Source organism: Arthrobacter psychrochitiniphilus (genome assembly GCF_003185915.1).
Lineage (GTDB): Bacteria > Actinomycetota > Actinomycetes > Actinomycetales > Micrococcaceae > Specibacter > Specibacter psychrochitiniphilus.
Map to the genome: position 1 here is coordinate 225,571 of NZ_QHLZ01000003.1, position 115,343 is coordinate 340,913.

Here is a 115,343-nt window from a genome sequence, read left to right on the forward strand (position 1 = left end):
TTTTTACAATGTCCCACGGGGTGATCCCCAGGAGTTCCGCGGCCTCGCTGAGCGAATGTGCAGCGGGCCGCTGAAAGATTTCCACCACCACCCCGCGGGCGGCCGCATCAGCGGCCACCCGGGCATGCCCTATGAGCTCTCTGCTCACTACTGGTCCTTGAACAACAGGAGCGCTTCGCCCTGTCCGCCTCCGCCGCACAAGGAAACAGCCGCCTTGCCACTTCCTCGACGGTTCAGCTCCATGGCTGCGTGCAGGGCCAGACGGGCGCCGGAAGCGCCAATGGGGTGCCCCAAGGCGATGGCACCTCCATGGATATTGCACCGATCCAAAGGGAAGTCCAAATCACGCAGGGATTGGACAGCCACGGAACCAAAGGCTTCGTTGATCTCAATGAAGTCCAGGTCGCGGGTGCTCCAGCCTGCCGTGCTCAGCGCTTTGGCAATGGCGTGGGAGGGCTGGGAATGCAAGGAATTATCGGGACCGGCCACTTGACCGGGAGCGCCCACCACAGCGAGCCAGCTCAAGCCGTGTTCCTCTGCATAGGCCCGAGATGACAGGACCAGGGCGCTGGCGCCGTCGGAGAGGGGCGAGGAGTTTCCTGCCGTGATGGCGCCGTCGGCGGTAAAGGCTGGACGCAGGCCAGAAAGGGTGTCCACGGTAGTCTGCGGGCGGATGCCTTCATCCTCGCTCAGCAGCAATGGCTCACCCTTGCGCGTCGGGACTGCAACGGGAACAATCTCGTCCTTGAATACCCCGGCAGCCACCGCGGCGGCTGCGCGCTGATGGGAAGCCGCAGCCACCTCATCCTGAGCCGTCCGGCTGATGTTTAGGCGGATGTTGCCGCGCTCGGTGGAAAGGCCCATGGAGTCGTTGTCGAAGGCGTCTGTCAGGCCGTCATGGGCGGCTACATCCAGAGCCTCGATGGCGCCATAGGTCCAGCCCTGGCGCGATCCTGGCAAGATGTGGGGGGCCCTTGACATGGATTCCTGGCCGCCGGCCACAACCACCGTGGCATCCCCGCTGCGGATCATGCGAGCAGCATCGATCACAGCGGTGAGGCCGGAGAGGCAAACCTTGTTAATGGTTACGGCGGGTACGTTCCAGCCGATTCCTGCACCCACTGAACTCTGGCGTGCCGGATTTTGACCGGCACCTGCTTGGAGCACCTGGCCCATGATTACTTGGTCAATGTCTGCTGCATCAATTCCGCAGCGCGCCAGCGCCGCGGCAATGGCCTTGGCCCCCAACTCCACGGCGGTAAAAGGCGCCAACTGCCCATTGAGCCGTCCCTGCGGGGTGCGTGCTCCGGCGAGAATTACCACATCATTTGCTTGTGACACCATGGCCGCACTGCTCCTTGACCCTTGATTGCGCACGGCTCCTCGTTGAGCCGCGCAGCCCTTCCATAGAATCTAACAGCACTCATGCCAAGTAAAATTCCTTTGGGTGTCCAGAAGGGCGTTTCAGAGTAATGTTCCTGCCTAATGTGGCTGCGCGACAATGGGAGGGAAAGACCCCACTTGCGGTTTCTTGGATCTCGGGGTAGACACGCGACCCTTTAAGGGGTAGTGTAGTTCTTTGCGTATCCCTCTTAACCTTCAGCCTTCATATAGCGGTGGGCTTTGTATCGGACAAGAGTCATGGAAACACGCACCCAAAGGGCAGCATAGCTGTACTTTGATGCGTTTTCTAGGGCTACTTGGCCAGCGTTCCTCCGGGTTTGATGACCGGGAGAGAAACGGGTGAGGGTTCGTAAGAACAAGCCTGCAGGTCTGTGGAAGGATCCCTCTTGGTCGCCTCGAGCACCTCTAATGTAAATAACGCTGCAACCGCTATCGATTCAAACAGCACTGATGGTGCAAAGAGTCGCCTCTCATTCGCAAAGATTCACGAGCCGCTTGACGTGCCGAATCTGCTTGCCCTCCAGACCGAGAGCTTTGACTGGCTCGTAGGTAACGAGCGCTGGCAAGATCGCATGGCGAGCGCTGTGGATGCTGGCGATGACAGCGTGGCCGTCACCTCTGGTCTGTCCGACATCTTCGAAGAGATCTCCCCGATTGAGGACTTCCAGGGCACCATGTCCTTGTCCTTCACGGAGCCGGAGTTCTCTGACCCCAAGTTCACCGTTGACGAATGCAAGGACCGCGACGCCACGTACGCCGCACCCCTGTACGTCAAGGCCGAGTTCATGAACAACATGACCGGTGAAATCAAGCAGCAGACTGTCTTCATGGGCGATTTCCCGCTCATGACCAACAAGGGCACGTTTGTCATCAATGGCACCGAGCGTGTTGTTGTTTCCCAGCTGGTCCGTTCCCCGGGTGCTTACTTTGAGCGCACCGCGGATAAGACCAGTGACAAGGAAATCTTCACCGCCAAGATCATCCCCTCACGTGGTGCATGGTTCGAGCTGGAGATCGACAAGCGCGATCAGGTTGGTGTTCGCCTGGACCGCAAGCGCAAGCAGTCAGTCACCGTACTGCTGAAGGCGCTGGGCTGGAGCGAAGGCCAGATCCTTGAAGAGTTTGGCGAGTTCGACTCGATCCGCGCCACCTTGGAAAAGGACGCCACCACCGGCCGCGAAGATGCCTTGCTGGACATCTACCGCAAGCTGCGCCCGGGCGAGCCGCCCACAGTAGACGCAGCCGATGCACTGCTGCACAACTTGTACTTCAACCCCAAGCGCTACGATCTGGCCAAAGTTGGCCGTTACAAGATCAACCGCAAGCTGGGTATTGACCTGCCGTTGAGCAGCCCCGAAGCATCCGTGCTGAGCGTGGATGACATTGTCGCCATGATCAAGTACCTGGTTGCCTTGCACGCTGGCAACAAGACCACCAAGGGCAAGCGCGACGGCGCCGAGGTTGACTTGCGCGTTGACGTCGACGACATTGACCACTTCGGTAACCGTCGTATCCGCGCCGTTGGCGAGCTCATCGAGAACCAGGTCCGCACGGGTCTGTCTCGCATGGAGCGAGTTGTCCGCGAGCGTATGACCACTCAGGACGTCGAAGCGATCACGCCGCAGACCCTGATCAACATCCGCCCCGTCGTGGCAGCTATCAAGGAGTTCTTCGGAACGTCTCAGCTCTCACAGTTCATGGATCAGAACAACCCGCTGGCCGGTCTGACGCACAAGCGTCGTCTCTCCGCGCTGGGCCCGGGTGGTCTCTCCCGTGACCGTGCCGGCATGGAAGTTCGTGACGTTCACCCGTCGCACTACGGCCGCATGTGCCCCATTGAAACCCCTGAAGGCCCCAACATTGGTCTGATCGGTTCCTTGGCTTCCTACGGTCGCATTAACCCCTTCGGCTTCATCGAGACCCCGTACCGCCGGGTCAAGGACGGCTTCGTTTCTGACGAGGTTGACTACCTGACAGCTGATGACGAGATGGAAGTTGTTATTGCACAGGCCAACGCGCCTTTGGATACCAACAACCACTTCCTGGAAGACTCCGTTCTGGTTCGCCAGCGCGGTGGTGGCGGCGAGCCTGTCTTGATTCCGGCCGACGAGGTCGAGTACATGGACGTTTCCCCGCGCCAGATGGTGTCAGTGGCTACCGCACTGATTCCGTTCCTCGAGCACGATGACGCCAACCGCGCCCTCATGGGTGCGAACATGCAGCGTCAGGCTGTTCCGTTGGTCCGTTCCGAGGCTCCCTTCGTCGGCACCGGCATGGAGCGCGCAACCGCTGTTGACGCCGGTGACGTTGTCATCGCCAAGAAGGCCGGTGTGGTTTCGGAGGTTTCCGCCGACGTCGTTGTCATGCTGAATGACGACGGCACGGAAATCAGCTACCCGATCGCCAAGTACCAGCGTTCAAACCAGGGAACCGCTTACAACCAGCGTGTTCTGGCTTCAGAAGGCCAGCGCCTGGAAGTGGGCGGCATCATTGCCGACGGTCCGGCAACGGACATGGGTGAACTTGCCCTGGGTAAGAACCTGTTGGTTGCCTTCATGTCCTGGGAAGGTCACAACTACGAGGATGCCATCATCCTTTCGCAGCGCATTGTTGCCGAAGATGTGCTCTCCTCAATTCACATCGAAGAGCACGAGATCGATGCCCGCGACACCAAGCTCGGTGCCGAAGAGATCACTCGGGACATCCCGAACGTCTCCGAGGAAATCCTTGCCGGTCTGGACGAGCGCGGCATCATCCACATCGGTGCCGAAGTTGAAGCTGGCGACATCCTGGTTGGAAAGGTCACGCCTAAGGGCGAGACCGAGCTGACCCCGGAAGAGCGCCTGCTGCGCGCCATCTTTGGTGAGAAGAGCCGCGAAGTTCGCGACACTTCCTTGAAGGTTCCCCACGGCGAGTCCGGCACCGTCATCGGTGTGCGCGTCTTTGACCGCGATTCCGAAGATGACCTTCCTCCCGGCGTGAACCAGCTGGTTCGCGTGTACGTTGCCAACAAGCGCAAGATCACCGATGGTGACAAGCTCGCTGGCCGTCACGGTAACAAGGGTGTTATTTCCAAGATCCTTCCGATCGAAGATATGCCCTTCCTTGCCGACGGTACCCCTGTTGACATTGTCCTGAACCCCTTGGGTGTGCCAGGGCGAATGAACGTAGGACAGGTCCTGGAGATCCACCTCGGTTGGGTTGCCAAGACCGGTTGGAAGGTTGAAGGCGAGCCTGACTGGATCAAGAACCTGCCGAACCTGCCCCGCGAAAGCGGCCAGACCAAGGTTGCCACCCCGGTATTCGACGGTGCCCGTGATACTGAAATCACTGGTTTGCTCGATTCCACCAACGTCACTCGTGACGGGGAACGCCTGATCGATTCCTCCGGTAAGACCATGTTGTTCGATGGCCGCTCCGGCGAGCCGTTCCCGGACCCGGTTTCCGTGGGCTATATGTACATCCTGAAACTTCACCACCTGGTGGATGACAAGATCCATGCACGCTCCACAGGCCCGTACTCCATGATCACCCAGCAGCCCTTGGGCGGTAAGGCGCAGTTCGGTGGACAGCGCTTTGGTGAGATGGAAGTTTGGGCACTGGAAGCTTATGGTGCGGCGTACACGCTGCAGGAACTGCTGACCATCAAGAGCGATGACATCCATGGCCGCGTGAAGGTTTACGAAGCCATCGTCAAGGGCGAGAACATCCCGGAGCCCGGTATTCCGGAGTCCTTCAAGGTTCTTATCAAGGAAATGCAGTCGCTGTGCCTGAACGTGGAAGTCCTTTCCACCGACGGCGCCACGATTGAGATGCGTGACTCGGATGAAGAAGTCTTCCGGGCCGCGGAAGAGCTGGGCATCGACCTGTCACGGGCCGAGCCAAACTCTGTCGAAGAAGTGTAGCTAGGGGCCGACGGCGGCACTCACCCGCCGCCGTCGTTCCTTCCGCTTCCTCCCGTACCCGCCACAGACTTTCAGACTTTAGAGAATTAGAGAGAACAGGACCCATATGTCCAGCGAATCCTCCTTCGGCAGTATGCAGATTGGCCTGGCCACCGCGCAAGATATTCGCGACTGGAGCCACGGCGAAGTCAAGAAGCCGGAAACCATCAACTACCGCACGCTCAAGCCGGAAAAAGACGGTCTTTTCTGTGAAAAGATCTTCGGGCCTTCCCGTGACTGGGAATGCTACTGCGGTAAGTACAAGCGCGTGCGTTTCAAGGGCATCATCTGTGAGCGTTGTGGTGTTGAAGTCACCCGCGCCAAGGTGCGCCGTGAGCGCATGGGCCACATTGAGCTGGCAGCTCCCGTTACCCACATCTGGTACTTCAAGGGCGTTCCCTCGCGCTTGGGTTACCTGCTAGATCTAGCCCCGAAGGACCTTGAAAAGGTCATCTACTTCGCGGCTTACATGATCACCAGCGTTGATGACGCTGCCCGCCATGAAGAACTGCCGAACCTCCAGATTGAGCACGACCTGGAAAAGAAGCGCATGGTCGATACTCGCGATAACGATATCGCCACCATTGCCCGTGACCTCGAAGGCGAGCTTGCCCGCCTGGAAGGTGAAGGCGCCAAGGCAGCCGATAAGAAGAAGGCCCGTGACTCCGCGGACCGTCAGATGGCCAATGTGCGCAAGCGCGCTGACGCCGACATCGACCGCCTCGAGCAGGTTTGGGACCGGTTCAAGGCTCTCAAGGTTGCTGACTTGGAAGGTGACGAAGCCCTCTACCGCGAACTGCGCGAGCGCTACGGCATGTTCTTTGAAGGTTCCATGGGTGCCGAAGCCATCAAGAGCCGTCTTGAGACGTTCGACATGGCCGGCGAAGCCGAGATCCTGCGCGACATCATTGCCAACGGCAAGGGCCAGCGTAAAACCCGCGCCCTGAAGCGACTGAAGGTTGTCAACGCATTCCTGACCACCAACAACAGCCCGCTTGGCATGGTTCTGGACGCTGTCCCGGTGATTCCGCCGGAACTGCGCCCCATGGTTCAGCTCGACGGTGGCCGTTTCGCCACCTCGGACCTGAACGATCTGTACCGTCGCGTGATCAACCGCAACAACCGTCTCAAGCGACTGCTTGATTTGGGCGCTCCGGAGATCATTGTCAACAACGAAAAGCGCATGCTTCAAGAAGCTGTGGACTCTTTGTTTGACAATGGCCGCCGCGGCCGTCCTGTCACCGGACCGGGCAACCGTCCGCTGAAGTCACTGAGCGACATGCTCAAGGGCAAGCAGGGTCGTTTCCGTCAGAACCTCCTCGGCAAGCGTGTTGACTACTCCGGCCGTTCGGTCATTGTGGTTGGCCCGCAGCTGAAGCTGCACCAGTGTGGTCTGCCCAAGCAGATGGCGTTGGAGCTCTTCAAGCCGTTCGTGATGAAGCGCTTGGTTGACCTCAACCATGCACAGAACATCAAGAGCGCCAAGCGCATGGTGGAGCGTTTCCGTCCCCAGGTGTGGGATGTTCTCGAAGAGATCATCACCGAGCACCCGGTTCTGCTGAACCGTGCACCAACCCTGCACCGTTTGGGTATCCAGGCGTTCGAGCCCCAGCTTGTTGAAGGTAAGGCAATTCAGCTTCACCCGCTGGTTTGTGGCGCCTTCAACGCTGACTTCGACGGCGACCAGATGGCAGTTCACCTGCCGCTGAGCCCCGAGGCTCAGGCCGAAGCTCGCATCTTGATGCTGTCCTCGAACAACATTTTGAAGCCTTCAGATGGCCGTCCGGTGACTCTGCCTTCGCAGGATATGATCATTGGCCTGTACCACTTGACCACCAAGCGTGAGGGTTCAGTGGGCGAAGGCCGTGTGTTCTCCACCGCGGCTGAAGCTGTCATGGCGTTCGACGCCGGTGAGTTGCACTTGAACTCACAGGTCAAGATCCGCCTGGAAGACTTTATCCCCGGTGCCGAGCGCAAGGGCCCGGAAGGCTTCGAAGCTGGCGGTAGTGCCATCATCGATACCTCACTGGGACAGGTGCTCTTCAACGACACCCTGCCTGCTGACTACCCCTGGGTGGAAGCAGTGGCAGATAAGGGCCAGCTCTCCGAGATCGTCAACGACCTCGCCGAGCGGTACCCCAAGGTTGTTGTGGCAGCAACACTGGATAACTTGAAGGATGCCGGTTTCTACTGGGCAACCCGATCAGGAATCACCGTTGCCATCTCCGACATTGAGGTCCCTGCTGCGAAGCCGGCTATCTTGGAGAGCTACGAGGTCAAGGCCGCCAAGGTCCAGGCTCAGTATGACAAGGGTCTGATCGCTGACGACGAGCGCCGCCAGGAGCTCATCGACATCTGGAACCAGGCAACCAACGAGATCGCAGACGTTATGCGTGACTCGTTCGCCGCATCCAACACGATCAACCGTATGGTTTCCTCCGGTGCCCGTGGTAACTGGATGCAGGTTCGCCAGATTGCCGGTATCCGTGGCCTGGTGGCCAACCCTAAGGGTGAAATTATTCCCCGTCCCATCAAGTCCTCCTACCGTGAGGGCCTGTCGGTTCTGGAATACTTCATCGCCACACACGGTGCCCGTAAGGGTCTGGCTGATACCGCTTTGCGTACCGCTAACTCCGGTTACCTGACGCGCCGTCTGGTTGACGTTTCACAGGATGTCATCGTTCGCGAAGACGATTGTGGCACTGAGCGTGGCCTGACCCTGCCCATCGCAGTGGTTGATTCCATGGGTGAGATCGTACTGCACGAGGAAGTCGAGAACAGCGTTTACGCCCGTACCTTGGCTGCCGAAGTAGTGGACGCATCCGGTGCTGTCCTGGCCGAGGCCGGGGACGATGTTGGAGATGTCCTCATTGCCAAGCTGTTCGCAGCAGGCATTGAAGAGATCAAGGTCCGTTCAGTGCTCACCTGTGAGTCAACTGTTGGTACCTGCGCCCTTTGCTACGGCCGTTCCTTGGCCACGGGCAAGACCGTGGACATTGGTGAGGCTGTCGGTATTATTGCCGCTCAGTCCATTGGTGAGCCCGGTACTCAGCTGACCATGCGTACCTTCCACACCGGTGGTGCTGTTTCGGCCAGCCGTGGCGAGGACATCACCCAGGGTCTGCCCCGTATCCAGGAGCTCTTCGAAGCACGTACCCCCAAGGGTGTGGCTCCGATCGCAGAAGCTGCCGGCCGCATCAACATTGATGAGTCCGAAAAGACGATGCGTCTGATCCTCACACCGGACGACGGCACTGAAGAGATCGCCTACCCGGTACTGCGACGCGCACGCCTGCAGGTTGCTGATGGCGAGCATGTTGAAGTTGGCCAGAAGCTGATTGTGGGTGCTGTTGACCCCAAGCAGGTTCTGCGTATCCTCGGCCCGCGTGCCGCTCAGAAGCACCTCGTTGAGGAAGTTCAGGGCGTTTACCGCAGCCAGGGTGTGGGTATCCACGACAAGCACGTCGAGGTTATTGTCCGCCAGATGCTGCGCCGCGTAACGGTCATCGAGTCCGGTGACTCGAAGCTGCTGCCCGGTGAGCTTGCCGAGCGTGGCCGCTTCGAAACGGAAAACCGTCGCGTCGTGTCCGAGGGCAAGAAGCCGGCATCAGGTCGTAACGAGCTGATGGGTATCACCAAGGCTTCTTTGGCTACCGAATCATGGCTCTCCGCCGCATCCTTCCAGGAGACCACTCGCGTTCTGACGCAGGCGGCCATGGAAGGGAAGTCGGATCCGTTGTTGGGTCTGAAGGAGAACGTGATCATCGGTAAGTTGATCCCTGCCGGCACCGGCCTTCCGCGCTACACCAACGTCACGGTGGAGCCCACGGAAGAGGCCAAGGCCAATCTGTTCACCGGTCCGAGCGCATTCAGCGACTTTGACTACGTGGGCGGCGTAGGAGATTTGGGCAACGAGTTCCGTGCCATCCCCTTGGATGACTACGATCTCGGTACCAACTTCTCCGGCTGACATGCCGATAGTGCGCTAAGGGAGTTGCCGAAGGACCCGAACTGAGCTTGCGAAGTTTGGGAGGCAACGACCGGGCGGTGAGTCACCTTGCAAAGGTGACTCACCGCCGTCGTGCTTTAACATGGCTCCCTCACTTTAGGGTGTTATTTTAGGAACGCTCCTGCGCTAGCCCAAGCTGTAGTCGCCGGACTTCCACTTATCCCAGTCCCAGGTGGTCAGGAATTTCTGACCGCTGCTCATCCCCCGGCCAAACATGGTGCTTTTGTCTGCGGGGGAGAGGTGGAAGTCGGTGGCCTGATAAGGGGTGGTGTTGACAAAAATGGTGCGCGAACTTGCTTGGGGATTGTTCACGTAGGCGTTGTCGTGGGCACTCATCATGGTCGCTAGCAATGACTTGGCCAGCGCCACGTTGGTGTTGTCAGGACTCCAATCTGTGGTGCGAATAGTTCTCTGGCCAGAAAGTTTGACGCCGATGGTTGGCCAGCGTGACTCCTTCCCGTCATTTCGATCAAAGATGGCCATAGGGAAATTGGACAGCAGCCCACCGTCGGCACAAACAATGTGGTCGTGACCTGTGAGAGTTGGATCGGCCTGCATCTTCCAAGGGCGGAAGAAAAAGGGGATGGACGCGGAAGCCCTAATAGCGTCCGCCACCGGTATCATGTCCGGGTCCATCCCCAGAAGCGACTGGTAGTCCCACGGTAGGCGCAGCATGATGCCGCGTGAAACGTCTGAAACTATGACAACCAGCTTGTATCGCTGTTCAGGCGGAAGCGCGCTGCCAGGATCGTCATCCCTCAAATCCGCCCAGGTTCGTACGCCCTGAGCGGCCAGTGTTTCGGCGATCCAGTCGTGCATGAAGCCACCAACGAACAAGCCCTCGTGCAAGAACAGGCCGGTGGCCGGCCCAATACCGGGGATGTGCTCTAGGAAACCCTGCTTGTCCTCAAACTTGGCAAAATCCAACGACTCCATGACGTTCTTCACCTGTGCCGGTGTCATTCCTGACGCCAGAAAAGCGGCCACGATGGCCCCTGCGGAGGTGCCCGCAATCCGGTGGAAAGTGTAAGGGTCACTGTGTGCTGCCAAGGCCGTCACCGCCCCGACAAGGCTGGAGCCCTTGACTCCGCCACCCTCAAGAACTAAATCCGTATCCGCCATGACGCACCGCAATTCGACAACATCCCACTCCGCATGAGGGGCTCCGCCAGCCCACAGGCCAGCTTTTAGAGTCGCGGGGTAATTAGTACAATGCGCTTGTGCAGTGCATGTGTCAAGCATGAGTTGACCTCGATTTCAGTGCTGGGGCAATGTAGTGGTAACGTAGTGAGTAATTGTTAGTGTGGCAGTGGATAAGAGCGTCAATTTTCTTCGGAAAGTGGATGCGGGTCCGGGTTGTACGGTTCTTGTACAGCGAATGCCACATTTTTGCATGCCTAGGCGCTGTGAAGTCGCCAAGTCTGCGACTACCAGTAAAAGGCTTTCCCCGTAGGTCGATTCATTTTGATCAGCGGGGCCGGCAACACGAGAATCCACTCGAGAAAACAACGGAGAACACGAAAGTGCCTACGATTAACCAGCTGGTCCGAAAGGGCCGGACACCCAAGGTCACGAAGACCAAGGCTCCCGCACTTAAGGGCAGCCCCATGCGTCGCGGCGTTTGCACGCGCGTTTACACAACCACCCCGAAGAAGCCGAACTCGGCTCTGCGTAAGGTTGCACGTGTGCGCCTCAACGGCGGCGTGGAAGTTACCGCTTACATCCCCGGTGTAGGCCACAACCTTCAGGAGCACTCCATCGTGCTCGTCCGTGGAGGCCGTGTTAAGGACCTTCCCGGTGTTCGTTACAAGATCGTCCGCGGCGCACTGGATACCCAGGGCGTTAAGAACCGCAAGCAGGCACGTAGCCGCTACGGTGCAAAGATGGAGAAGAAGTAATATGCCTCGCAAGGGTCCGGCCCCCAAGCGGCCGCTAGTAGTAGATCCCGTATACGGTTCCCCTTTGGTCACTCAGCTGATCAACAAGGTTCTGGTTGACGGTAAGAAGTCCACCGCAGAGCGCATCGTTTACGGCGCACTTGAGGGTGTACGTGAAAAGACCGGTGCTGATCCCGTAGTTGCCTTGAAGAAGGCCATGGAGAACATCAAGCCCAGCCTTGAGGTCAAGTCCCGCCGTGTTGGTGGCGCCACCTACCAGGTTCCGGTTGAAGTTAAGCCGGGTCGTCAGACCGCTTTGGCTTTGCGCTGGTTGGTTGGTTACTCGAAGGCTCGCCGCGAGAAGACCATGACCGAGCGTTTGCGCAACGAAGTTCTGGATGCCTCCAATGGCCTTGGTGCTGCTGTCAAGCGTCGCGAAGATACCCACAAGATGGCTGAGTCCAACAAGGCCTTCGCCCATTACCGCTGGTAACTAGAGCCTTCAGGTTGCTGGCGGTAACCCCGCCAGCAACCTTCGAGCTCATCTCTAGATAAGGGAGAAACCGTGGCACAGGACGTGCTTACAGACCTTAACAAGGTCCGCAACATCGGCATCATGGCCCACATTGATGCTGGCAAGACCACTACAACTGAGCGCATCCTGTTCTACACGGGTGTGAACCACAAGCTCGGCGAAACGCACGACGGTGCATCGACGACTGACTGGATGGAACAGGAAAAGGAACGCGGCATCACCATCACGAGCGCCGCCGTGACCTGCTTCTGGAACAACAACCAGATCAACATCATTGACACACCCGGCCACGTTGACTTCACTGTTGAGGTTGAGCGCTCACTTCGCGTGCTCGACGGCGCAGTTGCTGTTTTTGACGGCAAGGAAGGCGTAGAGCCGCAGTCTGAGACTGTTTGGCGCCAGGCTGACAAGTACAACGTTCCGCGTATCTGCTTCGTCAACAAGATGGACAAGCTCGGTGCTGATTTCTACTTCACGGTAGACACCATCATCAACCGCTTGGGTGCCAAGCCCCTCGTTATGCAGCTGCCTATCGGTGCTGAAAGCGAATTCGTTGGCGTCGTCGATCTGCTGACCATGAAGGCCTTCGTTTGGGCTGGCGACTCCAAGGGTGACGTCACCATGGGTGCCAACTACGAAATCCAGGAGATCCCCGCGGATCTGCAGGAAAAGGCTGAAGAGTACCGTGCCGCCCTCGTAGAGGCTGCTGCCGAGGCCTCCGAAGAACTCATGGAGAAGTACCTCGAGGGCATAGAGCCCAGCATTGAGGAACTGAAGGCTGGCATTCGCAAGCTGACTGTGAACTCCGAGATCTACCCGGTCTTCTGTGGTTCAGCTTTCAAGAACCGCGGCGTTCAGCCCATGCTCGATGCTGTCATCGATTTCCTGCCGAACCCGTTGGACGTTGGTGCGATGATCGGTCACGATCCCCGCAACGAGGAAATCGAGATCAAGCGCGAGCCGAGTGAAGACGAGCCGTTCTCGGCTCTCGCCTTCAAGATCGCAACGCACCCGTTCTTCGGTCAGTTGAACTTCATCCGCGTGTACTCCGGCAAGGCAACTCCCGGTACTCAGCTGCTGAACTCAACGAAGCAGAAGAAGGAACGCATTGGCAAGCTCTTCCAGATGCACGCCAACAAGGAAATGCCGGTAGACGAGGTCCATGCAGGCCACATCTACGCTGTGATTGGCCTCAAGGACACCACCACCGGTGACACCTTGTGCGATCCGGCCAACCCGGTAGTACTTGAGTCGATGACCTTCCCCGAGCCCGTGATCTTCGTTGCCATCGAGCCGAAGACCAAGGGTGACCAGGAGAAGCTCTCCACTGCTATCCAGAAGCTCTCCGCTGAGGACCCGACGTTCACCGTTACCCTCAACGAAGACACCGGCCAGACCGAAATTGGCGGCATGGGCGAGCTTCACCTGGATATCCTGGTGGACCGCATGCGTCGCGAATTCAACGTTGAAGCTAACGTTGGCAAGCCGCAGGTTGCTTACCGCGAAACCATCAAGCGCGCCGTAGTCAAGCATGACTACACGCACAAGAAGCAGACCGGTGGTTCAGGTCAGTTCGCTAAGATCCAGATTGCCATTGAGCCGCTGGATACGCACGATGGCGAAATGTACTCCTTCGAGAACAAGGTCACTGGTGGCCGTGTTCCCCGCGAGTACATCCCCAGCGTTGACCAGGGCATCCAGTCCGCACTGCCTGACGGCGTGCTGGCCGGCTACCCAATGGTTGGCATCAAGGCCACGCTGCTTGACGGCGCGTCACACGATGTTGACTCTTCCGAAATGGCCTTCAAGATCGCCGGTCGCATGGCGTTCAAGGAAGCCGCTCGGTTGGCCAACCCGGTTCTGCTCGAACCGCTGATGGAAGTTGAAGTCCGCACCCCTGAGGAATACATGGGTGAAGTAATCGGTGACATCAACTCACGTCGTGGACAGATGCAGTCCATGGAGGACGCAAGCGGTGTCAAGGTCATCAAGGCTCTTGTCCCCTTGTCCGGCATGTTCGGTTACATCGGTGACTTGCGTTCAAAGACCCAGGGTCGCGCAGTGTACTCGATGAAGTTCGATAGCTACTCTGAGGTTCCGAAGGCAGTTGCCGACGAGATCATCCAGAAGGCCCGCGGCGAGTAGTCGCACTTTTGCACGGCGTCTGTTCCAGCCCTAAGCTGGGACAGACGCCAGCAATCAGTAATTTCTTAAACATAAAAAGCCCCCAGTAGACTTACTACGGTTTCAGTGACGAAAAGCGTCGCTGAGAGTAAGCCATCTGAAAACGTTCTAGGAGGACCCCGTGGCAAAGGCAAAGTTCGAGCGGACCAAGCCGCACGTTAACATCGGCACCATCGGTCACGTTGACCATGGTAAGACCACGTTGACGGCTGCCATTTCCAAGGTACTGTACGACAAGTACCCCGATCTTAACGAGCAGCGTGACTTCGCTACTATCGACTCGGCTCCCGAGGAGAAGCAGCGCGGTATCACGATCAACATCTCGCACGTTGAGTACCAGACCGAGAAGCGCCACTACGCACACGTAGACGCCCCCGGTCACGCTGACTACATCAAGAACATGATCACCGGTGCTGCGCAGATGGACGGCGCTATCTTGGTGGTTGCTGCGACTGACGGCCCGATGGCCCAGACTCGCGAGCACGTTCTGTTGGCCCGCCAGGTTGGTGTCCCCTACCTGCTGGTTGCACTGAACAAGTCCGACATGGTTGATGACGAAGAACTCCTCGACTTGGTCGAAATGGAAGTTCGCGAACTTCTCTCCTCACAGGGCTTCGACGGCGACGAGGCACCCGTTGTGCGCGTTTCCGGCCTGAAGGCTCTGGAAGGCGACCCGGTTTGGGTCAAGTCCGTTGAGGACCTGATGGAAGCCGTTGACAACCACGTTCCTGACCCCATCCGCGACAAGGACAAGCCGTTCTTGATGCCGGTTGAAGATGTCTTCACCATCACTGGCCGTGGAACCGTTGTTACGGGCCGCGCCGAGCGTGGAACCCTCAAGATCAACTCTGAAATTGAGATTGTCGGAATCCGTCCGGTCCAGAAGACCACGGTTACCGGTATCGAAATGTTCCACAAGCAGCTCGACGAGGCTTGGGCCGGCGAGAACTGTGGTCTGCTTCTCCGCGGTATCAAGCGCGAAGACGTAGAGCGTGGCCAGGTTATCGTCAAGCCGGGTTCCATTACCCCGCACACCGATTTCGAAGCCAACGTCTACATCTTGGCCAAGGATGAGGGCGGGCGTCACAACCCGTTCTACTCCAACTACCGCCCGCAGTTCTACTTCCGCACCACGGATGTTACCGGCGTCATCACCCTGCCTGAGGGCACGGAAATGGTTATGCCTGGCGACAACACCGAAATGACTGTCGCGCTGATCCAGCCGATCGCCATGGAAGAGGGCCTCGGCTTCGCTATCCGCGAAGGCGGCCGCACCGTTGGTTCAGGTCGTGTCACCAAGATCATCAAGTAGTCTCTGACTAACTTAGATCTTTGAAGAAGGGCCCCAGCTTCGGCTGGGGTCCTTCTTTGTGTTAAATGATGCAGGCACGACGGCGTGAGGTCTTCTGTGCGTCATTGTCGCCTTGGGCGAGTGGGCACAAAAAACACCGGCACCAAGGTTGGTACCGGTGTCGTGGGTGGAGTCTTAGCCTGCGCTCCGAGCCAAGCCATCCACGAGCTCCTGTACCAGCTCAGTATCCAGTCCCTGGCCGGCGTTGATAGCCAGCAACGTGATACCTGCAAAAAGCCCGCCCGCGAGCAACGTGGCGATCAACGTGGCCCTGCGGGGGACTCCGTTGGCATCATTGAAGGTGACCGCGTAGGCGTAACTTTGCTTACCGTCACTTGAGATAGTGCCCTGAGCCTCTTCAACGGCGTCGAAGTCCTGAACATAGTGCTGAGCCATGCCTTGCGCCCATGCCAGAAGATCTGGGAATTCTAAAGCTGCCCCGTCATCACGGACCACGGAAATTACCTCCCCACGCACCAGACTGAACTGGCGGCTGGCAGGTCCTGCGCTTGAGACCTCGATGGCTTGTGCCCCATCGGGCAGGACAAGTGTCAGGCCCAGCCCGGTATCGAATGGTTGGCTCATGGTTTGGGGCCTCTCAGATGGTTAGGACAAAGTATGTTCAATGGTGTTACCTCATGGTTCCAGCAAGGTTCTGGCCCGTGATGATCTTATAGTTTCCGCCATAAGGAGCCTTGTGTAACGTACCAGCGTTGATGGTCGTTTCGGAGCTGCCACCAACTTTCAGCGAGGCAACTCCGCTGTTAAAGTCAACCAGATTGCTTTCTGTGGAGACAACTGAATTTGCTTGGAGTGTCACACCTGATGCGCGGTAGATGTTTTCTAGATCGCCAGCTGCCGCAAGATTGTTGCCCGAGGCGATGTTGCTCAGGTAACTATCGATGAGATGTTGGTTCTGGGCTGTGTTCTGCAGCTCCATACGCACCGTTCCTTGGATTCCTACACTGGACTTGGCACTGGGTCCTTCAGACGGAGGTTTCGGGCCGAACAGTTCCGCTAGGGGATCTTGGATATTTGGATTGTCCTGAACCTTGGCTGAGCCTTCAATGGTTCCCTTAAGATTGATTGTCATCTTGTTGATGTCGCCGTCTTTGTCCATGCTCAGGGTGACCCCGGCTTCCCCATTTCCGCCAAACTTCATCCCGTCGCCCAGATCAAGCTGTGCCTTCACTGAGGCTGTTGCACTGGCTGTGGCAGTACCATCGCTAAGATTCTGTTCGTAGGCGAGCGAAAGCTTCGCTTCTGCCGAGACGTCGGCAGAAACATCTACTTTTGCGCCAACTGAAAGTGTGCCCTTTCGGCTTGTGTACTCGTCAGTGGAGCCATGGCCATTCGCCGCTGCATCCAGGGTCTTTTCGATGTATTCACCAGGGTTTGTGATGGCATCCGATGCCCGTGAAAAACTGTCCGGAGGCAGTTCATTGAGCATTTGTGCGCGAGCGGCAAGCGCCTCCTCCAATGAATTGAACTTATAGGTCCTTGAAAGCTCGCCGCTCAGTGTCACATCAGCGCCAGCCTTGGTGCTGGGTGTGTTGGCGCCACCACTGATGTCCCCTGCAAGGGTGAGTTTTACCGAGCCGTCAGCGTTTTGTGTGATCTTGCTCGAGAGGTGGGCGCCGCCGTGCACCCAAGCGATCTGGCCATCCACACCAATTTTGTCTGACTGTGAGTACATGGGGATGGAGCCCTTGGCCGACTCAACAAGGTATTCACGGATGCGATCTTGGTCTTCACGGGGGAGTTTGTCTTCTAACGCGGCGAGACGGTATGCGTTGGGAATTCCGAACTCATCGCTGGAATGCAGCAGCGTGGTCTTTTCCGCATCGCTCAGGTCCGCCCACCAGAGGCGAACTTCCTGATCTGTGCGGGTGCCAATGTTCTCAAGGGCTTGCTGGTTCGCAGAAGTCCCGCCGCCAGTTTCTTCAGCCTCGTAGCCCAGAGTGTTGCCGCCGCCTAGGCTGACTTCCGAGGAAGCATTCTCCTGCTCCTGGGCCTGAGCCTGCAACTTTTCTGAGGTTTCAGTAAACATGGTGCTGGCCGACTTGATCTGAGGCCGCAGCCGCGACGTCCAGTCCTGACGGAAACGCTGTGCGTCAGGGCCGTTCCAGCGGGCCCGCATGATGGTGGGGTTGAGATCATTGGAGGTTTGATCCAATGCTGCCGAGTGCTTTTGGAAGAGCGTGGCCAATGCCCGGAGCTCTTCCGGGTCTGCGCCGAGCATGAACTCGTTCATGGCTGTCCGTTCAATGGATGCATGGAGGGGATATGGCCAATAGCCATGTGTTCTTCAGCCCAGCGTAGAGGCCAGCGGTGGAACTTTCGATGGGGAGTATTCCCCATGGTAGCCAGCTGATAGGACTATAGGCTGGCCCAATGGCTATGAGCAAGCAAGGCATCGCCACAAAAAAGCACGGCATTGTCACCTGTGAACGGGCTAGTGGAGGGTTTTCCGACGGCCGCATGCACCCGTGGAAGGTGGAGTTGGCCTTTGTGGGCGAGAATCCGGCGTCGAACCTGGGCGCGAAGTGGAAATTGGTCGCGAAGTTCCTGCCTTGGCGCATGGACCGGCCATTGGTGGAACAATGGGCCTAATCCGTGCTGGGGGCCCGCTGAAACGGGACGGCAGCACCCCTCCGCGATGACGTTCTCCGCACTTCAGGAAGAGTAAGCCCATGCCGCAAGTAGTTGCCGAACGTACGGTGCTGCTGGATCCCGCCAGCGCCTTCGAATTGTCTCAAACCACAGGTGATTTCCGGCTGAAATGGGATCCGTTTATTCATTCACAACATTTTCAAGATGGTGCCACCAAGGCCGGCAAGGGGGTGCGCACCCGGACCAGGTCACGGATGGGCCTGCTCATGGTCAGCGAATATGTCTCTTACGTCCCCGGGCGGAACGTCGGCATGAAGATGGTATCCGGCCCGTGGTTCTTCGCCCAATTTGGTGGCGGCTGGCGCTTTAGCGAGTGCGACGGCGGAACCAGGCTGGTTTGGAAGTACACCTTTTCCTGCAAGCCAAGGTGGCTGCGATGGTTGACTCATCCTGTGGGAGTGTGGTTGTTGGGCCGGGAAATTGAACGGCGGATCACTGCCTTCGCAGCGGCATGCGGTAATGCTGAACTTATTGCCGAACTGAAGAAGATTTAGAGCACGGGCCGTTATGTCCACTTGATGTATTAAGTGCTGTTAGTGCCTTGTTCTTGATTTAGGATGGGAGCTCACAGCCACGAGGGAGCAGTATGCATCAGCAGCAGGAGCCAGAAGGTAAGGTGCCGCCGTCGGTTCTATCCGTCGTGCAGGAAGCCTATGGTCGCGGATACTTGGAGGGGCATCTGGCCGGTTGGCGCGATGCGGTTGCTGCCCAGGCTGGGCCGTCCGGTCCCGCTTCGGCGCCAGTGCTCATGCCCCCTGTGAACACCACGGCGGCCCCCCTGCCTCCGCGCAATGCCATGCCACCACCTAATAACTTGCCACCACCTAATGTCATGCCACGCACGGTGCCACGGTCGCTGCCACCACTGCAGCAGGTAGCCAAACCCGTTGTCCAGGACCCGGCAGTAGCCGCGGAGCGCAAGCGCAAGCGCGAAGTTCAGAACATCAACATCACCTTGTACGTTGCCAGTTTGCTGATGGTGGCTGCAGCTGCCTTGTTTGTTGGCAGCAGCCAGCCGGTGCCAGTGCGGTTGGTGGGGGTTTGGTTCGCCACAATACTTTTCTATGGCGCTGGTTTACTACTGCACGCCAAAGTGCCCCGTCTCAAGCCTGCTGCCGTGGCGTTTGCCGGCACGGCGTTGGCGATCATCCCCTTCGCAGGTCTGGCTACGTACAACTTGGGATTCCCGGATGGGCCCGCAGTGTGGTTGGCGACCTCCCTCATCGGAACCGTGGCCTACGCTGTGGCTGCTGTGCGCCTGCAAAGCCGGTTGGTGGTGTACCTTTCCCTCGCCTTCCTGCTCTCCACCGCATGGTCTTCCGTGGCCGTACTCGGGGCAGCCTTGGCCTGGTATTTCGCGGCACTCATTGTCTTTTCTGCACTGCTGTCCCTTGCCGGGTACCTGTTGCAGAACAGGGGCTCCGAGCCTGGCTTGTATGCCAAACCGCTCTCAGATCTCGGCCCTTGGTTTGCCCCCGCAGGTTTGCTTGGTTCGCTCATCTTTTCGCTGGCCTTGAACGCTTTTGATCACACGCTTGTCCTGGTTGCCGGGGTTATCTTCTATGCGGTCATGTGTGTAGTCGCCACCCCTGCGCTGCGCCGGTGGAACTACTTGGGCCTGAGGCTGTCCGCGACCTTGGCAGCGCCCTTCATTGGGTGGCTCATCCAACCGGAATTTGTTTGGGCAGCCGCGTCTTTCACCGTGGTGCTGGCGGTTCAGATTTTGACCATTGCTTATAGCCGAAACCGCCTCACGGCCTACTTGGGACGCGGCGCCTGGGTGGACGGGGATGTGCTCACCAGCGCCGTAGTTCTGGCGGTGAGCTCGGCCGCATGGACGGCTGGGCTGGCTGCACCCTGGAGTACCACTGCCGGCCAATGGCCATTCGCCGCGCTGGGGCTCGCAGTCGGACTTGTGGCAACCATGGCAGTGGTGCCCATCTTCCTGCCGAAGGGGGAGTGGCTGCCGTTACCGGCAGCGACAGCGACCTTGCTGTGCTGGCTGTTCCTGTCCGCAGCGGACGCGATGGTGCTTCTGTCCATTGGGTTGATCTACTCCCTGTTGCGGTACCGTGCGGCACGAGGGACCACCACGGGCCACATAATGCTCATCATTGCGCGTGTGCTGGTGAGTGCGCTGGCCGCAGCAACCCTTGCTCACTTCATTCCGGCGCAACCCGGTAAGGTCCATCTGATCTTGGCAGCCATGGGTGTCATTTGCGCTCTGCAGTTGCTAGCTGATGCAATGTTGGCCAAGTTCGGTGCAGCGAATTCCGTCACCAACTACTCAGCGGCCGCCTGGGCAACAGCAGGAACAGCTCTTGTGATCCTGCTATCGGTCACCTATGTGGGCCAAAATAGCCCCGCCTTCCCGGGAATCACCACGCTGCCATTGCTGCGTTGGGAGTTCCTTGTTTCCGCCCTCGCCATGGGTCTGGCCACGGTAGTATTCTCACTCGTCAAGCTGCCCCGCACCAGAGGATTCTCGCGCGCAGAGATCATCGCGCCGTCGTACCTTTTTATTGTTGCGCTGGGCACAGGACCGGTCTTTGACGCGGCTGGTGCCAGCGTGGCGTGGGGCGCAGCGCTGGTCTATCTGCTGGTGGGGGGCTTCCTGCTGCGCCGCCAAGAAAAGACCTTGCACCGCTGGGTTTATTGGTGGGGCGCCAGAGCCGTTTCGCTCCTGATGGCAATAGCGCTGTACCAGTTATGGCAGGAAAACAATCCTGCAACCACCATCTTCGGAACTGCTGTGGGGCTTGGGACTTTTCTGCTGCTGGCTTTGGTGCCCCAGATACTGATCCTGTCAGTGGTTGCCGTGCGCGGACGGGCAGTGAGCGGACTCTGCGCAGATGTTCTGGTGACTTTGCTTGCGGCCGTGATGCTGGTTGGTGTGGCGGTCATTGCTGAGAGCCCTGGCTTGTGGACTGCCAGGCTCGCCGTGGTACTGGCCACTGCGGCGCTTGCAGTGCTGGCAACCTGTGGCACGATGCGAAGCAGACAGATGCCCGCTGTGCTCTGGTCGGCACCCGTGGCCTTATGGCTTATCGCCTTGATCGCCTTGATCGCCTTGGCCGATCGCCCGCTTGCGGTTATGGTTCTGGGCATCCTGACAGCTACCTCGGCACTTGTGGCAGCCAGGGCCGGGTCCAGAATGGTTCGCGGATCACACTTCCTGCTGGCTCGGGTTGCGGTAACCATGCTCGTTGGCGAAGTTGTGAGGGAACTGACGGACAATGCGGTGGTCATCACTCTCGTGTTGACAGTGGTGCTGCTGCTCCAACTGGGACTGCAGGCCATGGCGGACACCAGAGGGCGCTTCAACACGGCTGTTGGGGAAGATGCCTTGTTGCGGGCTGGTTTGTGGTTGCTGCTGACAGCCCTGCTGGTGTTGCCTGTTGCCTATGTGCTCCAAACTCGCGGCTTCGATTCACCGGGAACCGCACTACGGTGGGTAGTGGCGTTGGAACTTCTTGCCCTGGCCGGCTCAGCCGTGGTTGCACAAGTGAGCTTGAAGGCACGGGGCGCCGCTTATCTGCTCATTGTTGCCCTCATGGGAGGCGCGGTCCTGCTGGCACCGCTGATGTGGCCTGGTGCCACTGCCCTTATTCTGCTGGCTCTGTGCGTGGCCGCAATTGCTTGGCGGTGTGTCACTGAGCCGAAAACTGAACAGATGCGCTGGTATTGGTTGATTGCCACCGGCTGCTTCCTGGCCACTGCCTGCGTGGTGGATAGCGCGGCAGCCACCGGGATTTTTGCCGCAATGTGGCTGGTGGCAGGTACTGCACTTGTGGTGGCCGCCCACATCATGAAGACGCCGTGGCTGACGCTGCCGGGATCTTTGATGGTGCTCCTGTCCGCGTTCATGTTCCGCAGTCAGGTATTGGATTTGGTGGATCGGCCCGGATACGCCGCGCTGGCTGGCTTCGTGGTTGTTCTGGGAGCGCTGTACATCATGGCCATGGTCTTGGTGAGTTTGCTCGCTAGCACGCAGGTAAACAGGGCTGGACTGATTGCGGTGGCGCTCGGTGGGGGTGGAGTTTTTGCCCTCTGGGCGGTGACAGACGAGACCACATCTCTGCTCGGGGCAGCAGCCTTCACCGGGGTTGCCGTGCTTGCCTGTGTTGAACTACCTACTGGACGGCGCCGACTGGGCATGGATGCAGCTGTGCTGTCCTCTGCCTTGGTCTGGTTCTGGGCCTCCACAACCTACATAGATTTAGGTGTGTTCTGGTTTGTACAGTGGTGTGCATTGGCGTTTGCCGTCCTTGCCATGATTCGCTACCGGGCCAAGGAACTGCAGGGAGGCAAGACCATGCTCATGGTCGCGGCCGTCGCGGCCAGCCTTGGCGGTCTTCTGACCATAGTCAGCGGTGACACGCTACAGCAGGTCATCTCCTTACTGGTGTTCGTGGCCCTGTTGGCAGTTGGCATGGCACTCGAAGAACGCATCTTCACCATTTGGGGTGCGGTAGGCGTGGCAACGGCTGTGATCTGGTATCTGCGAGGATTCACATACATCCTGTTGGCGCTGCTGGCACTGGCGCTGATAGCCCTCGCCATATGGCGACTGAACCGTAAGAAGCCCCTCGCAAAAACGGAGGCACCCCTGAACCCCAATGGGGGAGGGCCTGCTGGCATGCCCGGCGTGGGCCAGCAGTACATGGGCCAGCAGTACGCGGGCCCACAGGAGATGGCGGAACCGTACGTGGAGCAGCACCCGGATCAGTGGCCATCCGCCTACGCTGGTGAGCCGGTGCAGCCCCAGCACCCCATTCCAGCGCAGCCCCAGCCGGTGCAGCCCCAGCACCCCATTCCAGCGCAGCCCCAGCCGGCGCAGCCCCCTTCAGCGCCGCCCGTTCCAGCGCGGCCCCTGCCAGCGCCACAGCAGGGCCCCCCGGAGATGTGATGTGCGTTTGAGCTGATGAGCCTGTCAAGGGCTCCGATCATTTGACACCCCTGACCTGAGCCACGGCCCATGCTCCGGCCAATGCGGTGACTCCGGAAATCACGAACAGCAGGGTGAAGCCGCCCACGGCGCTGACCAACAGGGCGCCCAACATGGGCGCGAACGCCTGGGGGACTGTCAGTGCGATGTTCATGATGCCCAGGTCTTTGCCGCGGGAGAGCTGGTCCGGCAGTACTTCTGTGGCCAGCGCCTGATCCACCGACAGAAAACAGCCGTAGCCCAGGCCCAAAAGGGCGGCACCCACAGTGGCGGCCCCCATGGTCGGGACAAAAGCCAGGATCAGTGCAGCCGCCGCCTGGAGCACGGACGCGCCGAAGATGAAAACCCGCCGCCGGCCCAGTTTGTCTGAGAGCCTGCCCAACCATAGCGAAGCGATAATCACGAAGACCATGTAGACGAGGGTCAGCTGAATCAGCGAGCCCTGTGCATCCGCCACCTTGAGTCCGTACATGAGGAAGTACAGCAGCAAGCTGGTGCCAAAGGCGTTGCCCAGGTTCACCAAGATGCGGCTCAACAGGGTCCAGCCGAAGTCCGGATGTTTACGTGGACTGATCCACAGACCGCCCATGAGTGAGCTCAGCGTCAGTGGCGGCACAATCCCCGGCGGCAGGACGGCGTCGGGCATTAACAGCAGGAAGGGCAAGCCGAGGCACACCAACAGGCCCGCCATGAGGGCGTAACCGCCAAAGGTACTCAGCGCCAAGACCATGACCAGCACCAGCCCGGCAATGATGCCAATGGCCTGCGGTGCAGAGATCCAGCCTGAGACGTATCCCCGCTGATTCACTGGCACCTGATCAGAGATGGCAGCCGTCAGTGCGGCCGTCAGGACACAGAAGAAGATGCTTGCCCCAACCCAGCAGATCCCGATCGAAAGGAACGAGGTCTGCCAGCCCAGGAGCACCAGGGATACGGCAAAGCCCAGTGTTCCCAGGGCTATCCATGGGCGGCGCCGGCCGAAGCGGGACGTGGTGCGGTCAGAAAGTGCGCCGGTGAGCGGATAGGCAATGAGCGCAAAGGCGCCGGCAACGCCGGAGATCAGACCAAACCCCAGGACGTTGGCCACCCAGTCCGTGGCGTTGAGGTACTTCTCAACCTGGAGTGGCAGCAGTAGTTGGACCGGTGTCAATTGGGCAATCCAAACCCCGAACCAGCTCAGGGCGAAGAGAAAAATCCACTTTCCGCCCACGCGACGGGTGGGAATCTCTGAAACGGAGAGTCCGCCCGGGGGAGTAGGCACCCCGGAACTATCGGTGACTTTGCTCACGATTGAAGCATCTCATGGCCGTCAAGGCCCGAAAAGACGGAAAGGATAGAGGTGCGGCTGTTGGCCGCGGCGTTGGCCCAATTGGCGTTCAGCGCCATAATCCGGCATACTTATTGAGTTGTTCAAGTGCTTTTTCGTGTCCCGGTCGAGATAATGCTCGTCGCAGGGTCCAAGCTAAAGCCCACATATGACAAGCCCTCCGCATAAAAGGTGTGGGTACGTGCGCGAATTATTCGCGACACGCCCGACCGCGGGGGTCGGAGCTCCAACGGATTGAGGAACCCGGATTTATCCGGATTCAGTTCGTTGGGAGCGTGGCTGTGAATGCCACATTTGAACAGGAAAAGTAAACAGCGTTTACGTCAACAGCATCGCTTCTACAGGTTGCTTCGTTACAGGAAAGAGAGTCACGACGCCATGGCGGGACAAAAAATCCGCATCCGGCTGAAGTCATATGACCACGAGGTCATTGATGTTTCAGCTCGGAAGATCGTTGAGACGGTCACGCGCGCAGGCGCAACGGTAGTAGGCCCCGTGCCGCTGCCCACAGAGAAGAACATTTACTGCGTAATTCGTTCACCTCACAAGTACAAGGACAGCCGTGAGCACTTTGAAATGCGCACGCACAAGCGTCTTATCGACATCATTGATCCCACGCCTAAGGCTGTAGATTCGCTCATGCGTCTCGACCTGCCGGCCGACGTGAACATCGAAATCAAACTGTAGGGAGGTGCTGAGAAACTATGACCGCGACCCGAAACACTAAGGGCATCCTGGGCACGAAGCTCGGCATGACCCAGGTCTGGGATGAGAACAACTTGCTTGTTCCCGTAACTGTTGTCCAGGCCGACTCCAACGTCATCACCCAGCTGCGCAACGCAGAGGTTGATGGCTACGTAGCGATCCAGATCGGCTACGGCCAGATCGATCCCCGCAAGGTTACCAAGCCCCTGGCTGGTCACTTTGCAAAGGCTGGCGTTACCCCTCGCCGCCACGTCGTTGAACTGCGCACTGCAGACGCCGACACCTACACCCTCGGCCAGGAGCTCTCCGTTGAGATCTTCGAAGCCGGCCAGAAGGTCGACGTCGTCGGTACTTCAAAGGGTAAGGGTTTCGCCGGTGTCATGAAGCGTCACGGCTTCCACGGCGCCCCGGCATCACACGGTGCTCACAAGAACCACCGTAAGCCCGGTTCCATCGGTGGCGCGTCCACCCCTGGCCGCGTTTTCAAGGGTATGCGCATGGCAGGCCGTATGGGTGCCGAGCGCGTAACCACCATGAACCTGACGGTTCACGGTGTTGACGCCGAGAAGTCGCTGCTGCTGATCAAGGGTGCTGTCCCCGGCGCCCGCGGCCAGGTCGTATTCGTACGCACCGCCGTGAAGGGAGCATAAGTAAATGGCTACTGTTAAAGTTGACCTGCCTGCAGAGATCTTCGACGTTCAGACCAACGTGCCCTTGCTGCACCAGGTTGTCGTAGCTCAGCTTGCCGCTGCCCGTCAGGGTACGCACAAGACCAAGACCCGCGCCGAAGTATCCGGTGCTGGCCGCAAGCCGTTCGCACAGAAGGGTACCGGCCGTGCCCGTCAGGGTTCAATCCGCGCCCCTCACATGACCGGCGGTGGCGTTGTCCACGGTCCCACTCCTCGCGATTACAGCCAGCGTACGCCCAAGAAGATGAAGGCTGCAGCTTTGCGCGGCGCACTCTCTGACCGCGCACGCAACGGCCGTATCCACGTTATTGCGGAATTGGTTTCCGGCTCCAAGCCGTCCACCAAGGTTGCAATGGCCACGCTGGCATCCGTCACCACGCGCAAGAACTTGCTCGTAGTGATTGAGCGCGCCAACGACGTTGCCGCATTGAGCGTACGCAACATCACCAACCTGCACGTTTTGTACGTTGACCAGCTCAACACTTACGACGTGCTTGTCTCTGATGACATTGTCTTCACACAGGCTGCTTACGACGTTTTCGTCTCCGGTCGCGCTGCTTCAGAAGCTTTTGCTTCAAGCATGCTGCTGGTTGAAGACCTGGTTTCTGTTGACGCCGAAGATGACGCCGAAGGCACCATCAAGGGCAACAAGGACTCCATGAAGTACCACGTGCCTGGTTCACGCTGGTACGACGCCACTGAGGCTGAAGTTTGGTTTGCAACAGCTGAGGACGCCAAGGCCGCAGGCTTTGTTCCGGCCGGCGGCGAAGCTGCCCAGACCATTAAGGAGGACGGCAAGTGAGCGCCGTTACCATCAAGGATCCGCGCGACGTAGTGCTTGCACCTGTCGTTTCGGAAAAGAGCTATGGCTTGATCGACGAAGGTAAGTACACCTTCCTGGTTGACCCCCGCTCAAACAAGACCGAGATCAAGCTGGCCGTGGAGAAAATTTTCTCCGTCAAGGTCGACTCGATCAACACCATCAACCGGGCCGGTAAGCGTAAGCGCACCAAGTTCGGATGGGGACAGCGCAAGAACACCAAGCGCGCCATTGTCTCCCTCCGCGAGGGCACGATTGACATCTTCGGCGGTCCGCTTTCATAAGCGGAGACCACTTTAACGAGGAAATAAACTATGGGAATCCGTAAGTACAAGCCGACAACCCCGGGCCGTCGTGGCTCGAGCGTTGCCGACTTCACAGAAATCACGCGGTCGACGCCGGAGAAGTCTCTGGTCCGTCCACTGCCCAAAAAGGGTGGCCGTAACAACACCGGTCGCATCACGACTCGTCACAAGGGTGGTGGCCACAAGCGCCAGTACCGCCTGATTGACTTCCGTCGTCACGATAAGGACGGCGTAAACGCACGCGTTGCTGAGATCGAATACGATCCCAACCGCACCGCACGCATTGCGCTCCTGCACTACGTTGATGGAACCAAGCGTTACATCATCGCCCCGAACAAGCTCAGCCAGGGCGACTTCGTAGAAGCCGGTGCGGCTGCTGATATCAAGCCTGGCAACAACCTTCCGATGCGCAACATCCCCGTGGGTACTGTTATCCACGCTGTGGAGCTGCGTCCCGGAGGAGGAGCCAAGATGGCTCGTTCAGCTGGTGCCTCGGTTCAGCTCGTCGCCAAGGAAGGCAAGTTCGCCCAGCTGCGTCTGCCCTCCGGCGAAATCCGCAACGTTGATGCGCGCTGCCGCGCGACCATCGGCGAAGTTGGAAACGCTGAGCAGTCCAACATCAACTGGGGTAAGGCTGGCCGTATGCGCTGGAAGGGCGTACGCCCGACCGTCCGCGGTGTTGTCATGAACCCCGTCGATCACCCTCATGGTGGTGGTGAAGGTAAGACCTCCGGTGGACGTCACCCGGTCAACCCGAACGGTAAGCGCGAAGGCCGTACCCGCCGTCCCAACAAAGAGAGCGACAAGCTGATTGTTCGTCGCCGCCGTACTGGCAAGAACAAGCGATAGGAGCCTGGAGACATGCCACGTAGCCTGAAGAAGGGTCCCTTCGTTGACCAGCACCTCTTTGTTAAGGTAGCTCGGGAGAACGAAAAGGGTACCAAGAACGTAATTAAGACCTGGTCCCGCCGCTCGATGATCGTGCCCGATATGTTGGGTCACACGATCGCCGTGCATGACGGTCGCAAGCACATCCCCGTGTTTGTTACTGAGTCGATGGTCGGGCACAAGCTCGGCGAATTCGCCGCCACGCGGACATTCCGCGGCCATGTCAAGGACGACCGTAAGGGCAAGCGCCGCTAGGCGCTTGTCAATACGGCTAAGACGAGAGAGAGATAGCAATGGAAGCCAAGGCAAGTGCGCGTCATCTGCGCGTAACGCCTATGAAGGCCCGGCGCGTCGTCAACCTGATTCGTGGCAAGCAGGCGAATGAGGCATTGGCGATTTTGAAGTTTGCCCCCCAGGCAGCTTCGGAACCGGTATTCAAGGTAGTCCAGTCCGCAGTGGCTAACGCCCGCGTTCTGGCAGATCGCGACAGCATCGCGTTCAACGAAAATGATCTGTACATCCGCGAAATCTTCGTTGATGATGGCCCCACCATGAAGCGGTTCCAGCCGCGTGCACAGGGCCGTGCATTCCAGATCAAGAAGCGCACCAGCCACGTCACAGTGGTTGTTGCTACCCCCGAGAAAGAGGAGGCTCGCTAAGTGGGACAGAAAGTAAACCCGCACGGTTTCCGTCTCGGGATCACCACGGACCACCGTTCACATTGGTTCGCGGACAGTAACAAGCCCGGCCAGCGTTACAAGGACTTCGTAAAAGAAGACATCCAGATCCGCGCACTCATGTCCACGGGCATGGACCGCGCCGGTATTTCCAAGGTTGAGATTGAGCGAACCCGTGACCGTGTACGTGTGGATATCCACACCGCACGCCCCGGTATCGTCATCGGTCGTCGTGGAGCAGAAGCAGACCGCATCCGCGGCGAGCTCGAAAAGCTCACCGGCAAGCAGGTTCAGCTGAACATCTTGGAAGTCAAGAACCCGGAAGCTGATGCTCAGCTCGTTGCCCAGGGCATCGCAGAGCAGCTGACTAGCCGTGTGGCGTTCCGCCGCGCGATGAAGAAGGCCATGCAGTCCGCTCAGCGCACCGGCAGTGTCAAGGGCATCCGTGTCGCTTGTGCTGGTCGCTTGGGTGGCGCTGAAATGTCACGCACCGAGTTCTACCGCGAAGGTCGTGTGCCCCTGCACACCCTGCGTGCCAACATCGATTACGGCTTCTTCGAAGCCAAGACCGTGTTCGGCCGTATTGGTGTCAAGGTCTGGATCTACAAGGGCGATGTCACGTCCAAGGAACTGGCTGCTCAGGCAGCTGCTGCTCCTGCTCGTGGCCGTGGCCCGCGTCGTGACGGCGATGACCGCGGAGCCCGCGGTCCCCGCGCCGGTGGCGACCGTCGTCGTAACGACCGTCCTGAGCGCACCGAGGCAGCTGCCGCGGTTGAGGCTCCTGTAGCTGCAGAGGTTGCAGCTCCGGTAGTAGAAGGAGGAGAGGCGTAAATGCTTATCCCACGTCGCGTAAAGCATCGTAAGCAGCACCACCCCGGTCGTTCGGGTCAGGCTACTGGCGGCACCACGGTTTCATTCGGTGAGTGGGGCATTCAGGCTCTCTCCCCGGCATATGTAACCAACCGTCAGATCGAGTCCGCTCGTATCGCCATGACTCGTCACATCAAGCGTGGCGGTAAAGTGTGGATCAACATCTACCCTGACCGTCCGTTGACGAAGAAGCCTGCTGAAACCCGCATGGGTTCCGGTAAGGGTTCACCCGAGTGGTGGATCGCAAACGTCAAGCCCGGCCGTGTTCTTTTTGAACTGTCCGGTGTATCAGAAGAGGTAGCACGCGAGGCATTGCGCCTGGCAATCCACAAGCTGCCGTTGAAAGCACGCATTGTGCGTCGCGAAGGTGGTGAGTAGAGATGTCAATTGGTTCCAAGGAACTTGCCCCTGCACAGCTTGACGGGTTTGACAATGCACGTCTTGTCGAAGAACTCCGTAAGGCTAAGGAAGAACTGTTCAACCTGCGCTTCCAGTCGGCCACCGGTCAGCTGGAAAGCCACGGTCGTTTGCGCGTTGTAAAGCGTGACATCGCCCGCATCTACACAGTGCTGCGTGAGCGCGAGCTGGGCATACGCCCGGACGTGGTTGCCGCTGCACCCGTGGAGAAGGCCTCCAAGAAGGCTGACAAGGACGCCAAGAAGGCCTCCAAGAAGGCTGAAAAGACTGAGGAGGACGCCAAGTGAGCGATTCTGTAAACAACACTGACAATGGCGTTGAGACGCCAGTTCGTAACGAGCGCAAGAAGATGCGCGGTTACGTTGTCTCCGACAAGATGGATAAGACCATCGTTGTTGAGGTCGAAGACCGTGTAAAGCATGCGCTTTACGGCAAGGTTCTGCGCCGCAACAAGAAGATCAAGGCTCATGATGAAGAGAACAGCGCCGGCATCGGCGACCTCGTTATTATCAGCGAAACCCGACCGCTGTCTGCAACCAAGCGTTTCCGCCTAGTTGAGATCGTCGAGAAGGCTAAGTAAACCTTTCAACACTTGTGTTGATTGATTACTAAATGTTGGGCCCGTTGCCACTTGTGGCAACGGGCCCAACATTGTTTAAAGTACAAGCTCGTCCCGTACGCCTGCGGACCTGTACGGCAGATGTGGGGGAGGTAACGCTTTTGGCGAGCTGCCAGCGTACCGTGAGGTTCCGCCGTCGTGCTAGGATTATTTATTGCTGCGCCTTTTCTGTGCCGCCGTTTTCGGTTGAGACAGATAGGTGCGCATTTACCTCGTAAATGCCTCGTGCCACTACAAACTGCCATCCGGTGCGTGAATTTTCATGCAATTCACCGGGACGGAAAGTGGAGTTGGCATGAAGTGTTTAGGCGTGTTTTGGCAAAATCCAGGCACGTTCAGAGACATCCCGACCAATACGTTCCGCAAGGCTTATCCATAGATGGTTTATGGCCAAGAACCAGCGCGACGAACAGGAGATACTAGTGATTCAGCAGGAGTCGCGGCTTAAGGTCGCCGACAACACGGGGGCCAAGGAAATCTTGACCATCCGCGTTCTCGGTGGATCTGGGCGCCGCTACGCAGGCATCGGTGACACCATTGTCGCCACCGTCAAGGATGCAATTCCCGGCGGAAACGTAAAGAAGGGTGACGTCGTCAAGGCTGTCATCGTTCGTACCAAGAAGGAACGCCGCCGTGCGGATGGTTCCTACATCAAGTTCGATGAGAATGCAGCTGTCATTCTCAAGGCTGACGGGGACCCCCGCGGTACCCGTATCTTCGGCCCGGTTGGCCGTGAACTTCGTGACAAGAAATTCATGAAGATCATCTCGTTGGCTCCGGAGGTGCTGTAACTTATGGCAAAGATCAAGAAGGGTGACCTGGTTCAGGTCATCACAGGCGCCAAGGCTGAGCGTGGCGGCGATCGTAACAAGCAGGGCAAGGTCCTGAAGGTATACACCGAAACCAACCGCGTGTTGGTTGAGGGCGTAAACCGCGTTACGAAGCACACCAAAGCCGGTCAGACGGAACGTGGCACCAACACTGGTGGCATCGAAATCGTCGAGGCACCTATTCATATCTCCAACGTTGCACTCGTGGACCCGTCCACGAAGAAGCCGACTCGCGTTGGCTACCGCACCGAAATCGTTGAGCGCGATGGCCGCAAGCGTGAAGTACGCATCCGCGTTGCCAAGGCCTCAGGGAAGGATCTGCCATGAGCGCCGCAGTAGCAGAGAACACACCTAAGATCACACCTCGCTTGAAGAGCCGCTACGCAGCGGAAATCAAGCCGGCCCTGATCGAGGAATTCACCTACTCGAACGTTAACCAGGTTCCGCGCCTGGTCAAGGTTGTTGTCAACATGGGTGTTGGAGATGCCGCTAAGGACTCCAAGCTCATTGACCACGCCGTTCGTGACCTCACCGCCATCACCGGCCAGAAGCCCCAGGTTTCCAAGGCGCGCAAGTCAATCGCTCAGTTCAAGCTGCGCGAAGGCATGCCGATTGGTTGCCACGCAACTCTGCGTGGAGACCGTATGTGGGAATTCCTGGACCGTTTGGTCACTCTTGCACTGCCCCGTATCCGCGACTTCCGCGGCCTCAGTGGCAAGCAGTTTGACGGCAACGGCAACTACACCTTCGGTTTGACCGAGCAGGTTATGTTCCACGAGATCGACCAGGATTCCATTGACCGCCCCCGCGGTATGGACATCACAGTCGTCACCACAGCCAAGACAGATGACGAAGGCCGTGCACTGCTCAAAGCACTCGGCTTCCCGTTCAAATCCGAAGATAAATAATCTACGTAAAAGGTCCGTTCGGCGGCGCCGGTGCCATGGAATCTGATTTCATAACGCCAGTGAATCGCGAAGGAAACCGTTACGAGGAAGGGCAAGCGCCCAAATGACAATGACAGATCCTGTCGCAGACATGCTTACGCGTCTGCGCAACGCAAACTCGGCACACCACGATACCGTGTCCATGCCGTTTAGCAAGCTTAAAGGCCACATCGCCGACATCCTCAAGGCGCAGGGTTACATTACTGCGTGGAAGGTTGAAGACGCCGAAGTTGGCAAGAAGCTGACCATCGACTTGAAGTACGGTCCCAGCCGCGAGCGTTCAATCGCTGGCCTGCGCCGCATCTCCAAGCCCGGACTGCGCGTTTACGCAAAGTCCACCAACCTCCCCAACGTTTTGGGTGGGCTGGGTGTCGCCATTTTGTCGACATCGTCAGGTCTGCTGACCGACCGTCAGGCTGCCAAGAAGGGCGTGGGTGGGGAAGTCCTCGCCTACGTCTGGTAGTAGAGAGAGAAGGGAAAGAACTTATGTCACGTATTGGACGTCTCCCCATCTCCGTGCCTGCCGGCGTAGAGGTCAAGGTTGAAGATAACCTGGTCTCCGTTAAAGGCCCGAAGGGAGCACTGCAGCTAACTGTTGCAAGCCCCATCACGGTTGCTCTCGAAGAGAACACCATCACCGTTAGCCGCCCCAACGACGAGCGCGATTCACGTGCACTCCACGGCCTCTCTCGGACCCTCATTGACAACCTGATCATTGGTGTCACTGCAGGCTACGAGAAGAAGCTGGAAATTGTTGGTACCGGTTACCGCGTAGTTGCCAAGGGCAATAACCTTGAGTTCGCTCTGGGCTTTAGCCACCCGGTTGTCATTGAGGCACCCGTTGGCATCACACTGGCAGTTGAGAGCCCCACTAAGCTCTCCGTGTCAGGCATTGACAAGCAGCAGGTGGGCGAAGTTGCTGCCAACATCCGCAAGCTGCGCAAGCCCGACCCGTACAAGGGTAAGGGCGTACGCTACGCCGGCGAAATCATCCGCCGCAAGGTCGGAAAGGCTGGTAAGTAACCATGGCACTATCCGTAAGAGGAAAGTCCAAGGCCGCAGCACGCGGCCGTCGCCACCTGCGTGTACGTAAGCGCGTCAGCGGCACCACCGTACGTCCGCGTCTGGTAGTTAACCGTTCAGCACGCCACGTATTCGTTCAGGTCATCGACGACACCCAGGGCCTGACCCTGGTGTCGGCTTCGACACTGGAAGCAGACCTGCGCGCATTTGACGGTGACAAGACCGCCAAGGCTAAGCGCATTGGCGAGCTTATTGCAGAGCGCGCCAAGGCTGCTGGCATCGAAGCTGTTGTCTTCGACCGCGGCGGTAACCGCTACCACGGCCGTGTCGCAGCTATTGCTGACGGCGCACGTGAAGGCGGGCTGGCACTGTGACCGAAAACATTAACAAGGAGAACACTGTGTCAGAAGCTACTGCAGCTGACGGTGCCGCGAAGACTGAGACAGCCGCAGGCGCAGACAGCGCCCGTGGCCGTGGCGGTCGCGACGGTGCTCGTGGAGGCCGCGAAGGCGGTCGCGACGGTGGCCGTGGCCGTGGTCGCGATGGTGGACGTGAGGCTGAAAAGAGCCAGTTCATCGAGCGCGTTGTCAACATCAACCGTGTTGCCAAGGTTGTCAAGGGTGGCCGTCGCTTCAGCTTCACCGCTCTCGTGATCGTCGGTGACGGTAACGGCATGATCGGTGTTGGCTACGGTAAGGCTAAGGAAGTTCCTGCCGCTATTGCCAAGGGTGTTGAAGAAGCCAAGAAGTCCTTCTTCCGCGTACCCATGGTTGGCAAGACCATTCCCCACCGCGTACAGGGTGAAGCCGCTGCCGGCGTCGTCATGTTGCGTCCGGCTGCAGCTGGTACCGGTGTTATTGCCGGTGGTCCGGTTCGCGCCATCCTGGAATGCGTAGGCATCCACGATGTTCTGTCCAAGTCACTGGGTTCCTCCAATGCCATCAACATTGTTCACGCAACTGTTGCTGCTTTGAAGTCCCTGGAAGACCCCAAGGCAGTTGCGGCTCGCCGTGGCTTGCCTTTGGATGAAGTTGCTCCGGCTGTGCTGTTGCGCAATATGCAAAAGGCGGGTCTGTAATGACTACACCTAAGAACATTCAGCCTTCTGAGAAGAAGCTGGAAATCACTCAGATCAGGGGCGTCATCGGCGTCAAGCAGAACCAGAAGGATTGCCTTCGTTCACTGGGCCTCAAGCACATCGGCGACTCTGTCGTTCGTACGGCTGACGCAGTGACCGCTGGCATGATCAACACGGTTCCGCACCTTGTCAAGGTTGAGGAGGCGAAGTAAAAGTGGCTGAGAAGAACACTGCTGAGACTGTTGAAAAGCAGAACGCACTGAAGGTCCACCACCTGCGTCCCGCACCCGGCGCCAAGACGGTTAAAACCCGTGTTGGCCGTGGTGAAGGATCCAAGGGTAAGACCGCAGGCCGTGGTACCAAGGGTACAAAGGCCCGCTACCAGATCAAGGCCGGCTTTGCTGGCGGCCAGCTGCCGCTGCACATGCGTCTGCCCAAGCTGCGTGGCTTCAAGAACCCGTTCCGCGTCGAGTTCCAGGTTGTAAACCTGGAGAAGCTGAACGAGCTCTTCCCCGAAGGTGGCGTTGTCACCGTCGAGACACTCGTTGAGAAGGGTGCCGTTCGCAAGAACCAGCCCGTGAAGGTGCTGGGCACCGGTGACATCACCGTCAAGGTTGATATCTCCGCTCACGCATTCTCCACAAGCGCAATCGAGAAGATCACTGCTGCAGGTGGAACCACCACTGAACTGTAAAAAGTTCACAAATGCGCACATCTAGCGATTAGACTCTTGGTGGGCGGGGCTCATGTTCCGCTCACCAAGGGTCTTTCGTTTAAGTGCGTGCGGGTTAGTTCTGTCCGCGACATGGGTAGATTTGCCGTCACAGTTACAGTGCGTGCCAGATCACCCACTAGACTCTTTCCTTGGGCTTCAGCTACGAGGCCACATTCATCACTACACGTCAGGAGGACGCTTGCTTACCGCATTTGGCCGCGCCTTTCGCACGCCTGATCTGCGACGCAAGTTGTTGTTCACGCTGGGAATTCTTGCCATCTTCCGCTTGGGCGCTTTTATCCCCTCGCCCGGAATTGATTACCGAAACGTCCAACAGTGCGTGAATGCTGCTGACACGAGCCAGGGCATCTACCAGCTTGTGAACTTGTTCAGCGGCGGCGCCTTGCTTCAGGTTTCCATTTTTGCTTTGGGAATCATGCCGTACATTACGGCCAGCATCATCGTTCAACTTCTTCGCGTAGTGATCCCCCGTTTCCAGGAACTGCACCAAGAAGGTGCTCAGGGACAGGGTCAGCTCACGCAGTACACGCGCTATCTGACCATTGCCCTTGGTTTGCTCAACGCCACCACCTTGGTCACTCTTGCCCGCTCTGGCCAGCTCTTCGCTGGTTGCGGCGCTGCAGGCACGCCCGGTGCGTTGATCCCCAATGACAGCCTGATCACGATTCTGCTGCTCATCATCACCTTGACGGCCGGTTCAGGCTTGATCATGTGGATGGGCGAGCTCGTCACCGAAAAGGGCGTCGGCAACGGCATGTCCCTGTTGATCTTCGTTGCCATTGCTGCCATGTTCCCCACCTCATTGGGTGCCATCTTGAAGACTCAGGGCTGGGGCACCTTCTTGACCGTCATGGTTGTGGGTCTTCTCGTTGTTGCACTGGTTGTGTTTGTTGAGCAGTCCCAGCGCCGTATCCCCGTGCAGTACGCCAAGCGTATGGTTGGCCGCCGTACCATGGGTGGCACTAGCACCTACATCCCGATCAAGGTCAACATGGCCGGTGTTATCCCGGTTATCTTCGCCTCGTCGATGCTGTACCTGCCGTCCCTGATTGCGCAGTTTGCCACACCGGCCAACAGCACTGATACGCCGGCTTGGATTGAGTGGATCAACAATTACCTCACCAGAGGAGACCACCCGGTCTACATGTTGATGTACTTCCTTCTGACAATTGGGTTCACTTACTTCTACGTGGCTATTACCTTCGATCCTGAAGAAGTCTCTGACAACATGAAGAAGTATGGCGGATTCATTCCCGGTATCCGTGCGGGGCGCCCCACACAGGATTACTTGCAGTACGTTATTTCGCGCATCACACTCCCGGGCTCCATGTACCTGGGTATTGTGGCCCTGATCCCGCTGATCGCTTTGGTCATGGTGGGGGCAAACCAGAACTTCCCATTCGGCGGCACCTCGATTCTCATTGTGGTTGGTGTTGGCTTGGAGACTGTGAAGCAGATTGATGCGCAACTCCAACAACGCCACTACGAAGGGCTATTGCGATGACAAGAATGCTGATTATTGGACCTCCCGGTTCTGGCAAAGGCACACAAGCTGATCGCATTTGCGGGGTACTCGGCATTGTTGCGATTTCCACTGGTGATATTTTCCGCGCCAACGTCAAGGGTGAAACACCCCTTGGTATTGAGGCCAAGAAGTACATGGACAATGGTGACTTTGTCCCGGACAGCGTCACCAACCGGATGGTTCGTGACCGGCTTGCGCAGAGTGACGTTGCGGAAGGCTTCCTCTTGGACGGCTACCCGAGGACCTCTCCCCAGGTAGACGAGCTGGATGACATTCTGGGCGCTGCCGAGGCTAGCTTGGATGTTGTTGTGCAATTGACGGCCGACGACGAGGAACTCGTCAAGCGCCTGTTAGGCCGCGCCGTGGAAACAGGGCGCAGCGATGACACTGAAGCTGTTATCCGTCACCGCTTGGATCTTTACCGTGAGCAGACAGAGGTTGTAGTGTCCCGCTATGCGGAGCGAGGCATTCTGGCCAAGGTTGACGGTTTAGGCGAGATGGATGATGTGACGGCTCGTATCATGGACGCTATCAACAAGGTCAAGGGCGAAGCCGCCTAGTAACACCTAAGTATTGACAGCCTTTGCCGCAAGGCCGGGGGTTGTGACGGAGGGCTCCTTCCCGCACTATGGGGAGGAGCCCTCATTTATTTTCTTATCGAAAGGCTTCTTTCATGGCGTTTGGCCAGCAAAGAATTGAATACAAGACCATTGACCAGATGCGCATCATGCACCGCAGCGGGCTGATCCTGGACGCAGCTCTGAACACCACCATTGGTGCCGTGGCACCGGGTGTGACCACGGGTGAACTGGACGCCATCTTCGCCGCTGAATTGAAGAAGGCCGGGGCCACCTCCAATTTCCTGGGCTACCATGACTTCCCGGCTAGCATCTGCACCTCAGTCAACGACGAGGTGGTACACGGCATCCCCGGTAACCGCGTCCTGGAAGCCGGTGACCTGATCTCCATCGATGGTGGCGCCATTGTGGAGGGCTGGCATTCAGATTCGGCCAGGACCACCATTGTTGGCGGCCCCACTGCCGAAGATCCTGCCGATCGCCGGCTCAGTGACATCACCGAGGAGAGCATGTGGTGCGGTATTGCCGCCATGGCAACAGGGAAGTATGTGGGTGATATCGGTGACGCAATTGACGAGTTCGTGGTGTCCCAGCCCGGCGTGGAACTGGGGATTCTAGAGGACTATGTGGGCCACGGTATTGGTTCTGCCATGCACATGGCCCCGGATGTCCTGAACTACTCCTCAAAGCACCGCGGTCCCAAGCTCAAGGCGGGCATGTGCCTGGCACTCGAGCCGATGCTGGTCCGTGGCGGATTAGAAACCGTTACTTTGGAAGATGACTGGACTGTTGTAACAACTGACAAGGCCCGTGCCGCGCACTGGGAGCACTCAGTAGCCATTCATGCCAAGGGCATTTGGGTTCTCACCGCGGCCGACGGCGGTGCACAGCGACTTGCGCGCTGGGGAGTCACCCCGGTAGCGCTGGACTGACCCCGACTCCTCCCAACGCTCGCAAGCTCGCCTCGGGTCCCTCGGAGCTGGGGGCCCACCCAACTCCTCCCAACGCTCGCCGTGCCCCTGCCTTGACGCAAATTCGTCAGGGCAGGGGCACAACTGTTTAAGCGTAGTTTCCCTTGTATCCATCTGGTGCTCACCGGATGTGTCAACACCATGCGTAACTTGGTCATTGCACCCGTGCGGAACCCCGCCATCAGGCGGGAGAGTTTGACCACGGGAAGACTAATGAGGGGAACGTGTATATGCGCATTTATGCCCACCGCGGGGTTTCAGCGCATCTGCCGGAGAACACGCTGGCGGCATTCTCTCGAGCCATTGACTTAGGTGTTGACGGCATTGAGCTTGACGTCCACCTCTCAGCAGAGAAAGTCCCCGTGGTGATCCACGATGAAACTGTGGACCGCACCACAAACGGCACCGGCAGAATCAGTGAATTCACGGCGGTCCAGCTTGGTTTGCTGGATGCTGGTCATGGACAGTTTGTGCCAACGCTGGACCAAGTGCTGGGCATGGCAGCTGGCAAGGTACGGGTCAACATCGAGCTTAAAGATGACACTTCCGTGGCCGCAGTGCTCGGCGTCATAGCCGAGCATCCTGGCCTTGACTGGTTTTGTTCATCAATGCAGTTCACCGCACTGACGCAAATGTGTGAGCTTGCCCCTGGCAGTGATTGCCAGCCAGCCACTTTTGGTTGGGAAATGAATGCTGACGGTGGGGGAGACCTCCAAGAATCCATAGACTTTGCACTTCTGCATAAAAGCACAGGGGTTTCGGTGTGGGAGGGGCTTCTGGACCACACCACCATAGACATGATCCACGCCAGCGGACTGAAAGTCTGGGCGTGGACGGTCAATGACACGGACAGGGCACACGAGCTGGCGAACATGGGTGTAGACGCCCTCTGCACCGATGATCCGGAACTGATTCGCACTGCGCTCTGCTCCGTTCCCACGCACGCCCGGCAGGTGGAATAGATGGCCGTTTTAGAAGCGGTTGCAGCCGACACGGCTAACCCAGTGGCCGCCGATGTCCGGCTTCCGGTTCCGGGGCGCAAAACCTTCTCCCCACGGGCGCGCCAAGAGGCTCTGGTGTTCCTCACCCTGGCACTGCCGAACCTGCTCCTGATTGCACTGTTCACCTACCGACCGCTACTGAGCAATATCTATTACTCCACGCTGGACTGGACACTGGGCTCTGTTGACGCCACGGTGGTTGGCTGGGGGAACTATGTGGAATTCTTCCACTCCGGTGATGCCGGTTCGGTACTTGGAACAACTGCGGTCTTCACCGTGGCCACCGTTGGGGGCGCCATGGTTCTGGGCTTGCTGGTGGCTGTTGCTCTGAATCAACAGATTCCAGGGCGCACACTAGCCAGGTCAGCGGTGTTTGCCCCTTATGTGCTGTCCGGAGTTGGCGTGGGCATGGTGTGGCTGTTTATCTTTGATCCCGTCTACGGGGTCCTCTCCTGGGTACTGAGAGGAGTGGGGCTGGCCAGCCCACAATGGATCAACGATCCCGCCCTGGCACTGGTGATGGTGATCCTTGTGTTCGTGTGGAAGAACCTGGGCTACTGCGCGATCGTCTACTTGGCTGGCTTGCAGTCACTGCCGCACGACGTCATGGAAGCCGCCACACTCGATGGTGCGGGTCCCCTGAGACGCTTCTACTTCGTGGTGCTGCCCTTGCTCTCGCCAACAACGTTCTTCCTGCTGATCACGAGCACACTCAGTTCCCTCCAGGCCTTCGACATCATCAAAATCATGACACCCACAGGAAATGGCACGGGAACGCTCATCTTTGAGGCGTACCTGCAGGCGTTTGGCGCATACAACAGGGCAGGCTATTCAGCGGCCATCTCGGTAGTGCTGTTCGTGCTGTTGCTGATCATGACGGGATTGCAATTGCGGTTCGTCGAACGGAAGGTACATTACGCGTGAGCACCACAACCCTGCCCCATGCCTTCTCTAAAGCCAACCTGGCGCGGACCATCGCCACGGGCTACCTACCGCTGGTACTGGCCACGTTTGTGGTTGTGGCGCCCTTGCTCTGGATGGTTCTTTCTTCCTTGAAAGGTCCCGGCGAGATTGTCACCACGCAGCTTTCTGTGCTGCCACGGAATACCACGCTTGAGAACTACGCCCAGGCCGCCACGACCGTGCCTTTTGTGCGGTTCTTCATTAACAGTGTGGTTGTCACGGTGATCGGCTCAAGTATCAAGTGTGCTTTGGCAATCCTGACAGCCTACGCCTTGGTCTTTGTCCGTTTTCCCTTCAAGAGAGCAATCTTTCTGGCCATCTTGGTGGCACTGATGGTCCCGCCCCAAGTTTCTGTGCTGCCCAACTACATCTTCATCGCGGGCCTGGATGGCTTGAACACGTACTGGGGCATCATCCTGCCGGGACTAGGGACTGCCTTCGGCACCTTTCTCCTGCGCCAACATTTTCTCTCACTGCCGCCGTCCATTCTGGAAGCGAGCGAGATTGACGGAGCTGGACACCTGCGCAGGTTGTTTCAGATAGTGGTTCCGATTTCCGGGCCCAGCATCGCAACTGTGGCGCTGGTGACAATCGTGGGTGAGTGGAATGACTACATTTGGCCGCTCATCGTTACCGACAAACCGGAAATGATGACACTTCCTGTTGGCTTGACGCTGCTCGCCAATAGCGACTCCACAGCTCAAGCCTGGGGTGTGCTCATGGCCGGTGCCGTGATAGTCATTGTGCCCATTTTGCTCATCTTCGCTGCACTCCAGCGCTTCATCGTTGACGGACTGACCCAAGGTTCCGTCACCGGGTAAGAAAAAAGTTTCCCCTTCCACAAGTTGTTCAGGAAAGAAAGAGAAATTCACTATGTCACGGATCATTAATCGCAGAAATTTCCTCACCGTCACAGGGCTGGGTCTGGGCTCAGTTGCACTGGCCGCGTGTGGAGGACCTAGCACGGGCGGCAATGTACCGGCCGCCATGAATACTGACTGGGCCAAGGTGACACCGGCAGCCAAGATCACGTTCATGTCCAGCCACCCGGGGAAGTCAGCCGATATTGAAGCGGCACTGATCGCGGACTTTGAAGCGGCCAACCCCGGCATCAAAGTTGAGTTGATCACCGGAGGGGCCAACTACGAAGAGGTTGCACAGAAGTTCCAGACCTCCCAGGCCGGGAACAATGTGCCCGATGTTGTGGTGGCCTCAGATGTGTGGTGGTTCCGGTACGCCTTGGCAGAAACTGTCATGCCACTGGATGAGCTTCTGGCTGTGGTGGGGGACAAGAGTGCGGGGTTCAACGCGACGCTCTTTGGCGATTACAAGTACACGGACAAGCATTGGGCCGTCCCTTACGCTCGCTCCACACCCTTGTTCTACTACAACAAGGACCACTTCGCGGCGGCGGGACTGCCTGATAGGGCTCCTGCCACGTGGGAAGAATTTGCACTGTGGGCGCCAAAGATCCAGGCTGCCAATGCGGGCAACAAGGGCTACCAGCATGCCTACCAATATCCGGCACTAGCCGGATATGCGGGATGGACGTTGCAGAACGTACTGTGGGGCCAGGGCGGGGGATGGTCCAAGGAGTGGGAAATCACAGCGAATTCAGAGGCCTCCATCAAAGCCATGACCTGGGTACAGGAGAGCATCACCAAAGACAAGTGGGCAGGTGTCTCCTCAAAAGATGCCGTCTCAGACATGAGTGCCGGAGCTGTCAGTGCCACCGTGAGTTCCACAGGGGACTTGGTGGGAACACTCGAAGCCGCCAAAACAGCGAAAATGAACATTGGTGTTGGCTTCCTGCCAGGGGGCAGCGTCTCCGCCTCGCCAGTCTGCCCCACAGGCGGGGCAGGGCTGGTTATTGCGGCAAAGACGTCCCCCGAACGGCAGCTGGCGGCAGCAAAGTTTGTCTCCTTCATCACCAACGCGGCAAACACTGCACGGTTCTCCGCAGCAACAGGCTACATGCCGGTTCGCGATGATGCAGACATGACTGCCGTACTGGCCACCACTCCCCAAATACAGCTCGCACTTGACCAACTAAAGGTCACACGAAGCCAAGACTACGCCCGCGTATTCCTCCCCGGTGCGGACCTGGAAATGGCAAACGCAGCCGCGAAAATCATGAATGAGAAAGCCGATGTCGCCACAAGCCTGGGTGAACTTCAAGAAAAACTGGAGAGCATCTACACCAAGACTGTTCAGCCGAAGTTGAAGGACTGAGCCCTTCCGTGCCCGGCCCCGCGTACCCACTGTTGGAGAACAGTGGGTACGCGGGGCTGGGCGCTTTTTGTGGAGCATCAGGCTGCGGTGCACTGGTGGCAGATCCGGGTGCACGGCATAATCGTGGCAGGCAACCCGGCACAACAAAGGAGTCCAGCTGATGTCACAGGACAAGAAAAAGCCGTCACGGCAGAGCACCATCACTGATGTGCCAGGCATCAGGGTGGGGCAGGCCCAGCGGCGCACCGACGGCTGGTTGACGGGGGTGAGCGTAGTTTTACCACCCCCGGGCACCATCGGTTCGGTGGATGTCCGTGGCGGCGGCCCCGGCACCCACGAGACGGATGCGCTGGATCCCACCACCATGGTCGCTACGGTGGATGCGGTGGCGCTGACAGGTGGCAGCGCCTACGGACTCGCAGCCGCTGGGGGAGTGCAGCAGTGGTGTGAGGAAAATGGCAGGGGGTTCGCGGTACCAGGGGGAGTGGTGCCCATTGTCCCTGCCGCAGCCATCTTCGATCTGGGACGCGGAGGCGATTTTTCTGCCCGGCCCAACGCCGCCATGGGGTATGAGGCGGCACTGGACGCGGCAAGCTCAACGGAAGGGGCCGACGTCGTCCGCGGGAACGTGGGTGCCGGAACCGGGGCAGCCATTGGGGCAGGAAAATATAAGGGTGGGCTGGGCACAGCCGCCATCAGGCTGACGGGTGAGAATGCCCACATTGTGGTGGGTGCCCTTGCCGTGGTCAACGCCGCAGGCATCCCCTGGGTGCCGGGTGCACAAAGCGTGCCGGCGGAGGAGGGGCTGAATACCACGTTGGCAGTTGTTGCCACCAACGCCACTCTCACGGCGGCGCAGGCCAAACGCACTGCCACCGCAGCCCACGCCGGCATGGCCCGGGCGCTTAATCCCGTGCACACGCTGGCTGACGGCGACACCATCTTCACGCTGGCAACCTGTGTGGATGTTTTGGCGCCGCATCCGGCATTCCCCCTTGCACCGCTCATTGAACTCCAAAGTGCCGCGGCTGAGGCCGTGCGCCTGGCCATTTTGGATGGTGTGGCCCAAGCCGAGGCCGTTCAAACCCCGTGGGGGATCCTGCCACGGTTCCCTGACGGGACGCCACAGGGCTCAATTTAACTTAATTGGCACTATGCACTAGAGTAGGTTGTTGGTTGTCTGTGCCTGCTCTATTGTGGGGCGCCCAGCAAACGCAGGTGTTATGCCAAAGCGTCGCTGAGTAATTGCAGGCAAACAATAAATCAGTAGCAAATCGAACGCCGGACTGACTCAGTTCCTTCCAGGAGCTGCACAAGCCGGCGCAACAAAGTTAGCGGAGGATATGGCCAAGAAAGACGGGGTCATTGAGATCGAGGGCGTTGTGACGGAAGCGCTGCCCAACGCGATGTTTCGTGTTGAGCTGACGAACAAGCACATCGTTCTTGCCCATATCTCAGGGAAAATGCGCCAGCACTACATTCGTATCCTTCCTGAGGACCGAGTTGTGGTGGAGCTTAGCCCATACGACCTTACCCGTGGTCGTATCGTCTACCGCTACAAGTAACCACAACTGCAATCACGCAAAGGAACGCCATGAAGGTTAAGCCGAGCGTCAAGCAGATCTGCGATAAGTGCAAGGTGATTCGCCGTAACGGTCGAGTCATGGTGATCTGCGAGAACCCGCGCCACAAGCAGCGCCAGGGCTAATTTCCCTTTTGGGAAATCCCGGGCTTTTGCTCACGCAAGTAAATTAATAAGGCAGCACAAGTTGGGCGAAGGCGAATTTTTTCGCAACCGTACAACGGACCCCTGGTCGGAGGCCAGGGCCGCATTCACAAAATGTGCGGGTGTACTGTCTACGACCTCCGGTTTACACATTGGAGCAGCCAAATATGGCACGTCTCGCTGGCGTAGACCTTCCCCGCGAAAAGCGGCTGGAAGTAGCGCTTACATACATCTACGGCGTGGGCAAGACCCGTGCAAAGAAAGTCCTGGCCGAAACGGGGATCTCCCCGGACGTCCGTGTCAAGGACCTTTCTGACGCTGAACTCGTTCAGTTGCGTGACAACATCGAGGGTAACTACAAGGTTGAGGGTGACCTTCGCCGCGAAGTAGCAGCTGATATCCGCCGCAAGGTTGAAATCGGCAGCTACCAGGGTATCCGCCACCGTCGTGGCATGCCCGTGCATGGCCAGCGCACGAAGACCAACGCACGTACCCGCAAGGGTCCGAAGCGTACCGTCGCAGGCAAGAAGAAGGCCGGCAGGTAGATCCCGCTAGCCGGTTGGGAAGTCTACTTGCGTAGCCTTCACAAAAACTGGCAAGCGTGGGCCCATGCCCGTGCCGCCCCCTTATTAAACTTTCGTAGGAGAATAAAATGCCCCCAAAGACTCGTGGAGCGGTTCGTAAGCCGCGTCGCAAGGATAAAAAGAATATTGCGCTGGGCCAGGCGCACATCAAGAGCACCTTTAACAACACCATCGTTTCCATCACGGATCCGAACGGTGCGGTCATCTCATGGGCTTCTGCCGGTGAAGTTGGCTTCAAGGGCTCGCGTAAATCAACTCCGTACGCTGCACAGATGGCTGCTGAAGCAGCTGCCAAGCGCGCACAGGAGCATGGTCTTCGCAAGGTTGACGTTTTCGTAAAGGGTCCGGGTTCGGGCCGCGAAACGGCTATCCGTTCACTGCAGGCTGCTGGCCTCGAAGTTGGCTCCATCTCGGATGTCACGCCCAGCGCCCATAACGGCTGCCGTCCGCCCAAGCGCCGTCGCGTCTAGCAGTTCTTGAGCAGCAGAGTTGGCCTTCACCTCATGGTGGAGGCCAACTGCGCCGCCATTAAGTTCTGTCAGCCGTCATTTCCACTACCTGTGTTGCGTCATATAGCGGATGCTCGCTGAAAGGAAAACCCAGTGCTCATTGCACAGCGCCCCACCCTATCTGAAGAAGTAGTTTCCGAGAATCGCTCACGGTTCATTATTGAACCGCTGGAGCCCGGCTTCGGTTACACCCTGGGAAATTCACTGCGACGGACCCTGCTGTCCTCCATCCCTGGCGCTGCTGTCACCAGCATCCGCCTCGATGGTGTTCTGCATGAGTTCACCACGGTTCCCGGTGTTAAGGAAGATGTCACTGAGATCATCCTGAACATCAAGGGACTCTCCGTGTCTTCGGAGCATGACGAGCCTGTCGTCGCCTACCTGCGCAAGCAGGGCCCTGGCGTTGTTACGGCTGCTGACATTGCCCCGCCGGCCGGTGTGGAATTCCACAACCCCGACATGCACATTGCCACCCTGAACTCGAAGGGTAAGTTCGAGCTCGAACTGACCATAGAGCGCGGTCGCGGCTATGTTTCGGCTGCCCAGAACAAGAACGTAGATGCCGAGATTGGCCGAATCCCGGTTGACTCGATTTACTCACCCGTTCTGAAGGTGACCTTCCGCGTGGAGGCCACCCGTGTTGAACAGCGCACTGACTTTGACAAGCTGATTGTTGACGTAGAGACCAAGCAGGCCATCTCCCCGCGAGATGCCATTGCCTCTGCCGGCACCACGCTGGTTGAACTCTTTGGTTTGGCCCGCGAGCTGAACACTGCTGCTGAAGGTATTGAGATTGGCCCGTCCCCGACGGATGCCGCTCTTGCCGCAGACATGGCCCTGCCGATCGAGGACTTGGACCTGACGGTCCGTTCCTACAACTGCCTCAAGCGTGAGGGCATCCACTCCGTGGGTGAACTCGTTGCTCGCTCAGAGGCTGACCTGATGGATATTCGTAACTTCGGTGCGAAGTCCATCGACGAGGTAAAGGCAAAGCTGGTTGAGCTTGGTCTGTCCCTGAAGGATTCCCCTCCAGGATTTGACCTGGCCGCCCGTGCCGCAGCCCTTGATGAGAACGACGACGCATTTGGCGACGACGAGCTCTAAGCCGAACAACAATTTTTATTAGCCGTCCCGGTGCACACAGCTGATGTGCGCACCGGGCGGCTGACACTTGAGGAGAAACACCATGCCTACACCCGCTAAGGGTCCCCGCCTCGGAGGCGGAGCGGCTCACGAGCGCCTTATGCTCGCGAACCTGTCCGCCGCTCTGTTCGAGCACAAGCGGATCACCACCACCTTGACCAAGGCCAAGCGCCTGAGCCCCTACGCAGAGCGACTGGTAACTTTCGCAAAGCGTGGCGACTTGTCATCACGGCGCCGCGTTCTCGGCCTGATCAGCAACAAGGGCATTGTCCATGAGCTGTTCACCGACATCGCCAAGGCTGTAGAAAACCGCGATGGCGGCTACACCCGCATCACCAAGATCGGCAACCGTAAGGGCGACAACGCTCCCATGGCTGTCATCGAGCTCGTTCTGGAACCGGTTAGCCCCAAGCAGGCCGTTGTGAAGGAAGCTACCGCTGCTGCCGCCAAGGCCGCCCCGGTTGAAGAAGCTCAGGTTGAAGAAGTTGTAGAGACCGAAGTTGTAGCTGAAGAAGCTGCAGTAGAGGTTGAAGAAGCAGCTGCGCAAGAGACCAAGTAATTCATAAGCGAAAGCTTTTGTTTTAGTAGCAAGGACCCGTCACCTTCAAGGTGGCGGGTCCTTGCCGCATTTAACGGTCTGTGACTACGCTGTTCTGTGTGCCTCGCCTGGGCAGCCGTATTGTGGCCCGTGCGGTGCCCCAGACTGGTTACTGAGGTTGCGGATCCAATTCGGTGACGCCATGGCTGGCCGGTAGAATTCAGGCATGCAAAACCACCATCCTTCTCCCGAAGAACTAGGCCTTGTCCGTGTACGTCTGGACATTGCGTACGACGGCGGTCCCTTCAGCGGGTGGGCCATTCAGCCGGGGCTGCAGACACTGCAGGGAACCCTGGAGGAGGCCCTGGCGCTGATCATGCGCCGACTCGTGCGCCTCACAGTGGCAGGACGTACGGACACAGGTGTTCACGCCCGCGGGCAGGTGGCCCATTGCGACTTCACCCAGGCGGAATGGGATGGGCTGAACCGAGACAATACCGTCGAACCGTGCCTGGCCCTGCTCCGTCGCATCAACGGGGCGCTGGGGTGGGTCCTGAAGGACTCCCAGGGGGCCATCCAGATCCAGAGGGTGCAACGGGCCGGCCATGGTTTTGACGCGCGGTTCTCGGCCCTGTGGAGGCGCTACAGCTATAGGATTGCCGACGCTTCAACCAAGCGGGATCCGTTACTGCGCACGCAGACCCTGTGGTTCAACCAGGACCTTGACGCCGATCTGATGGATGCCGGGGCCGCCGAGCTTCTGGGGCTGGGAGATTTCAAGGCCTTTGCCAAACCGCGCGAGGGTTCCACCACAGTGCGGACCCTGCAGCGCTTCGATTTCACCCGTGGGGATGACGGTGTGATTAACCTCAACATCCAGGCCGATGCGTTTTGCCACAACATGGTGCGTGCATTGACAGGTGCGGCGCTGCGCGTCGGGCAGGGCATGGAGGGTCCGCATTGGATGCGCGAGAGACAGTTGGCGGGCGTCAGGGACGCCAAATCCGTGCTGGCAAGCGCCCACCCGCTAATTTTCGAGGAAGTACGGTACCCGGACGCGGCTGAACTTCATGAACGCGCCACCTTAACCCGGACGCGACGGGCACCCGTAACAGCCTTTGGTACCCCGCTTTGACCTTGGCCTATTATTAAAGGTATCGTGGATAGTCGTTGTGCGTGTCCTATCCCGATACCACGCGCCCGTTACAGGTCCGGTTGCAGGACTACCACTGAATGGGCGTCATCGGGAAGTGTCAGGATGACTGGTGTTAGAGCCCTCACCTCTGTTCCGGTAAACGCATAGATAGCAGGTGTCAACCATCTGTGACACCACCTAAGAACAAGAAACGAAGGCAAAAACCGTGCGTACGTATACCCCGAAGCCCGGCGATATCAACCGTCAGTGGCACATCATCGATGCCAATGACGTTGTCTTGGGCCGTCTTGCCAGCCAGACCGCAACACTGCTGCGTGGAAAGCACAAGCCGACCTTCGCTCCCCATATGGACATGGGCGATTTCGTCATCATCATCAACGCCGAGAAGGTTGCCCTGACCGGCGCCAAGCTCGAACAGAAGCGCGCTTACCGCCACTCCGGTTTCCCGGGCGGCCTGTCAAGCGTCAACTATGCAGAACTGCTGGAGAAGAACCCGGTTCGCGCAGTGGAGAAGGCCATCGCTGGCATGCTCCCCAAGACCAAGCTGGGCAACGCTCAGATCAGCAAGCTGAAGGTCTACCGCGGCTCCGAGCACCCCCACGCAGCGCAGCAGCCCCAGACTTTCGAAATTACCCAGGTCGCCCAGTAGTCCTGGCCACCGCCTCAATCATTAATCAAGGAGAATCGTGGCTCAGAACACTGAAGAGCTGAACACCGAAGCCGTTGTGGCCGAGGAAGAAGTTTTGACTAGCTACACGAGCGAAAGCTCAGCTGCATCTGATGCAGCACCCAAGAAGGAACGCCCGGCACTGACCGTATCAGGCGCTGCTGTTGGCCGTCGCAAGCAGGCAATTGCCCGCGTTCGCGTGGTTCCCGGCACCGGCAAGTGGGTTGTTAACGGCCGCGAGCTGTCCAACTACTTCCCGAACAAGCTGCACCAGCAAGAAGTTAACGACCCGTTCCGCATCCTCGATCTCGATGGTGCTTACGACGTCTGGGCCCGTATCCACGGTGGCGGTGCATCAGGCCAGGCCGGTGCTTTGCGTCTGGGCGTTGCTCGTTCCTTGAACGAGATCGACGTTGAGAACAACCGCGCGATCCTGAAGAAGGCAGGCTTCCTTACCCGTGACGCACGCGTCATCGAGCGTAAGAAGGCTGGTCTGAAGAAGGCTCGTAAGGCTTCGCAGTACTCCAAGCGCTAATCTCAGCGCTCCTAGAAAATCCCCGGCCGCTTCGCGACCGGGGATTTTTTGGTACCCTGCGCTGATATTAGCGCTTGGCTCCACAAGCGCTAATTTCTGTGCTTCCATAAAATGCCCGGCCGCTTTGTAGCCGGGCATTTTTGCGTGCTGGCATGAACCGTTGCCATCGGCATGCCCTTATCCAATGGAACATTGTGAGCGGGCGCATGGGTGGGGTGCGGTGGTTTTCTCAGTTCCATGATTTAGACTGAAGAAGATGTCAAGATTATTTGGAACAGACGGTGTCCGCGGTTTGGCCAATGGCCTACTGACGGCTGAATTGGCCTTATCCCTCGCACAAGCCGCAGCTGTTGTGCTCGGTCATGAGCAGATGAGCGAGGGCAAGCGCCCCCGAGCGGTGCTTGCCCGTGATCCCAGAGCCAGCGGTGAGTTCATTGGTGCTGCCGTGGTGGCTGGGCTGGCAAGTGCCGGCGTGGACGTCTATGACGCAGGTGTACTGCCTACTCCCGCGGCGGCGTTTCTGATTGCCGACCTCGGCGCAGACTTTGGCGTGATGATCTCCGCCTCCCACAACCCGGCGCCAGATAATGGCATTAAGTTCTTTGCGCGGGGTGGCACAAAGCTCGCTGACGATGTTGAAGACGCCATTGAGTCTCAGCTCCAGCACGATGCTGTGCGGCCCATAGGTGTTGACGTGGGGCGTATTCAACGCTTTGCTGATGCCGAGGATCGCTACATTGTGCACTTGCTGGGCACACTGCCAAACCGTTTGGACGGGCTGAAGATTGTCCTTGACTGTGCCCATGGCGCAGCCAGCGGATGCTCCCCCCAGGTCTTCACGGACGCGGGTGCGCAGATTACTGTCATTGGTGCCGAACCTGACGGGCTGAACATCAACGAAGGTGTTGGGTCCACGCACTTGGAACTGCTGCAGGAAACCGTTCTGGCAACTGGTTCTGACTTGGGGATCGCTCATGACGGCGATGCTGATCGTTGCCTGGCAGTGGACCACGAGGGCAACGTCATAGATGGCGACCAGATCATGGCTGTCCTCGCCCTGGCTCAAAAGGCTTCTGGAGAGCTCAAAGATGATGTCCTTGTGGCCACCATTATGAGCAATCTGGGCTTGAAGATTGCCTTGCGTAATGCTGGCATCACGGTCCGTGAAACCGGTGTGGGGGATCGCTACGTGCTCGAAGAGATGCGGCGGGGCAGCTACACCCTCGGCGGCGAGCAGTCCGGGCACGTGATCTTCTCCAAGTACGCCACCACAGGAGACGGGTTGTTGACCGGGCTGCAGCTCGCGGCTCAGGTGGCCAAAACAGGCAAGAGCCTGAAGGAATTGGCTGCTGTCATGACCAAGCTCCCGCAAATCATGATCAACGTCAAGAACGTGGACAAGAACCGGGCTTCCTCCACTCCTGCCATCAATGCCGCGGTGGCCAAAGCCGAAAGCGAACTCGGCGATACCGGGCGCGTCCTGTTACGCCCCTCGGGCACCGAAGCGCTGGTGCGTGTCATGGTTGAAGCCGGAGACATTGAAACGGCAGAACGTATTTGTAACGATTTGGTGAGCGTAGTCAAAGCAGAGCTTTCGCTCTAAGAAGCCTGTTTCTAGGGTGTCTGGGGTGCCTTCAGGGGCAAGGTAAAGCGTCACAGACAAGATAAAGGGCGGCAACCGTGGGGTTGCCGCCCTTTATTGTTGGGGGAATGCTAGCTCGGGTTAATTAGTGCTGCCCGCCGCTGGGCGTGGCCTTGAGAGCATCGCGGATTTCGGTGAGCAGAGCGAGTTGCGGATCAACCTCGGCCTCCGGTTCCTTGATGCCGAGCTTGGCGTTGCGCTTGGCGATGATGTGGTTCATGGGGATAACCACGGCGAAGTAAATAGCCGCGGCAACTAACAAGAAGTTAACCACTGCGGTAAGGAATACTCCGAAGAGGATATCAACGCCGCCAATGGTGACAACGGCGAAACTATCGAAGTTTGGTGACTGGAATATTGCGGCGATAAGCGGCATCAGGATGTTCTTTACGAGGGAGTTTATGACTGCCCCGAAAGCTGCACCGATGACGACAGCGACGGCAAGGTCAACGACATTGCCCTTCATAATGAAATCTCTGAATCCCTTTAGCATGCCCTTAAGCTACCGCATTAGCGGGCATTCTGTATGGATTCGGCGAGAAATATATTTGTAGCGCTATTTGTAGCCGGGTGAGCCGGGAAGCCCAAGATATTCCTCATAGCTTGCGATGCCCCGAACCTTCATGTCTTGGGCAGCTCCAACGCCGAGGTAGCGCAGATGCCATGGTTCAGCCAAGTAGCCAGTCTTCAGTTCCGCGCCGGGGACATAGCGGACCACGAAGCCATGGTCATGAGCGTGCGCGGCAACCCACTGCGCTGCTGGATTTCCAGCGAAACATGAGGTGAAATCACATGCTGACCCTGCAGCGGCGTCGCCTATGTCAATGGCCAACCCGGTTTGGTGCTCCGAGAAGCCGGGGCGGGCCGAGGTGGTATCAGCGGCTGCGGCTCCTTTTTTGGCCACATAGCTGTTGTAGAGGTTGAACTGTGTGTCATAGGAGCGGTAGCTGCTCATCAGGGTCAAGTTCACGCCTTGAGCGGCTGCTGCGGTGAACATCCGTTCTGCAGCAGCGGCGGCCTCCGCCCGGAGTGCGCCGGGCTCTTGTGAGCCTGTGGCTACGGCCGGGGCTCTCAGATCTTTTGGTGCATACTTCAGCGGGCTGAGCTGGTGCGTTTTATTGACGAGCACCAAAGAACTGTTGGGATTGAATATATCCAACAGTTTCTTGTCTGATGGAACCTCAGATCCGGTGGCGAACAACTTTTGGATGGGCGAGCCTGATGCTGCGCCTTTGACAAGAGTCTGCGCTGGGGTAGTAGCTGGGGCTATGGGGGACGCGGAGCTTCCTGATGCGGATAGCGGTTTCTGCTTTGCCGATGGAGCAGGATCATGGGTGGGAGTGGCCGAAGCTGTGGGTGAGGAAAGCACCTGTGAGGCGTCGGTGCCCGAACGTGCGGATGCTGGAGCGGCGCCGGAGGGCCCGGCTGAGTCTGTGGAGGCGTCCAGGGCCAGCGCACCGACCAGGACCAGGGTGGCCCCAACCAGGGAGAGGAGCACGCCACCAGGGCGCGGCCAGGACAATTCACGGTGCAGACGCGCACCTAGAGTTTGCCGAGGGTGCCGTGTCTGGTGGAATCCCACAACCGGCACTAGACCTTCCTCAAAAGCATGCGGCGGATGGAGTGATCGGAGTCCTTGGTGAGTACTAACTGGGCGCGGCCGCGTGTGGGCAGCACATTCTGCAGTAGGTTCGGTTCGTTGATGCTCTTCCAGATGCGCGATGCCGTGGCTGTCGCCTCAACATCGGAAAGGGCTGCATAGCGGCGGAAGTAGGAATCAGGATCGGCGAATGCGCCGCTGCGCAGGGAACGGAAACGGTCAATGTACCACTGCTCAATGTGGCTGGTCTTGGCGTCCACATAGATCGAAAAGTCGAAAAAATCGCTTACGGCCAGACCGGAGCGTCCATCGCTGCGGGGGCGGGCAGCGGCGAGCACATTTAGCCCTTCCACAATGAGCACATCAGGGCGCCGGACCACTACTTCTTTGCCGGGGATAATGTCATAGCTGAGGTGGGAGTACATGGGAGCGCGGACTTCCTCGGCGCCGCTCTTGACGGCGCTGACGAATCGCAGCAGTGCCCGGCGGTCATAGGACTCAGGGAAGCCTTTGCGGCCCATGAGCCCGCGGCGTTCCAATTCGGAGTTGGGATAGAGGAAGCCGTCTGTTGTGACAAGTTCCACATTGGGGGTATCCGGCCAGCGGCGCAGCATTTCACGAAGTACCCGTGCCGTGGTGGATTTGCCCACAGCCACGGAGCCGGCCACACCAATGACAAAGGGGGTACGGGAGCCGTGTTCACCCAGGAATGTAGTGGTGGCGTTGTGCAAGTGACCTGCAGCGCCCACGTAGAGGTTCAACAGGCGCGAGAGCGGCAAATACACATCGTGGATCTCGCGCAGGTTTAGCTGGTCGCCGAGCCCACGCAGGCGCTGGATGTCGGATTCATCCAGAGGTTGCTCAATCTTGTTGGCAAGACGGGACCACGTCTGGCGGTCCAGTTCCACGAAAGGGGAGGCGCTGACGCTATTGCTCGGCTCGGTTCTCTGCGCTGTCACACCTGCAATTCTGCCTTGTTTGCTGTGAGGTGGGAAACGAGAGTGGTAGAACACTTCTGGGTTGGTGATGGTTTTTCATGACACTTATGCCAGAGGACGTAGAACGTCCTCTAAATTCCGAGGGGTTTATGATTGATTTTCATGTGTGGAATTGTGGGATACGCCGGTACCGCCCCGGCTCAAAGTACTGCAGCATCAGCTGGGCAACGCGCTCTTGAGGTAATTGTGGAGGGACTAAGGCGGCTTGAATACCGGGGTTACGACTCCGCTGGTATTGCGGTGGTTGGCGCTGATGGCATCGCGATGCGCAAGAAGAGCGGAAAACTTGTCAAACTCTTGGAAGAGCTGGCACTGCACCCGCTCCCCGCCGCAACGGCCGGGATCGGGCATACCCGCTGGGCTACACACGGCGGTCCCACCGATGCCAATGCCCATCCCCATGTGGTTGGCGGCGGCAGCTTGGCCGTGGTGCACAACGGGATTATTGAAAACTACTCAGGACTCAAAGCTGACTTACTGGAACGCGGGCACAGTTTCGCTTCCGAGACCGACAGCGAAGTTGCCGCCACCTTGCTGGGCGAAATCTACGCCAGCCTGGGCGCGGATGGCGGTGATGCGGATGGCGCCGCGGATGGTCCAGTGGCCGGCGGTGGCAGGCTCGCCTCGGCCATGCGGCTTGTGGGGCAGCAACTCGACGGCGCTTTCACCTTGGTGGCCACGCATGTGGCGGAACCTGGCGTAGTGGTGGCCGCCCGCCGCAACTCTCCTTTGGTAGTGGGGTTGGGTGATGGGGAGAACTTCCTGGGCTCGGACGTTTCGGGATTCATTGACTACACCCGGCGGGCTGTTGAGCTGGGACAAAACCAGGTTGTCAGCATCACCGGCACGTCCGTGGAGATCACTGATTTTTACGGTACCCCGGCGCAGGGCCGTGAATACTTGGTGGACTGGGATTCGGCAGCTGCTGAAAAGGGCGGGTATCCCTCCTTTATGGAGAAGGAAATCAATGACCAGCCCGACGCCGTCGCCCAAACCCTGCTGGGCCGGACCAACGGCGAGGGTGTCCTAACACTCGATGAATTGCGGGTTGACCCGTCAGTTCTCAAGTCCATCAACCGAATCATTGTGCTTGCTTGCGGCACCTCCGCCTATGCCGGACAGGTAGCCCGGTACGCCATTGAGCACTGGTGCAGGATCCCCACCGAGGTGGAGCTCTCTCACGAATTCAGGTACCGGGATCCCATTGTGGATGAACGCACCCTTGTGGTCTCTATTTCCCAATCCGGGGAAACCATGGACACCTTGATGGCTGTTCGCTATGCCAAGGAGCAAGGCGCCGTTACGGTCTCGATCTGTAACACCAATGGTTCCACGATTCCCCGCGAATCAGACGCGGTGCTATACACGCATGCGGGGCCGGAGATTGCCGTGGCCTCCACCAAGGCGTTCCTGGCCCAAATTACGGCCACCTATCTGCTGGGACTTTATTTGGCACAGCTGCGCGGAAACTTGTTCCAAGGCCAAATCAAGGACATTCTGGCCGAACTGGCCAAGACCCCCGCAAAGATAGCGCGCGTTCTGGAGAACGCAGAGCAGGTCAAGGAACTTGCCCGCAGCATGGCCGAGACCCGCACCGTGCTCTTCCTGGGCAGGCACGTGGGCTATCCGGTAGCCATGGAAGGGGCCTTAAAGCTCAAAGAACTGGCCTACATCCATGCTGAAGGTTTTGCCGCGGGGGAGTTGAAGCACGGGCCCATCGCACTCATTGAAGAAGGCCAGCCCGTCATTGTGGTGGTTCCTTCGCCGCGGGGGCGTGATTCGCTCCACGCCAAAGTGGTCTCCAACATCCAAGAGGTACGGGCGCGCGGCGCCAAGACCATTGTGATCGCCGAAGAAGGCGATGAATCCGTGCGGGAGCACGCAGAGCATGTGTTCTACATTCCCGAGACAAGCACGCTCCTAGCCCCTCTTCTGGCAACGGTACCGCTGCAGATCTTTGCGCTGGAACTGGCCACGGCCAAGGGCTATGACGTGGATCAGCCCCGCAACCTGGCCAAGTCCGTCACCGTGGAATAATGTGACCCGCCGCTCGCCGCGGCCCGCGAGCTGCGGTGAGATTACTGACCGCGGCAGCTACTGGAGATAAGGTGGAGCCATGATTATTGGCATTGGTGTGGATGTTGTTGACATTGAACGATTCGGCCGCCAGCTGGAGCGGACTCCCGGGCTCCGAGAGCGCCTCTTTGTGCCGGCCGAGCGCGGTCTGAACACGCGTTCGCTGGCTGCGCGGTTTGCCGCCAAGGAGTCCGTTGCCAAGGCCTTGGGCGCGCCCGCGGGTATGAACTGGCAGGATTGCTGGATTGGGTTGGATGAGCACGGGCCCACCATCAATGTCAAGGGCACCGTGGCGGCCGTGGCCAAATCCAAGGGCATCAAGCACTGGCACCTTTCCATGAGCCACGACGGCGGGATTTCCACTGCCCTGGTGATTGCCGAAAGCTGACATGCTCAGCGCCCACACAGCCGCCTCCGTCCGCGCCGCCGAGCAGCCGTTTCTAGAGGCAGGGTGCGGAGCTGCGCTGATGCGCCAGGCAGCACATGGGCTCGCCATGGGCGTGGTGGCAATGCTGCGGGCACGCGGACGCGGTGTTTATGGGGCCCGGGCCGTATTGCTGATTGGCTCGGGTAACAATGGCGGCGACGCCCTCTATGCGGGTGCCTTGCTGGCGGCCCGCGGTGTACGCACGGCGGCGTTGCTCGCCGGTGCGCGGACCCATCCGGAGGCACTAACTGCTTTTCTCGGCGCAGGAGGACGTTGTATTGCGGAAGTGGACGCGGCCCAACCGGCACTGTGGGCCGAAGTCAGTGCGGCCGATGTGGTGGTTGACGGGTTGCTGGGCACCGGTGGGAGAGGTGGGCTCCGTGGTGCAGCAGCCGGGATTGTGGCAAGACTGCAAGAGTTGGAAGGCTCCGCCCGGCCTGCAGTGGTGGCCTGCGATCTGCCCAGCGGCGTGGACGCCACCACAGGGGCCGTTCATGGGCCCGTGCTGCGGGCGGACCTGACCATTACTTTTGGCGCCCACAAGGCCGGGCTGCTAAGTGCCCCGGGTGAACAATTCGCCGGCACCGTAAAGCTCATTGACCTAGGGATCACGGAGGCGCTGGCAGACGCGGCACTGTTCCGGCTAGAGATTTCAGAGCTGGCCGCCATGCTGCCACAGCCCAAGAGTGCCGATCACAAATACACCCGAGGTGTGGCCGGGATTGTGGCCGGATCAAGCCAATATCCCGGGGCCGGATTGCTGGCGGTGGCGGCGGCTTCGGCCTGTGGGCCCGGCATGGTGCGTTATCTGGGACCGGCCGCGGTTGCCGCCGCCGTCCATCTGCGTAATCCCGAAGTGGTATGTTCGGATGCTTCGCCGGGGGAAGCACGGGTGCAGGCCTGGCTGGTGGGGCCAGGGATCAACGGCGATGACGCACAGCGTGAGCGGGCGCTCAGCGCCATCGCCTCGGGGCTGCCCACTGTGGTGGACGCCGGTGCGCTGGCGCTGGTGAACCCCGCGCAGGGAACTGAGAACGCGCACTTGATACTCACCCCGCATGCGGGTGAACTGGCAGAAATCCTGGCCCGGGCCAATCTGGACCTGGACCGCACCCAGATAGAGGCGGAGCCGCTTACTGCGGCACGCCGGGCAGCTGAAGTGTTCGGCGCTGTGGTCTTGTTGAAAGGGCCCACCACGCTCATCGCAGCGCCTGACGGGCTGGTGTTCACTGCGGCCAACGGTTCGGCCCGGCTTGCTACGGCCGGTAGCGGAGACACCCTTGCCGGGATCATCGTGGCACTGCTGGCCATGCTGGTTCAGGCCCCAGCTATTCGAACCCTGGACATTCCTGCCACAGAAGGCCCGCGCATTGCGGCTGAGCCCCGTGAACTTGCCCGTATTGCGGCGCTCGCAGCCGCGCTTCACGGCGAGCTGGCAAGCCTGAACCCCACTGCTCCTCTCAATGCCGGAGAGCTGGCGCAGCGAATCCCCTCCGTTTGGGCACAGTTGTGCCATAAAGGCTCTTAGTTGACCCCCACGTTTCGAAGGAGAACCATGGAAATTTGGCCGGGCCTGGCTCACCCGTTGGGTGCCCATGCGGACGCGGAAGGCACAAACTTTGCCTTGTTCAGCGAGGGTGCACAGGTGGTGACACTGTGCTTATTCAACTCGGACGGCACACGGACCACGCTGGAACTGACGGAAACAGACTGGTATGTGTGGCATGGCTACGTGCCCGGCGTAGTCTCCGGCCAGCACTATGGCTACCGTGTTGACGGCCCCTGGGGCCCGGCTAACGGCTTGCGTTTCAACGCCGCCAAACTCCTGTTGGACCCCTACGCCCGGGGGATAGCCGGCGGCATTGATTGGGGTCAAGAAGTCTTCGGCTATCAACTCGGGGAACCGCAAAGACGAAATGATGAGGATTCGGCAGCCCACACGTTATGCAGCGTGGTGGTGGACGATTCTTTTGACTGGAGCTACCCGGACGGCAGTACTGATAGGAGCCCGGGAACCCCGTACCACGAGACGGTCATTTACGAGGCCCACGTCAAGGGGCTCACCGCGCTGCACCCCGATGTTCCTGAGCACCAGCGTGGACGTTACGCGGGGGTGGCTCACCCCTCCGTGGCGGCCCACCTGAAAAGGGTGGGTGTGAGTGCCGTCGAACTCATGCCGGTGCACCAATTTGTGCAGGATGAGCGGCTGCTGGGCCAAGGCTTGCGCAACTATTGGGGCTACAACACGCTTGGTTTCTTCGCCCCACACAACGAATACGCCACCAGTGCCGACCCGTGCGAACAAGTGCGCGAGTTCAAGTCCATGGTCAAGGAACTGCACCGCAACGGCCTGGAAGTCATCCTCGATGTTGTGTACAACCACACTGCGGAGGGTAACCATCTGGGCCCCACATTGTCCTTCCGTGGCATTGACAATGATGCTTACTACCGGCTGATGGAAGGGGACAAGGAGCATTACCTGGACTACACGGGGACGGGAAATTCGCTCAATGTCCGCTCTCCCCACTCACTCCAACTCATCATGGATTCGTTGCGGTATTGGGTTACTGAAATGCATGTTGACGGGTTCCGTTTTGACCTTGCCGCCACCTTGGCCCGGGAATTTTATGATGTAGACAAACTCTCCTCATTCTTTGAGATGGTCCAGCAGGATCCTGTCATTTCGCGTGTGAAACTCATTGCTGAGCCGTGGGATCTTGGCCCCGGCGGGTACCAGGTGGGCAACTTCCCGCCACAATGGAGTGAGTGGAACGGCAAATTCCGGGCGCAGCCCCGTGGCCTCCATCAACTTCGTCACGGCCCATGACGGCTTCACCCTGGCCGATCTGGTCAGCTACAACGACAAACACAACGACGCCAACGGAGAAGAGAACCATGACGGCGAATCCGATAACCGTTCCTGGAACCACGGGGCGGAGGGCCCCACCAGCGATCCCGCCGTGCTGGCGCTCCGGGCACGGACACAGAGGAACTTTCTGACCACGTTGCTGCTCTCCCAAGGCGTGCCCATGATCGCGCACGGCGATGAGCTGGGCCGGACCCAGAACGGGAACAACAACGCCTACGCCCAGGACTCGGCGCTTTCTTGGATCAATTGGGACCAGGCCGATGCCGAGTTGATTGACTTTGTCTCCCGGCTGGCAAGGATACGGCAAGCGCACCCCGTGTTCCGGCGTCGCCGGTTCTTTGATGGGCGCCCTGTGGAACGTGGGGACGACGGCGCACTGCCGGACATTGTGTGGTTGCGCCCCGACGCAGCAGCCATGGCGCCTGCGGATTGGGACAGCGGATTCGGCCACAGCATTGGGGTTTTCCTCAACGGTGGCGGCATCCCGGACTGCGATGCCCGGGGCCAACCCGTAGTTGATGACTGCTTCTTGATGCTGTTCAACGGCGGTGATGACGCGGTGGAGTTCACCCTCCCGGATCAGGGCTACGCCATGCACTGGATAGTGGAAATCCATACGGATGGGGTGGTGGGGCACCAACTTTCGGCGGGCGCCGTCGTTCTTGTCACCGGTCGCTCGGTGCTGGTACTGCGCGCCCCGGATCGGGACTAGATGCAGATCACATCCAAGGCGTGGCAAGATTGCTGGTATGACTTATCACGCCGAGGAAAACCGTTATGAATCCATGCCCTACCGCCGAGTTGGGCGCAGTGGGCTGAAATTGCCCGCCATCTCCTTGGGCCTGTGGCACAATTTTGGCGACGACAAGCCGTTCCAGGAGCAGCGCGATATCCTGCGCCGCGCCTTTGACCTGGGTGTCAACCACTTTGACCTGGCCAACAACTATGGTCCGCCAGCGGGCAGTGCCGAGACGAACTTTGGCCGCCACCTGAAGGAGGGCCTGGGCGCGTACCGCGACGAATTGGTCATCTCCACCAAGGCCGGCTATCTCATGTGGCCGGGCCCGTACGGGGAATGGGGCTCACGCAAGTCCCTGCTCTCCAGCCTGGATCAGTCGCTCTCGCGGATGGGCCTTGACTACGTGGACATCTTCTACAGCCACCGCCCCGACCCGGACACCCCCATGGAAGAAACCATGGGCGCCCTTGATTACGCCGTGCGTTCGGGCAAGGCACTGTATGCAGGCATTTCGTCTTACACCCCGGCGCAGACTCTCGAAGCTGCCCGGATCCTGAAGGAAATGGGCACCCCGCTGCTCATTCACCAGCCCTCCTACTCGATGCTGAACCGTTGGACGGAGAACGGCGAGCCGAACCTCTATGAAGCGCTCGAGTCCGTGGGGGCCGGCTCCATTGCCTTCTCGCCTCTGGCCCAGGGCATGTTGACGGATAGGTACCTCCTGGGTGTGCCGGCAGATTCACGCGCCGCCAAGGAGCACTTCCTCTCTCACAATGACCTGACGGAAGAAAAAATGTCCAGAGTGCGCGGACTCAATGATATTGCTGCCGGGCGGGATCAGTCGCTGGCGCAGATGGCCATTGCCTGGATTCTGCGCGAACAAAGCAAGGGCAGTTCGGTCACCTCGGCGCTGGTGGGCGCTTCCAGTGTCAAGCAGTTGGAAAACACCGTTGCCGCCGTTAACAACCTTGACTTCACTGACGAGGAGCTGGCAGCGATCGATGAGTTCGCCGTCGAATCTGATATCAACAGGTGGGCGCAGAAGTAGCAAAATCAGCACGCTTTCCTGGCGAAGGCATGCTTGTGTGACAAATCAACGAGACATTGTTGCCCCGAGGGAACAAAATCGGGGCAACAAGTGTTGACTAGTATGGTTAAGGGCGCCGTTGGGGCGCCAGGTCCGGTCGAAACAGCCGTGCGTCGTGTCTTTATGTCAACCGTGAAGACGTGCGTCGACCCCTCACCGCAAGAAGTGACAGCCGGGCCCGTTTGAGTTTTTATGAAGGAGTTCCGTGTCCAATCATCCTATTCGGGTTGCCATCGTAGGCGTCGGCAACTGTGCCGCGTCCTTGGTGCAGGGTGTCCAGTACTACCAGAACGCTGATGCCAGCGTGAAGGTTCCGGGCCTGATGCACGTTGAGTTCGGCCAGTACCACGTCAATGACGTGCATTTCGTGGCAGCATTTGACGTTGACAGCAAAAAAGTCGGTCTGGATCTCTCTGAGGCCATTGGTGCCAGTGAGAACAACACCATCAAGATTGCCGATGTCCCCCACCTGGACGTTCCTGTCCTGCGCGGGACCACTCTTGATGGTCTGGGTAAGTACTACCGCGAAACGATCGTTGAATCTGACGCCGAAGCGGTTGACGTGGTGGCCGAGCTGAAGGCCTCCAAGGTTGACGTTTTGGTTTGCTACTTGCCGGTTGGCTCTGATGCTGCCGCCAAATTTTATGCACAGTGCGCCATTGACGCTGGCGTAGCTTTTGTCAATGCCCTGCCCGTGTTCATTGCAGGTACCAAGGAGTGGGCCGACAAGTTCACTGCAGCCGGTGTGCCGATTGTTGGCGATGACATCAAGTCCCAGATTGGTGCAACCATCACGCACCGTGTCATGGCTAAGCTCTTCGAAGACCGCGGCGTGGTTCTGGACCGCACCTACCAGCTCAACGTTGGCGGCAACATGGACTTCAAGAACATGCTTGAGCGTGAGCGCCTTGAGTCCAAGAAGATCTCCAAGACCCAAGCTGTCACCTCCAACACCTCGGCTGTGCTCAGTGAAGACGACGTCCACATTGGGCCGTCGGACTACGTAGCGTGGCTCGATGACCGCAAGTGGGCTTTTGTCCGTCTCGAAGGCCGCAACTTCGGTGACGCCCCGGTTTCCCTGGAGTACAAGCTTGAAGTGTGGGACTCTCCCAACTCGGCCGGTGTCATCATCGACGCTATCCGTGCAGCCAAGATCGCTCTGGACCGCGGCATTGGCGGACCGATCCTCTCGGCTTCGAGCTACTTCATGAAGTCCCCGCCGGAGCAGTACGCCGACGACATCGCCCACGAAAAGGTAGAAGCCTTCATCCGAGGCGAAATCTAGCCCCACTACCGACGCTATCTCACCTTTGGTGTGTTTTTTCTAGACGCTATCCCACCAATAGTTGGATAAAACAGAACGCTCTCTCATTGTGAGGGGGCGTTCTGTTTTGGGATCAGCTCAGGGTATCTGTATGCCGCGTAGCTAGGCTTTGCGCTGGCCCGAGGAAAATCCGGATTCGATGGAGGGGTCAGTCCAAGCGGTCCGCAAAGCACGCTTGATAAGGAGCGTTGCGGATTCAAACCCATCGGCCACATCCTCCTGTGTGAACACCAGGACTGTCCAACCAGCGTCTCTGAAAGCTCTGTCCCGCCGCCTGTCGCTGTGGCGCTGGACCTCATCAAGGTGATGGGCGCCGTCGTACTGTAAGGCAATGCGACGATCACGATAGCCGGCATCGGCAGAGGGTGCGTCATCGCGGTCCCAGAGCTTGATCTGCAGATCGGGTTCGGGCAGTCCGGCGTTGATCATGGCCAACCGCAAAAGTGTTTCAGGGCCGGAATCGGAGCCCACCCGCACCAGCTCGAGTGCATCCCTTGCACGGACAATTCCTTGCAAGTTTCGGTGCCTATCAAGTATGGCCCGCAAGGATGCAAGGGTGGCGTAGGGCTCCTCACGGTCCTCAAATATGGCTCGGGGAATGCGCACGAGCTGGTCGCCCATGCACACTAAATCCGCTAGCGAGAGCACCCGTGCCATGTCCAGCCAAGTGCGGGCTCGGGTGCTAAGGCGCAGTTCTCCGTCTAGCTCGGTTTCGTCAGGAAATGCCGTCATCTTGTGTGCATTGATGCCCCTGCGCCGAACCCCTGAAGTATGCCGTGGGCGGCTGATGTGCAGGTCGTTGGAGTCGCCAAGCCAGGGCGGCAAGATGAGCTGGTGCAACCGTGCCGCCGTCGAATGGGAGATCCATGCGCCTGGCGAGGCTGCGCACAGGGCCCGTGCCGCTTCCTTCAACTCGAAATTCCAGCCGAATGGACGGTAGATGCCGTAACTGACGCCTTCCACTTCCTTGCCGCGCAGCCGCTGCCGGGGCAGACCTCGGGACTGCGCCTCACCGACAGTGAATGGGCGCTCAGGGATGAGGGGTGCTGGTTGAGGCTCCATGAATATATTGTGGTCTTGAAACGGAACCTGCGTGCAAAGTTATCCACAGGCGCTCTCCCACTTCTGGTTGGCGAGTAAAAGATGCCAAACAGAAGTGGGAGAGCGTCCCGCTAAAACCACCCATTGGTGGGAGAGCGTCCAGGAGAAATGCACCATTGGTGGGATAGCGTCGGTGGGTGGAGGGTTAGGGGGCGAGCCATAGGGTGGTTTCTGCCGGGATTATTCCCGCCGAAATTCCCGCGCCAGTAGCACCTTCATCCGCTACTACCGACTCGCCGGAACTGATCGCAACCCTGGCAGGCTCGACGCCGGGCGGCAACACTGCGGGCACCGAGGCAAAGTTGGTGAGCACCTCCCAGCCGTTGGGCCGGCGGTAGTGCACCACCCTCTGACTCGGGTGCGCTGAGCCATTCCAGGATCTCCTCGCACTGCAGCTCGCGCCGCAACTTCAGCGCGGCACGGTACATTTCCAGCGTGGAACCCGGCACACCGTCTTGGACGCTGGCTGCTAGCGCGCCGAACCCGGCCGGCTGTGGCAGCCACGGCGTGCCGCCGAAACCGAAGTTTTCCCCGGTGGGCGTCCACGGCAGCGGCACACGGCAACCGTCGCGACCCTTGACCTGGTGGCCCGTACGGAACCAAGTGGGGTCTTGCAACGAGTCATGCGGCAGGTCCGCCACCTCGAACAGTCCCAGTTCCTCACCCTGATACAGGTAGGCGGAGCCGGGCAGCCCCAGCATGAACAGCGTCGCGGCCCTGGCCCGGCGCAAACCGCGCGCCTGATCAGTAACGGGAGTGACGCCGTCGGCCATCAACCACGATTCCAGATCCGCCAGCGTGCTCTCATCCGGCAGGGCGTAGCGGGAAGCATGGCGGATGACGTCGTGGTTGGAGAACACCCAGGTGGAGGAGGCGCCGGAGGCCGCAGCCTCAACGAGGCACTTCTGCGCAATGGCACGGAATTCAACACCGTCGAAGTGCGCCTGCAGAAGGTCAAAGTTGAACGCCTGGCCCAACTCGGTAGGGCGCGCATACTTCAGGCGACGCTCCGTGAACGGGACCCAGGCCTCGGCCACGGCGGCCTTGGGCGGAGTGTATTCGTTGAGTACTGTGCGCCAGCCTTCGAAGATTTCATGCACGGCGTCGCGGTCAAAGAGCGGATCAGAGCCGTCACTGACAAGGATTTCCAGCTCCGGTTTGGACCGTAACGGCAGTGACATATCCTTCGCCAGCCCGTGCGCCACGTCCACACGGAAGCCGTCCACGCCCCGGTCCGCCCAGAAACGCAAGGTGGTGTGGAAGTCCTCACGCACCTCCGGGTGGTCCCAGTTGAAATCGGGCTGCTCGGTGGCGAACAAGTGCAGGTACCACTGGCCCAGCTGGCCGGCATTGGGGCCGGCGGCCTCCACCACACGGGTCCACGCGGGCCCGCCAAAGTGGGAAGGCCAGTCTGACGGCGGCAACTCACCGTTCTCTCCCAACCCGTCAAAGAACTGGTAGCGGGCGCGCTCTGGCGAGCCCGGCGCTGCGGCGAGGGCGGCTTTGAACCATTCGTGATGGTTGGAGGAATGGTTGGGGACCACATCTACTATGACCTTAATATTCGCGGCATGGGCCGCTGAGACCATGGCATCAAAGTCATCCAAGGAGCCGAGCCGGGGATCGACGTTGCGGTAATCATCAACGTCATAGCCGCCATCGGCCAAGGCGGAGGGATAGAACGGGCTGAGCCAGATCGCGTCAATGCCCAATGCCGAAAGGTAGCCCATACGGGCGGTGACACCGGGCAGATCACCCATGCCGTCACCGTTGGCATCAGCGAAGCTGCGCGGATAAATTTGGTACACCGCGGCTTGGCGCCACCAGTTGGCATCGGGGCTGAAGGGGGCGGCATCGGGTGAATTGGGAAAAGTCATTATTTGATGGATCCTCTCATGACGGACGGAGATGTCCCAGCGCTGGGAGAAAACGCAGATCAACAGCAACGGTGCCATATCCATGAGGGAGGAGGCAAAGGCTGGTGTGCTCCAAACCCCGAAGCTGCGGGAGGGTTGGGATGAGAGAGGTGTGAGGGGGAAGCTAGCAGCCTGGCGGGGTGAGGTATTGGTACGTTAGTGCTAAATCGTAGCTTTGGATAGTCTGTGCGGCAGTGTTTTCCCAGCCGTACGCCTCGGCGAACACGGAGGCAGCCCGGCCCATGTCCGCCCGCGTACCGGGGAAGTCGTGAAGCGAGGCGATGGCATCGGCCCACAATTTCGGTGATCTGCCCTCAATAAGTAGCCCTGTGCGCCCATCGCTGACGGCTCGGGGCAGCCCGCCCACATTCGTAGCGATGACAGGGGTGCCACAGGCCTGGGCCTCCAACGCAACCAGGCCAAATGACTCGCTGGAGGAGGGGACCGCCACCACGTCCGCGCTGCGGTACCAATCGGCTAACTCGGCCGCCCCGACGGGAGGGTGGATGGCAGCAACACTGGAGAGTCCGGCGTCGTCAATCATGGTGGGAAGATCATACTTATCATGACCGCTGCGAGCACCCAAAAATGAGATCTGCAGTTCAATGTCCGGACGCTCAGCACGCAGGATGGCGGCCGCCTTGACCAGCACGTGCGGGCCCTTCAAACGCTGCATGCGTCCGGCGAAGACTACATGGAAGCGCTCGGGGGCAATCCCCAGTTCTTGGCGGGAACGGTCGCGGAAGGCTGGTTTGAAAACCTTTAAGTCCACGCCGGGGGACACAATGTCAATGCGCTGTTCACAGCCGTCGTAGTGGCGCTCAAGCTCGGCAGCTTCGGCCGTAGTATTGGCGACCAGGCGCGTGGCCGCAGCCACAATGTGCTGCTCACCGTCCTCACGGATGCCCGGTTCGGCGCTCTGGCCCGGGGGGAGGTAATGGTTCTTGACCCGTGCCATGGTGTGCATGGTATGAACCAGCGGCAGGTCCAGACGCTTGGCCACCAGGATCCCGGCCATTCCCGAAACCCAATAATGTGAATGGATGACGTTGGTGGGCTCCCCCGGGAGGGAAGTGACATGATCGGCGACGGCGTCGGCCATCTCTGTGACCAGCTCCGGCAGAGTCTCCTTTGAGACGTTGGCGAACGGGCCGGCCGTGATGTGGTGAACGCTTACGTGCGGGGCCAGCATCACGGTATCCGGCTGTTCGGCCGTGGTGCGCCGAGTGTAAATATCCACGCTCACCCCTGCTGCTGCCAGCTGAAGCGCCAGATGCCGCACGTACACATTCATCCCGCCAGCGTCCCCGCCACCGGGCTGCTCCAGCGGGGAGGTGTGCAGGGATAGCATCGCGACGCGGCGAACCTGATGCATGTACTTCCTTCTGGCGTGTGTGGCGGATGTGGATACTGTACTCATCTTCCCACTGCCTGCGCGCGGTTCCTAGCGCCGTGCCGCCCGTGAGCTCCATGGCTGAGAGAATGGCGGAAGGGCTGGTTCAGGGCCACACCTCCGACGCCGGCGAGTCACCGCATGCCCGCACCGCCCCTGCCCACTAGACCCGTGGCAACCAAGACCTCCCTGGCATTCCCAGTAGCATCCCAGCTGAGGATGGCAGCATCGAGGCATGAATGCTGCCCATGGTTTCTCCGCCCACTTCAGACGTCCCCAACCGATCAAGCCCACGGCCGGTCAAGAATCGGTGTGGGGCTACCCTCGGCCGCCAAGGGTCGAACCGGTATCGGAGCGTGTTGTTGTGCGTCTTGGTGGTCAGGTGATTGCCGATACCACCGATGCTGTGCGTGTTCTGGAGACGAGCCATCCGCCCGTCTACTACTTGCCGCTGAAGGCGTTCCCGGACGGTGTGCTCCTTCCCGTTGAGGGCACCAGTTTTTGTGAGTTCAAGGGCGAGGCCCACTACTTTGACGTGGTCGCCGGCACATCCCGCGTTCCCCGTGCAGGGTGGACCTACCCGGAGCCCGCTCCGGGCTACGAGGCTCTGTGTACCCGCGTGGCCCTCTACCCCAGTCATATGGATTCCTGCGAGGTAAACGGCGAACAGGTCACCTTCCAAGAAGGAGACTTCTACGGAGGCTGGATCACCCCGCAGATAGTTGGTCCGTTCAAGGGCGGGCTAGGCACCTCCGGCTGGTGAGCTCTTTCTAGAGTTTGCCCCAGACTCACGCGCGTGCGCAGCGGGCCCGGCAGTGTGGCCCAGCTTGTGGGTGCAAGGGGGGCTAAAATGGGTGGGTGAGCTCATCCGTTGTGCCAGTTCCCGCACCGAATCACGGTCTGGAACGGCAAGCCATCATTGACCTGTCCGCGATCGCCAACAATATTCGTCACCTGCGTCAGGCCTGCGCACCGGCCCAATTCATGGCGGTGGTCAAGGCCGACGCCTACGGACACGGCGCCCTCCAAGTGGCCCGCACAGCAGTGGCTGCTGGGGTGCAGTGGCTGGGCACGGCCCACGTTTCAGAGGCGCTGGCACTGCGTGCCGCTGGCTTGACCGTGCCGATTTTGGCTTGGTTGCATACCCCTGACACGGATTTCGCGGCCGCTATTGCACAAAACATTGATCTGGGCTGCTCCGGCTGGGAACTGGAACACATTGTTAGCGCAGCCCGCACGTTGGGGCGGCCCGCACGGATTCACCTAAAGATTGACACGGGTCTGGGCCGTAACGGCAGCACGTTGGCGAACTGGCCGGGATTTGTTGGCGCGGCCATGGCATACCAAGCTGAGGGAGTGCTGCGCGTGGTGGGCGTGTTCAGCCATCTGGCCGTTGCCGATGAACCCGCACGCCCCGAAACGGATCAGCAACTTCAAGGCTTTTGCACCGCCATTGCCATTTTGGAAGCTGCTGGCGCGCAGCTTGAGGTGCGCCACATAGCCAATACTGCGGCCACTCTCTCCCGCCCCGACACACACTTCGATCTGGTCAGGGTGGGTCTGGGCGTGTACGGACTCTCCCCGTTCCCGGACCGCACCTCCGCGCAACTGGGGTTGGAACCGGCCATGACGCTGGCCACCCAGATCGCCTCGTGCAAGGACGTCCCTGCCGGGCAAGGAATCTCCTACGGACTGAATTACGTCACGGCGGAGCCCACCACCTTGGGCCTTATTCCACTGGGCTACGCCGATGGCATCCCCCGGATCGCCACAGGTGGGCCGGTCCGGGTCAACGGGGTGACCTACCCCGTGGTGGGGCGCATTGCCATGGACCAAATGGTTATCGATCTGGGTCCGGGTGCTCGGGACCGCCTCGCCGAGGCGTCAGTTCCGGGCTCTTTACTCGGAGCTACTGCCGAGCTTTTTGGCAACGGGAGCGGTGGCGGACCTCTGGTTGAGCAGTGGGCGGCAGCAGCCGGGACCATCAACTACGAGCTCATTACCCGTATCAGTCCGCGCGTGCCACGGCGCTATGTGGGCGGGGCGGATGAGACTGCAGCCGGAGAGATCGCTACAGCCAGCATCGCCGAGTCAGGGGCGGGCCTGTGAATGCCTGGGAATTTCTCACCAGCGGGCCCGAACAAACCCAGCTACTGGCCGCACACCTTGCCAAACTGTTAAAGGCCGGTGATTTGATCATCCTCAGCGGCGAACTCGGAGCAGGGAAAACCACGTTTACCCAAGGCCTGGGCCGAAGTCTGGGCGTGCGGGAAGGCATCATTTCACCCACCTTCGTCCTGGTACGCATCCACCCGAACCGGCCCGACGGTCACAACCCCGGCGGTCCGGACTTGGTCCACGTGGACGCGTACCGTCTGGCCACGCCGGGCGAGATCGATGACATTGACTTGGAACGGACCATGGATGACTCTGTGACCGTAGTTGAATGGGGGGTGGATAGGGTGGAGCACCTCGCAGCCAGCCGGCTAGAAATTGAACTCGTGCGTGCAGTGGGCGGGGATACGGCTGCTGCATCCGGCATACCGGAAACGTTGGATGCCGACGACGCCAGCGTGGAACTTGATGCGCTGTTCGCCGGCAGTTTCGATGCCGACGAGGACTGCGACGAACCCCGCACCTTGCGCTTGAGCGCCATCGGGCCGCGCTGGGAAGGCATTGACTTCTCCGTGCTCGGCCAGCCCATGACCACAACAGAATAGATGAGAACTACGTGCGAATTCTGACCATTGACACCTCGGCCATTGCCAGCGCCGCCCTCCTCGACTTTGACCCGCAGGACCCGGTCAAGACAGCGGAGTTAGTGGCGAACTTTGCCACGGTTGACACCCGCAGCCAGGCCGAGGAACTGGCGCCCGGGGTGAAGTCCCTGTTCACCGACCCTGTCGCCGAAGGCCCCGCCCTGGACGCGATCATTGTGGGCACGGGGCCTGGCCCCTTCACCGGGCTGCGCTCCGGCATCGCCATGGCCCGCACGCTCAGCTTCACCTGGGGCGTGCCGCTGTACGGGATGATGAGCCTTGACGCGCTGGCTCAGCAAGTTTTTGACACGCCCAAGAAGGACAGCGCCGGACGCGCGCTGGGCCCGTTGGCGATGGATGATTTTGTCATCGCCACGGATGCCCGGCGCAAGGAAGTGTATTGGGCCAAGTACAGTGCCGGTGCTCATTTGCTGGACGGTCCGCATGTGGGGCCGGCCGCCGATATTTTCGGCGTGCCCGTGTTTGGTGCCGGAGCCGGGCTCTATGAGGAGGTCCTGGTTGGCAACCGCTGCACCGTCCATGCGCCCCTCGCCCACGCCCAGCCCACAGCGCTGGAACTGGGCCGGGCCGCTATCCGCAAGATCACCGCCGCCGGTTCGCTGGAGGGTGCGGGTCTGCTCGATTCCACCCCGCTCTACCTGCGCGAATCCGACGCCAAGGTTCCCGGCCCCCGGAAACGGGCACTGTGATGAGGAAAAATACCGGTTCGGATCCGGACAGTTCCCCGGCCGTTCTGCGGGACATGGTGGCTACCGATATTGACGCCATCACGGCCTTGGACAAGATGCTGTTCGGGGTGGATTCCTGGCCGCGGGAGATGTTTGTGGCGGAACTTTCCCAGCCAGAAACCCGGCGGTACATCATCGCGGAGCTGCCATCCGGGGCCGTGCCTGGGGAAAAAATGCGGGCCGCCGGTTATGCCGGGCTGATGTGTGTGCCGCCCATTGGCGATATCCAAACCATCGGGGTGTTGGCCGAATATGAGGGGCGTGGCATTGCACGGGCCATGCTGGATGAGCTGATTGCTGAGGCCGTTCGCCGTGGTGCAGAGGACATTATGCTGGAGGTCAGCTCCACCAACCCGCGCGCCCAAAAGCTGTACGCCCGCTACGGCTTTGAACACATTCACACGCGGCGCAAGTACTACCGTGACGGCTCGGACGGGCTGATTATGCGCCTGCAACTGGCTTCCGGGCACACCGAAAAAACTACTGAGAAGGACCTGTCATGAACCAGGCCAACCCGCTGATCCTGGGTATTGAATCCTCCTGTGACGAGACCGGCGTGGGCCTGGTGCGTGGCACGGAACTGCTCACCAACACGGTCTCCTCCTCGATGGATGAGCACGTGCGCTTTGGTGGGGTCATCCCGGAGATCGCCTCCCGCGCACATCTGGACGCCTTTGTTCCTACCTTGGCTGCGGCCCTTTCCGATGCCGGGGTCACCCTCGAGGAGGTGGACGCGATCGCCGTCACGACCGGGCCCGGCCTGGCCGGTGCGCTCATGGTGGGCGTCAGTGCGGCGAAGGCACTGGCCCTGGCCACCGGCAAACCGCTGTACGCCATCAACCATCTGGTGGCGCATGTGGGTGTGGGCCTGCTGGATAAATCCATCGCAGCCCAGTACGACGGCGGGGCCTTGCCGGAGAATCTTGGCGCCCTTTTGGTTTCCGGCGGACATACCGAGATCCTGCGGGTGCGCAGCATCGCCTCCGATGTGCAACTGCTCGGTGCCACCATTGATGACGCCGCCGGGGAGGCTTTTGATAAGGTGGCCCGGCTGTTGGGGCTGAGCTACCCGGGCGGGCCAGCCATTGATAAGTTGGCGCGGGAAGGCAACGCGAAAGCGATTCGTTTCCCACGCGGGCTGACCATGCCCAAATACATGGGCACGGCGGAGGCTCCAGGCCCACATCGCTACGACTTCTCCTTCTCTGGCCTCAAGACGGCCGTTGCCCGCTGTGTTGAGGGCTACGAAGCCCGCGGGGAGGAAGTGCCAGTGGCTGACATTGCGGCATCGTTCCAGGAAGCTGTGCTGGATGTCATTACCGCCAAGGCCGTGCTGGCCTGCAGGGAACAGGGCGTCACCACCTTGTTGTTGGGTGGTGGAGTGGCCGCAAATTCGCGGCTGCGCGAACTCGCAGGGCAGCGCTGCTTAGCCGCAGGCATCACCCTACTGGTGCCTTCATTGTCACTGTGTACCGACAACGGGGCCATGGTTGCGGCCCTCGGCGCGCAACTGGTCATGAACGGGGTGGCCCCGAGCGATCTAGCCTTCGCTACCGATTCCTCCTTGCCAGTAACCACCATCAGCCTCTAGCCTCTAGCTGTACGGTGCCGGTGAAGTGTTCGCTGCCGGATCACGCGGTAGAGGGCGCCCACCGCAAACATGGCCAGACCCGCCATCACCGCCTGGACAGGCAGTGTAGCAACCAGCAAAACGCAGGCACCGGCTCCTAGTAACTGCAGGAATCGGGGGTAGCGGCGGTCCGTCCCCGTCTGGGTGAATGCTGCCAGATTTGCCACAAGGTAGTACAGCAGCACGCCAAAGGATGAGAAGGCAATGGCGCCGCGCAGATCAGCCACAGCAATGATCACCACCACGGCTACACCCAAGGCCAGCTCGGCGCGGTGTGGCACCTGAAACTTCGGATGCACTGCTGACAACCAGCGCGGCAAGTCATCCTCGCGCGCCATCGCCATAGTAGTGCGGCCCACACCGGCAATCAGCGCCAGCAGCGCACCCAAGGATGCCAATGCGGCACCCACCTGCACCACGGGGGCCGCCCATCCCCAGCTTCCGGCGGCCACGGCGGCGGCCAGCGGCGCGGAGGTGCCGGCCACGCCGTCGGGCCCCAAAGCTACAAGAAGCGTGATTCCAAGGCAGGCGTAAATTGCGGCAGCGATGGCCAGGGAGATCAGGATGGCACGGGGAATAGTGCGCCGAGGATCCCTGACTTCCTCCCCGAGAGTGGCAATCCGGGCGTATCCGGCAAAGGCGAAGAACAACAGCCCAGCCGATTGCAAAATGCCGTACCAGCCGTGAGCCAGTAGTCCGCTGCCGGCCAGGCCTTCGCTGGGCAGCAGCCCGGCACCGCCCTCACCCAAGCCTGTCCACACCGCCGCCACGGCAATGGCCAAGGCCACCAGCACCGTCACCACAATTATTCGGGCCAGCGCCGCGGTACGGGTGATGCCCCGGTAATTCACCGCCACCAACAGGGCCACGGCGGCCATCGCCACCGGACGCTCCCAGCCCGGCGGAGCGGCGTAGGCGGCAAACGTCATGGCCATGGCTGCACTGCTGGCGGTCTTGCCGATCACGAACCCCCAGCCAGCCAGAAAACCGGGCCACGGACCCAGCAGTTTGCGCCCGTACATGTAGGTGCCGCCAGAGGTGGGATAGGTGGCGGCCAGTTGAGCTGATGAGGTGGCATTGCAATAGGCAACGCCAGCGGCCACTGCGAGTCCAATCAGCAGCCCAGAGCCGGCGGCCTGAGCTGCCGGTGTGAAGGCGGCGAAGACCCCTGCACCCATCATCGAACCCAGCCCAATCACCACTGCGTCCATGGTGCCCAGCCTGCGTGAGAGCCCCGGGGTGCCGCTCATATGCTTGATTCCCTTCGTAGCCCAAATACGTCAACTCTGAAGGCTAGTCCACCTGAATGAACAGCGGATGAACGCTCGGTTGGTTTCTGCTTCCGACGATGGAGCCACGTGGGTGGTTGCTAACCGAGCGTTGTGCTTTTAACCCCCGAATGTAACCGAGCGTTGGGGGTGTGTGGTTGGGTTAGTGGGCGGCCGGGAGCGAGAGTTCAAAAGTGGTTCCCTGCGGGCCCGTTGAGGTGACCTCAATGGAACCACCCGCAGCGCTGGCAATCTCCCGGACCAGCGCCAACCCCAACCCAAAGCTGCGCCGCCCACCTTCTAACGGGGTGCTGCTGTGGGCGAAGCGGTCAAACACCCGTTCCGGTTCGATCCCGGTGATCCCGGTGCCGGTGTCAGAAACGGTGAGCACCACGGTGCGCCCCTGCCAGCTGGTGTCCACGGTGATGGTTCCGCCCTCCGGAGTATGATTCATGGCGTTCTCGACCAGCCCAAGGACAGCCCGGCGCAAACTGTTGGGTGCGATGCGGACCAGGGGAGCGCCGTCGTACCGGGCTTGAATCTGCGGGGCTTGATCCCGTGTGGACGGATTATGGATGGATTGGAGGCGGATGCTCCGGGCAGCGGCCAGATCCTGCAGGCTGGCCACCACCGCCTCCACCTCAGGGACAATATCCAAGGGTTCGCCCTGCTCATCTGCTTCTGCCGTGGCGGCGAGCAGCAGCTCCTGGACCGTGGCTGAGAGCGCGGCCGTATCCTGACGTACCTGCGCCAGCAGCCGGGCCGCGTCGCTGCCCGCATCTACCTTGGCCTCTGCCAGCTGGATGCGGGCGTCGAGAATTGTCAGGGGCGTACGCAACTCGTGGCTGGCATCCTGGACAAAATGGCGCTGCAGTTCCAGGGCGCGGCCCAACGGGCGAATAGCGCTGCGGGCGCTCAACCAGCCAATGGCCCCCGCTGCCACAATCCCGGCAACCCCCGCGACGGCCATGGCCTGAAGCATGTCGTCGGTTTCCACGTAGACCCGCGTGGCAGTGTCGGCGGCATGGAAATCCGGGTGATCGGAAAGATAAAGCATGAACAGTGCCGCGGCAACCATGACGGCCACCACCAAGAGTGCAATGGCGGCGGCAATGCGCAGACCCACCGTCACGGCGGCGCGGCGCAGCTGGGGCGAATCGGCAGCGGAAAGGGCTGATGGTGGGCGCAGACGGTGGCGCCGCACGGAGAGTCTCATGTGCCCTCGCCAATCTGATAACCCAGGCCGTGAACGGTGCGGACCGCGGACTTGGAGACCTTCTTGCGCAGGTAGTGCACGTAGGTGTCGATGACGCTTTGGGAATCGTCGGGATGGAACAGCTCCGCCAACAATTCCTGGCGGGTAAATACCTTATCCGGGTTGCCAGCCAGCAGGGCAAGGAAGTCACTTTCCTTGCCGCTGAGTCCCACCACCTCGCCGTAGCTTGAACGCAAGGAACGGGTAGCGGGATCGAAAAGCCAGTCACCCACGGCCAACTGCCCGGTGGAGGGCGCGAAGCTGCGGGTCACGGCACGCAGCCGCGCCCGGAGCTCACCCGCGTCAAAGGGTTTACTCATGTAGTCGTTAGCTCCGGCGTCGAGCCCTGCTATTTTCTCCACCGTGCTGCCCCGCGCCGTCAAAATGATGGCCGGGGTGCCCACCCCTTTGCTGCGCAGCGCAGCCACCAGATCAATTCCATCCATACCAGGCAGCCCCCGGTCAACGACCATGGCGTCCCAGTGCCCGGTGAGGGCCAGATGGAGACCTCGCTGCCCGTCGGCGGCGATGTGGACGTGGTACTCCTGGGCTAGCAGTTCGGCGATCAGCGGGCCCAGAACTGGGTCATCTTCCACCAGCAGGAGCCGGGGCAATTCTTCCATGTCCATACTGGATGTTATCCGTTGGTGGGGGTTTCCGGCAGGGCATCCTCCAGGGGCCCTGCTACTTCGGTGCTGGCTACAGCGGTGCCTGCTGCCTTGCGTGCAGCGTGGCGCTTGGCCAGCATGCTGATGGCGGCGGGCAGCACCGAGGCCAGGACTAGGGCAATGGCGATGACGTCAATGTTCCGGGCAATGATCTCGTAGTGGCCAAGCCACGTGCCAAGTAAAGTGATGGAACCGGCCCAGCCCACGGCACCGGCGATGTTCCACAGAGTAAATTTCCGGTAGTTGTAATTCGCCACCCCTGCCACCAGTGGGGCGTAGGTCCGGACCACGGGCACAAAACGGGCCAGAACAATGGCCCAGCCGCCACGTTTGGCAAAGAACTCTTCCGTCTCCACCAGATACTTGCTTTTGAGAATGCGGGCGTCATCCTTGAACCAGCGCCGCCCAAACTTGCGCCCCAGCATGTAGCCCACTTGGTCTCCAGACACGGCCGCAAGCACCACCACTCCTATCAGAACAGGCAAGGACAAATTGAGCTGCTGATGCAGCAGGCCCGCGGTGAAGAGCAGTGAGTCTCCTGGCAGGAAGGGGAACAGCAGCCCTGATTCAATGAAAACCATCAAGGCTACGACGGCGAGCGTGGCCGGGCCCAACCCAGCCAGCAGTGAGGCCGGATCCATAACGGAGAATAGCCCAGTGGGATGCAGGCCTTGGGGGAGCGCGCCATCAAAAAGAGAAACGGCTAGCGGCAATGACAACAAAATAGTGCCTCGATCAGGAGTTCGGGCGGGTGGAATGCGGGGAAGCCGCTGAATTAATAGTAGACCCGGGAACAAGCCGCGGCAGGAACCGGTTCCAGATCCCTACGAACAGCAGCACGCCGGCGCTCGCAGCAAGGAATGATGCGAGCACATCTGTGGGGTAGTGGACACCCACGTAAATCCGTGACCAAGCCACCACCAAGGGAACAAGAACAGCGCATAGTGCAGCCACACGCGCCCACAGGGTTCGCGACCAAGGGCTTCGCAGCAGGAGGAAACAGAACGCCCACGCTAGTCCGACTGCCAGCGCTACGTGCCCGCTGGGGAAGCTGTTGGAGCCGGTTTCCGGTGCCAAAGGATCAAAAAGCAGGGCGGGGTTTGGCCGTTGCCGTTCAACTATGACCTTGAAAAACTGGCTCGAAAGCCACCCTGAGGCAGCCACACCACCAAAGGCAAGGGCATCGATGGGGGCTCGGCGCACCAGTAACAGGAGCAAAAAAACCAGTGCGATTATCAGCACTCCGCCAACCGGCGAAAACGCTATATTCAGGATCATGGCGACGGCGGTGAGGAAGCCCGTGTGGCTGCGGCTCAGCTCCTGATCGATCCCGAACTCTTCAGAGCTAAAACTGGGAGTGGCAACGACGAAGAAGCCCAAGGCGAGTACGGAAACTGAGAGGAACAGCACCCACAATCCCCACAGGCGCGGCTGCGGCAATATGGCCAGATACGTACGGGGCGTGAGCCAGACACTGACTCGTTCTGGGCTCATCCCGACTGAACGTCCTGTCATGGCAATCTACGGTTCATAGCGGATAGAAGCATAGTTCTATTCTTGTCCGTGGGTTCCAAGAATTTACTAAGAACCGGCCCACCACCAAGACGCTCTCCCACCTCCGGGGCGTTAACCACAGACGCTATCGCAGCAATGGCTGGAATTTCGCGAACGATATCGCAATCCCCTGATGAGGAGTGCGATAAGGTTCGGCAAAAGTTGACCGTTGCTGCGATAGCGTCGTGAAATACGGCCCATAGATGGGAGAGCGTCTGGAGGGCGGGCGGCTAGGGCTGCGTGAACTTCAACACCAGGGTCCGCGACTCTGGGCGAAGGGCGAACTCCGGCCACACATCAGGACCGCAAGCACGCGAACCGAGCCCGTGCTGGGCGGCATCCAAGTACAGATGACTGTGGGTCTGGGCCGGGAGTTCATGCGGGTGGTTGGCAGCAGCAATTTGCTGGGCTGTGTGCCGTGAGAGTGTGAACCCTGGCAGCCGTCCTGCGGAGTCGGGCTCGGCATCAATGCGCAGCCACGGAGTCCCGTTGCGCGAAAGTTCAAGCCAGCGCACGTCGCTGTGATGCCCGGTTTCCTGCGGGCGGGCGTAAGGGACGTTGAGCTCTTCCAAGCTGCCGCTGTGCCGGCCCACCACTGTGGCCTGCATGCTGTCAGGGTAGGATTCGCGTGGGCCAGCACCAAACCAGGTGGCGCCGTCCACGTCCGCCGGCAGATCCAACCGGACACCAATGCGTGGCCACACCGTGTCCCAGCCAGCGCTGGGGGTGATATCCAGACGCAGCCACAGCTCATCCCCGCAACGCTGCCAGTTCTCCTCCACGGCCACATTGTTGAAACCGTCGGCGGCCGCATAGCGGGTGCGCACGCGAACCCCGTCTGGCAGGGCAGAGACGTTCTCCACCCGCCGGGTCAACCTGTCCAAACCGGCCTGCAACCACACCGTCTCAGACGATGGCGCCGGCACGCCCCGGCCGCTATTAAGCCACGGATCCTCCGGGCCGTAGATGCCAAAACCTGCACCCTTGTCATTGTCCGTGGGTGCCCTGAAAAGCTCGAGACGGGGACCGGTAACACCCAGGCCTGCCAGCGCAACGAGAGAGCCGGACTGGAACGTTGCAGCACCCACAGTGACGGGAGCCGTGCCAGCCACGGGGTTGGTGGGGCGGGGCGCCCGCGAGGGGCTCTGGCGTGCTGAAAGATCCAGCTGGGTTGCCGAGAGCGAGTGCCCGGCGGGTGCCCATTCGGTAGCCTCTGCCAGCACCGCCTCCACGGTCAGCCAGCTTTCCCCGTGCGGTGCGGGCGCCGCGGCGAGCGTAAAGGTGGCAGATTCCCCGGCGATCAGCGGGCCGTTGGCACCGTCCGCAGCCAATTCACCGGAGCCGGCCAGAACGCCGTCGTGCTCCACCCGCCAGCGCAGTACGATATCCGCCGCATCCGCTGTGTGCCGCAGGTTCGCCACCGTCAGCACCGGAACCCCGCCATCCGGGGCCCCGCCGGAAAACACAAGGGAGAGCCGGATGGGGGAGACGATCTGCTTGTATTCGTACAATGCGGGGGTGGGTGTGGAATCGGAGAGGATCATGCCGTCCATGACGAAGTTCCCGTCATGGATCACCTCGCCGAAATCGCCTCCGTAGGCGTAAAACTCAGTGCCAGTGCCAGTGCCAGTGCCAGTTTTGGTTTTGGTGCGGATGCCGTGATCGCGCCACTCCCACACGAAACCACCGTGCAGGCGTGGGTATTTATCCACGAGCGCCTCATACTGGTCCATGGCGCCAGGGCCGTTGCCCATGGCGTGGACGTACTCGCACAGCAGGAATGGCTTGGTGCGTTGCCGGGCCGATTCCACGGCGTTGCAGCCCAGCAGCAGTGCGTTGGAATCGTTGCTGCCAATGGAATCCGTCTCCGGGATGGAGGAGTACATGCGCGAGTACACATCCGTGTAAGCGCCGGTGTAGTCACCTTCGTAGTGGACCGGACGGGAGGCGTCACGGGCGTGCGTCCAGGCCGCCATGGCTGCCAGGTTCGCGCCCGTGCCGGATTCGTTGCCCAGGGACCACATGATGATGGAGGGGTGGTTTTTGTCCCGCTCCACGGTGCGCTCCATCCGGTCCACAAACGCATCACGCCAGGCGGGGACGTCGCTGGGATTTTCCACCCAGTTGTTGGCATGGAAGCCGTGAGTTTCCAGATCACATTCCAGGATCACCCAGAAACCCATCTCGTCCGCCAAATCCAGCAGGCGCGGGTGCGGCGGGTAGTGGCTGGTGCGGATCGCGTTGACGTTGAAACGCTTCATCAGGGCCAGGTCTTCGCGGGCATCGGCTTCATTAAACACGCGGCCGCGGTCAGGGTGAGTCTCGTGGCGGTTCATGCCATGGAACACCACGCGGCGCCCGTTCACCAGGAACTGATCGCCCACAATCTCCACGGTCCGGAACCCCAGTGAGAGCTCAATGCTTTCCGCCGCGTTGGAGACCGTTGCCCCATAGAGTGTGGGTACTTCCGCAGACCACGGGTTCACGTTCTCCACGGTGAGCGGCACGACGTCGGAGGGTGACTCCCAGCGCACCTCCAATCCCAGCTCGGGCACCGTGAGCGTCACAGGGTAGGCGCCCGGATCTGCTGTGATTTCTGCCGTAATTGTGCCGGTGCCGGTGCCGGCGGCTGGGATGGCGGCTCCTGTTGTGGAGGACGCTGAGCCGCAGTGCCAGTCAGTGCGCAGCCACACATCGGTGAGCCCGCCAGCGGGACGGGCCTGCAGGCTCACGTCACGGAAGATCCCCGGCATCCACCACTGATCCTGGTCCTCCAAATAGCTGGCGGCGGACCACTGGTGCACGCGGACCACCAGCACGTTGGTGCCGGGGCGCACTGCGGCGGTGACGTCGAACTCCTGGGCGAGCCGGCTGCCCGAGCCCACCCCAATTTCCTGCCCGTTCACCCACACCTTGTACCGCGATTCCACGCCGTCAAAGCGCAAGGAAAGTGCCGCCGTCGTACTTTCACACCAGGCAGAGGGGACCTCGAAGCGCCGGCGGTAGTCTCCGGTGGGGTTGGCGTCGGGGACGTGGGGCGGGTCGATGGGGAAGGGGTATTGGACGTTGGTGTAGATGGGCAGGCCGTATTTGCCCTCGTGGCCAAGCACCCAGTGGGAGGGGACTGCCATGGTGTCCCAGGCGGCGTCGTCATACGATTCGCCGGCCATACCTTCCACGGTTTCGCCACTGGGCAGGGCGGATGCGCCGGGAGTTCCGGGAGCCGCGGCCAGGAGGCGGAAACGCCAGTCCCCGTTCAGGGACAGGGTGGGTGCGTCGCTGTGCAGCCAGGAACGGGCGGGCACGCGCAGCCCGGTGCCGGGGCCCTGATCGGTGATGTAGGAGACGTCGGCCGCGGCCGTGGGGGTGAGGGTCATGAGTTTACTGATCCTTTGCTAAGGCCGCCGTGCCCAAAACGCTGCAGGGCCATCGTGGCAAGGAAAGTGATGGGCAGCGGCCGGATGGGGATTGAAGAAAAGCTACCACAAATATTGAGTGCTCACTCGAATTTCGTTGCAGGCGGGTAAAAACGTGCACTAGGCTGACTCATCATGACCACAAACCCAGTTGTAAAGTCCGCCAAACGTGGTCCTTATGCCAAGTCGAAACAGCGCAAAGAGAGCATCGTCAAGGCGGCCCATGAGGTTTTTGCCGCACATGGTTACCGGGGCGGATCCCTCCAGGACGTCGCCGACAAAGTGGGTATGAGCCAGACCAGCCTGCTGCATTACTTCCCGGCCAAGAGCGATCTGCTGCTGGCGGTTCTGGACTGGCGGGACCGCATTTCGGGGTCGGGGTCCGGGCAGGGGTCCGTGTCGGTGCCCGGCTCGGGCTCCACAGAAGGGTTGGGTGAGGCGCGTGAGCCCGAAGAGGCACTGGTGGACGCCGTGATTCGCCAGGCCAGTTTCAATGAAACCATCCCCGGCGTCATTGAGCTGTATACGGTCCTGTGCGCAGAGTCCCTCACAGAAAACCACCCGGGGCTTGGCTATTTCACGGAGCGTTACGAGAGGTTGCGCGGGGGCTATGCCCGAAAGTTCTCAGTGCTCGCAGGACAGGGGCGGCTACGGGACGGCGTGGACCCGGCGCGGGCGGCTGCGAATCTTATTGCGCTCTGGGACGGCATCCAGACCCAATGGCTGATGGCGCCCGAAAGCATAGACATGGCGGCCTGCCTGCGCGACTACCTGCAGTTGGTGGTCCTGCCGGAAGGCTAACCTCAAGCCCGGACGCTCTGTCACCTTTGGGGCATTATTCCCGGACGCTAGCGCAACAATGGCCCAGTTTTTACGATCGCTATTCCAAATCGCGGTCAGGGCCGGGATAGCGTTCGTGAAAAGGGCACCAGTGGTGGGATAGCGGGCTTAGTTGCGGGCCATCTCTGCGACGAGTTCACGCACCACAGCGCGCAATTCCCCGCCATTGGCAGCCGCAACGCGGCGCTGACGCTGGTAGCTGGCACCACCGGAAATGATTTTTTCAACGCTGGCCAGCTCATCGGCGCAACCCAACTTGGCCGCCACCGGCTCCAGCTTGTTCAGCAACTCAACCAGGTTTTCGGTGACAAGCTGTTCTTTGCCTGCAGCGTCCAAAATGATGATGGCGTCCATGCCATACCGGGCGGCTCGCCACTTGTTTTCTTGAATGTGCCACGGCGGCATGGTGGGGATGGTACCGCCGTCGTTCAAGGTATTTGAAAAGTCCTCCACCAGGCACTGGGTCAGGGCCGCCACGGCGCCGATTTCTTCCAGTGTGGACATGCCGTCGCAAATACGCATTTCAATGGTGCCCAGGCCGGCAACGGGGCGGATATCCCAGCGGATTTCATTCATGGCATCGATGACACCGGTGGTGAACATGTCCTGGACGTAGGATTCGTACGCCTCCCAATTGGGGAACTGGAAGGGCAAGCCAGCCGTGGGCAGCTGCTGGAACATCAGCGCGCGCTGCGAGGCGTAGCCGGTGTCTTCTCCGCTCCAATACGGCGAGGATGCGGACAGCGCTTGGAAGTGCGGGAAATAGTTGACCAGCCCATCCAGAACCGGCATGGCCTTGGAAACATGATCCAGGCCCACGTGCACATGTACGCCGTAAATGAGCATTTGACTGCCCCACCACTGTGTCCTGTCAACAAGCTTCGCGTAGCGTTCCTTGTCGGTGACTGCTTGGGTGCGTGGATTACTGAACGGGTGCGTGCCGGAGCTAAGTAACTCCAGCCCCAGCGGGTCCGCTGCTGCGCGCAAGATGTTCAGGTTACGGCGCAAGTCCTCGGTTCCCTCAGCAACTGTGTGGCAAACGCCTGTGACCAACTCAACAGTGTTCTGCAGCATCTCACCCTTGATGTGAGGATGTTCGCCATTGCGCCAGACGTCGGGATCGGCGGCCAAGATGTTGGCAAAGACGTCATCTGCACGGGCTGTTAGTTCGCCGGATGTGGCATCAACCAACGCTATTTCCCATTCCAGGCCCAATGTGGACTGCTCTGACTTGGCGAAATCAATCTTCACTGCGGCGCCCCCTTGGCACTGATGGAGTTCTCATGCAATTCGGCAAGGGTGCCTGCTGCCTTCTGATTGTAGTTCAGGATTTACGCCACAATGGGAACATGCCCATCCTGAACAAAGATATGACCTTGTGCATTTCGCTCGCCGCCACGCCCAGCAACATTGGCACGCACTTCCACAACTACCTCTACGAGGCTCTGGGGTTGAACTTTATTTACAAGGCGTTCGCCCCCACTGATCTTGCTCAGGCCATTGCTGGCATTCGCGGGCTTGGCATTCGGGGTGCTGCGGTGTCCATGCCGTACAAGGAAGATGTTATTGCGCTCATTGACGTCATGGATGCCTCTGCCGCAGCCATTGATTCTGTTAATACCATCGTGAATTCCGGGGGTGTCCTGACCGCCTACAACACCGACTACCTGGCCATTGCGCGGCTGCTGGAGAGCCGGGCAATCGATCCCGCGAGCACTGTTTTGGTCCAAGGTTCAGGAGGCATGGCTAAGGCTGTAGCTGCTGCCCTGTACGACGCCGGATTTGCTCACGTCAGCATTGTGGCCCGCAACGAAGTCCGTGGCCAAGCACTTGCCGCGCTGTACGGTTTCGCCTGGTTGCCGGAGGTGGGGGACGCCACGGCGGGGATGCTGATCAACGTCACGCCCCTAGGTATGGCGGGTGCGCAGGAGTCGGTGCAATCCTTTGCGGACGCGGCGGTGAGAGCCGCGGAGGTGGTGTTCGACGTCGTCGCGCTTCCCGCCGAAACCCCGCTCATTAGGGCAGCTCGAGCGGCGGGCAAGCAGGTCATGACCGGAGCCGAGGTCATTGCCATCCAAGCGGAAGAGCAGTTCGTGCTGTACACGGGGGTCCGTCCCAGTCCGGAACTGGTCCAGGAAGCCTCGGAGTTTTCCCGCAGCTAATCTTCGCTCTGCGAGAAGGTTGGGGTACAACGCGCCATTTCTGAGGGAGCGTTGGCGAAAAACGGCCCGAATGTAACCGAGCGTTGGTGTTAGGCCGGGAGGTCGTGGGGTTCAACCACCACGGCAACCCTGTCGTCCCCAATACGGGTCAGTACCAGTGTGGCCTTATGGGGACCCTTGCCGGAACCTGTCAGCAGTTGGCGGCGCAGTTCCTCGGGAGTGACAGAAACTCCGCGCTTTTTGATATCCAAGACACCGATCCGCTTGGCTTTCACCCAGGCTTTGAGCGCCTTCACATTGAACGGCTTGACCTCAAGAACCTTGTATCGGCGGGCAAACGGGGTGTTGAGCGGTGTATCAGAGGACAGGTAAGCGATGTGTTCATCAAGGAGATGGGCGTCCATGCTCCGTGCCAGATCGGCTACGAGTCCGGCACGGATCACGGCACCATCTGGCTCATATAAGTAAGCGCTAATGGGGCCAATCTCCACGTTCTGGCCTGCGGGATCAAATTTCACGGCGCTTGTCAGTTCCGCGCTGCCGTTCTTGCCAATCACGAGGGCGCTGCGGCAAACACCGGGGCGGGCCAGCTGGTTGAAGTAGAGCCCGGCCTCCACCACGTCGCCATTGAGCGAAATCCATTGAGCCTCGGCCGTGTTGGGAATGGCCTCATGCGGGATACCGGGCCCCATCTTCACACCAACGGCCAGCCCCCGGTCTGCCAGCGACTCCACGAAGGACAAGGGCGGGGAAAAAGCTTCCGGATCAAAAAGTCGGGTAGTACCAGAGGTGCTGGTGGTGCGCCGGGCAGGGTCCAGCCATACGCCTTCCACACCGGCAAGGGACACATCCTCAGCGCGCCCGCACACCACTGTGGCGTGCGGGAACGGCATGAGGTTGATGGTGGCGCAGGCTGTTGTGACCTCGTCCATTTCCACTGCGGTGACCTTGATGTCCAGGCTTGCCATAGCGAGCGAATCGGCTCCCAAACCGCAGCCCAGATCGGCCACGGAGGTGATGCCCGCAGCCGTAAATCTCTGCGCATGCAGCGCTGCGATGCTCAGCCGGGTGGCCTGCTCCAGGCCAGCCTGGGTGAACAGCATTTGGTGTGCGAACTCGCCAAACTTTGCCTCGGCCTTGGCCCGCAGCCGGGCTTGGGTAAGAGCTGCTGCGACCAACTCGGGGGAGTGCCCGGCCTTGCGCAGTGACTCGTTGAGTTTGAGGGAATCTGACTCGCGGTAAGGGCCCAAGGAGGATAAAAGCTCCCACCCTTCAACGGTGAGCAGGGGGGAGATCGCATCGGGAGCCATGCGTTAAGCCTAACCGCCAGCGCGAACAGGGACGTCCTCCAGAATTAAGCCACAACAAAGTTGCGTAATTGACTAAGCCTGGACTAACTTCGATGGTGCGGGGATTGGTGAGCGGGGCGAGTTACGCCTCAAGGCGCCACCTCAGATAGCAAAAGTCACTGTCCTGAAGGGCATTTTGCTCGATGTGATGGAGATCATAACTTAGGCAAGGCTTAACTAACTAAGGGTAGGCTACGCTAACTTATGAACTCATTCGCTTGCCCGGCTGATCAATGGCCGTAGAATCCCGAAGGAATCCATGCCCTCCCTGAAACTTCGTTTTGTTGCACTCCTTGGCGCCGCAGCCATCAGCCTGACAGCCTGTGGAGCGGAGATCTCGGCTCCCGCGGAAAGCTCCAGCGCCGCAACAACTATCACCGTTGAAGACAACAACGGCACGCACACATTGAGCTCCCCGCCAGCCTCTGTGGTGGCCACGGACAACCGCACCTTCCAGACACTTTCGGACTGGGGAATTACGCTCAAGGCAGCCGCCGTGAAGCTGATGCCTTCAACCAATCCCTACAAGGCGGACACGTCGATCGTTGATCTGGGCAACCACCGCGAGCCCAACCTTGAAGCCATTGTGGCCGTTGACCCCGAGATCATCATTAATGGTCAGCGCTTCACGCAGTACCAAGATGACTTCGCAAAACTTGCCCCCAGGGCCACCATCTTGAACTTGGATCCTCGAGACGGCCAGCCTTTCGATACCGAGCTGAAGCGTCAGATCACCGTCTTGGGCGACGTCTTTGCCAAAGCTGATGAAGCCAAGAAGCTCAACGCAGACTTCGACGCAGCCATTGCCCGGGTCAAGAAGGCCTATGATCCCAAGGCCACTGTCATGGGTGTTATCACCTCGGGCGGAAACATCAACTACTCGGCACCTGGAGCCGGCCGCACGCTGGGCCCCTTGTTCGGGCTCCTGGGCCTGACCCCGGCCCTTGAGGTCAAGGACGCCAGCACCGATCACCAAGGTGATGACATCTCCGTCGAGGCCATCGCAAAGTCCAACCCGGACTGGATTCTGGTCATGGACCGTGACGCAGCTGTTGCTGCAGGCGAGGCGGAGTACAAGCCTGCCAGCCAGCTACTGGAAAGCTCCGAAGCACTCAAGAACGTGAGCGCCACGGCGAAGAAAAATATTGTCTACATGCCTGCTGACACGTACACCAACGAAGGCATTCAGACGTACACCACGTTCCTGAACAACTTCGCGGACGCCCTCGAAGGCAAGTAGCCATTATTTTCCGCCAGCCCTGTGGCGGGTCGGGGGATTCTCTCCCCGACCCGCCACAGGGTTGACGTTTTGGGCCAGAACTGAGGAGGACCCCTGCAGTATGACAACTACCACGCACGCCCCACCCAAAGGCAAACTTTTTGAACCCAAGCTGCTCATCGGCGTCGCCGTAGTGGGGGTGCTGCTGCTGTTCTCCCTCTTTACCGGCGTATATGACATCTTTGGTGCTCAGGACGGTGGGGAGATGTTCGCCATCACCCGCATCCCGCGCACCATTGCACTGGTGCTGGCCGGTGCAGCCATGGCCATGTCCGGTCTTGTTATGCAGTTGCTGACGCAAAACCGGTTTGTGGAACCCACCACCACGGGAACCACCGAGTGGGCGGGGCTGGGTCTGCTGGCCGTCATGATTGCCAACCCTGGCGCCAGCATCCTGGTAAAAATGTGTGGGGCAGTCGTTGCCGCGTTCATCGGTACCTTCATCTTTTTTCTTTTCCTGCGCAGCGTCTCGCTCAAAGCCTCCCTGACAGTGCCCATTGTGGGCATCATGCTGGGCGCCGTGGTGGGAGCCATTTCCACCTTCGTGGCACTGCAAACCGACATGCTTCAGAGCCTGGGGATTTGGTTTGCTGGTTCCTTCACCTCCGTGCTCCGGGGACAATACGAGGTGCTGTGGATTGTGGCACTGGTGGGGGTTGCGGTGTTCCTCGTGGCAGACAGGTTTACAGTGGCAGGCCTGGGTGAGGAAGTGGCCACAAATGTGGGCCTGAACTACAACCAGGTCATGCTGCTGGGAACCGGGCTCATCGCTATCGCCACCGGCATTGTGACCGTGGTTGTGGGCAATCTGCCGTTCCTAGGCCTTATTGTGCCCAACATTGTCTCCATGTTCCGCGGTGATGATTTGCGCGGCAATCTGCCATGGGTGTGTCTGCTGGGCATTGCCATTGTGACGGTATGTGATCTAGTGGGAAGAACCATCATCATGCCCTTTGAAGTACCCGTGTCCCTGATCCTGGGGGTGGTGGGCGCGGTGGTGTTCATCGGGCTCTTGCTGAAGCAGCGCCGTCGTGCTTGATGCGCCAGTGGTCCGCCGCACTCCGCCGCAGCCGGGAGGTCAGGGCGCAAACCCGCACCAGCAATCAGCCCACAAGCCCACCCGAAATTCGGGGTCACTGCCCACGGCCAGGGTCCGCAAACGCTACTGGATTATCCTGGGCCTGCTGATTTTTCTGGGGGTGGGATTCGGCTTCGGCCTGCTGGCCTGGGACAACCCAATGCCGGTGGGGTCGGCAGGTTTTTGGCGCATCGCCGAGCTGCGCGGCACCAGTGTCATTGTCATGATGGTGGTTGCCATTTGCCAGGCCATGGCCACGGTCAGCTTCCAGAGCGCCACCAACAACCGGATCATCACGCCGTCAATCATGGGTTTTGAATCCCTCTACATCGCGGTGCAGACAGGTGCGGTGTTCTTTCTGGGCGCAGCCGGGGTCACCATGGTTCAGGGAGTACCGCAATTTATTGTGCAAATTGTGCTCATGGTGGGTCTGTCCATGGCGTTGTATGGCTGGCTGCTCTCCGGCAAATATGGCAATCTGGCGATCATGCTGCTCATCGGCATCATTATTGGCGGCGGGCTGGGCTCCATCTCGGTCTTCATGCAACGGCTGCTGACCCCCAGCGAATTCGATATCCTCACCGCACGCCTGTTCGGCTCTGTCGCCAACGCCGATATCAGCTATCTGCCTATTGCCATTCCGTTGTGCGTAGTAGCCGGTATCATGCTGCTGCGCAACGCCAAACGGCTGAACGTGATCGCCATGGGCAAAGACACCGCCACCAACTTGGGCCTGAACCACCGCTTTGAGGTCATGCGAGTGCTGTTGCTGACCTCGATCCTGATGGCCACCTCCACAGCCCTCGTGGGGCCCATGACCTTCCTCGGATTCCTGGTTGCCACGCTGGCCTACCAACTCGCCGACACCCATGATCACCGCTACGTTTTCCCGATGGCCGTGCTCATTGGCTTCGTGGTCCTCTCGGGTTCCTACTTCGTCATGAAGAACGTGTTCTACGCCCAGGGTGTTGTCTCCATCATTATTGAAGCCGTGGGTGGCACCGTCTTCCTGTTCTTCATTCTCAGAAAGGGCCGACTGTGATCACACTGTCCGCGGTCAAGAAAAATTACAGCAGTGACGTTGCCATCGGGCCCGTGGACCTGCAAATCCCATCCGGGGGAGTCACCGCCTTGGTAGGGCCCAACGGCGCGGGCAAGTCCACCCTTCTGACCATGATTGGGCGGCTGCTCGGGATGGATTCCGGGGCCATTGAGATTGCCGGATATGACGTCTCACGTACTTCCTCGAAGGATCTGGCCAAGATCGTTTCGGTCCTGCGCCAGGAAAACCACTTCGTCACCCGGCTCACCGTGCGTCAGCTGGTGAGTTTTGGCCGCTTTCCGCATTCCAAGGGGCGGCTCACAGTGGCCGATGAGGAGGCAATCAGCCGATCCATCGACTTCCTGGACCTAGGCGAACTGGAAAACCGTTACCTGGACCAGCTCTCCGGCGGGCAGCGGCAGCGGGCCTACGTGGCCATGGTGCTGGCCCAGGACACCGACTATGTGCTCCTTGATGAGCCGCTCAACAACCTGGACATGAAGCATTCGGCGCAGATGATGCAAATGCTCCACCGTGCCGCGCAGGAACTGGGCCGAACCATTGTGGTGGTGCTCCATGACATTAATTTTGCCGGACACTACGCTGACCACATCTGTGCCGTGAAGGACGGTGTGGTGACGGAGTTTGGCACACCGGAGGTGATCATGACCGATGAGGTCCTGAGTCGCGTTTTTGACACCCCGGTGCAGGTCATCGAGGGCCCCCGCGGGCCGCTCGCCGTCTACTACTAAGAGCACGACGGCGATCCCCTCCCGCCTGCCGTCCCTCCCACCCAACGCTCTCCCAGCAATGGTGCGTTTTTCGGGGACGCTATCCCACCGAGTGGGGATAGCGTTCCCATTTTTCTTGCCATTACTGGGATAGCGTGCTTCGGGCATGCCACAGAATGTAACCGAGCGTCCAGAGGTGCGGGTTAGCTGTCCTTGCGGATCCAGCGGAACGTGACGCGGCACAGGAGCAAACCAAACACCAGCCATATTCCCATGACTAGTGCCACGAGACCCAGATCCCAGCTCCCGGAGGGCTCCATCACCTCGAAGGACTCTGGCAGGAACACGCTGCGCATCCCTTGAGCCATCCACTTCAGCGGAAAGATGCTAGCAAAGTCTTGCAACCAGCCGGGTAACTGCGCGAAGTTCAAGTAGACCCCGGAGATGAACTGCAGCAGCAGCACAATCGGGATGACCACGGCGGTGGCGCTCTTGCCTGTCCGCGGAAGTGCCGAGAGGGCGATGCCTAAAACGCAGCTAGTAATCACGCCGAACAGAAACACCCAGGCGAAGGTCAGCCACTTCTCTGGTGCAGTGGGAAGCTCCACGTTGAACGCGAAACGGGCCACAAGCAGCAACAGTGTGACCTGCAGGACCGAGCTGATCAGAACCATGCCGATCTTGCCCAGAAAATAGGAGAACACGGGCAGGGGAGTGCCGCCTAAGCGTTTAAGTGTGCCGTCCCCCTTCTCGCCAGCAATGTCCACGCCCAGGTTCTGCACGCCACTGAGCAGCATGCCCGCAGCCACCATCCCCGGCACATAAAAAGCCGCAAAACTGATGCCGCCGGAGCCATCAGGGGCCGCACCAAGATTCCCGCTAGTACTGAACGCCACAGCAAAAACCGAGAGCATCAGGATCGGGAACAGGAACGTGAAAAACACCGAATCGCCCTGCCGAAAGTACAACTTGAGCTCATAAAGGATTCGGGAGGTGCCCAACTCTAAGGTCCTCATACGGCGCCTTCCTCTGCATTGATGAGCGAGTGTTTACCCACCAGGTGCAAATAGATGTCTTCCAGGGACGGGCGGCTAATTTCCAGTGAGTCAACTTCGCCGCTGGCCTCAGCGTAGAGCCGGGCAGCAAGCGCTGCGGGCTCGGCTGTTCGTTGTGAATGTTCGACGCCGTCCTGCCGCCACCGCACTAGCGGAACCCGTGCGTCGGCTCCGCCAATCTCGTTGATGGGGCCAATATCCACCAGCTTGCCGCCGAGAATGATCCCGGCACGGTCGGCTAGAGTTGCCGCCTCATCCAAATAGTGTGTTGTTAACAAAATGGTGGTCCCCTCGGCCTTGAGCTGGTTGATCAGAGCCCAAAATTGGCGCCTGGCCTCAGGATCAAACCCGGTGGTGGGTTCATCCAAGAATAAAAGTTTGGGGCGCCCGATGATGCCCAACGCAACATCCACACGCCTGCGTTGCCCGCCGGAGAGCTTGCTGATCCGGGTTTTGGCCTTTTCCGTCAGGCCCACCGCTTCAATGACCTCGGATACCTTGCGTGGGTTGGGGTAGTAGTTGGCAAAGTGGGTCAGTTGCTCCAGCACCGTGACATTGCCGCTTTCCCCGCTGGACTGCAGCACTATCCCCAATTGTGCTTTCCAATCCAGGCCCCCATGCTGCGGATCAACACCCAGTACTGAAACGTCACCGCTGGTCCTATCACGGTAGCCTTCAAGGATTTCAATGGTGGTGCTTTTGCCGGCACCGTTGGGGCCCAGCAGCGCGAAAGTTTCACCCTCATGAATGTCGAAGCTGATCCCGTCTACCGCGGTAAAAGCGCCATAGGATTTCAACAGATCACGAACGTGCACGGGAGCTAGACTCATTTGCTTATCCTCCCACCGCGGCCGGAGTCTGAAAAGATTTTTCAACTTATGTCTCTGAAGGTGACTGCCCCGGTGCGCCGTGAGCGTAACCGGGCCCGCCGGCGTCGTACTTTTGCAGGAAATTCTGGCACTCGCCTTGACCGAGTGCTAATCAATTCCCTAGAGTCAGAGTTAGCACTCTCACCCTGAGGGTGCTAACGCGCTTATCTTTCTGGCCATGGGAACATCACCGGCACCGCGACGACGGTTGGGTTCCACCCAAACATGGGCAGAAAGTGTTGCAGCCATCCAAAGAATTTACGTGTGAAGGAGAGGTCCTAAGTGTCGGTCTCTATTAAGCCTCTTGAGGATCGTATTGTTGTTCGCCAGCTCGAAGCAGAGCTGACTACCGCATCGGGTCTGGTTATCCCGGACACTGCCAAGGAAAAGCCCCAGGAGGGCGAAGTTGTGGCAGTGGGCCCCGGCCGCGTTGATGACAACGGCAACCGTGTCCCGATCGATGTTGCCGTTGGCGACGTTGTTATCTACTCCAAGTACGGTGGAACCGAAGTGAAGACCGGTGGCGAAGAGCTGCTCGTTCTTTCGGCCCGCGACGTACTGGCCATCGTCGTTAAGTAACGGCTTTTGCTCCAGTAACCACTTTGTGAAGCCCCGTGCCCGGATAGGTGATCGAGCCTGTCTAGATCAATCGCCGGACGCGGGGTCTTTGCGTGAAAGGAACACACCGCATGGCTAAGCAGCTTGCATTTAATGACGACGCACGGAAGGCCCTTGAGGCCGGTATTGACAAGCTCGCGGACACCGTCAAGGTGACCCTCGGCCCGCGCGGTCGCAACGTTGTACTCGATAAGAAGTGGGGTGCCCCCACCATCACCAACGACGGCGTGACCATCGCCCGCGAGGTGGAGCTGGAAGACCCGTACGAGAACCTCGGCGCACAGCTGGCCAAGGAAGTTGCCACGAAGACCAACGATGTTGCCGGCGACGGCACCACCACGGCCACCGTTTTGGCGCAGGCACTGGTCAAGGAAGGCCTGCGCAACGTAGCCGCAGGCGCAGCTCCCGGCGAGCTCAAGCGCGGCATCCAGGTTTCCGTTGAAGCCATTGCCGCACGCCTGTTGGAGAACGCACGCCCGGTTGCCGGAGGCCAGGTGGCAGAAGTTGCTGCCATCTCCGCCCAGAGCCAGGAAATCGGCGACTTGCTCGCCGAAGCGTTCGAGAAGGTTGGCAAGGATGGCGTCATCACCATCGAAGAGTCCTCCACCACCTCCACCGAACTGGTCCTCACCGAGGGCATGCAGTTCGACAAGGGCTACCTGTCCCCGTACTTCGTCACTGACGCAGAACGCCAGGAAGCAGTCATGGAAGACGCACTGGTTTTGATCAACCAGGGCAAGATCTCCAACCTGCAGGAATTTTTGCCGCTGCTCGAAAAGGCACTTGCCGCGAACAAGCCGCTGTTCATCATTGCTGAAGACGTTGACGGCGAGGCACTGTCCACACTGATCGTGAACCGCTTGCGCGGCACGTTGAACGTTGTTGCCGTCAAGGCACCGGGCTTCGGCGACCGCCGCAAGGCCATGCTGCAGGACATTGCGATCCTGACCGGTGCACAGGTTGTCTCCGCGGAGATCGGCCTGTCCCTGGACCAGGTTGGGCTTGAAGTGCTGGGTACGGCTCGCCGCATCACCATCACCAAGGACAACACCACCATTGTTGACGGCGCCGGCACGGCCGATGACGTGGCAGCACGGGTTGCCCAGCTGCGCGCTGAACTGGCGCGAACCGACTCCGATTGGGACAAGGAAAAGCTGCAGGAACGCCTGGCCAAGTTGGCTGGCGGCATCGGCGTGATCAAGGTTGGCGCAGCCACCGAGGTTGAGCTCAAGGAAAAGAAGCACCGCATTGAGGACGCCGTGTCCGCAACGCGTGCTGCTCTGGAAGAAGGCATTGTGGCTGGTGGCGGTTCCGCACTGGTCCAGGCCGGCAGGGCACTTGATGAAGATGCTGCTGTTCTCGCCTTGAGCGGCGACGCCGCAACCGCCATTGATCTGGTGCGCAAGGCTATTGCCCAGCCGCTGCGCTGGATCGCCCAGAACGCAGGCCATGACGGCTACGTTGTGGTGCACAAGGTTGGCGAGCTCGAAGACGGTTTCGGCTTCAACGCTGCCACCGGCGTCTACGGCAACCTGATTGAAGACGGCGTCATTGACCCCGTCAAGGTCACTCGTTCGGCTCTGCGCAACGCAGCGTCCATCGCATCCTTGGTGCTCACCACCGAGGTCCTCGTGACGGACAAGCCTGCTGAAGACGAAGAAGCAGGGCACAAGCACTAACGTTTTTCACCAATGATCCCGACCCCGCTTTTTGATACCGATATCCCGGTGTCCGAAAGCGGGGTCGGGATCATTTTTCGTTGTTCCGGCGGCGGCCCGGGCTCAGAGCGCGCAGGGCGTTCAGGATCGTGGCTAGATCGATCACTTCTTGAGCCAGCGCACCGGCCACGGCAGGAATCAGCCCCCACGCGGCCAGAAACATTAGGCCCACGCTGAGGATGATGCCAATCCAGATGCTTTCGACGGCGATCCGCACCGTCCGCTGCCCAATCTGTACCGCCTGGGCCACCTTGGCCAGGTCATCGACCATGATGACAACATCGGCAGACTCGCTGGCCGCGGTGGAGCCCTTGGCACCCATGGCAATGCCGACGTCGGCCGAAGCCAGGACGGGGGCGTCATTGATCCCATCGCCCACCATCAACACCTGCCGGTGCTCCAGCGCATTGACCAGGCGAACTTTGTCAGCCGGCAGCAGCCCCGCATGGATCTCAGTGATGCCAGCCTCGGCCGCAATAAACCTTGCCGTGGCCTCGGCGTCCCCGGTGAGCATGACCGTGTCCGCTACCCCCAGCTCTTGCAGCGCTGCCAACGTGGCCGGCGCTTCCGGCCGAAGCGGATCACGCATGATCAAGGTCCCGGCAAAGCGGCCGTCAATTCCCACATAGACGGCCAACTGCCCGCCCGTCAGCAATGCCTCCTGCACACCACTGACCTGGCTGGCGACAAAGGCGCGTTTACCCACCAAAATGTGGCGTCCACCAAAAGTGGCGCTGACCCCGTTGGTTGCATGTTCGACGGCGGACTCGGTGCTGTGGAGCGTCAATCCCCGGGACTGCGCCTCGGCCACGATGGCTGCGGCCAGCACATGGGAGGAGTATTGCTCGGCGGAGGCGGTGAGTGCCAGCAACTCGCTGGGATCTGTTGCGACGTTACGGATTTCTTCGAGGCTGGGATCACCGCTTGTCAGCGTTCCCGTCTTATCGAATGCGGCTGTCTTGACGCGGGAGAGTTGCTCCAGTGTGCCGCCGCTCTTGACGATGATCCCGGATTTTGCGGCCCGGCTCATACCACCCAAAAAGGCCACAGGTGCGGCAATCAGCAATGGGCAGGGGGTGGCCACCACCAGCACTTCGGCAAAGCGGACCGGGTCACCACTAAGAAACCATGCCAGCCCTGCCATGGCCAATGAAAACGCCGTGAACGGCACGGCATACCTGTCTGCGAGCCGCACCACGGGTGCCTTGCTTTCGGCCGCGTCACGCACCAAGGCAATGATGCGGCTGAACTGGGAATCTTCCTCACGGGCGCTCACCCTGATGCGCACCGCGGCCGGTCCATTGAGGGCGCCACTGAGTACGGAATCGCCAACCACATGTTCCACAGGCAGGCTTTCGCCCCGCAGCGCGGATTCGTCAAACACGGCAGGGCCAGAGAGCAGCACACCATCCACCGGAACCACCTCTGCCGGGCGGACCAGCAACGAATCACCAATCTCAACCTCAGCCAGTGAAACATCAGAGGTTGTCCCATCAGGGTTTTCCCGATGCGCAATACGTGGCGCACGGTCAAGCAGCGAGCGCAGCTCCCTGTTGGCGCGTCCGGTGGCATAATCCTCAAGGGCGGCGCCGCCGGTCAGCATCAAGATGATGATCAACGACGCGATGTACTCGCCAACGGCCACCGTGGCAAAGATCGCCGTGACCGCAAGAATGTCAATGCCCCAATGACCGCGCAAGATGTCCTTGACCATGCCAATGCCCTGACACAAGGCGATAGCGACGGCGTACAGGCTCGCCGTCCACCGTGCGGCATCGTGTTGACCGGCCAGCAGCACAAACGCCACCACGATGCCCACCAGCACCGTCAGCCACACCAGTGGATAGCGCCGCAACACAGTGATCACACCCCGTTGGCGTTCCTGCGCACTAATGAGGAACGGGCCCTCGGAGCGATTGGTCACGAATCCTGCAGATGCTTCCTTCATGTCACCACTGTGCCTCAGTCTCGCCGCCAATCCCAGTATTGGGACATGACCGGCAGGCCCGACGCCCCGGCAGCCCCGACGCCCCTGACGGACCCGACGGCATCAGGTCATCAGCGGCGGAAGGGGTTCCGCGCGCCCACACCACGGGCGGCTGCCGCGGCGTGGGCAGCAGAGTACCGTGTTGGTGCCGGGCGTCTGCGCCGGACTACCCGGTAGATAAACAGCACGGCGGCCGCAGAGACCACAATGCCCGTGACGTTCAGGAGCAGTTGCAGCACGGACCCGGCCGCCCGCCCCTGCTCGCCCAATACCAGCGCAACGGCAACGTACCCGGCCGCTGGAACGGTTGTGACGGAAATGAAAACACCTACCAGTGCTGCAGACTTCCTGCCAATGAGGGAAAGCATGCCAGCCGCCCCGGCCAGCACTGCCACGATGAACGAATACGGGCCGGGGTGGTAAATGAACTCGGTGGCGCTATTTTTGCTGAGCACCACAGCGGGGTCAAATAACCCCAACTGCACCGAGACGATCGTGGCTAGCGCCGTCAAAGCCATGGCAATGGGGAAACCGATCACCAAGGCCACGGACGCCCGCCGGGCAAGCTGCCACCGCCGATCCACCAACGCTAGGGCCAACCCTGCCAGCGGGCCAAACTCCGGACCCACCACCATGGCCCCGACGATGGCGATGGTGGAATCGGTCACGATCCCGATCCCTGCCAGCTGGACGGCGATGACCAGAAACACCAGGTAGCTCCAGGTCAGCTTTGAGTCGGCATTGGTGTCCTTTTCCACCTCGTCCCAGATGATGGCATCAGCGCCATCCCCCGCAACGGCTTGGTCGGCTTGGTCCAGACGCTCGGAAATGACAAGCTCCGGCGCGGTGATACTGAGCGAACCCTGGTGGGAAATATCCAGTCCATGTAACTTTTCCAGCAGCTCTTCGACGGATTCCCGCACCGCCTGGAGCACAATGACGTCACCTTCTGGAATCAAGGAGGCGCCTTCCGTCCGCGAGATTTCGGAGACGCCCGGGTGATTACGGGCAATCTCCACCACGGAATCGGCAGTCCCGGCCGGGACAACAATGCGGATCTGCAACGCCATGGAGGTCCTTTCCGGTGCCAGCTCGTGCGCTTGATTCTATGGGATGATCTGCGCCCCGGTGTGATCCACCCCTCGAGAATAGGGTCAGGGACGCTTTCGTTTTAGACTGTAAGCAACGCACAGGCCAGCTTCGTAATCACGGGACCGGTCATCGGATGCACCCCCCTGCAAATGGTTCTACCCCCCGCCAAGGAGCCTTCGTGTCCCAGTCTGAAATTCATGACCCTTTCGCCTTTGTTGGCCTGACCTATGACGATGTGCTGCTCCTCCCCGGGCACACCAACGTCATCCCCTCAGAAGCTGACACAAGCTCGCGCGTATCAAAGCGCATCACGGTGCAGACGCCGCTGCTCTCCGCCGCCATGGACACTGTCACAGAGTCACGTATGGCTATTGCCATGGCCCGGCAGGGTGGTCTTGGTGTGGTTCACCGCAACCTGTCAATCCAGCGCCAGGCCGAAGAAGTTGACCTCGTCAAGCGCAGCGAGTCCGGCATGATCACCAACCCGGTGACCATTGGTGCCGAGGCCACTCTCGCCGAGTTGGATGAACTTTGCGCCCGTTTCCGTGTCTCCGGCCTGCCCGTGGTTGACGCCGATAGCCGCCTGATTGGTATCGTCACCAACCGCGACACTGTTTTCATCCCCGAAAACGAATACTCGCAGCGCCTGGTTCGCGATGTCATGACCCACATGCCACTGATCACCGGCAAGGTTGGCATCAGCCGCGAAGAAGCCTCGCAGCTGCTGGGCAAGAACAAGATTGAAAAATTGCCGCTCGTTGATGACGCAGGAGTTCTCCGCGGCTTGATCACCGTCAAGGACTTCTCCAAGGCCGAGCAGTACCCGCTGGCCACCAAGGATGAGAGCGGACGCCTGCGTGTGGGCGCAGCCATCGGCTTCTTCGGTGACGGCTATGAACGCGCCATGACGCTCGTTGAGGCAGGGGTTGATGCGTTGTTCGTTGACACCGCCAACGGTCACAGCCAAGGCGTGCTGGAAATGATCGCCCGCCTGAAGAGCGAAAAAGCCGCAGCCCACGTTGACGTCATTGGCGGCCAGGCAGCAACGCGTGAAGGCGCCCAAGCCCTGATTGACGCCGGCGCTGACGGCATCAAGGTTGGTGTGGGTCCGGGCTCCATCTGCACCACCCGCGTAGTTGCCGGTGTTGGTGTCCCCCAGATCACCGCTATTTACGAATCCGCCAAGGCGGCCATCCCGGCCGGCGTGCCGTTGATTGCCGACGGCGGACTGCAGTACTCCGGTGACATCGGCAAGGCCCTCGTGGCCGGCGCCGACACCGTCATGCTCGGCTCCTTGCTGGCTGGCACGGAAGAGTCCCCGGGCGAGACAGTGTTTGTCAATGGCAAGCAGTTCAAGGCCTACCGCGGTATGGGCTCGCTCGGTGCCATGCAATCGCGCGGCAAGAACACCTCCTACTCCAAGGACCGCTACTTCCAAGCTGATGTCACGGGAGATGAAAAGCTCATCCCGGAAGGCATCGAAGGCCGTGTGGCATACCGTGGCCCGCTCTCCTCGGTGGCTTACCAGCTGGTGGGCGGACTGCGCCAGACCATGTTTTACGTTGGTTCCCCCACCATTGCCGAGCTCAAGGCGCGCGGCAAGTTTGTGCGCATCACCTCCGCAGGTCTGAAGGAATCCCACCCGCATGACATCACCATGACGGTTGAGGCCCCGAACTACCTCAATAAGTAGCACTTCCTTAAGCACGACGGCGGCCCCGCACCTTGGCAATTCAAGGTGCGGGGCCGCCGTGGTGATCTCATTGATCCGTGAGCAAAGGTCGCTTAGAAGCCCTCGAAACGACTCAAAACGACCTTTTCTCACGGATGGATTTATGCAACCTGACGAACTGGGACGTTGAGGGCTGGGCTTAGGCCTGCAGGGCGGCCTTAAAACGGGTCAGGGCCTCGGTAGCGTCATAGCTTTCTTCCACGAATTCGGATTCTGTGCCGGAACGCAACACCCATTCCCCTGATTCCACGGCTGTTAGCTGAGCGACCACTGGCTCGCGCTCTACCTGCAGGCGGCGCACCACGGCGGTGGCGGGCAGGCCTTCGGCGGCACCGGAGAGGTATTCCTGGCTCAGGTGCAGGGCCAGTTCAAGCATGGCGGGGCCGGACTCAATAGGCTGGATCTCATGCACGCCGTAGGGGCTGATGCTCAGCAGAACCGCACCAACATTAGAACCCACGGCGAAGAGGACATGATCGCTCGTGGGTGTGGTCAAGGTGATTTCCAGCCACTCCTGGGCTTGGGAAAGTACTGTACCCACCACGGCGCACCTATCCACGGGAACAATCTTTTCGCCCTGGGGTGAGGCGAGCCCGCGCACCATCAGTGTGGTCAGCCCGGCGTTGTGCAACAGCGCGTTATCGCCGTGCTGGTCCAGACGCAGCAGGCCCAGGGTGACGGCTGCTGATTCCGTGGGTGTCATTGACAAAAGTGTCAAGAGCTCATGGTCAGTCATCCGCAGTTCAGTCTCAGTCATGCCCTAAGCCTAACCAAAGTAGGAGCCCACTGTCGGCACACGGGAGAGGGGGAGCGTTCACAGGGCTACAACCAGGGCCCGCCGGCTGCAGCAACAATGAACAGTGCCAAGCACAGGCGCGCTGCTTTCGTTAGGGTGCCGGGGGGCGGGCCCGCTTATCCCCGCTAGAATCAACGCATGCTTTGTGCCTATGAGAACACCACCGACTACTCGCACTGGGACTCCGGGCTGTGGACCCGTGTTCTGGCCGCCTCCGGTGTGTCCAACCCACTCTCCGGAGCTGCGTTCACCGAGGCTATGCTCGCAGGTCTGGCAGGTGGCATTGGCTTCATGATCTTCACCTTTGAATACAAAGACATCACCACGGCCTCGGCCGTGACCCGTTTCCATCCCGGCCCCTACACGGAGAACCTGTTGCGCCGCAGTGGTGCCTCCGTGAATATTCAGCAAACAGGCAGCGCATCCCTGGCCCAAGGCCGGCTGGACGCAGCGCTGGAAACCGGGGTGCCCGCCGTGGTGCGTGTTGTCCGGGGCAAGCTGCCGTGGGTGGATGAGGATCCGCTGGCCGATCTGGATTCCGTGGATGTGGCTGTGGTGGGCCGTGACGGCGCTGACTACTTGATGGACGACGGCGGCGGCAGGCTTGAGCGGATCAGTACCGCGGCGCTGGGAGCTGCGCGCAGCTCCCGGAAAGCGGATAAGCATTGGCAGGCCCACGTTGTCACGGGAAGCCGCGCCTTGGCCGAGGAGATGGTGGGCGAGGTACTGACCACCAGCGTGGTGCGGGCGGCCATGGCGCAGACGGCCCAGGAACTGCTCTCACTGCAGGCCCCGCCCGGGGTGCCGCCTGGGTACGCCAAAAATTTTGGCATTCTGGGCATGTCCACGTGGGCGCAACGGCTCAGCGATTCCTCCTCGAAGCATGGGTGGATGCGGATCTTTGGCGGCCCGCAGCGTTCCATGGTGGGCATGGGAATGCTCCATGGGCTCTTGGCCGGACGGCGTGTCAGCGGTCCCGGCGCCCTCCGGCCGTTGTATGCCCAATTCTTGCGCGAGGTGGTGGCTATCGGGGAGGCGGTGTCCGGCGTCGAACGGGGCAGTCTGCTTGAAGCAGCTGCCCAATATGACTCTTTGGGTGCGCATTGGGACGCTCTGATTGATGTGGTCGGGGCACCGGGGGAGCCGGACTTTGCTGCGATGGCAGCGCAGGTGGAAGCAATTGCCGTACTGGAAAACGCTGCGGCAGAGGCCCTGAAGACGGCTGCGGGCGTCATTTAATGCCTGTAGCGCCGCCTGCGCTAGGCTAGGGGCGTGACTTATGAGATTGAGATTGGCCGTGGAAAGCGTGGGCGCCGCGCATATTCGTTGGATGAGATTTCGATTGTGCCGGCAAGGCGCACTCGCGATCCCCAGGATGTTTCGGTGAAGTGGCAGATAGATGCCTACCAGTTCGAGGTGCCCGTGATTGGCGCACCCATGGACTCCGTCATGTCCCCAGAGACTGCCATTGCACTTGGCAAGCTGGGCGGACTGGGTGTGCTGGACTTAGAAGGCCTCTGGACCCGTTACGAGGATCCGCAGCCGGTGCTCAATGAGATCGCCGCGCTGGAGGGTTCGGTGGTCAACCCCGAGACCACCCTGCGCCTGCAGCAAATCTACAACGCACCGATCCAGGCCGAACTCATCACCGCCCGGTTGGCTCAGATTCGCGCAGCCGGTGTGACGGTGGCCGGGTCCCTGACCCCGCAGCGCACACAAGAGTTTTACAAGACAGTGGTTGCCGCAGGCGTTGACATCTTCGTGATCCGTGGCACCACCGTCTCGGCAGAGCACGTCTCCAAAACCACGGAGCCGCTGAACCTCAAGCAGTTCATTTACGAACTCGACGTCCCGGTTATTGTGGGCGGCGCAGCAGGCTACACCTCCGCACTGCACCTCATGCGCACTGGCGCAGCGGGCGTCCTGGTCGGTTTTGGCGGCGGCGCCTCCACCACCACCAGCCGCGCCTTGGGCATCCGCTCACCCATGGCCAGCGCCATCTCTGACGTCGCAGCAGCACGCCGCGACTACATGGATGAGTCCGGCGGACGCTACGTGCATGTCATTGCCGACGGCGGCATGGGCTCCAGCGGCGACATCGTCAAGGCCATTGCCATGGGCGCCGACGCTGTCATGCTCGGTGCTGCTTTGTCCCGCGCCTCCGAGGCCCCCGGTCAGGGCTGGCACTGGGGTGCGGAGGCACACCACCATGAACTGCCGCGTGGACACCGTGTGAAGATGGATACCGTGGGGACGTTGGAGGAAGTGCTGTACGGCCCGGCCCACCGCGCTGATGGGTCAGCCAACCTGATCGGTGCGCTGCGCCGGTCCATGGCCACCACCGGTTACTCCGATTTGAAGGAATTCCAGCGCATTGACGTGATCGTCAACCCGGCGTAATTTTTCATCCCGCCGTCACAACCCTGACGGCAGCAAGGAGCCCCGGCCCATGAGTGGCCGGGGCTCCTTGGCACTTAACGCTCAGCGGTGCCTTGCGCTCAGCTCGGCTCAACGACCTAGAGCAGACCGTGGCAGTTAGACTGAGGATACGACTTTTGCTGCTGCACACCCTGGAAAGGCACTCATGATATCGGGCTCGCTGGAACGTTATGAGACGGAACTGACCAACCCTGGGTTGGTTATTTTGGAAATGGTGGCGGAGAGCAAAGAAGACGCCGCAGCACAATTGGGAGCAAAGCTCTTTGCCCAGGGACGCATCTCCGATCTGTCCGGATTCTTGCGCGATGTCAACGCCCGGGAGCACCAAATGGCTACAGGTCTGCCCGGAGGTATTGGGTTGCCCCACGCAAGAAGCGAATTTGTTCAGCAAATTTCCATCGCCGTAGGCGTCACCAAGTTTGATCACAGCCTGGATTTTGGTGCCGTTGACGGCCCCGCCACTGTGATCTTGCTGATAGCCACACCCGCCAGTTCCTTCTCCGCACACTTGGAAGTACTCGCCACCTTGGCCAGATCCCTGTTCAAGGAAAACTTCCGGGAGTCCCTGCGCCGCGCCCATGACAAAGAGGTCATCGCAGAACTGATCAACTCCACCTTGGTGTTCTTCGACCACTAACCCCGCCCATGTGTGGGCCCGGCCACGCTTTCTTTGTAAATGCCGGCCGCATTCGCTGTTCTACATGGATACGAAGTACCGTTGATATGTGTTGAAAACTGCTGTAAAGCCCAAATGGATAGCCGCACTGGTGTTTGCGCTGGCCGTTGCCGCCGTTCTTGTACTTCTGAGCCAGTGGCAATTTTCCCGTTCCATGCAAAAAGACGTTGCCCCACCCTCGGTCACTGAAAAAGTGCAGCCGCTGAGCGAGACCATGGTTCCTGGCAAGCTCATGACAGGCAATATTGAGGGACAGCTCGTCACAGCTACCGGTCATTTCGATGCCGACAAACAAGTCTTGGTTCCTTCACGGCTTGAAAATGAGCAGCAGGGCTACTGGGTTGTCACGGCCTTTGTGGTTGATGATGCACCCCGGGTAGAAGGTGTTGCTGCCACTCGTGAAGTAGTCATTCCGGTGGCCCGCGGCTGGATCGCAGAACCCGGTGACGCAGCGAAAGCCCCCGCCGGCACTCTCCAGCTGAGCGGGCGCCTACTGAACTCAGAAGGCCCGGTAGTTTCGCGCAACCTCCCCGAGGGGCAAGTGGGCGCATTGTCCACGGCAGAGCTGACAAATCTCTGGGATGTCAGCAGCTATGCCGCCTTCATTGTCTCGCAGCAGGAAATCGTTGACGGACAGGATGTTGGCGCATCGTCCACAACAGGGACGCTCCTACCCATCACCGTCACGGCTGCCGATCAGAATGACAAGGTTAATTGGCTGAACATTTTCTATGCCATTGAATGGGTGGTGTTCGCCGGATTCGCACTATTCATGTGGTGGCGGTTGGTATCGGATGACTACCGCCGTGAACAGGATGAACTCTTTGACATAGACCAGGGGAACGACGACGACGACACTGACGTTGAACCTGATGAACACCGAGCAGTACTTGAAGAACAGAATGAGGAGCGCCGGTAGTGACCGACCCTATGAACAAAGAAGCAACACCCACAGCCCCTTCCGCTAAGGATCCGAGCGGGCCGCCCGCAGTGAAGGCGGCGCCCAAGCGTCGTTTTGGTGGTACTCCCGCCCAGATTCTCTCGGCACTGAAGTTCTACAAGTATCTTGCCTACGCAACAGGTGTTATGTTGCTACTTCTGGTGGTGGAGCTGATTATCCGTTACGCCTTCTCCAGCGTTCTGGTGGCTGGCGGAACTGATACAGCGGGAGCCGCGCACGGCTTCGGCCTGGTCAATATTGACGGAGGAGTCATGCCTATCACCGGCGGCGTCAACCTCTCCACCACGGTGTTGATTGTGCACGGTTGGATGTACGTCATCTACCTCATTGCTGATTTCCGTCTATGGACGCTCATGCGTTGGCCGTTCAGCAGGTTGGTACTGATTGCACTGGGCGGTGTGGTGCCGTTCCTATCCTTCTTTGTTGAAGCAAAAGTGCACAAAGAAGTTGTGGCCGAAGTTGCCGCAAACCCCAAGGCTGGCAAGCGGTACTAAGGCAGCCGCCAGCCGCACCAAAGCCCTCCCGCACTCGCGAGAGGGCTTTGGTTGGATGAGGCGCTCATCACTCCGCGGGAGGGTAAGGAGCGCGAGCCTGCCTCAGTAGGTTAAGATTGTTGCGTGACTACTCCCGCTAAGGCCCAGACTTCCCAGAAGCCCGTCCTGGTTGTGGACTACGGTGCCCAGTACGCCCAGTTGATTGCGCGCCGTGTGCGTGAGGCCAATGTGTACTCGGAAATCGTGCCGCATACCTATACAACTGCGCAGTTGCTGGCTAAAAACCCGGCTGCCATCATCCTCTCCGGTGGACCATCAAGTGTCTACGCGGAAGGCGCACCCTCCGTAGGTGCAGACCTGTTTGAAGCCGGAATTCCTGTTTTGGGTATTTGCTACGGCTTCCAGGCCATGGCTGCCGCCCTTGGCGGTACCGTGGCTGAAACAGGAGCGCGCGAATACGGTTCCACTGAAGTGAATTTGGTGGGCGAAGACCGCTCCATTCTCAGCGCCACCGGCGCTTCCCAGACCACATGGATGAGCCACGGTGACTCTGTTCAGCAGGCTCCCGAAGGCTTCGATGTACTGGCAACTTCCGCCGGCGCTCCCGTTGCTGCCTTCGCCAATGAGGAAAAGTGCCTCTTCGGTGTGCAGTGGCACCCCGAGGTCAAGCACTCAGAGTTTGGCCAGACGGTGTTGGAGAACTTCTTGTTCAACGGCGCCAAGCTGGAAAAGAACTGGACTGCCACCAGCATTCTGGATGAGCAGGTGGCGCTGATCCGCAAGCAGATCGGCAGCGCCAAGGTTCTGTGTGGACTCTCCGGCGGCGTTGACTCAGCCGTTGCAGCAGCCCTGGTTCAGCGCGCCGTGGGAGACCAGCTCACCTGCGTATTCGTCAACCACGGCCTGTTGCGCCAAGGCGAGGCCGAGCAGGTTGAACTCGACTTCGTGGCATCCACCGGTGCCAAGCTGTACGTTGCCAACGAGCAGGACCGCTTCCTGAACGCCCTTGCCGGTGTTTCAGATCCGGAAACCAAGCGCAAGATCATTGGCCGTGAATTCATTCGCGCCTTCGAAGAAGCCGAACGGGCCATCATGGCTGAGGCCGCTTTGGACGGCGAAGAGATTAAGTTCCTCGTCCAGGGCACCCTGTACCCGGACGTCGTCGAATCCGGCGGCGGCGAGGGCGCAGCAAACATCAAGAGCCATCACAATGTTGGCGGACTGCCCGAGGACCTCCGTTTTGAGCTCGTGGAACCGTTGCGGGCCCTCTTCAAGGACGAAGTCCGTGCTGTCGGTGCCGAGCTTGGCCTGCCCGCCGAGATTGTTGGCCGCCAGCCGTTCCCCGGTCCAGGCCTGGGAATCCGCATTGTCGGTGAAATCACCGGCGAACGCCTGGAACTGCTCCGCAAGGCAGATGCCATTGCCCGTGCCGAGCTGACCGCAGCCGGTCTGGACAACGAGGTATGGCAGATGCCTGTTGTGCTTCTTGCCGATGTACGCAGTGTTGGTGTCATGGGCGATGGCCGCACCTACGGACACCCGATCGTGCTGCGCCCGGTGTCCTCAGAAGATGCCATGACCGCCGATTGGTCACGCCTGCCGTACGACCTCTTGGCAAAGATCTCCAACCGAATCACCAATGAGGTGGAAGGTGTTAACCGTGTGGTTCTGGACGTCACGTCCAAGCCGCCGGGAACCATTGAGTGGGAGTAATCCGGTAGGCGACGCTGGAGAGCGCCAAAACCCGATATTTCGGGCCTAATTTGGCGTTCTCCAGTGTGCCGATCAGGCAAAAAGGGCTGGGCGCGATAGCCTGAATCACATGTCAGTATGGTCAAGACCGTTCCGCTCAAGTGCAGAGAAGAAGGCACCCGTGTCCGAAGTTGCAGGGCCCAAGGAGAGCTCCTTGGAGTTCCAAGCCTGGCTTGCGGGATTGGACTCATACTCCGGTTCCGACACCGCATTGGCGTTTGCAATGACCGCACACGGCAGCATCTCTCTTACACACGCCCACCCATCGGGTCTGGCCCAGCTGCTGGCTGGCCGCAAGACCCGGCTATCTACCTTGATCCGGGAACCGGAACACTACGGCGCTGCCAAGAAGGCTGCCGCCGCGCTGCGGGCAAAGATTTTTGAACTGAGCACTGACCGCGGAATCGACGTCGGTTATCTCGGTGCCGGGATGGCCCGTTGGCCTGCCCAAACCAGTAACGAAGACAATGTTTGCGCGCCTGTCCTGTTGGCCGCCGTGGCACTAACCGTCCGCCCAGGACAGGACGACTACGAGCTCCAACTCATGGAGCAGGCACAAATTAACCCTGCCCTGGTCAAATACCTGGGCCAGCACACCACCATTCATATGGACGCGCTGGCGCTGGGCCGGCTGGCCTACAGCACCGCACGCTTTGATCCGGCACCCGTTCTGGACCGTGTCCGGTCATTGCTGGCACCCATTCCACACGCCACGGTGGATCATGAGCTGGTGGTATCCACGTTCGCCTTCCTCACTGATAACCTCAGTGACGCTGCATTGCTCGAGGGCACCGAACTTGTTGAGCTGGTACAGCGCCATAGCAGTGATGATGTCCTGCCTGTTGAGCTAGAACCCGACTTTTCACGCTTCGTCTCTCTGGATGATCGCCAGCCCGAGGATGAGATCCTGGTACTGGACGCCGATCCTCAGCAGCAGTACGTACTGGACATGATCCGCGCCGGCGAATCCGTGCTGGTGTCCACCCCGCCCGGTACGGGTCAAACCCAGACGGCCATCAACGCCATCGCCCAGCTTGTCCACGACGGCAAATCCGTCCTGGTAGTGGGTGAACGGCGCGGCACGCTCAATGAGCTGGCCCAGATTCTCAGCGAACACGATCTCGATTCGTTGTTGCTCCAACTCAGCGCCCAAAGCGGGCCGCAACAAATCAAATCGCAGCTGATCCGTGCCATCACACGCAACGAAAAAGCTGTGGAACCTACTGTGGGCAGCTTGCACGAAACCTTGGTTGATCACCGCCACCAGCTGGTGGATCATGTGGCGAGCCTGCACAACGTGCGTGAACGGTGGGGTTGTTCTCCCTACCAGGCCATGCAATCACTGGCCGAGCTGACCTCCATTCACCCGGCCCCCTCCACCACGGTGCGGCTTAAACGCAGTGTGTTGGATAGTATCCGCGACCGCAAGGATCTCAGCTCCAGGCTGCGCCGCGCCGCCGAGCTGGGTGCCTTCAGTCAGGTGGCTGTCAGCAGCGCCTGGCATGGTGCCCGCATGGTCACCCGCAAGGAAACCGAAGGTGCCTTCGCGTTGGCGGAGCAACTACATACCCAGGTGCCAGAGTTTTCCAAGAAGATGCGCGAAGTGGCCGAATTTGGTCAGATCCGTCAGGGTAGTACTTTTGCCGAGTGGGGACGCCAGCTGAACATGCTGGTAGCCATCCGGGAAAGCCTTGATAAGTTCAGCGCCGATATTTTTGACTGGTCAACGGATGAGATGATTGCCGCGACCGCAACCACCGCATGGCGCAGGGAACACGGTATTGATATGCCTGCCCTGCAACGGGCGCGATTCCGCCGCAATGCCAAGGACTTGGTACGCCCAGGCGTGCACATTGCAGACCTCCACGCCTCGCTGGTCCTTGTCAATGAACAAAGGGCCCTGTGGGCTGAAGCCGCCACGAGTAAGCGCCACCCCACCGTGCCTTCCGGCCTGGCGGAGCTGAGCCGCAGCTTCATTGCCCTGCGTGAAAAGCTGCTCAAGCTAGGTGCCGTTCTGGAACGCACTGTGGATGGCGGGGATCTGCTGAATTTCAACGCCAGAGAATTGGTTGGCCGGCTTGAGGCGCTGGTCGGTTCGCAGGAAACTCTGGAAACTCTGCCCGAGCGCACGCTGCTGCTTGAAGGCATGCGGGAACAAGGTCTGGGCGAGTTGCTTGAGGACCTTGCCCAGAGGGAGGTGCCCGCCTCACAAACCAGTTCTGAACTGGAGCTGGCGTGGTGGCAGTCTGCGCTGGAAGCCATGATCAGTGGTGATGAGTACCTTGCCATGTCCGACGGCGAGAACCTCCGCCGCTTGGAAGCTGAGTTCCGCTTGGCAGACCAGGCACATGTTGCTTCCGGACCCGGGCGTATCCGTTGGGGCTTGGCGCAGCAGTGGAAAGAGATTTTGGCTGGCCGCAACCGTCAAGGGGAGATGCTTCGCAACGTCCTCAAGGATGGGCGGGTCTCGCTGGCTGCCCTCAGTGCTCAAGCCCCGGACCTGCTCCGCAACCTGGCTCCCGTATTTGTGCTCAGTCCACTGGTGGTACCGGCAGCCATCCCTGCCGGTTACCGCTTCGACACGGTTCTCATTCTCGACGCCGAATCGACGTCGTTGCAGTCAGCGCTTCCCTCACTGGCACGCGCCAGCCAAGTGGTGGCCTTCGGTGACGAGCAAACTGCTTGCCCGAAGAGTTTTACGGTGGCGGTGAGCGCTCCTGATCAACGTGAGGTTGAGCAGCATCCCCTTGAAAGCATCTTTGGGGCGCTATCGAGAATTTTGCCGCGCCACAGGCTGACGGTTTCCTACCGAGCAGTTGATGAAGAGTTGATTCGCCAGCTCAGCAGTGGTTTCTACGATTCACAGCTTGAACGTCTGCCCGACGGGCGGACCGTCACCGGGCTCGAACGTGCCATCACGGTGGATTATCTGCCCGATGGCAAGGGCCTGCCCGGCAGCGACAGTGGCGGCGTGGAATCAGTTGTGGCTGAGGTGAACCGCGTGGTTGATCTGGTCTTTGAACATGCACGTGTGCGCCCCCGGGAATCGTTGGCCATCATCACCGCCAGTGAACGTCACGCGGTACGGGTGGCTCAGGCAATTCGCCTGCAGATGGCAAACCATCCTCTCCTGAGCGAGTTCTTTGCCTCGGGACCGGAGTCCTTCCGCGTGGTCACTGTGGACAGGGCCGCTGGTTTGGTCAGGGACAGGGTCATTTTCTCGCTCGGTTATGGCCGTACCCCGCATGGTCGGGCCCTGCACGGCTTTGGCTCGTTGTCAGAACCGGACGGTCGCGCAAAATTTGCGTTGGCCATGACACGGGCTCGTTCGCACATCCACATTGTCACGTGCTTTAGGCCTGAAGACCTTGATGGAAGCCGTCTGAGCTTTGGTGCTGTTGATTTCTTTGAACTGCTGGATCGCGAAATGGCCGGTAACTCCTTACTCGGCAACCCTGCGAGCCGGGCAGTGGATAGCGAGAAGGAAACCGGGGAAGATCCTCTCGTGGCGGATCTGGCCGACAGGCTCCGGGCCCGGGGCGCCCGTGTTTGGCACCATTATGACGGTGCCTTGGACATGGCGGCTGCACCGGATAACTTGGCGCTGTTGGGCCGCGCCGACCACGAAATCCCCGTGCCCGTTGCTGTGGAATCCGATGGTACGGCCAAGTACCAGAAGATGAGTGTGCGTGAACGCAGCAGGCTCCGCCCGCAGATGCTCGAACGCCTGGGATGGCGCTATGTGCCGCTGTGGACCATCGAAGTCTTTACCGACCCCTCGAGCTGCGCTGACCAGATAGCCCAATACCTCGGCATGGGATCCGGTGCAGGTGAAGCTGATCTGGCATCCCTCATGGGTACCACCTTGGACACCTCCATGACTGCGGTGATTGATTCGCCGCGTTCACGCCGCCGTCAAGGATCAGATGGTGAGCAGAGTGGCGAAACCTTAGAAGCAGCGCAGGAACAACCTGCCGTTGCCAGCACACCGAAAGAAACTGAAGAAGGAGAACGGCTCGTGGGTGAGCAAGCGGAGACTACTAGGGACGAAAACTTGGTATCCGCACCAGACGGGGCAACAGAAAATACTCCTGCACAGACAGCACCTGAATCAGAGCTGTTGCCCAAAATTGCGCCGCACGATGCCGACCACACCTGGGGCGATGACACCTCAGACCGTGGACATGACGCCTGGCTGCGAGAGAACAAACCCCCTCACTGGGGATAAAGAATGTTAGGACCACTATGGCCACGCCGCCAAAAATCCCCGGCCTGAATGCCTTTCGCCAGGACAAGCCCGGAACCCGCAGGCCCGTAACACCACGATTAGTTACAGCGGCTGCCAGGCTCCTCTGGCTTGCCGCGATCATGCAGATTGTTGCAAGCGTTTTTGCCCTGATACATGCTGCCTCACCTGATAGACGTGCAGCTCTGGAAGAGCAGATTGCTGCGATGGCCGGCAAGACGCCCAGCATCGAAGCCTACCAAAACATGGGTGTGCTCACAGTGGTCCTGGCGGGGCTGGTGACAGCCGGTGCTTATGTATTTTTCAGCTTTTACCTGACCCGTGGCAGAACCTGGGCACGCTCTGCTAGTGGGGTCCTCGTAGCGCTGACACTCATACAGCTGGTGGGCGTCAGCTACCCGGAAGGGTTTACTACCTTGGCCCAGGTGGTTTTGGGTGGCGTGGCAGTATCCCTGTGCTATTTGCCTGAATCCAGTAGGTTCTTCGCCCAGGTGAAAGCGTCCCGCTCCTAGCCGCGCCCTTTGCTAGGCTCTTTGATGGGCATTTTGAGCACTGGCGTGGGGGCGTCTTGTGGAACGATGATCAAAAATACCTTGCCATAGCCGCTGGCGCCCGCAAGTTGCAGAGCCTGGTCAGCGGAAGCCGCCACAACTACCAAGCCCTCAACGTTCTGGGTAGCCAGAAGCGTGTTTGCCGGGGCCGAATCTGGTATCCAAAGAACAGGGACAGCCGCGGCTAGTACCTCGTTGCGCACGGGTCCGTCCAATGCTTCGGAGCGGCTGAGCACCACCGTCACTAATTGGCCCTGGCTCAACAAGGCAAGCGTTGAGGGATCGCTGACCCGCAAGGGGACAGCTGCCGTCCCCGGAGGTGAGCCTATGAGGAGTTCATTGCCCAGCAGCGAGGCATCTGTCAGGACTTCGCCCCGCCGTACAGGGCCAGAGAGTTGGCGGCCCTGCCACACACTCTGGCGCGAATCCTGAGTTAGAGTCTGCGCCGGATACTGCGCTGGAGCTTGTGGCCGTTCCTGTGGCAGCCCTGTGGTCTTACTGGGGCTCGGGGACCCGGCCAGGTCCGGCGAAAACGCCCCGTCTGGCACCATGGCGTGTGCCACGGCTGCCGGCACCACATCGGCGCGACCAAGAGTGTGTCCCGCAGGTAGATCCCGCGATGCCAGAAGAACCTGGTCAGTTGCTGCTGCGGAGGGGGTCAGTAGTTGCACGCTCAACGCAGCAGCCAAGCATAAAAGTAGTGCTGCCAGTAGCCGTTTGCGGCGCTTGGCAACCCGCAGCAGCCTCGCAAAAGCAGTGGGCCGTGAGGAGTGATTCGCCCAGCTATTCCACTGCCACGAAGGGCCTGGGAAGGACTGTGCTTTTGAGGGAGACCGGGCTGTCTTCATGAGTCCACGGTAGGGATTCCCAGGGCACTAAAAAAGGTGCGCTAACGGGATTGTGGAGAACTCAACCGCGGTTGCACGTGTGAGGGAAGTAGCAGTTCTAGTACTTGGGGCAGAGAATTTTTTGGCAGGATTCTAGCCTGGGTTTCACCCGCAATGAGGTTAGCCCGGGTTCAACCAGTGCGCGGATTGGCAAGGAGTCTCAGCTGGTCGAGCTGCCAGAGCTGGCAGCAACAGGAGTCTTGGACGGGCTACTGGGAGCGCTTGCCGAGCCTGAGGAAGCAGATTCTGAGCCAGCTGAGCCGGCACTGGATCCGGTTGTTGCAGAAGCGGCGGCAGGCACGGAACTTGAGGTGCTGCGGGAATCAGTACGGTAGAAACCTGATCCCTTGAAAACCACGCCCACAGAGTTGAACTTTTTGCGCAGCGTGCCGCGGCATTCGGGGCAGACACTCAGGGAGTCCTCGGAAAAGGTCTGCTGGATGTCAAAAGCGTGGCCGCAATCTTTGCAGGCGTAAGCGTACGTGGGCACTGAAGTTCCTCCTGGATGCATGCTTAAGGACCTTGTAATTGACAGCGATTCGGCTGGCAATCCACGGTCCCTAACACTAATTCTATCACCGGCAGTCACAATGCCTTGTGGGGAGCGTTGCCTGTGGGAAACATTAGAGGAGGGCGTCATTGCTATACCTCGTGGTTGGGCCTAACTAGCTGACTCGGGCAGTAGCTGCGGGCTTAGAGAATTGCTGCTCGGCCAAGGGGAATCCAGGCTGAGGGAGTCAACGCATAGTTGACGGGCATATCGAGGCTGTTGTGTGGGAGATCTCCGGCGGGCAGGAATTCATTGTCATAGATCACTGCAGCCAGCGGGACTCCGGGGGAACGGGCCAGGAACCTGTCGTAGTAGCCGCCGCCTTGGCCCAGACGTGCACCTGTTGCATCTACCGCCAACGCCGGAACAATGATTGCCAGGACCTGCGCCCCGGCACGTGCCGAAGCTGGCGCCCCAGAAGGTGCCGCCGAAGAAGGCGCCACCGAAGAGTCGCCTGCGAGTTCCTCGTAGGAGGCGCGGGGGCCGCACGGCTCCATAACGGGGGCGAGGGTGCTCCTGACGAGTTCGGACTGGGGGTCCCACCGGACCCAACTGAGCTGAAAATCGGGTTCGCACACTGGTACATGAACCTTGTAGCCTGCCGCAGTGCAGGCCCGCAGAAGCTCCGCAGTGGGGGGCTCGTGAGCTGTTGATATATAGGCAAGAACAATCATGCCGGGATGGCTGCCGTTCAAGGCGGCGAGCCATTCCAGGGTCACTCTTGCCAGGTGGGCGCCGTCTGAACCCACCGTTTCGGGGCCCACGGCGGAATTGGTGCCCGCTCGGCGTCGTGCTCTTAGGCGGGCGCGCAAGGAAACTTTGCTCGGGAGGGCCACTGCGCTCCAATCAGTGCGGGGGAAATGATGTCCAGATTACAATAGCGGGGGAATTCTGCGGAGTTCGGTTACTCTTGGGGCATGACTTCTGCACAGCATGTACGTAAAGCGGTAATTCCAGCAGCTGGTTTGGGGACCCGATTCCTGCCCGCGACCAAGGCCATGCCCAAGGAAATGTTGCCAGTTGTTGACAAGCCTGCCATTCAATACGTGGTTCAGGAAGCTGTCAACGCCGGACTGACCGATGTTTTGATGATTACAGGGCGCAACAAGCGCGCCTTGGAAGACCACTTTGACCGGGTTCCGGTCACCGAGCAACTGCTGGAGGAAAAGGGCGATCGCGAACGTCTCGCGGCGGTCCAGCATGCCACCGACCTCGGCGAAATTCACTATGTCCGCCAGGGTGACCCCAAGGGTCTGGGGCACGCAGTGTTGCGCGCCAAGACTCACGTGGGCAACGAGCCGTTTGCGGTTCTGCTCGGTGATGACTTGATCGATGAGCGCGATGAACTGCTGACCACCATGATCGAAGTTCAGGAACGCACCGGCGGCTCCGTGGTGGCGTTGATTGAAGTTCCTGCGGACAAGATTTCTTCCTATGGCTGTGCCGATATGACAGTGATCGAGGGGGAGAACTATGTTCGGGTCAACCATCTGGTGGAGAAGCCCTCTAGAGAGGAAGCCCCGTCCAACCTGGCCGTCATTGGCCGCTATGTGCTGCACCCGGCAGTATTTGAAGTCCTTGAACACACGGCACCCGGACGCGGCAATGAAATTCAGCTGACCGACGCACTCCAAACCCTGGCAACTATGGAGGGCGAAGGCGGCGGGGTCTACGGTGTGGTGTTCCGCGGCCGCCGCTACGACACGGGAGATAAGCTCAGCTACTTGAAAGCTGTTGTGACGCTGGCCTGCGAAAGCGAAGATCTGGGCGAGGATCTACGCGAATGGTTGGGCGAATTCACCGCCGAACTCAAGGCATAACTGCGTGTGGGGGCAGGCCATCTGGCCGGTGACCTTGGAATGCGGCGATTTGATCCTGCGCCCCATCAAGATTCGTGATCAACGTGAGTGGACACGGGTACGCACACGCAACGCTGCGTGGCTGGAACCTTGGGAAGCAAGCAGCCCCGCAGGGCCGGACCAGCTTCCCACCTATGCGGGAATGGTCCGCGTCCTGAACCAACAGGCGCGGCAGGGATCCGCGCTGCCATTTATCATCACGGAGCGGCAGCCAGGCACGCCGAAACCAGCAATTGTTGGGCAATTGACCGTTTCCTCCATTGTGTGGGGATCTGCACTGTCAGCCACCTTGGGCTATTGGGTGGATCAGGGCCGGGCAGGCCGGGGCATTGCGCCGACAGCTGTTGCCATGGCCACCGACCACTGCTTTAAGGTGATGGGGCTGCACCGGATGGAAATCAACATTCGTCCGGAGAACGCCGCGAGTTTGCGTGTTGTGGAGAAATTGGGCTTCAGAGATGAAGGTTTGCGTCCCCGCTACCTGCACATCAATGGCAAATGGGCGGATCATCGGAGCTTTGCGTTGACGGACGAGGAAGTTCCCGAGGGAATTCTTGCCAGATGGATGTCCCAGTTCCCCTGAGCTGGCCTGAGTCAGCCTGAGTTGGCCTAGCGTGCAAAGTGCGCAAGTATGAAATATGGCCTCTCTTGTGAAGCCGGGGCGTTCACATAATGTAAGAAATGTCAGTTTTTCTGCCTTGGCGAGCGACACACCGGCAGTAATGCTGGGAGGGTTCTATTTCCCCTTTAGGGTTGAAATGTGGCCGGGCACGCACAACTGGTCCACACCAATCCAGCAGTTGCAGGAGACGTCAATGGAAAGCATTACTTCCGACGCCCACACCCACGTGGAGCCGGAACCTTCAACCGCCGTGCCCTCGGCAGCTGGGAATCCCCTGCAGATCCGCTGGGGCCGAACACTTTTTGCCTGTCTTGGCCTGGTGGCTCTTGTGACGGCAGGCATTTCTGGGGCGTTGACAGTTTTTTCCCTCGGCTCTTCCGTATTTTCCTGGACGTCACTGGCCGTTTTTGCCGGCGTGATCGTAACCCTGCGTTCCCTTGCTGTGAGGGATCAGACTGCCCGTAGGAATGCCCGGAATGCGGCCCGGGCCATAGCTTCGGCGGAGTTCGAGGAGACCGCTTCGCCGGTCCCGGAACCCCGAGAAACAACTCTTTTTGATGGTGCCGAAGGTGCGCCGCCTGCTCCGGCGCAAAAGCCGCTTACTGCTGAAGAATTGCGGGCCGCAGCGATGCGCGTGGCAGCCAAGGGCAGCGCCGATGCCAAGCTGGCGCACACGCAGACATTGGCGGAAGGGGAGCTGGAAACGGAGACCTGGGAGCCCGTTGAAGTTCCTGTGCCTGGCTATGTCAGCGCTGCCCGGGCCCTGAGCCTGGAGAAGCCGCTAAATCTTCCGGAAGCGCCAAAGTCTGCCGGAACCTCCATCAAGGCCGATCAAGCCGGAGTGGGCACGGCTACCGGGCGCGAGGGTGTTGCGGTAGTTCCGGATGTTCCGCTCAACGAGGATGAGGTTGGCGCAAAGGCCGCCCCTGCACCGGGTGAACGCAGTCAGTACGCCTTGAACAACCTAGATGACGTGCTTCAGCGCAGACGCGCTTAACACTGAACCTAGTTAAAGCAGAACAGCCGAATCCTTTGGATTTGGCTGTTCTGCTTTAACGCTGTTCTGTTTTAACCCCGGGGGCGTACTGTGAGCAGCATGGTGAATTTGGCTGTGGCAGGAGGAACCGGGCTCGCCGGCCGGGCGGTGGTGGCCGAGGCCATTGTTGCCGGGCACAAGGTACGTTCCCTGAGTAGACACATACCCCCAGCTGATCAGCAGGTGGCGGGGGCGGACTATGTTCGCGCGGACTTTCGCTCAGGCGTTGGAGTGGCAGAAGCCTTGGACGGGGTGGAGGTCCTCATTGAAACCATGGACGCCCGCTCCGGGGCGGCGTTGAAGGCGCTGCCGGGGATGTCAGTTGCGGTTCTCGACTCTGCCGCTCGGGCAGGGATACGGCGTTGCGTGCTGCTGACGATTATCAACGCGCGTGAATGTGCCATGAATTATTATCAGGTGCAGGCGGCGCGGGCCCTCAGCTACGAAAAATCAGAGATGCCCACAACAGTGGTTGAGGCTACCCAATTCCACAACTTGGTGGCAGGAATTTTCTCGGCGGCTTCCAGAATGGGAATCATCCCTGCCTTCAGGGGAGTCTGTTTCCAAGCAATTTCGACGGCGGACGTGGCGGCTGTTTTGGTGGCGGAAGCAGGGCGTGGCGGCCAGGAAAAAGTGAGTGTCCGTGCAGGGGGACCAGATGTCCAAACTATGCATGAGATGGCCCAAATCTGGAAAAGCGTCACCGGCAGCAAAGCAGTTATCTCACAGTTACCGCTGCCGGGTTCCTTCGGCGCGTTCCTGCGGGCAGGGCGAAACTTGATCCCTGACGATGTTGCTGGGGCCGTGGAGTTCCGTGAATGGTTGGCTGGCCACGCGGCCGGCTGAATCTGGCAGGCCTGCGGCGAAGACTTTGGAGCCTGGCTCTTAGGTTCGTTCCGTGCTGTGTCCACAATGCGCGAATCCCTGCGATTCTCATGCGGGCTAATGGCGATTTTGTCTCCAGCAACATTATGGGTTTATTCTGGAAAATGACGGGATCCGCGTGCTTGTGGATCTTGCCAGGGGCTATGGCGCAGTTGGTAGCGCGCTTCGTTCGCATCGAAGAGGTCAGGAGTTCGAATCTCCTTAGCTCCACCCATAGAGAAGCCATCTGACTAGGCTAAACGCCAGTCAGAGGGGCTTTTTCATGCCGCAAATAGGGGAGCAAAAAATGCGGCGCACCGCAAACGTACCGCAAAGACTCCCGTGCGCGACGCAGAGAAGCGCCCAACCCACTCGAGTATGCAGTGGGCGCGGCGCTGTTATATTCTTCGGCGGAGCCACGGAGGCGGCGACTTGGCGGAGGTCAATGCCGCACGGCCACGGCAAACACCAGAACTGGCTCAGCGTTGGAAGGTGACGTGGATGATACCGCTCTCCGCGACCTCGGAAGTGACGCTGTAGCCGGATTCCAGCTCGCGCAGATCTTCCCAGAGGTTGATGCCACGGCCCAGCAGGATGGGGGTG

General features: G+C 59.8%; 107 protein-coding genes, 1 tRNA gene and 4 pseudogenes (2 of these 112 only partly in view). 83 read left to right on the top strand and 29 right to left on the bottom strand.

Annotated features, from left to right (window positions below; all coding sequences use genetic code 11):
- Together CVS29_RS06615 and CVS29_RS06620 are read right to left on the bottom strand one after the other, a co-directional pair.
- A protein-coding gene (locus tag CVS29_RS06615) for an aminoacyl-tRNA deacylase (RefSeq protein ID WP_179442479.1) crosses the window boundary here: on the bottom strand, positions 1-148 show its beginning. Its footprint begins 332 nt before the window's first position; the window shows 148 of its 480 coding nt (coding positions 1-148); the start codon lies at positions 146-148; its stop codon lies beyond the left edge, outside the window.
- The gene (locus tag CVS29_RS06620; protein WP_110105546.1) at positions 148-1,344 is read right to left on the bottom strand and encodes an acetyl-CoA C-acetyltransferase; all 1,197 of its coding nucleotides are present in this window, start codon (positions 1,342-1,344) and stop codon (positions 148-150) included. Before CVS29_RS06620 ends, CVS29_RS06615 begins: the two co-directional genes overlap by 1 nt.
- A 446-nt stretch (positions 1,345-1,790) precedes the next feature.
- Between CVS29_RS06620 and rpoB the strand changes: the two genes are divergently transcribed.
- Positions 1,791-5,309, top strand: coding sequence for a DNA-directed RNA polymerase subunit beta (gene rpoB, locus CVS29_RS06625; protein WP_110105669.1), 3,519 nt, complete (start codon positions 1,791-1,793; stop codon positions 5,307-5,309).
- A 106-nt stretch (positions 5,310-5,415) separates the two neighbouring features.
- Positions 5,416-9,318 carry a DNA-directed RNA polymerase subunit beta' gene (locus CVS29_RS06630; protein WP_110105547.1) on the top strand — a complete coding sequence of 1,301 codons (3,903 nt, stop codon included), beginning with the start codon at positions 5,416-5,418 and terminating at the stop codon, positions 9,316-9,318.
- Between the two features lie 165 nt (positions 9,319-9,483).
- Here CVS29_RS06630 and CVS29_RS06635 read toward each other — a convergent pair whose 3' ends face one another.
- A complete protein-coding gene (locus CVS29_RS06635) occupies positions 9,484-10,479 on the bottom strand; it encodes a patatin-like phospholipase family protein (protein ID WP_170120918.1) in 996 nt (331 codons plus the stop codon).
- Positions 10,480-10,880: 401 nt separating this feature from the next.
- On the opposite strand from CVS29_RS06635, the gene rpsL reads away from it, so the two are divergent.
- From rpsL to tuf, 4 genes are all read left to right on the top strand, one after another.
- Positions 10,881-11,255 carry a 30S ribosomal protein S12 gene (rpsL, locus tag CVS29_RS06640; RefSeq protein WP_038464715.1) on the top strand — a complete coding sequence of 125 codons (375 nt, stop codon included), beginning with the start codon at positions 10,881-10,883 and terminating at the stop codon, positions 11,253-11,255.
- Position 11,256: 1 nt separating this feature from the next.
- Positions 11,257-11,727, top strand: coding sequence for a 30S ribosomal protein S7 (gene rpsG, locus CVS29_RS06645; protein WP_038464713.1), 471 nt, complete (start codon positions 11,257-11,259; stop codon positions 11,725-11,727).
- Between the two features lie 72 nt (positions 11,728-11,799).
- Positions 11,800-13,914, top strand: a complete 2,115-nt coding sequence (gene fusA, locus CVS29_RS06650) for an elongation factor G (protein WP_110105549.1) — start codon at positions 11,800-11,802, stop codon at positions 13,912-13,914.
- Positions 13,915-14,074: 160 nt separating this feature from the next.
- The gene (gene tuf, locus CVS29_RS06655; protein WP_110105550.1) at positions 14,075-15,265 is read left to right on the top strand and encodes an elongation factor Tu; all 1,191 of its coding nucleotides are present in this window, start codon (positions 14,075-14,077) and stop codon (positions 15,263-15,265) included.
- 174 nt (positions 15,266-15,439) lie between these two features.
- Here tuf and CVS29_RS06660 read toward each other — a convergent pair whose 3' ends face one another.
- Together CVS29_RS06660 and CVS29_RS06665 are read right to left on the bottom strand one after the other, a co-directional pair.
- Entirely contained in the window at positions 15,440-15,889 is a 450-nt protein-coding gene (locus CVS29_RS06660) for a hypothetical protein (RefSeq protein ID WP_110105551.1), read from the bottom strand.
- A 46-nt stretch (positions 15,890-15,935) separates the two neighbouring features.
- Positions 15,936-17,558: a WXG100 family type VII secretion target gene (locus CVS29_RS06665; protein WP_110105552.1), complete on the bottom strand. Its 1,623-nt coding sequence runs from the start codon at positions 17,556-17,558 to the stop codon at positions 15,936-15,938.
- A 140-nt stretch (positions 17,559-17,698) separates the two neighbouring features.
- Between CVS29_RS06665 and CVS29_RS06670 the strand changes: the two genes are divergently transcribed.
- From CVS29_RS06670 to CVS29_RS06680, 3 genes are all read left to right on the top strand, one after another.
- Complete coding sequence (locus tag CVS29_RS06670; RefSeq protein WP_110105553.1) at positions 17,699-17,917, top strand: hypothetical protein; 219 nt, start codon at positions 17,699-17,701, stop codon at positions 17,915-17,917.
- An 80-nt stretch (positions 17,918-17,997) separates the two neighbouring features.
- A complete protein-coding gene (locus CVS29_RS06675) occupies positions 17,998-18,471 on the top strand; it encodes an SRPBCC family protein (protein WP_110105554.1) in 474 nt (157 codons plus the stop codon).
- 92 nt (positions 18,472-18,563) lie between these two features.
- Entirely contained in the window at positions 18,564-22,886 is a 4,323-nt protein-coding gene (locus tag CVS29_RS06680) for a hypothetical protein (RefSeq protein WP_110105555.1), read from the top strand.
- A 37-nt stretch (positions 22,887-22,923) separates the two neighbouring features.
- On the opposite strand, the gene CVS29_RS06685 is transcribed toward CVS29_RS06680, so the two are convergent.
- Positions 22,924-24,213, bottom strand: coding sequence for an MFS transporter (locus CVS29_RS06685; RefSeq protein ID WP_245932094.1), 1,290 nt, complete (start codon positions 24,211-24,213; stop codon positions 22,924-22,926).
- 417 nt (positions 24,214-24,630) lie between these two features.
- Here CVS29_RS06685 and rpsJ point away from each other — a divergent pair, with 417 nt between their 5' ends.
- The 39 genes and pseudogenes from rpsJ (at position 24,631) to glmM (ending at position 50,587) form a co-directional block, all read left to right on the top strand.
- Complete coding sequence (gene rpsJ / locus CVS29_RS06690) at positions 24,631-24,939, top strand: 30S ribosomal protein S10 (RefSeq protein ID WP_038464699.1); 309 nt, start codon at positions 24,631-24,633, stop codon at positions 24,937-24,939.
- A 17-nt stretch (positions 24,940-24,956) separates the two neighbouring features.
- Positions 24,957-25,607: a 50S ribosomal protein L3 gene (gene rplC, locus CVS29_RS06695; protein ID WP_110105556.1), complete on the top strand. Its 651-nt coding sequence runs from the start codon at positions 24,957-24,959 to the stop codon at positions 25,605-25,607.
- A 4-nt stretch (positions 25,608-25,611) separates the two neighbouring features.
- Positions 25,612-26,277, top strand: a pseudogene (rplD, locus tag CVS29_RS06700) (50S ribosomal protein L4); the annotation flags it as partial.
- Positions 26,278-26,283: 6 nt separating this feature from the next.
- On the top strand, positions 26,284-26,448 hold the full coding sequence (locus tag CVS29_RS19355; protein WP_440148882.1) for a sunset domain-containing protein: 165 nt from the start codon (positions 26,284-26,286) through the stop codon (positions 26,446-26,448).
- Complete coding sequence (rplW, locus tag CVS29_RS06705; RefSeq protein ID WP_038464693.1) at positions 26,445-26,750, top strand: 50S ribosomal protein L23; 306 nt, start codon at positions 26,445-26,447, stop codon at positions 26,748-26,750. Before CVS29_RS19355 ends, rplW begins: the two co-directional genes overlap by 4 nt.
- 30 nt (positions 26,751-26,780) lie before the next feature.
- Positions 26,781-27,620, top strand: a complete 840-nt coding sequence (gene rplB, locus CVS29_RS06710; protein WP_110105558.1) for a 50S ribosomal protein L2 — start codon at positions 26,781-26,783, stop codon at positions 27,618-27,620.
- Between the two features lie 12 nt (positions 27,621-27,632).
- Positions 27,633-27,914, top strand: a complete 282-nt coding sequence (gene rpsS, locus CVS29_RS06715; protein ID WP_110105559.1) for a 30S ribosomal protein S19 — start codon at positions 27,633-27,635, stop codon at positions 27,912-27,914.
- A 38-nt stretch (positions 27,915-27,952) separates the two neighbouring features.
- A complete protein-coding gene (gene rplV / locus CVS29_RS06720) occupies positions 27,953-28,318 on the top strand; it encodes a 50S ribosomal protein L22 (protein WP_110105560.1) in 366 nt (121 codons plus the stop codon).
- Positions 28,319-29,167, top strand: coding sequence for a 30S ribosomal protein S3 (gene rpsC, locus CVS29_RS06725; protein WP_110105561.1), 849 nt, complete (start codon positions 28,319-28,321; stop codon positions 29,165-29,167).
- Positions 29,168-29,584 carry a 50S ribosomal protein L16 gene (gene rplP, locus CVS29_RS06730; RefSeq protein ID WP_038464683.1) on the top strand — a complete coding sequence of 139 codons (417 nt, stop codon included), beginning with the start codon at positions 29,168-29,170 and terminating at the stop codon, positions 29,582-29,584.
- A 2-nt stretch (positions 29,585-29,586) separates the two neighbouring features.
- Positions 29,587-29,910 carry a 50S ribosomal protein L29 gene (rpmC, locus tag CVS29_RS06735; protein WP_110105562.1) on the top strand — a complete coding sequence of 108 codons (324 nt, stop codon included), beginning with the start codon at positions 29,587-29,589 and terminating at the stop codon, positions 29,908-29,910.
- 62 nt (positions 29,911-29,972) lie between these two features.
- Entirely contained in the window at positions 29,973-30,203 is a 231-nt protein-coding gene (gene rpsQ / locus CVS29_RS06740; protein ID WP_082369419.1) for a 30S ribosomal protein S17, read from the top strand.
- Between the two features lie 461 nt (positions 30,204-30,664).
- Positions 30,665-31,033 (top strand): 50S ribosomal protein L14, encoded by a 369-nt coding sequence (rplN, locus tag CVS29_RS06745; RefSeq protein ID WP_062286641.1) that lies wholly within the window; start codon positions 30,665-30,667, stop codon positions 31,031-31,033.
- 3 nt (positions 31,034-31,036) lie between these two features.
- Positions 31,037-31,399 (top strand): 50S ribosomal protein L24, encoded by a 363-nt coding sequence (gene rplX, locus CVS29_RS06750; RefSeq protein WP_110105563.1) that lies wholly within the window; start codon positions 31,037-31,039, stop codon positions 31,397-31,399.
- Positions 31,396-31,980, top strand: a complete 585-nt coding sequence (gene rplE / locus CVS29_RS06755) for a 50S ribosomal protein L5 (RefSeq protein ID WP_110105564.1) — start codon at positions 31,396-31,398, stop codon at positions 31,978-31,980. Before rplX ends, rplE begins: the two co-directional genes overlap by 4 nt.
- Positions 31,981-32,083: 103 nt before the next feature.
- On the top strand, positions 32,084-32,482 hold the full coding sequence (rpsH, locus tag CVS29_RS06760; RefSeq protein ID WP_110105565.1) for a 30S ribosomal protein S8: 399 nt from the start codon (positions 32,084-32,086) through the stop codon (positions 32,480-32,482).
- A gap of 23 nt (positions 32,483-32,505) precedes the next feature.
- Complete coding sequence (gene rplF, locus CVS29_RS06765; RefSeq protein WP_110105566.1) at positions 32,506-33,042, top strand: 50S ribosomal protein L6; 537 nt, start codon at positions 32,506-32,508, stop codon at positions 33,040-33,042.
- 2 nt (positions 33,043-33,044) lie between these two features.
- Entirely contained in the window at positions 33,045-33,416 is a 372-nt protein-coding gene (gene rplR / locus CVS29_RS06770) for a 50S ribosomal protein L18 (protein WP_110105567.1), read from the top strand.
- Positions 33,413-34,120: a 30S ribosomal protein S5 gene (gene rpsE / locus CVS29_RS06775; protein ID WP_110105568.1), complete on the top strand. Its 708-nt coding sequence runs from the start codon at positions 33,413-33,415 to the stop codon at positions 34,118-34,120. Before rplR ends, rpsE begins: the two co-directional genes overlap by 4 nt.
- A complete protein-coding gene (gene rpmD, locus CVS29_RS06780; RefSeq protein ID WP_110105569.1) occupies positions 34,120-34,332 on the top strand; it encodes a 50S ribosomal protein L30 in 213 nt (70 codons plus the stop codon). The genes rpsE and rpmD overlap by 1 nt, the downstream gene beginning before the upstream one ends.
- Before the next feature lie 2 nt (positions 34,333-34,334).
- Positions 34,335-34,814 carry a 50S ribosomal protein L15 gene (gene rplO / locus CVS29_RS06785; protein WP_110105570.1) on the top strand — a complete coding sequence of 160 codons (480 nt, stop codon included), beginning with the start codon at positions 34,335-34,337 and terminating at the stop codon, positions 34,812-34,814.
- 220 nt (positions 34,815-35,034) lie between these two features.
- Positions 35,035-36,360, top strand: coding sequence for a preprotein translocase subunit SecY (gene secY / locus CVS29_RS06790; protein ID WP_110105571.1), 1,326 nt, complete (start codon positions 35,035-35,037; stop codon positions 36,358-36,360).
- On the top strand, positions 36,357-36,941 hold the full coding sequence (locus tag CVS29_RS06795; RefSeq protein ID WP_110105572.1) for an adenylate kinase: 585 nt from the start codon (positions 36,357-36,359) through the stop codon (positions 36,939-36,941). Before secY ends, CVS29_RS06795 begins: the two co-directional genes overlap by 4 nt.
- 113 nt (positions 36,942-37,054) lie before the next feature.
- On the top strand, positions 37,055-37,891 hold the full coding sequence (gene map / locus CVS29_RS06800; protein WP_110105573.1) for a type I methionyl aminopeptidase: 837 nt from the start codon (positions 37,055-37,057) through the stop codon (positions 37,889-37,891).
- Between the two features lie 269 nt (positions 37,892-38,160).
- Positions 38,161-38,892, top strand: a complete 732-nt coding sequence (locus tag CVS29_RS06805) for a glycerophosphodiester phosphodiesterase (RefSeq protein WP_110105574.1) — start codon at positions 38,161-38,163, stop codon at positions 38,890-38,892.
- Positions 38,893-39,855: a carbohydrate ABC transporter permease gene (locus CVS29_RS06810; protein WP_179442477.1), complete on the top strand. Its 963-nt coding sequence runs from the start codon at positions 38,893-38,895 to the stop codon at positions 39,853-39,855.
- The gene (locus CVS29_RS06815; protein WP_245932095.1) at positions 39,852-40,715 is read left to right on the top strand and encodes a carbohydrate ABC transporter permease; all 864 of its coding nucleotides are present in this window, start codon (positions 39,852-39,854) and stop codon (positions 40,713-40,715) included. Before CVS29_RS06810 ends, CVS29_RS06815 begins: the two co-directional genes overlap by 4 nt.
- A 52-nt stretch (positions 40,716-40,767) precedes the next feature.
- Positions 40,768-42,126, top strand: a complete 1,359-nt coding sequence (locus CVS29_RS06820; RefSeq protein WP_110105575.1) for an ABC transporter substrate-binding protein — start codon at positions 40,768-40,770, stop codon at positions 42,124-42,126.
- Positions 42,127-42,286: 160 nt separating this feature from the next.
- Complete coding sequence (locus CVS29_RS06825; protein WP_110105576.1) at positions 42,287-43,267, top strand: P1 family peptidase; 981 nt, start codon at positions 42,287-42,289, stop codon at positions 43,265-43,267.
- Between the two features lie 202 nt (positions 43,268-43,469).
- The gene (infA, locus tag CVS29_RS06830; RefSeq protein WP_009358723.1) at positions 43,470-43,691 is read left to right on the top strand and encodes a translation initiation factor IF-1; all 222 of its coding nucleotides are present in this window, start codon (positions 43,470-43,472) and stop codon (positions 43,689-43,691) included.
- A 29-nt stretch (positions 43,692-43,720) separates the two neighbouring features.
- Entirely contained in the window at positions 43,721-43,834 is a 114-nt protein-coding gene (gene rpmJ, locus CVS29_RS06835; RefSeq protein WP_011775570.1) for a 50S ribosomal protein L36, read from the top strand.
- A 185-nt stretch (positions 43,835-44,019) separates the two neighbouring features.
- On the top strand, positions 44,020-44,397 hold the full coding sequence (rpsM, locus tag CVS29_RS06840; protein ID WP_103464846.1) for a 30S ribosomal protein S13: 378 nt from the start codon (positions 44,020-44,022) through the stop codon (positions 44,395-44,397).
- 107 nt (positions 44,398-44,504) lie between these two features.
- A complete protein-coding gene (gene rpsK / locus CVS29_RS06845) occupies positions 44,505-44,906 on the top strand; it encodes a 30S ribosomal protein S11 (RefSeq protein ID WP_038464649.1) in 402 nt (133 codons plus the stop codon).
- Positions 44,907-45,038: 132 nt separating this feature from the next.
- Positions 45,039-46,049: a DNA-directed RNA polymerase subunit alpha gene (locus CVS29_RS06850; RefSeq protein WP_110105577.1), complete on the top strand. Its 1,011-nt coding sequence runs from the start codon at positions 45,039-45,041 to the stop codon at positions 46,047-46,049.
- 82 nt (positions 46,050-46,131) lie between these two features.
- Complete coding sequence (rplQ, locus tag CVS29_RS06855; RefSeq protein WP_110105578.1) at positions 46,132-46,647, top strand: 50S ribosomal protein L17; 516 nt, start codon at positions 46,132-46,134, stop codon at positions 46,645-46,647.
- 205 nt (positions 46,648-46,852) lie between these two features.
- The gene (locus CVS29_RS06860; protein ID WP_110105579.1) at positions 46,853-47,761 is read left to right on the top strand and encodes a tRNA pseudouridine synthase A; all 909 of its coding nucleotides are present in this window, start codon (positions 46,853-46,855) and stop codon (positions 47,759-47,761) included.
- Positions 47,762-47,987: 226 nt separating this feature from the next.
- Positions 47,988-48,431 (top strand): 50S ribosomal protein L13, encoded by a 444-nt coding sequence (gene rplM, locus CVS29_RS06865; protein WP_110105580.1) that lies wholly within the window; start codon positions 47,988-47,990, stop codon positions 48,429-48,431.
- Between the two features lie 37 nt (positions 48,432-48,468).
- Complete coding sequence (rpsI, locus tag CVS29_RS06870) at positions 48,469-48,984, top strand: 30S ribosomal protein S9 (protein WP_110105581.1); 516 nt, start codon at positions 48,469-48,471, stop codon at positions 48,982-48,984.
- A gap of 256 nt (positions 48,985-49,240) precedes the next feature.
- Positions 49,241-50,587, top strand: a complete 1,347-nt coding sequence (gene glmM, locus CVS29_RS06875; protein ID WP_110105582.1) for a phosphoglucosamine mutase — start codon at positions 49,241-49,243, stop codon at positions 50,585-50,587.
- 124 nt (positions 50,588-50,711) lie between these two features.
- Here the strand turns inward: glmM and mscL are convergent, their stop codons facing one another.
- The 3 genes from mscL to coaA all read right to left on the bottom strand — a co-directional run bounded on the left by mscL (position 50,712) and on the right by coaA (position 53,185).
- Positions 50,712-51,119: a large conductance mechanosensitive channel protein MscL gene (gene mscL, locus CVS29_RS06880; protein WP_110105583.1), complete on the bottom strand. Its 408-nt coding sequence runs from the start codon at positions 51,117-51,119 to the stop codon at positions 50,712-50,714.
- A gap of 63 nt (positions 51,120-51,182) precedes the next feature.
- Positions 51,183-52,217, bottom strand: coding sequence for a M15 family metallopeptidase (locus tag CVS29_RS06885; protein WP_245932096.1), 1,035 nt, complete (start codon positions 52,215-52,217; stop codon positions 51,183-51,185).
- The gene (coaA, locus tag CVS29_RS06890) at positions 52,217-53,185 is read right to left on the bottom strand and encodes a type I pantothenate kinase (protein WP_110105584.1); all 969 of its coding nucleotides are present in this window, start codon (positions 53,183-53,185) and stop codon (positions 52,217-52,219) included. Before coaA ends, CVS29_RS06885 begins: the two co-directional genes overlap by 1 nt.
- A 141-nt stretch (positions 53,186-53,326) precedes the next feature.
- Between coaA and glmS the strand changes: the two genes are divergently transcribed.
- The 6 genes and pseudogenes from glmS (at position 53,327) to CVS29_RS06920 (ending at position 61,707) form a co-directional block, all read left to right on the top strand.
- A complete protein-coding gene (gene glmS / locus CVS29_RS06895) occupies positions 53,327-55,261 on the top strand; it encodes a glutamine--fructose-6-phosphate transaminase (isomerizing) (protein WP_110105585.1) in 1,935 nt (644 codons plus the stop codon).
- Positions 55,262-55,340: 79 nt separating this feature from the next.
- A complete protein-coding gene (locus tag CVS29_RS06900; RefSeq protein WP_110105586.1) occupies positions 55,341-55,688 on the top strand; it encodes a holo-ACP synthase in 348 nt (115 codons plus the stop codon).
- A 1-nt stretch (position 55,689) separates the two neighbouring features.
- Positions 55,690-57,255: an NAD(P)H-hydrate dehydratase gene (locus CVS29_RS06905; RefSeq protein ID WP_110105587.1), complete on the top strand. Its 1,566-nt coding sequence runs from the start codon at positions 55,690-55,692 to the stop codon at positions 57,253-57,255.
- 27 nt (positions 57,256-57,282) lie between these two features.
- Positions 57,283-59,308 (top strand): annotated as a pseudogene (locus CVS29_RS06910) (glycogen debranching protein).
- Positions 59,309-59,345: 37 nt separating this feature from the next.
- Positions 59,346-60,383, top strand: coding sequence for an L-glyceraldehyde 3-phosphate reductase (gene mgrA, locus CVS29_RS06915; protein WP_110105588.1), 1,038 nt, complete (start codon positions 59,346-59,348; stop codon positions 60,381-60,383).
- Between the two features lie 244 nt (positions 60,384-60,627).
- Positions 60,628-61,707, top strand: a complete 1,080-nt coding sequence (locus tag CVS29_RS06920) for an inositol-3-phosphate synthase (protein ID WP_110105589.1) — start codon at positions 60,628-60,630, stop codon at positions 61,705-61,707.
- A gap of 141 nt (positions 61,708-61,848) precedes the next feature.
- Here CVS29_RS06920 and CVS29_RS06925 read toward each other — a convergent pair whose 3' ends face one another.
- The 3 genes and pseudogenes from CVS29_RS06925 to mshA form a co-directional block, all read right to left on the bottom strand.
- Positions 61,849-62,808: a DUF559 domain-containing protein gene (locus tag CVS29_RS06925; protein WP_110105590.1), complete on the bottom strand. Its 960-nt coding sequence runs from the start codon at positions 62,806-62,808 to the stop codon at positions 61,849-61,851.
- A gap of 184 nt (positions 62,809-62,992) precedes the next feature.
- Positions 62,993-64,724: pseudogene (locus CVS29_RS06930) on the bottom strand (glycoside hydrolase family 13 protein).
- A gap of 163 nt (positions 64,725-64,887) precedes the next feature.
- On the bottom strand, positions 64,888-66,138 hold the full coding sequence (gene mshA, locus CVS29_RS06935; RefSeq protein ID WP_110105591.1) for a D-inositol-3-phosphate glycosyltransferase: 1,251 nt from the start codon (positions 66,136-66,138) through the stop codon (positions 64,888-64,890).
- Between the two features lie 253 nt (positions 66,139-66,391).
- Between mshA and CVS29_RS06940 the strand changes: the two genes are divergently transcribed.
- The 6 genes from CVS29_RS06940 (at position 66,392) to tsaD (ending at position 71,255) form a co-directional block, all read left to right on the top strand.
- Complete coding sequence (locus tag CVS29_RS06940) at positions 66,392-66,919, top strand: DUF427 domain-containing protein (protein ID WP_110105592.1); 528 nt, start codon at positions 66,392-66,394, stop codon at positions 66,917-66,919.
- A 95-nt stretch (positions 66,920-67,014) separates the two neighbouring features.
- Positions 67,015-68,265, top strand: a complete 1,251-nt coding sequence (gene alr / locus CVS29_RS06945; RefSeq protein ID WP_110105593.1) for an alanine racemase — start codon at positions 67,015-67,017, stop codon at positions 68,263-68,265.
- Positions 68,262-68,876 (top strand): tRNA (adenosine(37)-N6)-threonylcarbamoyltransferase complex ATPase subunit type 1 TsaE, encoded by a 615-nt coding sequence (tsaE, locus tag CVS29_RS06950; protein WP_110105594.1) that lies wholly within the window; start codon positions 68,262-68,264, stop codon positions 68,874-68,876. Before alr ends, tsaE begins: the two co-directional genes overlap by 4 nt.
- 11 nt (positions 68,877-68,887) lie before the next feature.
- Positions 68,888-69,625, top strand: coding sequence for a tRNA (adenosine(37)-N6)-threonylcarbamoyltransferase complex dimerization subunit type 1 TsaB (tsaB, locus tag CVS29_RS06955; RefSeq protein WP_110105595.1), 738 nt, complete (start codon positions 68,888-68,890; stop codon positions 69,623-69,625).
- Positions 69,625-70,167: a ribosomal protein S18-alanine N-acetyltransferase gene (rimI, locus tag CVS29_RS06960; protein ID WP_110105596.1), complete on the top strand. Its 543-nt coding sequence runs from the start codon at positions 69,625-69,627 to the stop codon at positions 70,165-70,167. Before tsaB ends, rimI begins: the two co-directional genes overlap by 1 nt.
- Complete coding sequence (gene tsaD, locus CVS29_RS06965) at positions 70,164-71,255, top strand: tRNA (adenosine(37)-N6)-threonylcarbamoyltransferase complex transferase subunit TsaD (RefSeq protein ID WP_110105597.1); 1,092 nt, start codon at positions 70,164-70,166, stop codon at positions 71,253-71,255. The genes rimI and tsaD overlap by 4 nt, the downstream gene beginning before the upstream one ends.
- On the opposite strand, the gene CVS29_RS06970 is transcribed toward tsaD, so the two are convergent.
- From CVS29_RS06970 to CVS29_RS06995, 6 genes are all read right to left on the bottom strand, one after another.
- Positions 71,252-72,544, bottom strand: a complete 1,293-nt coding sequence (locus tag CVS29_RS06970; protein WP_110105598.1) for an APC family permease — start codon at positions 72,542-72,544, stop codon at positions 71,252-71,254. The genes tsaD and CVS29_RS06970 overlap by 4 nt on opposite strands.
- Before the next feature lie 181 nt (positions 72,545-72,725).
- A complete protein-coding gene (locus tag CVS29_RS06975; protein ID WP_110105599.1) occupies positions 72,726-73,778 on the bottom strand; it encodes a sensor histidine kinase in 1,053 nt (350 codons plus the stop codon).
- Entirely contained in the window at positions 73,775-74,440 is a 666-nt protein-coding gene (locus tag CVS29_RS06980) for a response regulator transcription factor (RefSeq protein WP_245932097.1), read from the bottom strand. The genes CVS29_RS06975 and CVS29_RS06980 overlap by 4 nt, the downstream gene beginning before the upstream one ends.
- Before the next feature lie 14 nt (positions 74,441-74,454).
- Positions 74,455-75,204 carry a DedA family protein gene (locus CVS29_RS06985; RefSeq protein ID WP_245932098.1) on the bottom strand — a complete coding sequence of 250 codons (750 nt, stop codon included), beginning with the start codon at positions 75,202-75,204 and terminating at the stop codon, positions 74,455-74,457.
- A 16-nt stretch (positions 75,205-75,220) separates the two neighbouring features.
- On the bottom strand, positions 75,221-76,000 hold the full coding sequence (locus CVS29_RS06990; RefSeq protein ID WP_245932099.1) for a phosphatase PAP2 family protein: 780 nt from the start codon (positions 75,998-76,000) through the stop codon (positions 75,221-75,223).
- A 269-nt stretch (positions 76,001-76,269) separates the two neighbouring features.
- Positions 76,270-79,416: a glycoside hydrolase family 2 TIM barrel-domain containing protein gene (locus CVS29_RS06995; protein ID WP_110105602.1), complete on the bottom strand. Its 3,147-nt coding sequence runs from the start codon at positions 79,414-79,416 to the stop codon at positions 76,270-76,272.
- Positions 79,417-79,590: 174 nt separating this feature from the next.
- Here CVS29_RS06995 and CVS29_RS07000 point away from each other — a divergent pair, with 174 nt between their 5' ends.
- Positions 79,591-80,256: a TetR/AcrR family transcriptional regulator gene (locus CVS29_RS07000; RefSeq protein ID WP_110105603.1), complete on the top strand. Its 666-nt coding sequence runs from the start codon at positions 79,591-79,593 to the stop codon at positions 80,254-80,256.
- Between the two features lie 147 nt (positions 80,257-80,403).
- Here CVS29_RS07000 and CVS29_RS07005 read toward each other — a convergent pair whose 3' ends face one another.
- Positions 80,404-81,546 (bottom strand): glutamate--cysteine ligase, encoded by a 1,143-nt coding sequence (locus CVS29_RS07005; protein ID WP_110105604.1) that lies wholly within the window; start codon positions 81,544-81,546, stop codon positions 80,404-80,406.
- 98 nt (positions 81,547-81,644) lie between these two features.
- Between CVS29_RS07005 and CVS29_RS07010 the strand changes: the two genes are divergently transcribed.
- Positions 81,645-82,457: a shikimate 5-dehydrogenase gene (locus CVS29_RS07010; protein ID WP_110105675.1), complete on the top strand. Its 813-nt coding sequence runs from the start codon at positions 81,645-81,647 to the stop codon at positions 82,455-82,457.
- Between the two features lie 89 nt (positions 82,458-82,546).
- On the opposite strand, the gene CVS29_RS07015 is transcribed toward CVS29_RS07010, so the two are convergent.
- Positions 82,547-83,767 carry a THUMP-like domain-containing protein gene (locus tag CVS29_RS07015; protein ID WP_110105605.1) on the bottom strand — a complete coding sequence of 407 codons (1,221 nt, stop codon included), beginning with the start codon at positions 83,765-83,767 and terminating at the stop codon, positions 82,547-82,549.
- Positions 83,768-84,065: 298 nt separating this feature from the next.
- Here CVS29_RS07015 and CVS29_RS07020 point away from each other — a divergent pair, with 298 nt between their 5' ends.
- The 4 genes from CVS29_RS07020 to CVS29_RS07035 all read left to right on the top strand — a co-directional run bounded on the left by CVS29_RS07020 (position 84,066) and on the right by CVS29_RS07035 (position 87,957).
- Positions 84,066-85,046 (top strand): siderophore ABC transporter substrate-binding protein, encoded by a 981-nt coding sequence (locus CVS29_RS07020; RefSeq protein WP_110105606.1) that lies wholly within the window; start codon positions 84,066-84,068, stop codon positions 85,044-85,046.
- Positions 85,047-85,146: 100 nt separating this feature from the next.
- Positions 85,147-86,124: an ABC transporter permease gene (locus tag CVS29_RS07025; protein ID WP_110105607.1), complete on the top strand. Its 978-nt coding sequence runs from the start codon at positions 85,147-85,149 to the stop codon at positions 86,122-86,124.
- Positions 86,117-87,205, top strand: coding sequence for an iron chelate uptake ABC transporter family permease subunit (locus tag CVS29_RS07030; RefSeq protein WP_373366700.1), 1,089 nt, complete (start codon positions 86,117-86,119; stop codon positions 87,203-87,205). Before CVS29_RS07025 ends, CVS29_RS07030 begins: the two co-directional genes overlap by 8 nt.
- Positions 87,202-87,957: an iron ABC transporter ATP-binding protein gene (locus CVS29_RS07035; protein ID WP_110105609.1), complete on the top strand. Its 756-nt coding sequence runs from the start codon at positions 87,202-87,204 to the stop codon at positions 87,955-87,957. Before CVS29_RS07030 ends, CVS29_RS07035 begins: the two co-directional genes overlap by 4 nt.
- Before the next feature lie 182 nt (positions 87,958-88,139).
- On the opposite strand, the gene CVS29_RS07040 is transcribed toward CVS29_RS07035, so the two are convergent.
- Together CVS29_RS07040 and CVS29_RS07045 are read right to left on the bottom strand one after the other, a co-directional pair.
- Positions 88,140-88,952 (bottom strand): ABC transporter permease, encoded by an 813-nt coding sequence (locus CVS29_RS07040; protein ID WP_110105610.1) that lies wholly within the window; start codon positions 88,950-88,952, stop codon positions 88,140-88,142.
- Entirely contained in the window at positions 88,949-89,821 is an 873-nt protein-coding gene (locus CVS29_RS07045) for an ABC transporter ATP-binding protein (RefSeq protein ID WP_110105611.1), read from the bottom strand. The genes CVS29_RS07040 and CVS29_RS07045 overlap by 4 nt, the downstream gene beginning before the upstream one ends.
- Positions 89,822-90,142: 321 nt before the next feature.
- Between CVS29_RS07045 and groES the strand changes: the two genes are divergently transcribed.
- Complete coding sequence (gene groES, locus CVS29_RS07050) at positions 90,143-90,439, top strand: co-chaperone GroES (RefSeq protein ID WP_038464523.1); 297 nt, start codon at positions 90,143-90,145, stop codon at positions 90,437-90,439.
- A 110-nt stretch (positions 90,440-90,549) separates the two neighbouring features.
- Positions 90,550-92,157, top strand: a complete 1,608-nt coding sequence (gene groL, locus CVS29_RS07055) for a chaperonin GroEL (RefSeq protein WP_110105612.1) — start codon at positions 90,550-90,552, stop codon at positions 92,155-92,157.
- A 70-nt stretch (positions 92,158-92,227) separates the two neighbouring features.
- Here the strand turns inward: groL and CVS29_RS07060 are convergent, their stop codons facing one another.
- Both CVS29_RS07060 and CVS29_RS07065 read right to left on the bottom strand, forming a co-directional pair.
- A complete protein-coding gene (locus CVS29_RS07060) occupies positions 92,228-94,144 on the bottom strand; it encodes a heavy metal translocating P-type ATPase (RefSeq protein ID WP_110105613.1) in 1,917 nt (638 codons plus the stop codon).
- 110 nt (positions 94,145-94,254) lie between these two features.
- Positions 94,255-95,253 carry a DUF389 domain-containing protein gene (locus tag CVS29_RS07065; RefSeq protein WP_110105614.1) on the bottom strand — a complete coding sequence of 333 codons (999 nt, stop codon included), beginning with the start codon at positions 95,251-95,253 and terminating at the stop codon, positions 94,255-94,257.
- Between the two features lie 200 nt (positions 95,254-95,453).
- Between CVS29_RS07065 and guaB the strand changes: the two genes are divergently transcribed.
- On the top strand, positions 95,454-96,968 hold the full coding sequence (gene guaB, locus CVS29_RS07070) for an IMP dehydrogenase (RefSeq protein ID WP_110105615.1): 1,515 nt from the start codon (positions 95,454-95,456) through the stop codon (positions 96,966-96,968).
- A 178-nt stretch (positions 96,969-97,146) separates the two neighbouring features.
- Here guaB and CVS29_RS07075 read toward each other — a convergent pair whose 3' ends face one another.
- Positions 97,147-97,764, bottom strand: a complete 618-nt coding sequence (locus CVS29_RS07075) for a hypothetical protein (RefSeq protein ID WP_110105616.1) — start codon at positions 97,762-97,764, stop codon at positions 97,147-97,149.
- Positions 97,765-97,941: 177 nt separating this feature from the next.
- Here CVS29_RS07075 and CVS29_RS07080 point away from each other — a divergent pair, with 177 nt between their 5' ends.
- The 8 genes from CVS29_RS07080 (at position 97,942) to CVS29_RS07115 (ending at position 108,883) form a co-directional block, all read left to right on the top strand.
- Entirely contained in the window at positions 97,942-99,042 is a 1,101-nt protein-coding gene (locus CVS29_RS07080; protein ID WP_110105617.1) for a BtrH N-terminal domain-containing protein, read from the top strand.
- A 33-nt stretch (positions 99,043-99,075) separates the two neighbouring features.
- On the top strand, positions 99,076-100,203 hold the full coding sequence (locus tag CVS29_RS07085; protein ID WP_110105618.1) for a GuaB3 family IMP dehydrogenase-related protein: 1,128 nt from the start codon (positions 99,076-99,078) through the stop codon (positions 100,201-100,203).
- 184 nt (positions 100,204-100,387) lie between these two features.
- Entirely contained in the window at positions 100,388-100,879 is a 492-nt protein-coding gene (locus CVS29_RS07090) for a PTS sugar transporter subunit IIA (RefSeq protein WP_218868038.1), read from the top strand.
- An 88-nt stretch (positions 100,880-100,967) separates the two neighbouring features.
- A complete protein-coding gene (locus tag CVS29_RS07095; protein ID WP_110105619.1) occupies positions 100,968-101,837 on the top strand; it encodes an SURF1 family protein in 870 nt (289 codons plus the stop codon).
- 11 nt (positions 101,838-101,848) lie between these two features.
- Positions 101,849-102,373, top strand: coding sequence for a DUF3817 domain-containing protein (locus CVS29_RS07100; protein ID WP_110105677.1), 525 nt, complete (start codon positions 101,849-101,851; stop codon positions 102,371-102,373).
- Positions 102,374-102,496: 123 nt separating this feature from the next.
- Entirely contained in the window at positions 102,497-104,086 is a 1,590-nt protein-coding gene (guaA, locus tag CVS29_RS07105; RefSeq protein ID WP_110105620.1) for a glutamine-hydrolyzing GMP synthase, read from the top strand.
- A gap of 109 nt (positions 104,087-104,195) precedes the next feature.
- Positions 104,196-108,353: a DUF4011 domain-containing protein gene (locus CVS29_RS07110; RefSeq protein ID WP_110105621.1), complete on the top strand. Its 4,158-nt coding sequence runs from the start codon at positions 104,196-104,198 to the stop codon at positions 108,351-108,353.
- Positions 108,354-108,370: 17 nt separating this feature from the next.
- Positions 108,371-108,883, top strand: a complete 513-nt coding sequence (locus CVS29_RS07115; RefSeq protein ID WP_110105622.1) for a hypothetical protein — start codon at positions 108,371-108,373, stop codon at positions 108,881-108,883.
- On the opposite strand, the gene CVS29_RS07120 is transcribed toward CVS29_RS07115, so the two are convergent.
- Entirely contained in the window at positions 108,880-109,770 is an 891-nt protein-coding gene (locus CVS29_RS07120; RefSeq protein ID WP_179442475.1) for a CpaB family protein, read from the bottom strand. The genes CVS29_RS07115 and CVS29_RS07120 overlap by 4 nt on opposite strands.
- Before the next feature lie 104 nt (positions 109,771-109,874).
- On the opposite strand from CVS29_RS07120, the gene CVS29_RS19185 reads away from it, so the two are divergent.
- Positions 109,875-110,144, top strand: coding sequence for a hypothetical protein (locus CVS29_RS19185; RefSeq protein WP_306457071.1), 270 nt, complete (start codon positions 109,875-109,877; stop codon positions 110,142-110,144).
- A 14-nt stretch (positions 110,145-110,158) separates the two neighbouring features.
- Here the strand turns inward: CVS29_RS19185 and CVS29_RS19190 are convergent.
- Positions 110,159-110,449: pseudogene (locus CVS29_RS19190) on the bottom strand (FmdB family zinc ribbon protein); the annotation flags it as partial.
- A 53-nt stretch (positions 110,450-110,502) separates the two neighbouring features.
- A complete protein-coding gene (locus tag CVS29_RS07130; protein ID WP_110105624.1) occupies positions 110,503-111,123 on the bottom strand; it encodes a 5-formyltetrahydrofolate cyclo-ligase in 621 nt (206 codons plus the stop codon).
- A gap of 153 nt (positions 111,124-111,276) precedes the next feature.
- On the opposite strand from CVS29_RS07130, the gene galU reads away from it, so the two are divergent.
- The 5 genes from galU (at position 111,277) to CVS29_RS07155 (ending at position 114,971) form a co-directional block, all read left to right on the top strand.
- Positions 111,277-112,179 carry a UTP--glucose-1-phosphate uridylyltransferase GalU gene (gene galU / locus CVS29_RS07135; RefSeq protein WP_110105625.1) on the top strand — a complete coding sequence of 301 codons (903 nt, stop codon included), beginning with the start codon at positions 111,277-111,279 and terminating at the stop codon, positions 112,177-112,179.
- A 4-nt stretch (positions 112,180-112,183) separates the two neighbouring features.
- Positions 112,184-112,801, top strand: a complete 618-nt coding sequence (locus tag CVS29_RS07140) for a GNAT family N-acetyltransferase (protein ID WP_110105626.1) — start codon at positions 112,184-112,186, stop codon at positions 112,799-112,801.
- Positions 112,802-113,033: 232 nt separating this feature from the next.
- On the top strand, positions 113,034-113,837 hold the full coding sequence (locus tag CVS29_RS07145) for a hypothetical protein (RefSeq protein WP_110105627.1): 804 nt from the start codon (positions 113,034-113,036) through the stop codon (positions 113,835-113,837).
- Positions 113,838-113,936: 99 nt separating this feature from the next.
- The gene (locus tag CVS29_RS07150; protein ID WP_110105628.1) at positions 113,937-114,722 is read left to right on the top strand and encodes an SDR family oxidoreductase; all 786 of its coding nucleotides are present in this window, start codon (positions 113,937-113,939) and stop codon (positions 114,720-114,722) included.
- Positions 114,723-114,898: 176 nt separating this feature from the next.
- A tRNA-Ala gene (locus CVS29_RS07155) sits at positions 114,899-114,971 on the top strand.
- A 248-nt stretch (positions 114,972-115,219) separates the two neighbouring features.
- Here CVS29_RS07155 and CVS29_RS19195 read toward each other — a convergent pair.
- Positions 115,220-115,343, bottom strand: partial view of a dihydrofolate reductase family protein gene (locus CVS29_RS19195; RefSeq protein ID WP_306457018.1) — the 3' portion only. The gene runs 107 nt beyond the window's last position; 124 of the gene's 231 nt are visible here — the last part of the coding sequence; its start codon lies off the right edge, out of view; the stop codon is at positions 115,220-115,222.

Coding starts and splice junctions, on each gene's coding strand:
- CVS29_RS06620 (WP_110105546.1), bottom strand. CDS start 1,344: ATGGTGTCACAAGCAAATGATGTGGTAATTCTCGCCGGAGCACGCACC.
- CVS29_RS06630 (WP_110105547.1), top strand. CDS start 5,416: ATGTCCAGCGAATCCTCCTTCGGCAGTATGCAGATTGGCCTGGCCACC.
- CVS29_RS06635 (WP_170120918.1), bottom strand. CDS start 10,479: ATGGCGGATACGGATTTAGTTCTTGAGGGTGGCGGAGTCAAGGGCTCC.
- rpsG (WP_038464713.1), top strand. CDS start 11,257: ATGCCTCGCAAGGGTCCGGCCCCCAAGCGGCCGCTAGTAGTAGATCCC.
- CVS29_RS06660 (WP_110105551.1), bottom strand. CDS start 15,889: ATGAGCCAACCATTCGATACCGGGCTGGGCCTGACACTTGTCCTGCCC.
- CVS29_RS06665 (WP_110105552.1), bottom strand. CDS start 17,558: ATGAACGAGTTCATGCTCGGCGCAGACCCGGAAGAGCTCCGGGCATTG.
- CVS29_RS06670 (WP_110105553.1), top strand. CDS start 17,699: ATGGCTATGAGCAAGCAAGGCATCGCCACAAAAAAGCACGGCATTGTC.
- CVS29_RS06675 (WP_110105554.1), top strand. CDS start 17,998: ATGCCGCAAGTAGTTGCCGAACGTACGGTGCTGCTGGATCCCGCCAGC.
- CVS29_RS06680 (WP_110105555.1), top strand. CDS start 18,564: ATGCATCAGCAGCAGGAGCCAGAAGGTAAGGTGCCGCCGTCGGTTCTA.
- rpsJ (WP_038464699.1), top strand. CDS start 24,631: ATGGCGGGACAAAAAATCCGCATCCGGCTGAAGTCATATGACCACGAG.
- rplC (WP_110105556.1), top strand. CDS start 24,957: ATGACCGCGACCCGAAACACTAAGGGCATCCTGGGCACGAAGCTCGGC.
- rplB (WP_110105558.1), top strand. CDS start 26,781: ATGGGAATCCGTAAGTACAAGCCGACAACCCCGGGCCGTCGTGGCTCG.
- rpsS (WP_110105559.1), top strand. CDS start 27,633: ATGCCACGTAGCCTGAAGAAGGGTCCCTTCGTTGACCAGCACCTCTTT.
- rplV (WP_110105560.1), top strand. CDS start 27,953: ATGGAAGCCAAGGCAAGTGCGCGTCATCTGCGCGTAACGCCTATGAAG.
- rplP (WP_038464683.1), top strand. CDS start 29,168: ATGCTTATCCCACGTCGCGTAAAGCATCGTAAGCAGCACCACCCCGGT.
- rpmC (WP_110105562.1), top strand. CDS start 29,587: ATGTCAATTGGTTCCAAGGAACTTGCCCCTGCACAGCTTGACGGGTTT.
- rpsQ (WP_082369419.1), top strand. CDS start 29,973: ATGCGCGGTTACGTTGTCTCCGACAAGATGGATAAGACCATCGTTGTT.
- rplX (WP_110105563.1), top strand. CDS start 31,037: ATGGCAAAGATCAAGAAGGGTGACCTGGTTCAGGTCATCACAGGCGCC.
- rplE (WP_110105564.1), top strand. CDS start 31,396: ATGAGCGCCGCAGTAGCAGAGAACACACCTAAGATCACACCTCGCTTG.
- rpsH (WP_110105565.1), top strand. CDS start 32,084: ATGACAATGACAGATCCTGTCGCAGACATGCTTACGCGTCTGCGCAAC.
- rplF (WP_110105566.1), top strand. CDS start 32,506: ATGTCACGTATTGGACGTCTCCCCATCTCCGTGCCTGCCGGCGTAGAG.
- rplR (WP_110105567.1), top strand. CDS start 33,045: ATGGCACTATCCGTAAGAGGAAAGTCCAAGGCCGCAGCACGCGGCCGT.
- rpmD (WP_110105569.1), top strand. CDS start 34,120: ATGACTACACCTAAGAACATTCAGCCTTCTGAGAAGAAGCTGGAAATC.
- CVS29_RS06795 (WP_110105572.1), top strand. CDS start 36,357: ATGACAAGAATGCTGATTATTGGACCTCCCGGTTCTGGCAAAGGCACA.
- map (WP_110105573.1), top strand. CDS start 37,055: ATGGCGTTTGGCCAGCAAAGAATTGAATACAAGACCATTGACCAGATG.
- CVS29_RS06805 (WP_110105574.1), top strand. CDS start 38,161: ATGCGCATTTATGCCCACCGCGGGGTTTCAGCGCATCTGCCGGAGAAC.
- CVS29_RS06810 (WP_179442477.1), top strand. CDS start 38,893: ATGGCCGTTTTAGAAGCGGTTGCAGCCGACACGGCTAACCCAGTGGCC.
- CVS29_RS06820 (WP_110105575.1), top strand. CDS start 40,768: ATGTCACGGATCATTAATCGCAGAAATTTCCTCACCGTCACAGGGCTG.
- CVS29_RS06825 (WP_110105576.1), top strand. CDS start 42,287: ATGTCACAGGACAAGAAAAAGCCGTCACGGCAGAGCACCATCACTGAT.
- infA (WP_009358723.1), top strand. CDS start 43,470: ATGGCCAAGAAAGACGGGGTCATTGAGATCGAGGGCGTTGTGACGGAA.
- rpmJ (WP_011775570.1), top strand. CDS start 43,721: ATGAAGGTTAAGCCGAGCGTCAAGCAGATCTGCGATAAGTGCAAGGTG.
- rpsM (WP_103464846.1), top strand. CDS start 44,020: ATGGCACGTCTCGCTGGCGTAGACCTTCCCCGCGAAAAGCGGCTGGAA.
- rpsK (WP_038464649.1), top strand. CDS start 44,505: ATGCCCCCAAAGACTCGTGGAGCGGTTCGTAAGCCGCGTCGCAAGGAT.
- rplQ (WP_110105578.1), top strand. CDS start 46,132: ATGCCTACACCCGCTAAGGGTCCCCGCCTCGGAGGCGGAGCGGCTCAC.
- CVS29_RS06860 (WP_110105579.1), top strand. CDS start 46,853: ATGCAAAACCACCATCCTTCTCCCGAAGAACTAGGCCTTGTCCGTGTA.
- glmM (WP_110105582.1), top strand. CDS start 49,241: ATGTCAAGATTATTTGGAACAGACGGTGTCCGCGGTTTGGCCAATGGC.
- mscL (WP_110105583.1), bottom strand. CDS start 51,119: ATGCTAAAGGGATTCAGAGATTTCATTATGAAGGGCAATGTCGTTGAC.
- glmS (WP_110105585.1), top strand. CDS start 53,327: ATGTGTGGAATTGTGGGATACGCCGGTACCGCCCCGGCTCAAAGTACT.
- CVS29_RS06900 (WP_110105586.1), top strand. CDS start 55,341: ATGATTATTGGCATTGGTGTGGATGTTGTTGACATTGAACGATTCGGC.
- CVS29_RS06905 (WP_110105587.1), top strand. CDS start 55,690: ATGCTCAGCGCCCACACAGCCGCCTCCGTCCGCGCCGCCGAGCAGCCG.
- mgrA (WP_110105588.1), top strand. CDS start 59,346: ATGACTTATCACGCCGAGGAAAACCGTTATGAATCCATGCCCTACCGC.
- CVS29_RS06925 (WP_110105590.1), bottom strand. CDS start 62,808: ATGGAGCCTCAACCAGCACCCCTCATCCCTGAGCGCCCATTCACTGTC.
- mshA (WP_110105591.1), bottom strand. CDS start 66,138: ATGCATCAGGTTCGCCGCGTCGCGATGCTATCCCTGCACACCTCCCCG.
- CVS29_RS06940 (WP_110105592.1), top strand. CDS start 66,392: ATGAATGCTGCCCATGGTTTCTCCGCCCACTTCAGACGTCCCCAACCG.
- rimI (WP_110105596.1), top strand. CDS start 69,625: ATGAGGAAAAATACCGGTTCGGATCCGGACAGTTCCCCGGCCGTTCTG.
- tsaD (WP_110105597.1), top strand. CDS start 70,164: ATGAACCAGGCCAACCCGCTGATCCTGGGTATTGAATCCTCCTGTGAC.
- CVS29_RS06970 (WP_110105598.1), bottom strand. CDS start 72,544: ATGAGCGGCACCCCGGGGCTCTCACGCAGGCTGGGCACCATGGACGCA.
- CVS29_RS06975 (WP_110105599.1), bottom strand. CDS start 73,778: ATGAGACTCTCCGTGCGGCGCCACCGTCTGCGCCCACCATCAGCCCTT.
- CVS29_RS06980 (WP_245932097.1), bottom strand. CDS start 74,440: ATGGAAGAATTGCCCCGGCTCCTGCTGGTGGAAGATGACCCAGTTCTG.
- CVS29_RS06990 (WP_245932099.1), bottom strand. CDS start 76,000: ATGACAGGACGTTCAGTCGGGATGAGCCCAGAACGAGTCAGTGTCTGG.
- CVS29_RS06995 (WP_110105602.1), bottom strand. CDS start 79,416: ATGACCCTCACCCCCACGGCCGCGGCCGACGTCTCCTACATCACCGAT.
- CVS29_RS07000 (WP_110105603.1), top strand. CDS start 79,591: ATGACCACAAACCCAGTTGTAAAGTCCGCCAAACGTGGTCCTTATGCC.
- CVS29_RS07010 (WP_110105675.1), top strand. CDS start 81,645: ATGCCCATCCTGAACAAAGATATGACCTTGTGCATTTCGCTCGCCGCC.
- CVS29_RS07015 (WP_110105605.1), bottom strand. CDS start 83,767: ATGGCTCCCGATGCGATCTCCCCCCTGCTCACCGTTGAAGGGTGGGAG.
- CVS29_RS07020 (WP_110105606.1), top strand. CDS start 84,066: ATGCCCTCCCTGAAACTTCGTTTTGTTGCACTCCTTGGCGCCGCAGCC.
- CVS29_RS07025 (WP_110105607.1), top strand. CDS start 85,147: ATGACAACTACCACGCACGCCCCACCCAAAGGCAAACTTTTTGAACCC.
- CVS29_RS07040 (WP_110105610.1), bottom strand. CDS start 88,952: ATGAGGACCTTAGAGTTGGGCACCTCCCGAATCCTTTATGAGCTCAAG.
- CVS29_RS07045 (WP_110105611.1), bottom strand. CDS start 89,821: ATGAGTCTAGCTCCCGTGCACGTTCGTGATCTGTTGAAATCCTATGGC.
- groL (WP_110105612.1), top strand. CDS start 90,550: ATGGCTAAGCAGCTTGCATTTAATGACGACGCACGGAAGGCCCTTGAG.
- CVS29_RS07060 (WP_110105613.1), bottom strand. CDS start 94,144: ATGAAGGAAGCATCTGCAGGATTCGTGACCAATCGCTCCGAGGGCCCG.
- CVS29_RS07065 (WP_110105614.1), bottom strand. CDS start 95,253: ATGGCGTTGCAGATCCGCATTGTTGTCCCGGCCGGGACTGCCGATTCC.
- CVS29_RS07075 (WP_110105616.1), bottom strand. CDS start 97,764: ATGACTGAGACTGAACTGCGGATGACTGACCATGAGCTCTTGACACTT.
- CVS29_RS07080 (WP_110105617.1), top strand. CDS start 97,942: ATGCTTTGTGCCTATGAGAACACCACCGACTACTCGCACTGGGACTCC.
- CVS29_RS07090 (WP_218868038.1), top strand. CDS start 100,388: ATGATATCGGGCTCGCTGGAACGTTATGAGACGGAACTGACCAACCCT.
- CVS29_RS07100 (WP_110105677.1), top strand. CDS start 101,849: ATGAACAAAGAAGCAACACCCACAGCCCCTTCCGCTAAGGATCCGAGC.
- CVS29_RS07110 (WP_110105621.1), top strand. CDS start 104,196: ATGTCAGTATGGTCAAGACCGTTCCGCTCAAGTGCAGAGAAGAAGGCA.
- CVS29_RS07115 (WP_110105622.1), top strand. CDS start 108,371: ATGGCCACGCCGCCAAAAATCCCCGGCCTGAATGCCTTTCGCCAGGAC.
- CVS29_RS07120 (WP_179442475.1), bottom strand. CDS start 109,770: ATGAAGACAGCCCGGTCTCCCTCAAAAGCACAGTCCTTCCCAGGCCCT.
- galU (WP_110105625.1), top strand. CDS start 111,277: ATGACTTCTGCACAGCATGTACGTAAAGCGGTAATTCCAGCAGCTGGT.
- CVS29_RS07145 (WP_110105627.1), top strand. CDS start 113,034: ATGGAAAGCATTACTTCCGACGCCCACACCCACGTGGAGCCGGAACCT.
- CVS29_RS07150 (WP_110105628.1), top strand. CDS start 113,937: ATGGTGAATTTGGCTGTGGCAGGAGGAACCGGGCTCGCCGGCCGGGCG.